The organism is Streptococcus sp. Z554, from assembly GCF_053010305.1.
Window position 1 is genome coordinate 57672 of record NZ_JBRKNV010000002.1, and the last position, 115343, is coordinate 173014.

Sequence of the window (115343 nt, forward strand, 5' to 3'; positions counted from 1 at the left end):
TTCCATTTGCCAGTAGCTTGACCATCTCATTTTTTCGTTCTTCAAGCTCTGCAATTTGATGAAGCAAAAGCTCTGAAAAATCACAATTAAGCTCCTCGGTTTCACCACTATTATACCAGTCTAGAGCTACTATGTGATTGTCCTTATCAAAGCAAAACATTACATCTCCATCACCAATGATAGACAGAAATGGGATATAATCCACAAAGCCCAGAGCGTGTAATTCCTTGGTTTTAAGACGAATGTCTAAGAAATCTGGGATGCCATTTGCAATTCCCAAGACCTTAATACCTCGACAGAAGGTCCAAAATGGTGCTACATCGTAAGCCTTAGCTCTTGGCCATAGCTCTTCTCTGACTTCCATAAAGAGACCTCCCAGAGATGACATGGTGAATTCCCTGAAATCTTCTGGTAGACGAATGCCGTATTGATTTTCAAAATCCTGAACATCTTCTTCCGATGGTTCATTGCCCATGCAGGCGACAACCTGATAAGTTTCCTTATCATAGTGACGAAAATACTCATAAACTTCCTTGAGTGCCATTATTTTAATCCTTTTTATTCAGAAATAGTAACTACAAATCCATCTGGTAAGATGATCTCTTGTCCATCTTCAAGCTGGCAATGACTCGCTAAATCAATTGAATCTCTATCTAAAGTATATTTCTCAGAAGACTGATTGAAGATGGCTCGAACTTCTTTTCCTTCGTAGTTCCACTTCAAGGATAGGACATCTGGTTTCAATTCTTCCAAACTATATGCACCATGCTGAATAATGCTTGCCACTTCCTTACGGACTTGAATCAACTGTTTCATAAAATTCAGCATGTCATTTTCCTTAGACACACGGTCCCAAGGCATGACACGACGGCAATCAGGGTCTGGTCCACCAATTAGTGCTAGCTCTGTTCCGTAATAGATACAAGGGGCCCCTTTTTGAAGATAGAGGAAAGTTAGGGCAGCCTTGACATGCTGGATATTTCCTTTGGCAGTTGTAAGGATGCGCTCTGTATCATGAGAATCTAAAAGGTTAAACATCACCTCTGAGATTTGTTGCTTGTAGTACATAGACTGGCTGTTGATTTCTGAAATAAACTGCTCAGGCTTTTTATGCTGACGCAAGAAATAATCTTTAATACTTTCAGAAAGCGGGTAGTTCATGACTGCATGGAACTCATCCCCATTTAGCCAAGGCTGAGACGTATGCCAGATTTCACCTAAAATATACAAATCAGGCTTTTTAGCTAGAACTGCCTTTCTGAAATCTCTCCAGAACTGGTGGTCAATTTCATTTGCAACGTCCAAGCGCCAAGCATCGATATCAAAATTCTCAATCCAGTAGGTCGCAACACTTAAAAGATAGTCCCTAACCTCCGGATTAGCTGTATTCAACTTAGGCATATAGCTAGCAAAGGCAAAGGTATGATAAGGGAGTTGTCTTGGATTCTGAAGTTTATCCTCAGTAACTGGAAATTCTTGGATATGGAACCAATCTTTATATGGTGACTGTTCTCCGTTCTTTAGAACATCCTGCCATTGGGCAGACTGGTAACCGATATGATTGAAAACAGCATCTAGCATAATCTTGATACCACGTTTGTGAGCTTCCTCGACTAAATGACGAAAGACTTCCTTGTCTCCAAAGTGACGGTCAATTTCAAAATAATCCGTCGTATCATACTTGTGATTGGTTGTTGCTTCAAAAATCGGACATAGATAAAGGCCAGTGATTCCCAAATCTTTCAGATAGTCTAAATGGTCGATAATCCCTTGTAAATCTCCACCAAAAAAGTCATCCCTCTTAGGCGCAATGGCTGCATCCCACTCTCGAGCTCCATCTGGTGTCAAATGAGGATTTCCATTAGCAAAGCGTTCTGGGAAAATCTGGTACCAAACGGTATTTGAAACCCAGTCAGGAACCTGACATCCGTCTATTTCGTGAACATAAGGAAGCTTAAAGCCGTTTCCATCAGCATCCAAGTTTTCTTGAGTATGTTCTACACAACCCTTATCACCGTAATAAACACCTTGACCTTCTTTATCAAGGAGTTCAAAGAGGTATTGAATCCGAGCAAAATCAACAGAGACCGTAACCTGCCAATAATCAAATAGGGCATCTGAGGTTACTTTGGTCATTTCTTTCTTGGCTTCATACTTATCCTCAATGAAAATAAAGGGATCTCCATAATGCAAGATAACCTTCTGGACATCATTTTTCTTGGTTCTGATTCGGATATGTAGCTGACCTTCTTTGTAAAGATAAGCATACTCTGATTCTGGTCTATGATAAATGGCTGTCAATTCCATCATTTGTCTCCTAAATAATCATCATCAACAAAACGCAAACGTTTTCATAACTAACAGAACTAGTATATTATTTTAAGATTCGATTTGCAATACTTGGTCAAATTTAACGAGAAAACAGCTCAAAATAAATACTGTAGACTAATCAAGAAATATCAGCACCTATCAATAAAAAGCTCCCAAATTCAGTCTCACAGCCTAGTCAATCTGACAAAGGGCAAGTTCTTTTAATCTTCTGTCGTAGACGAAGGTTAAACAAAAGTTATCTGTCATATTTTGAAGCTTGTGTTTACTCATTCCTCTAGGCAAGGCTATATCGCACCATTCTCTTGTTGCCAGAGAAAATAGCTTTTGCTTGCCCTTCCAATCATCATTCTTAAATAGGGGACTCAGGATAAGATAAGGCGAATCCGTAAAAATTCCATTAACACCAGCTTTTTTGCCTGCTCCCTTCAAACAATCAGATTCAAATATTTTTTCGATAACACGTCCATCACTAGAGATTTTAACAAGAGCATAATAGTCCATGCCCCATTTATTGACAGAGGTTTGACTTTCTCCAGAGGTAAAGGCATAGAGCTCTTGCTTCCAAAATTTCATACTATCGATTTTAGGACAGGCAGCTGAGCTTATGTCGTGGTGATTTAAATCTTTTTTATCGATATGCGAATAAGTGGTCCACTTAGCCTGCTTGTTCTCTCTATCAAACTCTAAAAGGGCAAAGTTTCTTGCCTGATTTGTATAAACTTGATCTTCAAAACACACGGGTATCTGGTCGCTATCTGATACTATTTGAAAATATCTCTCTTGTGCCTTTTTAGGAAGTATACTCTGGGAATCCTTTATGGCAATGATTTCTGGATGAGAAAAATCACCAGTATAATAGACCATTTCCTTGCCAGCCTTGATGATTCCAATATTTTGTCCATCTGTATAGAGTAGAGGCTCTTCCTCCCAAGCATAGTCACAATCCCAAGTATCTATCTCCTTCACTCCCAAAGGAGATACTTCTAGCAGACAGTAGCGATTGCAAACTTCCTTCTCACTGGTTAAGACCAAGGCTCGACCATCATACAGCATGGCTGAGTTTAGGACAATACTGTAATCCTTGTCAAGCTCCCATTTGTTCAATAGGCTTAACTTTAGCTTCCCCATTTTCTTCCTCCTAAACGTTCACCATTCATTGATGGCATACAGAATAGCTAACCTAATATTTCTTAGCAATTGATCTGAAAGTTCATCGTATTGTTGGCCAAGTCCTTTATCTTGTGCCAGCCATCCAGGTCCATCATTCCAGGAGCCCATTGCTCCAAAAACATCCGCTGCACTTGCAGCTCTAAATATATTTTGATTTTGTGGCGGAATTTGAGGCTCCTCTAGCACCTTAGCAGCATCAAGGTCAAGTAAATGATTTCTAGCAGAGTGAAAGACTTTGGCAAAGTTCTCACATTCAATTTTAATTGCTAGATCTTCTATACGAGCCAATATGTCCTTAAATTCTTCGATATTATTTTCATAGTGGGGAATTTCTTGAGAAGACCTTTCCCAGTCATACTCGGTGTAGGTAACATCCCAGCCCCTACCTAGGGAAGCAGATTCCCAATTTGGTAGGAAATATCTTGCCTTCCCATCTTTATAAAAACAGAGAATTGAACTCTGTGTTGTATTGGAGAAGCCTAAAATACCTCTGTCTTCAACTGAAATGGGGCAAAATAATTTTAAGTCCTTCAAACCTTTTTCCTTAAGGTGTTCAAACCAATCAGTTACAGAAAGTTCTGTAGATTCCCCCTTTTCTGACGGCAAAATTTGAAAGCAAATCTTATTGATATATTGGTCAGGATGATACAAAATTTCCTGATTAGTTTTCAAAGCTCTCCTAGCTGCTGCCACGATACAAGCTATTTGATACATTTGTCCGTTCATACGATCTCATCCATTATCCCTTCAATCAGATTCCTAAGGCTCTCTGCTACATAAATCACTTGGTCAGGATCATGGATGTAGCAAATAATCTGCCCTTCCTGACCCTCTCGGCCTGGATCAAAATCCAGCATGAGATAACAAGAGTCACAATACTGGGCAAAAGGAAGCCATTTTTTATTAAAAAGATAGGGCTTAATTCTGCTATCACGCATATTTTCTAGATCTTGACTCGAAAAATAGTCGGGAAATTCTGTTAACAGAGCATCTCTATTTTGAAAGTACTTTTTACAAGTCTCAATTTCCTGCAGACTCATGAGAGAAAAAGTCAAATCTCTCTGGTCAATCACACAAGGTAAAATAGAGAGGTATTTACTGCCATTTTTATAGCTATAAAGCTCTTTGAAGTCCCTAGGTAGACGAATGCCAAATATTTCCTCAAAGGCCTGAAGTTCTTCCTCGGAAGCACCAGAAATGTCCTGATAATCTTCCAGATATCCTTCCTCTGCAGGATCATCCAAATCCCAGTCTTCAAAACACTCACAAATATAAGTTTCTATTTTTTTTACTTGGTCAATTAGCTGCATCATTTCACCCTGACTTCTTTATTTTAACTAACTTCAAATTCTTTTTACCGCTTATAACTTGGTTCCTTTAAGTCAATTGGGTTAGGATTTTGCTTAATCCAAGCAAGAGCCAGTTGGCAGAGGCGGTCCAGACGGGGACCGTCATTAAAATCTTTGCCGTAAATTTGACTGATGACTTGCTTGGCCTCTTCTAAGTCAGTGTCTGAAAGTGAAGTTCCTAGAGAAAGATAGTGAGGCATAGCCTGTAGCATCTTGCGGTAGTCTCTGTCCCAGTTGGCCCCTCCATTACGATCCAGTTCATCTCGAACGCGCCCTGGTATGCGGATGACTTCTCCCTGAACAGTTCTTGCGGCTCCTATAGAAGGAAGCAAAAAGGACCATAGTTCCTCATATTGCTCCTCCCAGGATCCTTCTACTAGCTTAATCGGAGAAACTCCATCATGGGTTATTCGTTTAGCTACTGGCTTGACATCAAAGAGCTCATAGAGTTTTGCTAATCCTTTATCTGCAGCCTCTATATAGTCAGGATGGATACTTTCTCGATGAAATTCAAAATCCTTACCAATATTTTCAACCTTTTCTTTCATAGCAGATGTTTTCTTAGCACCAGCCTCTAATAACATAGAGGCAATTTCAGCAGTTTGGGCAATATAGATACCTCGACAAACATTCAGAACTGCACCCAGTGGAGTTTGTCCCCTGTTATTTTCTACATTGACATTAGCACCTTTCTCAAGCAAGCATTTGACTGTCTTAGGATGAAAAAACTCAGCTGCCATATGCAAGGGTGTATTGCCATAAGTATCGGTTTTTTCAATGTCTGCCCCCAATTCAAGCAAGAGTTTTACAGTATCTCTTCCCATGGTTGCCTGACTGTACAAAGGAGTTGCTCCATAATAATCAGGGATATTGATATCTAGGCCCTTTTCTACCAGCCAGATAACCAATTCATCTGGTACTCCTCCCATATGTAGAGGTGTACATAAGCTAAATCTTCCATCATGAGCGGTTAATTCACAGCGATCATAGACTGCTTTCAGGGCTTCAATATTTCCTTCATCCATTAAATCCTTAAACTCTTTTGGTAATGTAACTCTTTTCTTTGCCATTTTTAGTTCCTTTCTTCTGATTCAGTATCTAGGGCAAGCCAATGAAGAGTGTCAACAGTTTTCAAAGTCCGGACTTGTCCATCATAATTATTTTTCAACTCAAGACCGTTTTGCTCAATAGATATATGATTGTACCAGTAGTCTAGGCTGGCGTATTCCCCCGTATGAATGTTGATGAGTATCGTCGTTATGGGAGCCCAAGTCCCTTTCTTAACTGTTTCTGCTAAGAGGTAGTAAGCATCTAAAAATATGAGATTTCTCCCATAGATCCAAAAGGGCAGTTCAAGTTCTAACAAAGGTAACTTGGCAGAAAAAATCTCATCACCGTGTGGTGGTACGGTTTCATAATGAAATTCTATCTCACTGCCACAATAGAGAATCAAGGCTCCCTGACATCCAATATTTTGAGGAATCCCTTCCTCAGCTACAATAAATTCCATGACCTGCTCCTTCTACTTTCAATCATAAAATCCGACCAGACTCTGCCAGAATATCAGACTGGACGCATGGCCTATCCTAGTCATCAAATGGATGAAGTCACTTTCACAACCCTTCCAAACTGCAGATTGAGCCGTTCCCATGGCTCTCACAAACACTAGAAAATCTGGTGCCAACCATATTTTTTCATCATAGGTCATCTCTGCATCAAGAGCATAGACCGCCCCAGAATGACAATCCAGCAAAATAGTGTAGGGATCTCCATTTGCAATGATGATCAAGCCTCTTTCTTGTAGAGTCGAGTAATCGTGGTATTCCAAATTGCGATTGATCAGCCAAGTAAGACTAGTGTCGTCCCCATATCCAAACTGGCAACTTAAAAAACCGACCTGCCCCCAGTTATAAGCCAGAATATATTTCCTAAAAATCGGATCCAAATCTTCAATTTGCAGTTGTTTTTTCAAACGATCCAGTTCAGACATAGGCAGTTCTGTTTGGTTCAGGACAATTCCTTCTCTTATCTCAGGGTCAAGCCCTTGTGTTTCTTCTTCAATAATGGAAATGATTTGGTCAATTGTCAATAATTCCATTGTCAACCTCCGACTATAAATAGTCCATTTTCTAAAACAATCTAGCTAATTTAGGTCTTCTTTTTTCTGATGAACTTTCTTGTCACTATTATACCGCAAAACTATCTAATAGGGATAAACTACCAGTATTTTCAGGGATTATTTTTGACGAACAATTTCTCATAATTAAAACAAAAAGAGGCTGGGACAAAAGTCCTAGCCTCTCAATTTTCTATGGATTGTCGAGCAAGACGCAGTGGTTGTGTGGGCTCTACTACGCTGATTTCATCAGCTTTTACAGCCCTACTCAACTGTGCGGAGGTGGGACGACGAAATCGAATTCTAACGAATTACTGATTTCTGTCCCACTCTCTTTTTCACTTATAATTAAAGGTCTCTCCAGCCAACTTATCTGCTAACTTGGGAAAGAGGTTGTAAAACTTGTGGGCTAGATTGAGTAAGACTGGGAGATTAAGCTCTCGTTTATTTTTTCCAATGGTCTTGACAATCTTTTCAGCAACCGCATCTGGTTCTAGGAGAAATCGGTCAACCGACTTGAGATAAGTGCCATCTGGGTCTGCCTGGTCAAAAAATCCTGTACGGATAGGGCCTGGATTAACAGTTGTCACATAGACACCATAGGGCATGAGTTCGAGGCGTAATGCATTTGAAAATCCAATAGCTGCAAACTTGGTCGCTGAGTAAAGACTAGACTTAGCTGTCGCTATCAAACCTGCCATGCTCACGATATTGAGGATATGCCCTTTTCGAGTCTCTTTCATACGAGAAGCAACCAAACGTGATAGATTCATCAAAGCAAAGGTATTAACCTCAAACATTTGATGAATATCTTGATTAGAAATCTTGTCAAAATCTTCAAAGATCCCGTAGCCAGCGTTGTTTATCAAGACATCAATCTTACCATATCTCTGGTAGAGTTCCGCAACTAGTTCTTCTAAGGCTTGACTATCGGTAATATCAATCTCGACCAATTCAGCCTGAGGATGATTTCCGTATAGTTGAGCTAATGTTTCCTTATTTCTACCTAGCAAAATGAGTTGATCATCTGGCAAGAGTTTGACCATTTCTTGAGCTAGACCACCACTGGCGCCCGTAATGAGAATCGTTGACATACTTTTCCTTTCTCAAACTTCTAAATTTCCACTTCTTCCAAATCTTTAACGACATGGACATTTTCAAAAATCGTTGCCGCATCATTTTTAAGCTTGCTAATATCTTTTGAAAGGAAACGGGCACTGATATGATTGAGTAAGAGCCGTTTGGCTCCCGCTTCTGTTGCGACCTGAGCAGCCTGCATATTAGTTGAGTGCCCATGATTGCGGGCAATTTTCTCATCACCTTTACCATAAGTGGATTCATGGACAAGGACATCTGCATTGACAGCCAGACGCACACTGGCATCCGTTTTTCGAGTATCCCCCAAGATAGTGATAATCTTACCTGGACGGGGAGCTGAGATATAGTCTGTAGCTTTGATCTCGGTACCGTCCTCTAGAACAACATCCTGACCGTTTTTGATTTTACCAAAAAGCGGTCCAAATGGCACACCAGCAGCCTTGAGTTTTTCTGCATCCAAGGTTCCGTCTAAATCCTTTTGCATGACACGATAGCCCACACAGAAAATCGTGTGGTCCAACTCTTCTGCATAAACCGTAAATTTATCTGTTTCAAGAATTTTTCCTAGAGAATCCTGGTCAAATTCATGGAAATGAATCTTATAAGGCAGGCGAGAACCTGATACACGTAGACTGGTCAAGACAAATGACTTGATGCCTTGGGGACCATAGATTTCCAAATCTGTCTGCTCTTCATTGGCTTGAAAGGCACGACTAGAGAGGAATCCAGGTAATCCGAAGATATGGTCTCCGTGCAAGTGGGTGATAAAGATTTTGCTGACTTTCCGTGGTCGAATCGTGGTCTCCAAAATTCGATTTTGCGTTCCTTCTCCACAGTCAAAAAGCCAGACTTCGTTAATCTCGTCCAAGAGTTTCAAAGCGAGACTTGAAACATTGCGGGCTTTAGAGGGCTGACCAGCCCCCGTTCCTAAAAATTGAATATCCATTCGATACTTTCTAATTAATCAATATATAACATAGCAGTTCTGTTTTCCGAGCGATAATACAGCTTGCCAGAAAAAGCTCTAGCTTCTTGTAGTAAATCCTCTTGGCTATATCCCTTCAATCGCTGTCTTCCATCTGCTAAATCTTCCAGATCTGTTAAAGCTGTGAGACTTTTTACGCTAACAACTTCCTCGTCCCCGACAGACTTCAAGTAAATCTTTCCAGACTCTTCAAAGACCAACTGATGAGGAAAAATTTGCGCAATTTCAAAGAGTAATTCATCCGTAATTACTTCCTCGTGCTCAGAGAAAATGCGACCTAGTCCTTCTTTCTCGTAGCAAAATCCAAAGGATTTACCAGATAGATTGAGGCGAATAAAGGGCTTGTTTTCCAGAGTGAAACTTGGCTCAGTATTGTAAAGATTCAACTGCTGGCTCAATTCAGCAAAATAATCTGTCGCAGCTTGAGGGCTCTTTTTCTGATAGAGTTCTGCAAAGTAGGCATTCACTACACTGGGTGGAGGGGTGATGAGGGCTAGCTGCTCCTGCTCAGATCTACCAGCTAAAAGCTGATCTAGATATACTTTATCTAAGCTGGTATACCCCCCATACTTGAGAGCTAAAGTTTTGGTATCAGTCATAAAATTCCTCTAATCTCCATTTGTTCTTCTCAGCAATGTAGCCTGTGATGACTTGACCATCATCTTGGTAGTCACGTTCTTCTAGAATCGCAACACTTTCTAAATCATGAATCTTGTAAGATTTAGAAAAAGGCACGCGCAGGGTAAATGCTTCAAAAATTTCCTTGATTTTATCTAGCAGTAAAGCCTGCAACTGTTCTCGACTATCTTTAGACTTTGCCGAAATCAGTGCATATGGCGTTTGAGTAGGCGTAAAGTCCTCCACCAAATCCGCTTTATTATAAAGGGTTAAGCGAGGAATATCCTCCATGTCCAAGTCTTTCATGATGGAAAGGACCGTTTTTTCATGTTCCTCATGGTAAGGATTGCTGGCATCGATGACATGGACCAAGAGATCTACATGCTTGCTTTCTTCTAGGGTGGACTTGAAACTTGACACCAACTCTGTTGGCAAGTCTTGAATAAATCCAACGGTATCCGTTAAAGTTACTTGGAGATTCCCTCCTAGATGGATGCTTTTAGTTGTTGCATCCAGAGTTGCAAACAGCTCGTCAGCCTCATACTGGGTCTTGCTAGTCAAAGTGTTCATAATGGTTGATTTTCCAGCATTGGTATAACCAATCAAGCCAATCTTAAAGGTGCTTGACTCCAACCGTTTTTCTCGAACTGTCGCCCGATTTTTCTCAACCACCTTAAGTTGGCGTTCAATATCTGTAATCTGGTTGCGAACACTACGACGGTTGAGCTCCAGCTGACTTTCACCTGGACCACGGGAACCAATTCCCCCTGCCTGACGGCTGAGCATAATCCCCTGACCAACCAAACGAGGTAAGAGGTACTTGAGCTGGGCTAGATGAACTTGGAGCTTCCCTTCGTGGCTTCGAGCTCTCATGGCAAAGATATCTAGGATTAACTGCATTCGGTCAATAACCTTAACACCTAAGACTTCCTCAAGATTAACATTTTGGCGAGGTGTCAGACGGTTATTGACGATAACCGTCGTGATTTCTTCTGCATCCACCATTTTCGCTATTTCTTCCAACTTACCAGAACCAACAAAGGTCTTGGAGTCATATTTTTCGCGTTTTTGCCTGTAGCTATCGACCACGACTGCTCCAGCTGTCTTTGCTAAACTAGCCAGTTCTTCCATGGAGAGGTCAAAATTATCCATGCCCTGGAGTTCAACTCCAATCAGCAGGACTCGCTCCTCTTTTTTCTCCGTTTCAATCATTTAAAAACTCCTCAATCTGGTTTAAAATACGGTCTTTTACACCAGATTCTCCTATCTGATAAAAGGTCACCTGCATGCGATTGCGGAACCAGGTCAACTGACGCTTGGCAAATCTACGAGTCGCCTGCTTGAGACTATCCCTCGCCTCCTCCAAAGATTGCTCTCCACGAAAATAGGGGAAAAGTTCCTTGTAACCAATTCCTTTAGCGGCCTGCACATCTGGATAATGGTCAAACAACCATTTAGCTTCGTCTAGAAGTCCAGCTTCAAACATCAGGTCCACTCTGTGATTGATACGCTCATAAAGCTGACTACGCTCATCATCCAAGCAAATAATCAGCGGATCATATAAACTGTCTTGATTTTCCAAGTCTTGAGCAAAATGGGCAATTTCCAAGGCACGCATGGCACGACGACGGTTAAACTGGGGAATTTCAAGGCCTGCTTGATCTACCAGATGGGCTAACTCCTCATCAGAAACAGGTTCTAAACTAGCTCGATAAGCTAAAATATCCTCATGTGGTGTCTCCCCACCTAGATGATATCCCTCTAGTAGACTCTGAATATAAAGTCCTGTCCCACCAGCGATAATAGCAAGCTTACCACGACTTTGAATATCCTCAATGGCTGCCTTGGCTTCGGAAACAAAATCAAAAGCCGAGTAAGACTCGGTTACATCTCTAACATCGATTAAATGATGAGGGACAGTTGCCTGCTCCTCCGGACTAGCCTTGGCTGTTCCAATGTCTAGTCCTCGGTAGACCTGTTGGCTATCTCCACTAACTACTTCTCCATTAAATCGCTGAGCAACTTCAATAGCGAGAGCAGTCTTTCCAACAGCTGTTGGGCCAACAATCACAATTATTTTGCTTTTCATCGTTTTTCCTTGAAAAATTCCCATTTTTTCGTTACTATTATTATATCACAAAATGAACAGGCAGAAAAATGCTATATCTTAAGCTATTTTCGTCTGATTTATAAATAAAAGGAGGAAGACTCATGGCTAAAGGATTTGCTAAAGGTCTCGTAACAGGTGTTGCAGGAACTGTTGCTGCTGTTGCAGGTGCAGTATACGCATTCAAAAAGAAAGTGATTGAACCAGAAGAACAAAAAGCAGCTTTCATCGAAGAAAATCGTAAAAAAGCAGCTCGCCGTCGCGTATCACGCTAATCAATAAAAAAGAAGTTGGATTTTCCAACTTCTTTTTATGTTATTAAATAGCCAAATCAAACTTCAATTGCGGTTTCACAGGATCATAGTCAACCAACTCAAAATCCTCTGCTTTAATATCAAAGAAATTAGTCTTATCTGGTACATTCAAGACCAAACGTGGTTGGCAATCTGATGGTTCACGACGGAGCAATTCCTGAGCTTGTTCAAATTGATTATCATAGATGTGAAGGTTATTGATGAAGTAGAAGAATTTCCCAACCTTCCAGCCAAAGTGTTTGGCAATCATCATTTGAAGAGCCACATACTGCATGGCATTGATGTGATGAGCCACCAGCATATCGTTAGAACGCTGAGTCAAGGTCGCATCCAGGTAAATTTCCCCATCTACTCGACGGACATCAAACATGGTCTGGAAGGCACATGGAAGAAGGCCATCTGTTTCCTCAAAGGCTTGGTAATCCCAGAGAGAGATGATATTGCGACGGTTCCAAGGGTTTTCTTCCAACTGCTTAAGGATTTTGTTGATAATATCATGCTTCTTAACCACAGCCCCATAACGCTCACCGATGGTCCCTGTATCTCCCACTTCCCAGTCATTCCAGTAATGTACATTGTACTTGTCATTAAGAACCTCTAGACTATTGGATTGGTCTTGATAGATCCAAAGAACTTCCTTGATGGCTGATTTGATGGCAATTGGACGTAGGGTTGTGATGGGAAATTCACCCTTTGACAAATCATACTCTGCAAAAGCTCCAGTCACATACTTAGAGTTTGCAACAGTTCCATCCTTGTACTTGGGACGAGCCTGTTCTGAAAAGACTCCTTCATTGAGAATTCGCTCAATATTTTCTTTAAAAATCTTATCTGCTTTTGTCATTTACTCTCTCCTCAACGTTTATTCTTAACTAGTATAGCATAAAAAAAGAAAGGAGGAAAATCACTCGCTTCAAGATAGTGATTTTCTCCTTCTTTTGTTTTTTTATTGCAAGACAAGAGATGCTGCTCCGATAACTCCAGCGTCATTTCCTAGAGTTGCAAGAGCTAGCTTAGTTGTTGTGCGAACTTGTGGGAAGGTATTTTCATCATAAACCTTTTGCACGCCTTGAAGAAGGAATTCTCCGGCAGCCGATACACCACCACCAATAACAATCGTTGATGGATTTAGGATGGAACCGATGTTGGCACATGCAATACCCAAGTAACGTGAGAAATTACGGTAAACGATCAAAGCAAGGTCGTCCCCTTCTTTTGCCAAATCAAAGACAGTTTTAGCAGTGACTTCTTCACCGTCGTCAATCAAGCGTTTCAATTCTGCATCGCCTTCGTATTCATCTGCGTAACGACGAGTCAAGTTGACAATACCTGTTGCTGAAGCAACTGTCTCAAGACAGCCTTTTTTACCACAGGTACATGCGATTGGTTGGTCAAAGTCAACAGTGATGTGACCAAGCTCACCAGCAGCACCAGCAACACCGTGAAGCAATTTACCTTCTGCCACGATACCGCCACCAACACCTGTACCCAGAGTCATAAAGACAACGTCTGGTTGGTTTTCACCAGCACCCATCCAGCGCTCACCAAGAGCCGCCACATTGGCATCATTATCGATGAAGAATGGAATACCCAAGGCTTTTTCCATTTTCTCTTTGATCGGTTGAAGAGTTTTCCAGTTGAGGTTGTAGGCACCAATAACAGTTCCATTTTCACGGTCAACTACACCAGGTGAACCCATACCAATCCCTTGGAAATCTGCTGCAGCCAATCCAAGCAATTCAAAACGATGTTGAATTGATTCAATCATATCGTCTACGATATGGCTTCCTTCATCCAAAATGTTAGTCTTGATAGACCATTTTTCTTGGATTTCTCCTTCTTGAGTTAAAATTGCAAACTTGACAGAAGTTCCACCAAGGTCAATCCCAATAATCTTTTGACTCATCTTTTTCTCCTTTATATTTATTAATGGAAATGCTTACAGACATAGTATAACAAAATCGTCTCTTTTGTGCAAAGGTTTGCAGGCTACAAGCCAAAATTAAAACATCTCATTTGCTTCACTATTTGTAAAAATTAGTCACCTAAATGTTGAATGGCATAGTTTGCTTCTTCATTTGTAAATTTTCCAATCCAAGGATCAGTTAGCCAGTCATAAATTTTCGTTTTTGAGAGATTGCTATATTTTCGGTATTGTCTTGCTTTAGCTAAGGCATTCGCCTTATAGTCTGCTTGCAAATGATTGATAGCATATTGTGCAGTGTCACTATTAAAACCATCAAAAATTAACATATCATAAATTCTTTTTTTTGACAAATGAATCCCATTATAACCTTGTGCTCTCTTTAAAGCTGCTGAGTATGGATTCCCGTCTGCTGGTTTTGGTTGCCACACACCATCGTATCCTACATAGTAACGGCCACCATCTACCCATTTGTTACTAGCCATTTTACCATCTGATTCAACATAATAACGGCCACCATCTACCCATTCATTCTTGGCCATCTTACCGTCTGATTTAAGATAGTAATTTCCTATCCATTTATTACGGGCATAACTTCCTTCAGCTGTTAAATAGTAATAAGAACCATAATTTTTATCATAGATCCAATCGCTTTTTGCCATCTTACCATCTGATTTAAGGTAGTAATTTCCTACCCAAGTGTTACGAGCAGAACTTCCTTCAGCTGTTAGATAAAAATAGGAACCAGAGTTTTTATCATAAATCCATTCATTTTTAGCTCTCTTACCGTCTGATTTAAGATAGTAACTACCGACCCAGGAATTACGAGCATAGCTACCTTCTGATGTTAAATAATAGTGAGCAGAGTATTTCTTATCATAAATCCATTCATTCTTGGCCATCTTTCCATCTGATTTGAGGTAATAATTACCGACCCAGGCATTTTGGACATAATTTCCCGATGCATTCAAATAGAAGTAGGAGTTAACCTTTTTATCAAAAATCCACTTATTAGTGACTTTAACACCATTTTCATAATAAGATGAGCCTACCCAGCCAGACTGGACTTTAGACTTTGGCTTATCCTGTTTAGGTATCGTATTCTTTTGTTTATCAGATTGCTTTGGAGCGCTAGATTTAGGCTTCTCTGATTGTTTCGGAGCGCTAGATTTAGGCTTCTCTGATTGTTTCGGAGCGCTAGATTTAGGCTTCTCTGATTGTTTTGGAGCGCTAGATTTAGGCTTCTCTGATTGTTTTGGAGCGCTAGATTTAGGCTTCTCTGATTGTTTCGGAGTGCTATCTTTAGGCTTTTCTGACTGTTTTGGAGCGCTATCTTTAGGCTTCTCTGATTGTTTCGGAGTGCTATCTTTAGGCTTTTCTGACTGTTTTGGAGCGCTAGATTTAGGCTTCTCTGATTGTTTTGGAGCGCTAGCTTTAGGTTTCTCTGATTGCTTAGGTAAATTATTTTCTTTTACGTTACCATTCTTAGGCGTACTCTTTTCTTGAGCAGAAACTTGCTGTATTGAAAAAGGGGACATACCTGCTGTATCTGTAAGCAAAGCAAGTCCAAGTGTTGCTGTCGCTATGCTTGTTACTAAATATTTTTTTGATTTCATCTTAAACTATCCCTATTTTTAAATTTAATGACGCTTCCATTATATCAAATGCTTAACTTTATTTCAATTTCAATCTTTAATGTTCACAAATAATATTTAATTGTCATTATATTTTTAACTCATATAAGCCCCTTACTGCATTACAAGCATAAATGACCTCTACCTGTTTCAAATCTTCTACGGTCAAGACCTTCTCTTCTACCTGCCCGCTTTCAAGTAAATGCTGGCGATAAATCCCTGGTAAAATGCCAAGTGTACTAGGTGGGGTATAGAGCTTGCTATTCATTTTTAAGACCAGATTCCCAATAGAGGTTTCAAGCAATTTCCCATCAGCAGTGTGATAGATGACCTCCTGCTCTCCCATTGTCAAATGTGGTCGGTGAGTCGTCTTAAAATAGGTAAAGGGCTGCTGTAAATCAGCTTCCTGTAGACAAAGTTTGGCCTGACAAAAGTTAGAGCTAAGTGGTGTCAATACTTGTCGTTCAATTTCAATCTCTCCAGATTTGCTGAGACTGATTCGTATCCGATAATCTTGACGGATGTCGCAAGACTGGAACTCCTTCTCTATTTTTTGTCTCAAAACTTCTTGGTCAAATGGAAAGGCAAAATAACGACTAGCCTTTCGCAGTCTTTCTAGATGTTGATTTTCAAAGAGCAATTTTTTCTGGCTAATTTTCCCTGTCGTAATCAGCTGAAAAAGAGGCTGTTTTCGATAAAGAACTGCTGCCTTTTGCTGGACTTCACGGTATTCTGACTCCCAAGTACTATCCCAAGTGATGCCACCTCCGACACCATAGATGGCTTGCCCTCCATGCAGTTGAATGGTTCGAATAGCCACATTGAAAATCCGTCGTCCATTGGGAAGTAGGAGGCCAACAGTTCCACAGTAAACTCCTCTAGCTTGTGGTTCCAAGTTCTTTATAATTTCCATGGTCGCTATCTTGGGAGCTCCTGTGATGGAGCCACATGGAAAGAGCGAACGGAAGATTTCAACTAGGTCAACATCTGGTCGTAACTGACTCTTGATAGTCGAAGTCATCTGCCAAACTGTAGAATACTGCTCAACTTGGCATAAACGCTCCACATGCTCACTCCCTACCTCAGACAGACGATTCATATCATTGCGCAAGAGGTCCACTATCATCATGTTTTCTGAACGATTTTTGGGATCCTGTTCCAGCCAAGTGGCCTCTTTCAAGTCTTCATCGTCAGTCAAACCACGTTTAGTTGTGCCCTTCATAGGACGAGTCGTCAATTCACGACCATTTTGCTCAAAAAAGAGTTCTGGACTCATGGAAATCACTGCCATATCATCATGCTCTACGTAAGCATTATATCCCGCTTCCTGCTCCACCACCATACGATTGTAGATAGCAAAAGAATTAGCACTTAAATTCTGCTTGAGTTGGACAGTATAATTGACCTGATAGGTATCCCCTTGTCTTAAATGATGGTGAATTTGGGCAATAGCCTTTTCATAGTCCTCAGCAGATGTTACTTCCTGCCAGTTTGATGGCAAATCCACCTCCTCATAAGTCAGAGGAATGCTGGATGTTTCTACACTATCATGAATAGTGAAATAGAGGAGATACTCTCCTAACAAGGGACCCTCGTGAACCTCTAACTTCTCCTCAAAAGCAGGTGCTGCTTCATAACTAACATAACCAACTACATAATAGCCCTGTTCTTGGTAGCTTTCCACTTGTGCCAGCAAGTCTGCTACTTCTGCTATACTTCTTGTTTTTAACTCTTTAATAGGCTGGGTAAAGGTGTATCTCTCGCCCAAAGACCTAAAATCAATCACTGTTTTTCTATGCATATCCTAAGTATACCATAAATAAGAAGGTCTCTAAACTTTATGTAGTTAGTATTTTTTATCAGATTAGCAGGAAATGTTTTAGAATTCTTTATATAATTTAACAAAATAAAAAGGTTCAGCTTATGCTGAACCACTTTTTAGTCTGGCACATATTCCAATATATCACCAGGTTGGCACCCAAGTTCTTTACAAATGGCTTCTAGCGTTGAAAAACGTATAGCTTTGGCCTTACCTGTTTTCAGTATTGAAAGATTTGCGGGAGTAATACCTACACGTTCTGCTAAATCTCCTGAACGCATTTTTTTCTTTGCTAATTCGACATCTAGATTAATAACAATCATAGGATAGTCTCCTTTCTCTAAATTGTAAACTCATTTTCTTCTGCAATTTCATTTGCTTTTTCAAGGACTTTACCAATTGTCCAAACAACGAGAGCAGTAACCATGAAAGTTATATTCAGAAATGAATAACCATTAAGTGTCAAAATACCATCTCCTAGAAATGAGGCAATAAAGAGAGAAAGAGAAATACGATTAGCAAGTTTGACATTATGACTTGTAAAAATCTGTTCATGAATAATATTTTGAAAGAACTGTCTAACACAGAATAGTACAAACAGAATGATAAAGCTATTGATAAAGGACAAAGCACTCACTAGTATTGAAGTATTCACCATATCAGGTTTTAAGGAAATAGTCCCAAGGTTAAATAGGCTAATCTCAGTTACATTGAAAACTGTTAAAAAGATGGATATAACTAAAGATACTCCCAAGATAAAAAGTAGGATATTAATAAAACCTAAAGCAAATGGTAAGTAGGAATTTTTCTTAGACATTAATTTCAAAACCTCGTTTCTAATCTCTACTATATTATACAATATTAGTAAGTTTTACGTATATGTATTATGCTACTTTATCTGAAAATTGATTTTTGATAGAAGTAAGCACCAAGCTAGCAAGAAACAAAAATGCTGCAATCGAGAAGTTAAAAATAATATGAGCTGGGTTAAGAATAAGTTCTGTAATACCTTGGATTGCTCCTACTAGTGTCATTAAAACTGCACCTTTTTTCAAGAATGAAATGGTTGTATCTTCAAAAAGATCGCTTTCCTTAAAGTTCTTAGCAAACTGTTTTAATTTGATAAGGCCATAAGTCAGAAGTGTATTACCAGCAACAAACGTTAGAACAAAGGCATTAACCCCTCCCCACGCTTCGTAGCCTGACATTGTTACTTCCGCACCTTCAGGCATTAGTTGGCTGATATCAAATTGACCAAGGAGAAGGACTAAGGAAGCGATACTAAAGAAACTAAGGGTAAAGATTCCGAAATTAGATCCTAATGTAACAAGTGATTTAGTAAAGTTAACGATTTTAGTTGATGTAGTTTTTTTCATGATGATTTCCTCTTTTATAAAATATTTTTAGTTTTAGTAACAAATGAGCTCTTTTTGTTACTACTCGAAAACTTATTATTGTTTATCGATATATCTAGTATAGCATAATTTTTTTGAAATGCAACACTTTTTTATCGTTTTTTGATAATTTTTTTCTTTTATTTAAAAATATCTTTATTTAAGAGCAATTAGACTTCAAATATTAAGGTCAACACTTCTAAAAAAATCAAATATAAATCTAAAACATTTTTAGTAAACTCTTTTTAAGAATATCACGTTCACTCAACATAATCTAACAAATAACCATAACCCTTTTCTTCCATTTGATCCTTGGGAATAAAACGGATGGATAGACTATTGATACAATAGCGGAGTCCTCCCTTGTCCTCAGGTCCGTCTGTAAAGACATGTCCTAGGTGGGAATCACCAGTTCTACTTCTGACTTCTGTTCTGACCATATTGTATGACTTGTCTTCCTTATAGGTCGCAACATCTGGACTGATAGGCTGGATAAAACTAGGCCAACCACAACCCGATTCAAATTTATCTTTCGAAGAAAAGAGAGGCTCGCCAGTTGCTACATCCACATAAATGCCTGCTTCAAATTTATCCCAGTAGCGATTTGAAAAGGCGCGTTCTGTTTGACTGTTTTGAGTCACTGCATACTCCTCTGGAGACAGAAGTTTTTTCAATTCATCGTCACTCGGTTTTGGATACTTGCTAGCATCAATAACGGGATAGGCTGCTTGATTGACATTGATATGGCAGTATCCATTTGGATTTTTCTGGAGATAATCTTGGTGATAGTCTTCAGCCACGATAAAATTAGTTAAAGCCTCCTTTTCAACCGCTAGAGGCTGGTCATACTTTTTAGCAACTTGATCAAAGACTTGATTGATGACTTCTAGGTCTTTTTCATCTGTATAGTAGACTCCCGTGCGATATTGGCTTCCTACGTCATTTCCCTGCTTATTCTTACTAGTTGGATTGATAATGCGGAAATAATGGAGCAAGATTTCTTTTAGAGAAATTTGATTGGCATCGTAGGTCACATGAACAGTTTCAGCATGCCCAGTTTGGCCGATTAATTCATACTGGGTTGTTTCTCCTCTACCATTCGCATAGCCAGAAACAGCATCTGTCACACCTGCTACTCGAGAAAAATATTCTTCGACTCCCCAGAAACAGCCTCCAGCTAGATAGATATCATGTAAGTCAGCATCTTTACTTGGCTCAGTTTTTTTCGTGACTTTTTGCCCTTGACTAACTGCTGCCTTCTCGATTTGAGTGGTATCTGTGTAGCTTGCGCTCCTTTTTTCCAAAAGAAATAAAAGTCCAATAATAATGCAAATGATGATTCCTATGAATACAATTATTTTTAATTTATCATTCATGAGTAGCCTCTAATCTATGCTTTTCAGAGTTTCTAAAATAGTTTCCTTGTCCATAAAGCCTGGTTGAGTCTTCACCAATTTTCCTTCTTTATCGATAAAGGCCTGAGTCGGATAAGAACGAACTCCGTAACTCGCTAAGAGTTTTCCTGACGGGTCTAGAAGAACAGGGAGATTTTTATAGTCCAAACCCTGATACCATTTCTGGAAGGCTTCTTCTGACTGCTCCCCTTTTTGACCAGGAGAAACAACTGTCAAAACGACATAGTCATCGCCAGCTTCTTTTGCCAGTTCATCTGTATCAGGCAGACTAGCTAGACAAATAGAGCACCAAGATGCCCAAAATTTGAGATAGACCTTTTTGCCTTTGTAATCTGATAGACGATAAGTTTTTCCATCAACTCCCGTAAGCTCAAAATCTGGAACTTCTTCTCCTTTTTTTGCTACCTGAGAGCTAACTTGCGCTTGTTTGTCTTCATTTTGTTTATCAGCCTCGCTCGTCGTCTGATTGTTACAAGCCGATAGACAGACCAGACTAGCACAGACCAATACAGTTGCTTGCCATTTTTTCATTTCCATCACCTTTCTTATTAGATATATGAATATAGATAACGATTTTATAGCTCTATTATATAACTAGCGGACTAAAAATACTTGAAATCTGCTTGGAAAATAAGGCATCTTTTCTTGCACAAAAAACTCCCACCTGCTGATCAGATGAGAGTTGTCTACTTTTTATCTATATTTTTCTTATAAAATCTTGTGGATATTGAGCACGCGCCCCTCCAATTAGTTTTGGACGACTAGCAAGGGCAGTTACGTGAGCTTGGCCGATTGATTTCAAAACGGGACGTATCGGCACTTGAACATGCTTGACATGCATCCCAATAGCCGTATCTCCAATATCAAGACCTGCATCGGCTTTTATAAATTCAACCTCTACTGGATCTTTCATATAGCGAAAGGCCGCCAATTGCCCTGATCCTCCAGCGTTCAGTGTTGGAAGAACACTCACAATCTCAAGATTGTATTTGATTGCAACCTCTCGTTCCACAACCAAGGCTCGATTGACATGTTCGCACCCTTGAACTGCTAGGTGGATTCCTCTAGCTGATAAGATTTCTAAGATTCTTTTAACAATTAATTCCCCAATTTCTTGACTAGAGGCTTTCCCGATGTGTCCTCCTATCACCTCACTGGAAGATAAGCCCAAAACAAAGAGAGCTCCCTCATGGAGAGAAGCTTTTGCTAATACATCTTCTAGGATTTCTTCTACCTCTTTTTGTAATTGTCCTTGGTCCATACTTTACCTCACTTACTCCTTTCTATGATATCGTTTTTTCATCATTTTAGCAAGCTAGGGACATGCTTCCACTTTCTATCGACCGTTCTCTCTTTCTTTTAAAATTGAAAAAGACAGAGAATAGCCATCTCTGTCTCGTTTATACATGAATTTATACTTTTTGCAGTCCTTGGACGGCATCGTGATTGATGATGACTTGACCGTATTCTTGGAGAACTGAACGGCTGATATCACTATCATCAGCAAACTCACGCATGCGAGCCAATAACCAAGCTGGATAAAGACTTGGATGATCTTCTACATCAACCAAGACAGTTAGATAGTATTGGTCATTCATCTTGTAAAGTTCTGAAGTTTCCATTTGGTAATCAACTGTTTTCGCAAAAGAAACCAAGCTAGTTAAGTCGTCAAAGCGTAGGATGTAGTAGATATAAGGTTCTCTTCTTCCTTCTTCTACTTCAGCAATTTCATCAATCGCTGCTTCTTCCTCTTTCTCAACCTGCTCTAGAGATTGGATAGCTTCAATATCTTCCTTGGTTTTCTCTGCCATAGTTTTTTCCAATGTTTTCAAAAACTCATCTGGAGACATTTTTGCTAGTTCATCCATATCAGGAAGGTCTGCCAAATCGTCAAAATCCAAATTTTGGTCAATCTTAGACTTGGTTACAAAGACATCAACCTTATCAGGCTTCGGTGTCACTCGGAAACTAAGCATACCTGTATCCAAGAAACTATCTGGCATCTCTAACTCATCCAAAATGGCATAGAAAAACTCTTCTGTTTTTTCTTGTGGAACGAGAAAGTCTGCGATTTCCATTCCACGATCCATCAAATCTTCTAAAGACATGGTGATTTTTAAAGTCGTATCACTGATTTGTTTCATTTTCATAGTTCGTAACCTCATACTTTCAGTTCTATCTATTATACAAGATTTAAATGATTTTATCAAAAGAATGGCGTTGGAATGTGATATAATACTAGTATCTATTTTAGAATGTAAGAAAGAAAGTTTCATGAAAAATATAAAAGTTAATGCTTTGGCTAGCTTGCTGGTCAATATTTTAAACATCGTATTTCCCTTGATTACTAATCCCTATCTAACGCGAATTCTTAGTAAATCAAATTATGGTTACTTTAATACAGCTAACACCTGGGCAAGTTTTGTTATTCCGCTTGCTGCTTTTGGGATCTACAATTATGGTATTCGAGCCATCAGTAAAGTAAAGGATGACAAAAATAAGATTAATTATGTCTTTTCTAAGTTGTTCTATATCTCAGTCATTACTTCAGTTGTAACAACTACTATTTATTTCCTCTTTATTTATTTTGATACTAGTATTGTCAATCTAAAAATCCTTTACTATATCCTTGGAATCCAAGCTCTCTTCCAATTTCTGAATATCGAATGGATGAATGAAGCCTATGAGAATTATTCATTTATCCTTTATAAAACACTAGTGATTCGTATTGGAATGTTGGTTGCTATCTTCGCCTTCGTTAAGACACCTGACGATATTGTTCCTTATGCCACAATCATGAGTGCGACAACCATCATCAACTATCTACTCAGCTTCCTATGGATCAAACGAGAGGTTTCCTTTGTTAAGATTCAAGCTAGCGAACTTCTCAAAGCTTCTAAGCCTCTTATGACCATGCTACTTCTAGCAAATGCTAATATGCTCTATACCTTGCTAGACCGGATGTTCATCACTAAGGGACCTGATGAGAATTTTATCTCCTACTATACCATCGCATCCAGTATCGTCATGCTGATTGCGAGTGTCCTCAGTGGGGCCATCAATGTCAGCATCCCTCGACTTGGTTACTATTTAGGAAAAAAAGATTATAATTCTTATAAGTATTTGGTCAATCAAGGAGCTGCCCTCTTTTTCTTCCTTATAATTCCGACTAGTATCGGAATCATGGTTTTAGGAACCTACGCGACTGTTATTTACTCTTCTGAGAAATACATAGAAGCAGGAATTGTAACCAGCGTCTTTGCCTTTCGAACCATTATCTGGGCTATCGAATTAATCCTTGGAAAGCAAATCATCTTTATCAATGACCACGAAAATCGACTAACAGCCTTTTACTTTATCGGTGGTGGTGTCAATGTAGTCCTAAACTCTCTCCTCCTTTTCAACAACATCTTTACTCCTGCATACTACATCGGAACAACGATTATTGCCGAGACAATCGTCGTTCTACTTGAAACCCGCTTTATTCTGAAGCATAAACTCTTGGATTTGAAAGAAATTTTTGGAACATTAGCTCGTTACACAATTGTATCACTTGGCTTTATCCCAATTTACTATACCTTTAAAATCCTCTTCCAAGTTCATTCATACACAGTCAATATGAATATGCTCAGCATGGTTGTATCTACAATTGCTGGATGTGCTATCTATTATGCCTTAACTCTCTTTGTAATAAAAGATAAAACCCTCCACTATGCTCTTAATCTAGTTCTTGCTAAAATCAAAAGAAGTTAACAAAACACCTATAAGGCTGAGCCTTATAGGTGTTTTAATGATAGAAGAATTTCGTTAAAACCATATAGAAACTTAATTCTTTTCTTGGCTCGTTTGTGTCTTTGGTTCAGTAGATTGATTACTTTCCTCAGACATAAGAGATGAGTTTTCTGTTTGTTGGGTTCTCACTACATCTGTCGTTTCAAATGTGAAACTTTGACTATTTTCTTTCGTTTGTTCCTGGTTCACCTCATTTGTAGTCGTTGTCCAAATTCCATCAGCATTAAGCTTATAACCGTCAGGACTTGTTCCATTTCTGAGGAGAGAACCAGTTGTTTGGAAATAGTACCAGTTGCCATTCAGTTGTTTCCAGCCAGTTTCCATAGCACCGTTAGCATCAAAGTAATAACTTTCATCATCTACTTTGTATAAACCAGTGGCCATCTGACCCTTTTCAGAGTCAAGATAATACTTACGGCCTTTATCTTGGAGCCAACCTGTCTTCATGGCTCCACTGCTTGTGAAGTAATGATAATGATTATCAAACCATTTCCAACCGGTCTGCATAGCGCCACTTGCATTCAAATAATAACGCGAACCATCTATTTCTTGAAGGCCTGTTAACATGATACCTTCTTTATCAAGATAGTACCAAGTATCCTTATCTTTTAACCAACCAGTCTTCATAGCTCCACTGCTTGTGAAGTAATAATAATGGTTATCTAGCCATTTCCAACTGGTCTGCATAGCGCCACTTGCATTGAGATAATAGCGCGAACCATTTATTTCTTGGAAGCCTGTTAACATGACACCTTCTTTATCTAGATAATACCAGATGTCCTTATCCTTGAGCCAACCTGTCTTCATGGCACCACTGCTTACGAAGTAGTAATAATGGTTATTGAGCCATTTCCAACCGGTCTGCATAGCGCCACTTGCATTGAGATAATAGCGAGAACCATTAATCTCTTGAAGGCCTGTTAGCATCACACCTTCTTTATCCAAGTAGTACCAAGTATCTTTATCCTTGACCCAGCCAGTTTTCATAGCCCCAGAACTAGTAAAATAGTTCCAATGACCCTCAATTAAGGCCCAACCAGTTTGCATGATACCATTTTGATTAAAGTAATAGGTAGTGCCGTTGATATTCTTTTTACCAACTGTTCGAATACCATCTTCATCATAATAATACCAGCTTGAACCTTGCTTTTGCCAACTAGATGTGCTACCTTCTGTTTGAAGAGCGCCACTACTTGCAAAGAGCATTTTCTTGCCATTAAAGACTTGTAAGCCAGTCAGCATTTTACCATCTTTATCAAAGAGATATTTTTGACCACCAATTTCAGCTAGTTCATTGTAACGTCTTGCACCGTTTGACTGGATATAGTACCAAGTATTATCATGATAGAACCAACCACCCGCCTGCATTTTGCCATTATTGTTTAGGTAGTAGTCATTAAATTTTGGTTCTCCGTTCCATTCGTCAGTGATACGGAGCCAACGACCACTCTGCATTTGACCTTTTCCATTAAAGAAATAGTTGCTACCATCAATTTCTTGCCAACCGATAGCCATCTGACCATCTTTCAAACGATATTTCCAATGACCATCTTCTTGATACCATTTCTCATCAACAGTAGGAATATTTGGAAAATCTCCTGAAACATTTGTAAAGCCTTTATCACTAATATCAAATACTGTTGCATCCTGAGTTTGGCTAGATGCGTGAATCACTTGAATATTTTTCTTTTGGAGATAATCTCTCGTTGAAGCAACATTTATGTCACCTCCAGTCGTTTGAATGACCATACTAGGAGAAAGGTGATTAATGAAGTCAATTGTATTAGAAATCTTAGCATCATAATGATGATTCCATTTCATCATATCTACTTTGCCAATCACAGGACCTAACTTATCTTCTGCTCCCTCAGCATTATCTAAGTCACCACCAAGATAAATTCTTTTTCCTGCTACAGTTACTACTGCAACAATTGAATTGGAATTATCATCAAGAACTCTCTTTAAGTTCCCATCAGCATCATATTCATTTTTATAATTATAAAGCTGAATTTCCATGTCACCAAATTTGAAATGACTATCCTGATCTTTGATATCTTGAATTAATGTAACACCCTTATTCTGTGCAGCACGAAGAGCATTATCATAATTGAAAAGGTTATCCCACAATCCCCAAGTGCTTGTAATTCGTTGATCCGAATATTTTTTCAAATAGAACTTATCGACTTGATAGCGATTAAGAATTTCATCTGCTCCACCTATGTGATCACTATGAACATGAGTCCCAAGTATAAAGTCTAATTTCTTTACTCCTAACTGATCAAGATGGCGAATTAAGCGATCTTCTAATACTTGATAATTGTTAATAGAAATTCCCCATCGATTTGGATAACGTGTATCCGTTCCATCCGGAAAGTCATAATCCTCTCCCATATCAATCAAAGCATAGTGACCATTACTTTCTAGTAAAATTGCATCACTTCCAGAGTTAGCTTTGGTATTGATAAAATGGATTCGATTCCCTGCACCTGCTGAGATAGTATCTGCATTTACTGTTTGTGCATGAATTATTGTTGCAGATAGAAGCAAGGCGCTAAGTAGAATTGATTTTTTAAAACTTTTCATAAGGTATTCAGCTTTCTCTATTAATTCTATACTCTTTCGTTAATCAATCCAATAATTCTTCTCATTTCCTGGTATCTGTTGGTCAGCAGGAGGTGGAGTCATATAATCTTCCCCAAATTCATAGACAAGAATCTCATGATATCTTCTTGGTACTTTTAGGATTAGATTTTCATATGGCATATCGATTGTATCATACAACCATTCTTTTTTAATACCAGCTGGATAGTATGAGTCATAAGTTGAACAAACTAAGTCTGTAGAGTTTTCAACACTGTATTTTAAAGCAAGTTGTTCAAGTTTTTGATTCCATAATTGAGGAGAAGTAAATCTGAATATTGCGGATGCAATATAACGAGGAAGATTTTTTATCCCTCCATTTTCATATTTAATTCCCTTAAAGTTTAACGACGATAGACGAATTAGTTGTTTATAGAGTTTCATTTTCTTACGATCTTGTTCATCTGTAACAAGACCATCATACGGGAAGACATCTACACAAGTTCCAAGAACAACACTTGAATCTAAAAGATTCGAATCTCTCCGTGTTCGAATATCGTAAACACGCATATAACTATACGGATATCCCTTCGTTTCTCTAAAAGAAATCAGCTTATAGTACGGGTGGTTGTCATTTTTCAGAACTGCGTATAATTTTTCAAATTCATCTCTAGCTAAAGAAATGTCTGTGTCATCATCCCAAGGAATAAAACCTTTATGACGAACAGCACCTAATAAAGTTCCAAAATCAATAAAATATTTGATATCGTGTTTTTCACAAACTTCGTGTAAGTATCCTAGAATATCAAGTTCTACTTGCTTGATTTCTTCAAGGCTTAAGATTCTTTCTGACATTATTTGTCGCTCCTAATCTTTACTTCTTTTTTTAACAACAGTCTATTATTTTCCTATAATCTTCCACAACTTGAAATCATGGTGCGACACTCGCTGCTCAACTGGAGGTAACTGCATGTAATCTCCATAATCTGAAGTTAGAATTTCATGATAATGTTTTGGAATCATAAATTCCTTACCTTCAAAGCTACCAGCTTCAACTTGTTCTAACCACGCACGTTTCCAAACGGGTTTATTCATATCTTTATAGATAACATAGTCCACTAATTCATAATCTTCTACTTTTCTCGATTTAGCTAATTCATCAATCTGAGAAACATACTTATTTGTGTTAGTGAAATAAAAGATAATAACAGAAATATAGCGAATAATTGAATTGACTACACTTTTAGTATTCGTAATTCCTTTAAATGTGTAACAACTTAATTGACGCTTTTTAATAATCTTGGTCATCTTATCTTTAAATGCCTGATCATCTTCATACCCATCTACAGGGAAAATATCAACATAAATCCCCATATCTGAATCGATTCGAACATCTTCTTCTACTAAATAGGTATGATTATCTTGAACTTTCATGAACGGATAGACATAATTGACATTATTTTTATAGGACATAACTTCATATCGTTCATCTGGATGGGCAATCAAATAATCTTGTAGCTTTTCGTAATCATCACGTAGCATACAAATATCCATGTCGTCGTCCCAAGGAATAAAACCATTATGACGAACAGCCCCAATTAAACTACCATAGGACAAGAAATATTTAACACCAATTTTCTGACAAACTTCATGGATATACTCCATGATTCCTAACTCCATCTGTTGAATTTCAGAAATATCAGTTACTTCCTTGTAACGAATATTTTTTTCTTTCTCACAGATCATTAGACCATATCCTACAACTAACCAAAAAATGATGTTGATGAAGTTGGTCGAATACATAATTTGGCTCTCAAACAACTGACCAAATAAAATTCCAAAGAATAGAATCATGATTAGTTTCTCACTATTTTTCTTTGATTTAATCATGTAAGAAACAAAACGGAAACCTACATAAGCAACAATGAGTAAGAAAGAAATGAGACCCAAGAAGCCGGAACTCACAAAAATTGTAACAAAGATATTGTGGAAATTACCTCCAATAAGTGAGTTTGTAATTTCAAATTTACTAAAATACTTTGTGTAATAATCGGATACGTTTCGAACACCATAACCAAATAGGGGTTTTGCACTTCCCATTTTGATTGCATTTTTCCAAATATATGTACGTCCACTTGGAGTCGTTTCAATCAAGTGAAGCTCCCCATTTTTCTTAGCAACATCTGAATCAGTTTCAGAATACGATTCACCTTTATTTAAGTCAATTACAGTTGCCTTGGCTGCTGAAATATATACCGAAGTTAAATAACTAATACCAATATTGCTAGCTGTTAGTAAGATACTAGCTACTAAAAAAGTTAGCCATTTTTTGGCAAATCTTCCCCTAGTGACAAAAATACAATAGAATACTAGCATTAGAAGAACTGATAAAAGAGCTCCCCTACTTTGCATGGTTGCAAAATAAACTAACTGAATGACATTATTAATTTTAAGATAAACAGAGTATTTGCTTCCCTTATGTATTAAATACATAGCAAAAATTATACTAATGTATGAGAAAATCGCACTAGCGTTAGGGTTAACAAATCCCCATAATCGGCCATTCATTACTCCGTAATAATAAGAATTCTCTCCAATTTGAAATAGAATTAAAACTCTCGAAAGTAATAAACCAAAAGCAAATATAGCCGAACCAAATGAGACAATCTGTATGGTTCCTGCAATCATACCTAATAACTTCCTTAGCTGATCAGGTTTTACCATGGTAAATAATAAAACATAAGCCAGCATAAAGAAAATTTCAACCATATTTCCGAGCAGGTGTCCAGATCTATTAATGAGCGCTGATAAAAAGTGACTGCCCACTAAAAGACCAAATAGGGTAAGAAACTTCTTATCTATCTCTATTCGTTTCCAATTAAACAATAAAGTTAAACAAATTGACAGAACAACAACTGCTGAAATCCCCTTATAAATCGGATTGGTGACTTTATAAATTAACGAACTCATGCTTAAAATCGAAATGAAAACAAAAAAATATGAAATCCACAATTTTGATTTTTCAAAGCATTCATTCATTTTTGAAAAATTCATCTTCAACTCCTTTAATAACATTATTTATTCAAGCCTACAATTTGTCTATAAATCCATGGAGAAATTCCTAGTGACAAAATGGCTATTTTCCGAAAACTAGTAAAATAAGGATCTCTCAATATTTCCGAGAAATGACTAAGTATCCACTTTCTCAATTGAGTTTTCTCTTTTTTATATTCTGTCGAATCTGTGAAGATTATTTTATCGTACACTGTAATATAAGACCAAGATTCTCTATTTACTAATTCGGGTTTTAATTGAGGGAAACATTGATAAACTTTAGGAATAATGATTTTATATACTTCTATAGTATCAAAAACATGACTATTCACAGATGTAGTTGCACTTCCCTCTCTATGATCATAATAGTATATTGGTTTGTCTATAAAAACACTATTACATTTTGTTTCAAGTATAACTTCTGTTAAGAATAGAGCATCTTCTGCTAAATGATAATCTGTACTAAATTTAAAATCTTCAATTAATTCCTTTTTAAATAATTTTGCAACAGGGAAAAAAGAAGTTCGAGTAGTCATCAATAGTTCTTTCATGGTTTGCTCAGCAGACCATACTGACTCTTGACCTGAAAAATCAGGCAAATCTGTTACTTGTCCATTTTTTACATGATGCAAACGAGCAACTGAGAAACCAACAGAAATATCTGATTTTACTGCACTTATCAAAGTTTCCAAATAATCTGGCGTAATAAAATCATCACTATCAACAAAAGTTATCCATTCTCCAGTTGAGTTTTGAATACCTACATTTCTAGCATTGGAGACTCCAGCATTCTCAAGATGAAAAACCTTGATATTCTCATTTTTAGAAGCCAGCTGATCACACAAGTCACCACTCTGGTCTGTCGAACCATCATTAATAAGTAGCAATTCAAAATTGGTATAAGTCTGCTTTAAAATCGACTCAACACATCGTTCAAGATAATTTTCTACGTTGTATACAGGAACAATGATACTAATTTTTTCTTGCATTGTATTCTCCCATATATTCTCTATAGCTCTTATCCATATCTGCTATTATGGCATCGTGGTGAGGTACTTGCTTGTCTGCAGGCGGTGGTGTCATATAGTCACCAAAAGCTGTACTAAGATAGGCATCATAACCAACCGGAATAGGCATTTCTGTCCCTTCAAAAGTCACAAATAGACTGTCTTCAAAGGCTTGGATTGGGTATTTGTTTTTCATATAGCCAGGCCCTGAACATAATTCTGTAATACCATCACTTTCAGCTGGTCCATACTTGGTCATTTCTTTCTCAGCCTTTTTCCAGATACGATAGCGAAGTGGCTTAGGTGTCAATCCTAATAAAATAGTGCTACCCCACTTCATGAGAGCTCCATGCTTTTCTGGGATGGTTTGTGCACAAAATAGGGAATAAATCAAAGCCCAGCGAACTTGTTTCTTTCGCTCTACTGGATTTTTAGGATAATAGTCCAAGGGAAGAACGTCCAAAGCCAGACCATGAGGAAGATTTAAATCCTGCTGATAGGGTTTGATACAAGTTGTTTCCTTATCTCGAATCGTGATAAAGAGGTTACGGTCCACATAGTCTTTAGAACTCTTTGAAAGAAAGTAACGTTCATCCGCATATTGAGGCCATAACTCTGCTAGTTTTTCATAGTCCTTTCGTGGCATAAAGAAGTCCAAATCATCATCCCAAGGGATAAATCCTTTATTTCGTAGGGCTCCGATAGCTCCTCCACCACATAAATAGCAGAGCAAGTCGTGTTCTTTACAAAAGGCGACAAAATATTCAGCCATCTCTAAGCTACGGGCTTGAATTGCCTTTAAATCACTCATCTCATTCTCATCCTCTTCTATAGAATTACATTATTTCATTATACCATAAAAGGGGCCAAAAAATCCATCAGACCATGTGAAAAATCAAAGTCTGAGACACCCATTTAGCCAGATGTTTCAAGCTTTGATTTTAATAATTTTTTTATCTAAATCCCATTTGGGCCAGTTTAGCCTGATAGGCTTTTTGATCCACTCGAAGTGCTTGGCCTCCATACACATCATAGTCATCTACCCAATCTCCAAGTTCCGGTACTGTCAGTCTCTCAATACCGTTCTGACCTCCTTCAAGAACTGATAGGCCATTGGTCAATAAGAAGGTATAAGGTAGGTTTGTTGAGGTCATAGCAAAAACTTTCCCAAGAGCTTCTGAACCCGTAAACAGTTTTGTCGGATCTTTGATCTGTTGTAGGACGGCGGTCATAACCTGTTGCTGTCTACGAGTACGGCCATAGTCCCCTTCATCATCGTCACGGAAACGAGCATAGTTAAGAAGAGTTGAACCATTCATTTGTTGTTTACCAACTCGAATGGTTTGAGTTGGTGACTCAGTTGCCGTTGCGTGCAAGTCATCACCTACTGTCGCTTCTGTGACTGGAACCCCATTTAAGATTGAAAATTGGGCATCGATAGTTACACCATCAGGGAAAAGGGTATCTATTGCAGTTGCAAAGGCTTGGAAATCAACGAGAGCATAATATTTGATATCCAGATCAAAATTATCCTTGAGGACCTTGCGAACCATTTCGGCTCCTTGTTTTCCTTCTTGTTCCCCTAATTCATAGGCCAAATTTAACTTGTGATCAGCTTGTTTCTGACCATCGATAACTTGACTATAGCCATCAATGTAAACCAAGTTGTCACGCATAAAGCTAACGAGCTTGATTTTTTTATCCTTACCACTTACGTTTAGAACCATGACTGAGTCTGTCCGCGTTTCGGAACTATCTTGTCCGATCCGCCCATCTGTTCCCAAAATCAGAATATTTACACCATCTCGTGTATCTTGACCGTTAAAAACTTCAACTTGAGCAGCTTTGACATCCTTAGGATTATTAGAGTTAGCAGACTGGAAGCCCTTTAGGAACATGAAAATCATTCCCACTGCTGCACAAAGCAACAGCATTCCTAACCAAGCAAGGATGCGTTTAAATCGAAAAATTCTTTTCTTTTTGGGCTTCTCGACTTTTTCTTGTTTGATTTTTTCTTTCTTAACTTTTTGCTTTGGAACTTTACGTCGAGAGCTACGACTTCTATTGCCATAAGTTGGAAGGCCTATATTAGATTCTTCTTGAGGGAGTTCTTCCAAATCCTCACGATAAACTTGATGAACTTCTTGTTGCGGCTTGTCCAATTTAGCTTGTAAAAAGGCAAATTCCCGCTTTTCTTTCTCGTTTAGATAGTGAATATTCTTCAAGAGATAGTCATAACGTAGTTTTTCATGATGTGTTAGAGGATTCTCTCTAGTCATAGGTTCTCCTTCCCTTTATCTTGTATGGTATAGATAGGGTAAGCTCCCAGTACTTTATACTGGATTCCAATTGTTTCTAATTCTTCTTGAGCAAAGTGGACCAGTCCTTTATCAGCATAGTCCACATCTATGATAAAAAAGTATTCCCCCAGTGCTGTTTTTAGAGGACGGCTCTCAATCTTCGTCAGGTCAATTCCCCGCCAAGCAAAGGTAGAAAGAGCCTTATACAAAGCCCCAGGTAGATTATCTGGCAAGGTCAAGGCTAGGCTCATCTTTTCAGAATCTGCATTCAAGGGGATTTGTGGTAAGTTAGGTCCTAAAACCCAGAAACGCGTAAAATTAGCTTCCATTTCTTGGATATCTTGAGCGACCAGTTCCAATCCATATTCCTCAGCAGAGCTCTTGGGAGCAATAGCTGCAAAAGGTTGATCCGGATGTTCAGAAACATACCGCGCCGCGTAGGCTGTACTGGCAGTGACTTCTAATTGAGCATTGGGAAAATGTTCATCGATAAATTTCTTCCCTTGAGCCAATGCCTGCGGATGAGAAAAGATTTTTTCAATCCTAGACTGGCCTAGAACTGCCATTAGCTGTTGATGAATGGGCTGAACAATCTCTGCTACAGCCTGAATATGAGCTTGATGAAAAAGATAGTCCAAGGTTTCATGAACACTACCTTCTATGGAGTTTTCAACTGGCACTACTGAATAGTCTACCAATCCCTGTTCATAGGCCTTGATAACGTCTGTAATATTTGAAAAAGGCTCTAGTTCCTCATGAGGAAAAGCCGTTTGCACCACATGGTGCGAAAAAGATCCTTTGGGACCTAGATAGGCAATTTTCATTTCAGTTCCTCTATAATGTCATCTGGGTTTAAACGTGATACATCTACAACCTGATTAGCTACTTCCTCATACCAAGCTTGTCTTTCTTTAAAAATCGCAGCCAAATCTTCCTTGCTATTTTTTAAAAATAGTGGTCGTTGATTGTCCTTATCGACTGAAATTCGTTGGTAAAGGGTCTCAAAATCTGCTTTTAGGTAGATATTATCTGGATTTTCCTTCAGCAAAGCCCGATTACGTGGGGAAATGACTACCCCTCCACCAGTTGAAATGACTTGGTCTGTTTTTAGCAAATCAGCTAAAACCTCTGATTCTACCTGACGAAAGGTTGCTTCTCCTTTTTCTTCAAAGAAACGAGCAATCGGCATCCCTAGTCGTTCTTCCAGCAAAGCATCCATGTCTACAAAATCAGGATCCAGCTTTCTAGCAATAGTCGTTTTCCCTGAACCCATAAATCCTAATAAAACCTTAGCCATGAATCAAAGTCTCCAAATCATCAAAGAAGCTTGGATAGCTGGTGTTGATGGCTTCGGCACGATCCAATTCAACTTCTCCATCTGCAACTAAAAGAGCGGCAATGGCTGTCATCATACCGATACGGTGGTCACCAAAGGTATTGACGTTGGCACCATGGAGGGCAGATTTCCCTTTGATAATCATGCCATCTGCCGTAGGAGTGATGTCAGCTCCCATGCTATTTAAAGCATCTGCGACAACTTGAATGCGATCCGTTTCTTTAACCTTGAGTTCCTCTGCATCTTTGATAACTGTTTGACCTTGAGCTTGGGTAGCAAGGAGCGCGATAATCGGCAATTCATCAATTAAACGTGGAATCAAGGCTCCACCAATTTCTGTTCCCTTCAAATATGAAGTTTCAACAGTTAAGGTTGCAGATTTAGCAATTGGATCAATATCAGTCATCTCTAATTTCCCACCCATAGCACGGATAACATCGATAATCCCTGTACGAGTTTCGTTAATACCAACATTCTTAAGTACCACACGAGAATTTGGAACAATCAAACCTGCGACCAACCAAAAGGCTGCACTAGAAATATCTCCAGGTACCACAACTGTTTGTCCAGTCAGTTTTTGAGGACCATTAACTCTAATTGTTTTACCATCGACACTCAAGTCTCCACCAAACTGACGGAGCATATCTTCTGTATGATTACGAGTGCACTCCTTCTCGACAATGACTGACTGGCCTTGAGCCTGCAAAGCCGCGAAGATCAAAGCTGACTTGACTTGAGCAGAAGCAATTGGCAATTCGTAATGAATAGGTCTTAAATTTTTCGTTCCTTTTAAGTGTAAAGGTGGCAAGTCTCGTTCTGTTTGACCTGAAATTGTAACTCCCATTTTTTTCAAGGGAAGAGTTACACGATCCATTGGGCGTTTAGAAAGACTATCATCTCCAAACATCTCTACTTCAAAGTCTGCGCCAGCAAGGACACCTGAAATCAAACGAATAGATGTCCCAGAATTCCCCATATCAAGGGCATTCTGAGGTTCTTTCAGTCCATCCATCCCAACACCTTGAATAGTAACGACACCGTCCTTATCCTCAATCTCTACGTCGAGGTCACGAAATACCTGCATGGTTGAAAGAACATCTTCACCTCGCAGGATATCATAAACCTTAGTTTCGCCCTCAGCTAAGCTTCCAAAAATAATAGATCGATGACTGATGGACTTATCCCCTGGCACGCGAATGCTACCATTTAAGTGCTTAATGTTTGTTTTTAACTTCATACTAGTCCTCATACTGGCAATACTTTTTCTTATTTTATCATAAAAAGTCAGAAATTTCTTAAAAATTCCTGACTTTATGAGGTAAATTCTTATTTCAACAATTCTGAAATTGGTTCAAAGACAATTTTTTCAATATCAGAGAGGTAGATAGAAAGTTGTTGCTGTTTGGCAAAGAAGGCTGACAGAAGAGCATTGCCTTGAATCTGCTTGCCAAAGTTTTCCATTTTTTCTTGGAAAGAAGCATCTGGAATTTGACCAGTTTGCGCCATGACTTGGATTTCATGCTGAAAGGCAATGTAATCCGCAAAAATCTTGCTAGCTTCTGCATCCGCTTGGATAGCATCTCTAGCTTCCTTAACGGCCTTGTATTCAGGTAACTCACGTAGCCCGCGACTAAGTGTATTTGCACTATCATAAATGTTTGACATAATTGTCCTCCTTTATTTAATAACGACTGTATAGTCCGTATTTTCTGTAATTAAGCGCTCAGCTCGTTCCAAGTCCTGAGCATTTTTAAATGATATCTGCAGAATCCCGTGAACATCTTCACGGTTTTCCTCGTTGATATGGAGATTGACCAAGGAAGTTCCTCGCAGCAATTCCAAGATGCGTAAAATCACATCTTCTTCATCGGGAACGTCTACATAGAGGTCAAATGAGCTATCTACTCCTCCGCGTTTATGGATTTCCATAGCTTGACGTTGCTCACGCGCTTGATTGAAAAAGTTCCAGATTTGATTTTCATCACCCTTACTGATAGCTTGTCCAATCTCATCCAAACGCTCCTTAAAATCCTCGATGCGTTCAATAATGGTCTCTCGATTGGATAAGAGGATAGAAGTCCACATACCTGGCTCACTTTCGGCGATGCGAGTCATATCACGAAAACCACCTGCCGCAAAACGTCGGGTCATTTCATGTTGCTCAGCATAATCTGCAGTTTGTTCCATCAGGCCTGATGCTAAAATATGAGGAAAATGACTAATTTGAGATGTCACTCGGTCATGTTCTTCAGCGTCGATTTCAATGAAACGTGCATGAAGACCAGACAGCAAGTCTTTCATTTCTTCAAGAGTATCTGGAGTCGTCAGACTAGATGGTGTGAAGATATAGTAGGCATTTTCAAAAAGATTGACATCTGCAGAAGCTGCTCCTGTCTTGTGACTCCCTGCCATGGGATGCCCACCGATAAATCGAACAGATTTCCCTACAAAATTCTCCTCCGCTGCAGTCACAATAGCTGACTTGGTTGAACCAGCATCAGAAATAATGACGCCTTCCTTCAAATCCAAAGTTGCCAACTTCTTGATAAAGGTGAGAGTCTGCTGGATAGGAAGTGTCAAAATAATCATATCTGCTAGTGGAGCAAAACTGGCAAAATCATCTGTCGCACGGTCAATCATTCCCCGCTCCAAGGCGATATCTCTAGACGCCTGACTACGATTGTATCCTAAAACTTCATAATCAGGATGATCCCGCTTGATTCCGAGTGCCATCGAAGCACCAATCAAACCCAATCCTGCGATATAGATGGTTTTCGCCATAAGAACTCCTTAATAATGTTTTGTATACTCCCGATGTTTAGCAACAGCTTCTTTTAATTCTTCTAGATTATCAGATGAGAATTTCTCTAAGATTTCCTGGGCTAGGACCGTTGCTACTACTGCTTCCATGACGACACCTGCTGCTGGAAGAGCGGTTGGATCACTTCTCTCCACCGTTGCTTTATAAGGCTCATGGGTTTCGATATCCACACTCATCAAGGGCTTATAGAGAGTCGGAATTGGTTTCATGACTCCACGAACAACAATGGGCTGTCCATTGGTCATTCCACCTTCGAAACCTCCAAGGTTATTAGTCCGACGAGTATAGCCATCTTCTTTAGACCAGAGGATTTCATCCATGACTTGGCTACCCTTAAGATGGCCTGCTTTAAAACCAAGACCGAACTCCACACCCTTAAAGGCATTGATAGAAACAACAGCTTGAGCTAGTCTCGCATCTAGTTTGCGATCCCATTGAACATAAGAACCAAGACCAACCGGAACACCACCGACAACTGTTTCGACAACACCTCCGATGGTATCCCCATCTCGCTTAATCTGGTCAATATAGTCCTTAATCTCCTGCTCACGTTCTTGGTTGACGATAGAAACTTCAGACTGGGCAGCCAGTTTCTTAATCTCTGAGACTGTTAAGTTTTCTGGAACATTGATTTCCTTACCACCAAAGACAACAACATGGTTAGCAATTTCGATATCAAGCTCAGCTAAAAGCCGCTTGGCTACTGCTCCAACTGCAACCCGCATAGTCGTTTCACGGGCAGATGAACGTTCCAAAGAATTTCTCAAATCATCAAAACGGTATTTAATCCCGCCAACTAAATCTGCGTGACCTGGGCGAGGATGAGTGATTTTTCGTTTGCTTTTAAGTTTATCCTCAATATCCTCGGCAGCCATGATATCCAGCCATTTTTGGTGGTCTTTATTAATGACATCCATGGTAATAGGAGCCCCTGTCGTCTTCCCATGCCGAACTCCAGAAGTAAAGACTACCTGATCGCTCTCAATCTTCATGCGCCCACCACGACCGTAACCGCCTTGACGGCGTTTGAGATCCTCATTGATATCCTCTGCAGTCAAAGGAAGTCCTGCTGGAATTCCTTCAATGATTGCTGTCAGACGAGGACCATGTGATTCTCCTGCTGTTAAATATCTCATACATTCTCCTTATTTTACCAAGTATTCTTTCATTTCTTCGAGAGAAACTGGATGAATCATTGCTGAACCAAGTTCTGGTACCAAAACTAACTTCAAAGTATTGCCACGTGCTTTCTTGTCATGAGTCAAAGCCTGATAAAGCTTGTCAAGATCCCAGTTTTCGTACTCAACTGGAAGACCAAATTTCTGACACATTTCTCGGATAGACTGGGTTATTCCAGCTGGCATGAGTCCTTTTTCTTCGGCTACCTTAGAGACCTGAACCATTCCCATGGCTACTGCCTCACCGTGCATGACACGCCCATAACCAGCAGTTGCCTCAATAGCATGGCCAATTGTGTGACCAAAGTTGAGATAGAGACGAATGCCATTGTCCAATTCATCTTCAACTACCATCTTGCGTTTCACCTGACAAGAATGCTCAATCAAACTCTCTGAATGTTCCAAAATGCTTTCCACAGAACCATCCATTTCAGATAATAGGTTCCAAAGTTCTGGGTCTTCGATGAGGCCATACTTGATGACTTCACCCATTCCTTCAATCAATTCTCTCTTACCTAAGGTTTCAAGGACAAGTGGATCAATCAAAACTCCATCTGGTTGAGCAAATGTCCCCACCATATTCTTGGCAAAAGGAGTGTTCACTCCAGTTTTTCCACCGATTGAAGAATCAACCTGGGCAGTTAAACTAGTTGGAATCTGAACAAAATGAATTCCTCGCATATAGGTAGAAGCTACAAAGCCAGCCAAGTCTCCGACAACTCCGCCACCGAGGGCAACGATACCATCACTACGAGTTAAGCCTTGTTTAACTAAAAATTCGTAGACTTTCTGAACAGTTGTTAGGTTCTTTCTTTCTTCACCTTCTAAAAAGTCAAAAATCGTCACTTGAAAACCAGCAGCCTCAATACTGAGTTTTACTTTTTCTGCATAGAGGGAAGCCACACGGTTATCCGTTATAATCACAATTTTTTGTGGTTGCCAAAGTTCTCGCAACCATGTTCCTGCTTGAGACAAGCATCCTTTTTCAATCTGAATATCGTATGGATGATGTGGAAGGTCGATTCTGATTTTCATAGCAAGTCTCCTTTTTCTTTATTGATACTTTTGTTTTAATGATTCCCAGATTTGATCTGTTGGCATTTCCTTGCCTGTCCATAACTGAAAAGCTTCCGCAGCTTGGTAAAGCAGCATGCCAAGGCCATTGATAGATTGATTTCCCTGCTTTCTTGCCCATTTCAAAAATGGGGTTTCAAAGGGTTGGTAAATGACATCTGCCACCAAGAGCTTCTTTGGTAAAACGATGCTTGTCGGGATTGGCTGAGAGACTCTATCCATACCCACACTCGTAGCATTTACTAAGAGGTCGGCTTGAGTGATGCTGTCTTGAAGCTCTTGAACATCCTCTAAGGCAAATAAATCTACTCTAAATCCAGTCGCTTTCTGTAGTTTTTCCAAGTAAGGTCTTGTTTTTTCCATGGATGACGAGCGAACAAAGACAGAAATCTGGCTCACTCCATCCAAGATTGCCTGTGCCAAAATGGCCTTGGCTGCACCGCCTGCTCCTAACAAAACCATTCTTTTCCCGGAAATTTTAAAAGAAGGCAAGCTCTTAAAGAATCCCTTGCCATCTGTGTTATATCCAATTAATGTTCCTTCTTGATTCACAACTGTATTCACTGCACCAATTAAACAAGCCTCTTCGCTCAACTGGTCCAGATAAGGAATCACTTGTTCCTTGTAAGGCATGGAAAGATTGATTCCATACATCTGGTAGCGACGAATATTGGCAACTGTCTCTGCTAGTTCAGTCGCATCTACTTCCCAAGCAAGATAAACACCATTGGTATTGGTTGCTTCAAAAGCACTATTATGAATGAAGGGAGAAATGGAGTGTTTGATAGGATTTGCGACTACAGCTACTAAACGTGTGTAGCCATCAATCTTCATTTAAAATCTCCCTAATTTTTGTCATGCTAGATAGTGAAATTTGTCCTGGAGCACTAGCTTCATCCAGACTTGCAAAAGACCAACTAGATCCAGTCACATCTGAAGTAATACGAGAGACCTTACCTACTTTTCCCATAGAAATCGTTACATATTCTTGTTCAGGATTCAGTGTTTTAAATCCGCGTGTAAAGTTCATCAGATCCAAGACATCTTGTTCTGTATTCGCCATAACAGCTATTTTCACAATTTTAGGATTTAAACTTGTTAACTCAGACAAAATTTCCATTAGATTTTCAGGTGTTTCTTGGAAGTTATGGTAGCTCAAGACGAGATTTGGAAAATCCAACATCTGATCAAAAACATCCTTGTACCTAAAGTACTCAAAATCAATATAATCTGGTTGATAAAGCTGTGCTACTTCCTTGATCATTTGAACATACTCTTCTGAAGAGAGCTCAATTTGACCACCCTCGGCACGAGTACGTAAAGTGAAAACAAGCTCACGACCTGCAAATTTTTCAAAAATAGCTGGCGCTACCTGCAAAATAGCTTCCTTAGGTAAGAAGTCAGCTCGCCACTCAATGATATCAGCATCTTGGTAGCGCAACACATCAATAGCCTGAGCCTCTTCTATACTTCTTGGCATTACGGAAACAATTAATTTCATTTACTAACCTTCATGGTAATCACTTTGAGGTAATTACTACTTTCATCTTTTTCATTGTAGACAAAGTCTGCTGGAAGTCCATATTTTTGAAGAACCTGATAGTTTCTTCCTGCAAAACCTTTGTTAATTTGTTCTGTAAATTTTTGACGGGAAACATTAGCAGCATTGGTACTAGCAATAATGATTCCACCTGGATTTAAAATCTCTAAGCTTTGAGAAATCAACTTGTGATAATCCTTAGCTACAGAGAAGGTTTGTTTTTTATTTCGGGCAAAGCTAGGTGGATCCAGAACAATCACGTCATAGCTTAAACCTTTCCTCTTAGCATATTTAAAGTATTCAAAGACATCCATGACAAGCAAGCGATGATTGTCTAGACTCAAACCATTGGCAGCAAAATGAGCTGCTGATAATTCTCTTGAACGCTTAGCCAAATCCACAGAAGTCGTTTCAATAGCTCCCCCCATAGCTGCAGCAACTGAGAAGGCCGCTGTGTAGGAAAACATATTGAGCAAGGATTTCCCCATTGCTAAACCATCAACCAAGCTCCCACGAACTTCATGCTGATCCAAGAAAATCCCTGTCATAAGGCCGTCATTCATAAAGACTTGGTACAAGACTCCATTCTCAAGAACAGTGAAATATTCAGCTGCTTCTTGACCATAGATATGGGCAGACTCATAGTCTAGACCTTTAAAGCGTATCTTTTCATAAGCACCTAAGACTTCTGGAAAAACTTGACGAAAAGCTGCTATAATCTCTTGGCGAAGACTATAAATATAGGAGTTATACCACGAGAAAACAACATAATCCCCGTAGAGGTCCAGAGTCATTCCACCAAAACCATCACCTTCTTGATTAAACAAACGAAAGGCCGTTGTCAACTCATCTTGATAGTAGGTAGAACGTTTTAGTTTAGCTTGCTCAAACAAACTTTCAAAAAAAGTTTGATTAAAAGAAATTTTCTGGTTAGATACAAACCAACCAATCCCCTTATTTTGACGAGATAAATAAGCCTTTCCTAAAAACTCATTGCTTTGGCTGAAGAGTTCAACTTCCTGATCCGTTTCAGATAAATCTGGAAAATCAACTTCTTCCAAAAGCACTTGACCTTTGCGGAGCTTTTTTTCGATACGCCGACTGACGAATACTTTATTCATAGATACAATTATATCAAATTTGTTGAAAATTCACAAAATAGAAACTGCTTTCTCCATTGATGTCATAGGAACTATCCCAACTTTTCGTTTCTGCTTGATGATTTCTAAATGAGAATGGTCATTTATGTTGAGAAATTTCATTCTATTACCGTAAAAATAGACATTCACATACTGAGGTCTATTTTTGTAGCGCAAACGTTTGTGCATTTACTTGCTTTGTGGTAAAATGATTCTCAAATTGTTAAGTATGAGGACTATCTATGAAAAATCAAACCCTAATGCAATATTTTGAGTGGTACCTGCCCCACGATGGACAACACTGGACGCGACTTACAGATGATGCTGAGCACCTTGCAAATCTAGGAATTAGCCATGTCTGGATGCCACCTGCCTTTAAAGCTACCAACGAAAAAGATGTCGGTTATGGTGTCTATGACCTATTTGACCTTGGAGAATTTGACCAAAAAGGAACGGTGCGTACCAAGTATGGTTTCAAAGAAGACTATCTTCAGGCTATTCAAACACTTAAATCACATGGGATTCAACCTATGGCTGATGTCGTCTTAAACCATAAGGCAGCTGCAGACCGTTTAGAATCCTTCCAGGTTATCGAAGTGGATCCTGAAGATCGCACAGTCGAACTTGGAGAGCCTTTTACCATCAATGGTTGGACAAACTTTACTTTTGATGGAAGACAAAACACCTACAATGATTTCCACTGGCACTGGTACCATTTCACTGGAACTGACTATGATGCCAAAAGACGGAAGTCTGGCATCTATCTGATTCAGGGTGATAATAAAGGCTGGGCTCACGAAGAATTAGTGGATAATGAAAATGGTAACTATGACTACCTCATGTATGCCGACTTGGATTTCAAGCATCCAGAAGTGATCCAAAATATTTACGATTGGGCCGACTGGTTTATCGAAACTACCGGCGTTACAGGTTTCCGTTTAGACGCTGTCAAGCATATTGATTCTTTCTTTATGCGTAATTTCATTCGTGACATTAAAGAAAAATATGGACAAGACTTTTATGTCTTTGGAGAATTCTGGAATCCAGATAAGGATGCCAACCTTGACTATCTTGAAAAGATTGAGGAGCGCTTTGACCTTGTCGATGTCCGCCTTCATATGAATCTGTTTGAAGCAGGTCTGGCTGGAGCTGACTATGATTTACGAACCATATTTGATGATAGTTTAGTTCAAGTCAAACCAGATCGAGCTGTAACCTTTGTCGATAACCATGATACTCAACGAGGACAAGCTTTAGAATCTACTGTTGAAGAATGGTTCAAACCAGCAGCCTATGCTCTTATTCTTTTGCGTGAACACGGTCTACCATGTGTCTTTTACGGAGACTATTACGGTATCTCTGGTCAGTATGCCCAAGAAGATTTCAAGGATGTCCTTGACCATTTGCTAACTATCCGAAAAGAGTTGGCTTATGGAGAACAAGATGACTACTTTGATGACCCTAACTGTATTGGTTGGGTCCGTTCAGGTGTAGACAGCCAAGCACCTCTCGCTGTCCTTATCTCAAATGCTCAAGAAAATTCCAAAACCATGTTTGTTGGTCCAGAATGGGCTGACCGAACCTTTGTCGATTTACTTGGTAATCATTCTGAACAAGTAACTATTGATGCTGAAGGATATGGTGATTTCCCAGTTGCTGAACGTTCTGTAAGTGTTTGGGGACTTGCTAATTAAAAATAAAAGAACTTGCCAAGCAGGCAAGTTTTTTTGTTATTCATTATTAGTCTTTCCATAGATCCATAGCATTTTTAAAATCTGATGAAACCTGAACATTTTGAGGGTTTGTTGCCTCTCTCTCTTGACGCTTCGCTTCTACCTGGGCTACACTCCTAATCCCTTCATGACGCCAGTTTCGTAGGATAGCTTGGATATATTTCCAATTTGGTTTTCCATTTAAAACAGCTTCTCGTAAGGCTTCTTTTATCAAATCCGCATTAGTTCCGTCTTCTTTCAAACTCTTTTCCAAATCTTCAATTTCAAATGGGCTCAATAGACGACCTAGCTCCTGTTGGAAAGTATCTACCAAGCTCTTTAAATCATTTGGAGCAGATTGGACCTGGTTTGGAGCTTGTTTTTCAAAAAGTTGGTCTAGGCGCTCCAAGGCAAGAGTTGCATCGAAGATTACTTCTATTTCGCCATTAAGTTCAATGGTTCGGTATTGAAGCAACCCTTTCTCAGTCAATCGTGAAATAGCCTGATTGACTTCAGTGACATTTTTACCGATTTTTTCAGCAATCTGACTTGGAGACAATTCACCTAAAGCCGTTGTATTCTGTAGGTAAAAGAATTGCCAAACCAAGAAATCATCGCTTGACGAGAACAGTTGATTGTAATGTAAGAGCAGGTTACTCGGTAACACTAAGTTTCCTGATTTGAAAGCATCTAAATATGTCATAATTCCTCTTATAAATATCCAAAATGAGACACATCATCTTCCACACTCTTCCACTCAAACGGCGTTTCTTGGTAAACTGCATAATTTACCCAGTTACTGAAAAAGAGAGCTGCAGATGAACTCCACCGCATACATGGGAGTTCATGAATGTCATCGTTTTTGAAATAATTTTCTGGTATATGTGGATCTAAACCAGCATCTAGATCTCTAAAATATTCCTTTGCAAGCGTATCGCGATCATACTCTAAATGCCCGAAGCTATAGACTTCTCTCAAATCTCGACTCGCAAGGATAGAGATTCCCACCTCTTTTCCTGATGCTAAAATCTCTAGATTTGTTTTATTCAGGATATCTTCTTTGTGGACTTCTGTATGGCGAGAATGAGGGGATACATATAAATCATCAAATCCTCTCAATAGGAGATGACCTTCTTTCAAAACATCTTGAGGATAAATCCCAGAAAGCTTCTGGTCCATCTGGTATTTATCTACGCCATAGCGATAGTATAGACCTGCCTGTGCCCCCCAGCAAATATACAGGGTTGAAAAGACATGAGTCTTAGACCAATCGATAACCTTAGTAAATTCCTCCCAATAGTCCACTTCTTCAAAAGGGAGATGTTCAACTGGAGCACCTGTAATAATCAAGCCATCAAAATACTGGTCTTGAACTTCTGAGAAGGTCTTATAAAAAGTCTTCATATGCTCAGAACGAGTTGTTTTCGACTGATGACTTTCCATATATAAAAATTCAATATCTAACTGCAAAGGAGTATTGGCTAAATGGCGTAAAAGCTGAGTTTCTGTAACCATTTTCAGTGGCATCAAGTTTAAAATCAGAATTTTCAGTGGTCGAATATCCTGATGAGCCGCCCTCTGGTCATCCATGACGAAAATATTTTCCGTTCGTAAAATCTCAACTGCTGGTAATTTTTTATCAATTCGAATCGGCATAGAAATCTCCTTACTGTATCATATTGGACTCAAGTAACCTGACTGTCATCAAATGGAATAATCCAGCTGATGACACTTCTTCCCTTTATTATACTGTAAGAAGATATAGTTTTCAATTATAGTTTTTCTCTAACTAGATATAGCCTATTTTTATATCCGATGAAGAGAAAACAGCCCTAGGGACTGTTTTTCATTAATAATGCATCAAAACTTTATAATCGTAATCTCCGATTGCCTCACGACCTTTTAGCTCGTCAAGCTCAATCAAGAAGGCACAACCAGCTACGACACCACCTAATTTTTCAATCATTTCGATAGTCGCCTTAACAGTACCACCTGTTGCCAAGAGGTCATCTACAATTAGAACACGTTGACCTGGTTTGATAGCATCTGCGTGCATAGTCAAAGTATCAACACCATATTCTTTTTCGTAGTCAGCTGAAATCACTTCTCGTGGCAATTTCCCTGGTTTACGTACAGGTGCAAAACCAATTCCCAACTCAAAAGCTACTGGACATCCAACGATAAATCCACGCGCTTCTGGTCCTACGATCATATCGATCTTTTTGTTAGTAGCGTATTGAACAATTTCACGAACAGCGTAGCTGTAGGCATTTCCATCTGCCATCAATGGGCTAATATCACGGAAAGTAATTCCTTCTTGCGGATAATTTTCAATACTTGCAATGTAATCTTTTAAGTTCATAGCGTTTCTTTCTTTTAAAGTTTTTACTCCCTATTATACCATAATTCCTTAAAAAGCAAAATAGAAAGAAGCCTTGACACTTGGTACATGACTTCTCATCCGTTCTTTAACGATGGTTATTTACTAGCTCATTGAAATCATATCTTCTTTTTGGTTGTAGAGCTTTGATTTCCCATGCGATTCTGTTCGATGCGCCACTCTCGCTCAAAGTAAGACATGGTTTCAAAGACTCTCTTTGGCAAGTCAACATCCAGTAAATGAATCGGAATTATCAAGTCGACAGCAGGTTTAGCACTTGAAAATTTACTTCGCAGTCGATTCCATAGAGATTTCGTTTTTACAAGGTCTTTGTCAAAAAAACAAACTTCAATCTGGTAAATATCCCTCGAACTTCTACCACCCTTAATTCTCAACTTTTCTACCTGGCCCCAGGAATAAAACTGCCAGTCTTTCTTTGGATGTGGCTTATAGGAAAAACCTTGAGCTGTACATTTTAAATACTCTTTATCTGATAGAAGAATCTGCATCTGTTCATACAAGAGCCATCCAACAATGATGATTAAGAATAAGACAAAGAGTCTTAGTGCTACTAATTCAATAGCTGCTTCTTTGGGGTTTGTCATCATAAAAAAGAGTATCCAAAGCAAAAAAGCTAACTCTACAAAGCAGAGTACAATAGTCCAAATGATTTTCTTACTGCTCCATTTGATGATTTTCTCTTCCATTAAGCCAACTCACTTAAATATTCATAGCGTTCATATTTTTCCAGCAAGGCTTCATTCTTCTCGTCTAATTCTTTCTGAAGAGTCGCTAGTTTCCCAAAGTCAGAGCCGTTGGCCTGCATTTCTTCTTCAATAGCAGAGATACGATTTTCCAAGGCTTCAATATCGCCTTCAATGCTTGCCCACTCCTGCTTTTCTTGGTAGGTCATGCGTTTCTTTTCTTCACGGACTTTGACCACTTTTTCCTTGTCAGCCTTTTGACTTTGCGTTACTGCTTCTGCTTCAAAAGCTTTTTCATCTAGATAATCTGTATAATGGCCAAAGAAAGGACGGATGGTCCCGTCTTCAAAAGCAAGAATCTTAGTTGCTACCTTATCAAGGAAATAGCGGTCATGACTAACTGTCAAGACTGGTCCTGCAAAACCTTGTAAGAAATTTTCTAGAACTGTTAAGGTCGCAATGTCTAGGTCATTTGTTGGTTCATCCAAGAGAAGCACATTGGGTTTTTCAAGGAGTAATTTGAGGAGGTACAGACGCTTCTTCTCTCCACCTGACAGCTTCTCAATCAAGGTACCGTGCGTTGATCGAGGGAAGAGAAATTGTTCTAGTAACTCAGCAATAGATGTCGTAGAGCCACCGCTAGTCTTAACCTCTTCTGCCACTTCCTGCAGGTAATTGATAACCCGCTTACTTTCATCTAAACCTTCGATTTGTTGAGAGAAATAAGCGATACGTACTGTTTCACCGATGATTACTTGTCCTTCAGTCGGCTCAAGACTACCGGCAATGAGATTGAGGAGGGTTGACTTCCCAACACCATTATCCCCAACGATTCCGATACGATCTTTGGCTTGCACCAAAAGGTTAAACTGTTGCAATATCGGTTTGTCATCATAGGCAAATGAAACATCCTTAAACTCGATGACCTTTTTACCGATACGGCTGGTTTCAAAATTCATGGTCAAGTCTGTCTCAACACTGGTATCTGAAACTTCCTTTTTCAAATCGTGAAAACGATTGATACGAGCCTGTTGCTTAGTTGCACGCGCTTGCGGTTGTCTGCGCATCCAGGCTAATTCCTGCTTATAAAGTTGTTCCTTTTTGTGAAGGAGAGCTGCATCGCGCTCATCCTGCTCAGCTTTGAGGCGAACATAATCTTGATAGTTCCCTTGATACTCTGTTAATCCACCTCTATCCAATTCAAAAATTCGCGTAGAAAGAGCATCCAGGAAATAACGATCGTGGGTGATGAAGAGGACGGTCTTCTTGGAATTCTTCAAGAAAAGTGTTAGCCACTCGATGGTCGCTATATCCAGATGGTTGGTTGGCTCATCAAGAAGCAAGAGATCATGATTTCCTAAAAGCACTTGCGCCAATTGAACCCGTCTACGAAGACCACCCGACAAGGCTCCAACAGGAGTTGATAAGTCCTGAATCCCCAGTTTACTGAGAACGGTCTTGACCTGACTTTCAATTTCCCAAGCCTGGAGAGAATCCATCTCCGCCATGACCCGTTCTAGACGCGCCTGCTTGTCCTCACTGTAGTTGAGCATTAGGAGTTCATACTCACGAATCAGCTGGATTTCTTTCAAATCACTTGATAGGACAGTATCCAAGACAGTCTTGCTATCATCAAAATCCGGATCCTGAGTCAGGTAGCCAATCTTATAATCACTCTTTGCTGAAAAAGGACTAACATCGCCATCAAAACCTGAAACACCTGCAAGCACATCTAAAAGGGTTGTTTTCCCAGTTCCATTGACCCCAATAAGACCGATACGATCTAAGTCATGGATGATAAAGGAAATATCTTTAAAGACTGTCTTGTCACCAACGGATTTGCTTAGTTTTTCAACAATAAAATCGCTCATTTTTTCTCCCTTAGGTAATCATGGATGGCTTGACGGTCATTTTCTAACTCTCCATCGACAATAGCATATTCAATTTTCTCTAAAGCATCTCCCAATTCAGGACCTGGCTGATAGCCATACTCTTTGATGAGAATACCACCATTGATTTGCATCTCTTTCTTATCATGTATGGTCAAGCTCTCGTAGGTTTCTGTGATTGCTTGTGGATTGACTTCCTTCCCTTGAGCTCTGCGAAGATTTTCAGCCTGTAGAAGCAAGTCCAAATCAAAACGGTAACAATCACGCTTACCGAGTCCCCCTTCTTCTCGAAGAGCCAAAATAGACAGCAAATCCTGTACCTGTTTGGCAAATTGGCGTGAAGTCTTCCAATGTTTCAAAAATTGTTGAGCATCTTCGACTTTTAAAACCCATAAAAGTGCTGCCCAAGCTTGTTCAGAAGATTCAAAAGTAAAATCATTTTCTAAATCAAACAATCTTTGGAGTTTTTCCCGACTATTTGCCATATCGGGAAGATAATTATAAGCTTGGCTCTCAATCATAGAAGATAAACCTACTCGCCAATGAGGAGCTAGTAGAAGCTTATCAAACTCGACAAAGGTGCGCTCCACAGAGATTTTTTCTAAAAGTGGCGTTAAGGTCCTCATGGCTTTAAAGGTTGCTGATTCAAGTTCAAAACCTAGACTGGCTTGGAAACGAAAGCCACGCATGATGCGGAGAGCATCTTCGTTGAAACGCTCACTGGCAACTCCAACTGCTCGCAAAACTTGATTTTCTAGATCTTTGAGCCCGTCAAATAAATCAACGATTTCCCCTGTCTCGTCTAAAGCAAAGGCATTGACTGTAAAATCACGACGTTTGAGATCTTCTTTCAGAGAACGCACAAAAGAAACCGCGCTTGGTCTACGATAATCTACATAGACATCTTCCGTCCGAAAAGTGGTTACTTCGTACTCTTCATCTCCATCTAAAACTAAGACGGTTCCATGCTCAATGCCAATATCGGCTGTTCGGGGGAAAATCTGCTTAGTTTCTTCAGGATAAGAAGAAGTCGCGATATCCACATCATGGATGGGGCGATTGAGAAGGGCATCCCTAACAGAGCCCCCCACAAAATAAGCCTCAAATCCTGCTTCTTTAATTTTTTCTAATACTGGTAAAGCCTTCTGAAATTCAGAAGGCATTTTTGTTAATCTCATAATAAGTGTTCTAATCCATAGACAAGCTCATGACGCTTGACAACTTCTTTGATTCCCAAATTCACTCCTGTCATGAAAGAGCTACGATCATAGGAGTCATGACGCAGGGTCAATCCTTCTCCCTGATTTCCAAAAATGACTTCCTGATGGGCTACCAATCCTGGTAAACGAACCGAATGGATACGCATGCCATCAAAGTTGGCACCACGTGCACCAGCAATGAGTTCTTCCTCATCACTAGCCCCTTGTTGAATAGACTCACGAACTTGTGCCATCAACTCAGCTGTTTTAATAGCTGTTCCACTTGGAGCATCCTTTTTCTTGTCATGGTGAAGCTCAATAATCTCCACATTTGGAAAGTATTTAGCTGCTTGTGCCGCAAATTGCATGAGTAAGACTGCACCCAAGGCAAAGTTAGGAGCAATTAAGCCACCCAAGTTTTTGGAACGAGACAATTCTTTTAATTCTTCGATTTCCTGACTGGTAAAGCCTGTTGTTCCAACTACTGGAGCAAAGCCATTTTCAAGAGCAAAACGTGTATTTTCATAGGCAACAGCTGGTGTTGTAAAGTCCACCCAAACATCTGCCTCAAAACCTGCCAAGTCATTCTTATCATTGAATACTGGAATTCCTTGCCAGTCAGATGCAGACTCAAAAGGATCCAAAACGGCTACTAGTTTCAATTCAGGATCAGACAAAACCATCTGACAAGCTGCTTGGCCCATTCTCCCCTTAAAACCAGCAATAATCACTCGAATACTCATCTCTACTCCTGTCTAAGATACAAAGCCTGTAAGAACAATCTAGACGATTGGTGTATAACCTATAGCAATACTTCCTTCGCCTAGGTGAGTTCCAATAACACTACCGAAGGTTGCAATTGAAATATCTGTAGCTACACCACCATCTATCAAAAGCTGGCGCAAATCTGCTGCTTTTTGAGGGGCATTCCCATGAATCACTGTAATCCGGTAGTTACCGTTACTGGTTGCTTCTTTGACAATTTCAACCAGACGTTTTGTTGCTTTCTTCTCTGTACGGACCTTCTCATAAACTTCGATAACACCTTGGTCATTGAAATATAAGATTGGTTTAATACTAAGAAGGTTTCCTAAAATAGCTGCGCCATTTGATAAACGACCACCCTTCACCAGATGATCAAGATCATCCACCATGATAAAGGCAGAAGTATGTTCAATCTGTTCAGTTACCTTCTCTAAGATAGACTCGAAGTCATCTCCTTGCTCAACCCACTGGAAAACACTTTCCACCATAAAACCTAGTGGAGCACTTGTGATTCGAGTATCAGGAAAAGCAATCGTTAATCCTGCGAACTCATCCGTCATATACTGGATATTCTGGTGAAATCCTGAGATCCCAGAAGAAAGGAAGAGTCCCAAAACATGAGTATAGCCTTTTTCTTTCAAGGATGACAAAATTTCATCTAACTTAGCAATACTTGGCTGACTTGTTTTCGGTAGTTCAGCTGAACGAGCCATTTTTTCATAAAATTCTTGAGCGGTTAGATTTACACCTTCAACATACTCCTGTCCATCGATATTCACAGGAATGTCTAGCACAAATAAATCTTCTTTCCGCAAGGTTTCCGCTTGTAGAAAAGCAGATGAGTCTGTTATGACCGCTAATTTCATTTTTAAAACTCCAAATTAATACCTGGTAAATCTAATGCGATTTCCGTCACTTCGTAAGTCAAACGGTTTAGCATATCCAAAGAAGGACGAGCAAGTGTCTCAACTTCTTCTTGACTAAAATCACTTGGTTGATCTACGATACGACCTTCAACGTGGTTGACTTGAGAGATGGTTCCACTGATAACAAATTTATCAAAGACAATCATAAAGCTCAAAACAACTACGAGAGAGGTCACTTGATTTTCTTGGTCGTGTTGTAATAGTTGAAAATTCACATCGACTTTTGTTTCAGGAATTCCGTTCTCATTTTCCCATTCAAAGTTACGTGCATCAAAGTGATACTGACTAACAAATTCTTGTTCACGTTTTAAATTCATCATATTCTCCATGGTTACAATTTACTTTGATATTGTAACATATTTTCTTATTTTCTGCTAACTTTCCTAAATACCAATCTCTGCTTTCACAACTTCAGCAATAGTATCCACATAATAGTCTACTTCTTCAGTTGTTGGTGCTTCGGCCATGACACGCAAGAGTGGTTCTGTTCCACTTGGGCGAACGAGAATGCGACCGTTACCAGCCATCTCTTCTTCCATCTTATCGATAATTGCCTTGATAGCTGGCACTTCCATAGCTTTTTCTTTCATGGCATTTTCCACACGGATATTGACCAATTTTTGAGGATAAATCGTTACCTCTGAAGCCAACTGAGACAAGCTCTTACCTGATTCTTGCATAATCTTCGTCAATTGAACTGCTGACAACTGACCATCACCAGTTGTGTTATAGTCCATCAAAATAACATGACCTGATTGTTCTCCGCCTAGATTGTAGCCAGATTTTCTCATTTCTTCAACTACATAGCGGTCTCCAACAGCAGTGATTGCTTTATTGATTCCTTCACGGTCCAAGGCTTTATGGAAACCAAGGTTGGACATAACTGTTGTCACAATCGTATTTTGAGCCAATTGACCTTTCTCAGAAAGGTATTTCCCGATGATATACATAATCTTGTCACCATCGACAATTTCACCATTTTCATCAACAGCAATCAAACGGTCGCTATCACCATCAAAGGCCAAACCAATAGCTGATCCGCTTTCTTTCACAAGTTCTTGCAAGGATTCTGGATGAGTTGAACCAACGTTCAAGTTGATGTTCAGTCCATCTGGAGTTTCTCCGATAACCGTTAATTGAGCACCCAAATCTGCAAAAATTTGTCGAGCACTTGTTGATGCAGCGCCATTTGCAGTATCCAATGCTACCTTCATTCCTTCAAGAGCTGTTCCAGTTGAAACAAGATAAGCTTCATACTTGCGCAACCCTTCTGGATAATCAACTACAGTCCCTAAACCTTCAGCGCTTGGACGTGGAAGAGTATCTTCACTCGCATCAAGCAAGGCTTCGATTTCAGCTTCCTTGTCATCGTCAAGTTTAAAGCCATCACCACCAAAGAATTTAATTCCGTTATCAAGAGCTGGGTTGTGACTAGCTGAGATCATGACACCGGCACTTGCTCCCTCAGTTTTAACCAAGTATGCTACTGCTGGTGTTGCAAGAACACCAAGCTTATAAACGTGAATTCCAACTGAAAGAAGACCTGCAATGAGAGCTGATTCTAACATTTGACCTGAAATACGTGTATCACGTCCTACGAAAACTTTAGGCGCTTCTGTCGCATGTTGACTGAGGACATATCCTCCGAAACGTCCCAATTTAAAGGCCAATTCTGGCGTTAATTCTACGTTTGCTTCTCCGCGGACTCCATCCGTTCCAAAATATTTACCCATTTTAACATTCCTTTTCTAGTTTTTTTAAATTTAAGATTCTGGCTTCGTCTCTGCTGATGTCGTTGAAGAGTTTTCAGTAGACGAAGTATTACTTGTTGTAGTTGTGCCACTTGTTGTTCTGACAGTTTTGGTTGAGACTTTCATAGTCGTTTCAAAAGGTGTGATAACTGTTGGTAAGACAGATCCATTTTTATCCACAGCTTGCAAGGGAACGGATCCAGAATAGTTTCCTGAAATCTGTTCACTCGTTGGTAAAACTGCTACAATTCTATCAATCTTAGATAAAGTATCTGCGTCACTGGTCACTGAAACTTTCTCATCAGAAACAGTAACACGTTCGATGATAATACGCTCATCAATTTGACTAGAATCGATTTGAGGAACCACTGGTACATTATCCCTAGTGACCTTCTTACCAATTTTGACTGTGATTTTTTGTGGTGCTGCAACAGCTGTCAAACCACTTGGAAGATTTTCAATGTTCAAAGGAACTTCAATCGTTCCTTCTGTAGCTTGCGTCAAATCAGCAGTCACTTTAAATTTACGAGTGCTCTCCTGCATCTCACTAGCCAAGGTGACCCGATTTGAACCCGTCAAAAACACCGTTACTTCTGAGCTAAAGCCACTAATAAAATATCGTTCACTATCATACTGAATATCAATCGGTACATTAACGACCGTATTGGTATAGGTTTCAGTTCTAGTTTGTCTGGCATTTGTATTGTTTTGATAATTGATTGATGTTGCATAGATAAATAGGATACATGCAAAGAGGAGTGAGGAGATGATATAAAGACTATTTCTTTTCATTTTTCCACCCTCCTAATAGGCGCTCTTTAAAGCTTGGCTCTTGTACATCCTTAGGTATCAATATACGACGTAATTCTTCCTCGAATTCTTCCAAACTTAAATCATGTTTGAAGACACCGTTGTAGGTGATAGAAATACCACCGGTTTCTTCTGATACAACAAAAGTAAGGGCATCTGAAACTTCGGATAAACCAATGGCTGCACGGTGACGAGTTCCGAACTCTTTAGAAATACCTGTATTTTCAGTCAATGGTAGATAGGCAGAGGTTACTGCAATTCTTTCTCCACTGATAATGACTGCACCATCATGGAGTGGAGTATTAGGGATAAAGATATTAATCAATAACTCAGCGGAGATCTTCGCATCCAAAGGAATTCCGGTAACGATATACTCCTGCAAGGTTCTTACACGTTCAACCGCAACCAGGACTCCAATTTTCCGCGGACTCATATACTCAACCGATTTGACAAAAGCCTGAACCATCTGTTCTTCTGAACTCATAGGAGTATTTGAAAAAAAGTCCGTAGCTCGACCTAATCGTTCCAAGCCTGTCCGAATTTCTGGAGAAAAGATAACAACCGCTGCAATAACTCCATAGGTAATCAATTGATTAATCAACCAGGAAATAGTCGTCAAGCCCAAAAAATTAGCCGCAATCTGAGCTAAGATAAAAACTAAAACGCCTCGAACCAGGATCATAATCTTGGTTCCTGCAATTGATTTTGTAAATTGATATAAGATATAAGCAACGATTAGAATATCAATCACATTTATCGCAATACTCCAAGGACTGGAAAATAAACTAGACCAGTATTGAAGATTAGATAATTGCTGAAAATTCATCCTATGTCCCCTCTCCAAAAATGCTTCTCTTCATTATACCATTTTTAATAGAAATTTTCTCCCCCCTACCTCATTTTAAATTAGTAGAAAATATGATAGAATAAAATGATAAACATGAAATAAGGAGAAACCATGTCTGAACTATATGATATTACCATCGTAGGAGGTGGCCCAGTTGGTCTTTTCGCAGCCTTTTATGCAAATTTACGTCAAGCTAAAGTACAAATCATTGACTCTCTTCCTCAATTAGGTGGCCAACCTGCCATCCTTTATCCTGAGAAACAAATTCTTGATGTTCCAGGTTTCCCGAATCTCACTGGTGAAGAACTAACAAATCGCTTGTTGGAACAATTAAAAGGATTTGATACACCAGCACACCTCAATGAAACTGTTCTTGAAATTGAAAAAGAAAATGATGTTTTTAAGATTACAACTACTAAAGGCACTCATAGTAGCAAAGCTGTCATTATCGCTATGGGTGGAGGAGCTTTTAAACCACGTCCACTTGAATTAGATGGTGTTGACGGTTATGAAAATATCCATTATCACGTTTCTAATATTCAACAATATGCTGGCAAGAAAGTAACCATCTTGGGTGGTGGAGACTCTGCTGTGGACTGGGCCCTAGCTTTTGAAAAGATTGCTCCTACTACTCTGGTTCACCGTCGAGACAACTTCCGTGCCCTCGAGCATAGTGTACAAGCTCTTCAAGAATCATCTGTGACTATCAAAACACCATTTGTGCCAAGTCAACTTCTTGGAGATGGTCGAACTCTTGACAAACTTGAAATCACAAAAGTTAAATCCGATGAGACCGAAAGCCTTGAACTGGACCACCTCTTTGTCAACTATGGCTTCAAATCATCAGTTGGTAATCTTAAAAATTGGGGATTAGAACTAAATCGTCATAAGATTATCGTCAATAGTAAGCAAGAATCAAGCCAGGCTGGAATTTACGCTATCGGCGACTGCTGCTACTACGAAGGTAAGATTGACCTGATTGCGACAGGTCTTGGCGAAGCACCTACTGCTGTCAACAATGCCATTAACTACATTGACCCTCAACAAAAAGTACAACCAAAACACTCTACAAGTCTATAAGAAAAAAACCACGAATCCTAGGATTCGTGGTTTTAGAGTTCATCTGCAATTTTATTGATCTTTCTCAGTCTATGATTGACACCACTTTTGGTGAGAGGGTTTGTCAAACTGTCTGCCAATTGCTGGATAGAATAATCTGGATGTTGGATACGCAAATGCGCTACTTCCTGCAAATCGACTGGTAAGCTATCTAGTCCAACAGTATCAATGATTTTACTGATACTGTTGATGGTCTTCATACTTGCTGAAACTGTCCGAGCGATATTGGCTGTCTCTGCATTATTGGCACGATTGAGGTCATTACGAGTTTCTCGGAGAATCTTGACACCTTCAAAAGTATCACGTGCCTGCATGGCTCCGACTAATATTAGGAAATCCATAATATCTTCTGCTCGCTGAAGATAGGTCACCGCACCTTTTTTTCGTTCGATAACCTTAGCATCTAACAAGAACTGCTGTAAAAGCGAAGCAAGCCCTTGAGCGTGGTCTACATAAACCGAACTAATCTCTAACTGATACTTGCCTGACTCGGGATCTCTGATACTTCCATTGGCTAAGAATGCACCACAGAGATAGGCACGACCGGCTTCCTCGTCTCCTAAAATATCTGGATCGATCCCTGTTTCCAGGCCAAAGAAAGAATCTGCTAAGCGTAAATCCGCTAACAGTTCTTGAACACGCTCATCTGTAAAAACAGTATAGACACGATTTTTTCGAAGATTGCTTCTCTGGTGGTGACGAATCTCAGACTTGATCCCATAAAAATGTAAGAAAGATTCATAGAGATGACGGGCCAACTTAGCATTTTCTGTAATGACGGACAAGGTCAAACCAGAGCTCGATAAACCAATACTACCCGACATCTTGATAATAGCGGATAATTCATGACGACTCAGGTGATGCTGACTTAAAATTTCTTCTTTTACTGCTACTGTAAAACTCATTTTCTCACCTGTATGATACGCATGAGCTCATCTACGATTAAATCACCATCGTGAAAGGCTCCCCCATTTTCCAAACGTAGAAAGTTGGATGAAATGACACGTGGGACTTGCTGACGCAAACCTTCAAAATCATGCTCAACCTGCACCAAATATTCATCAAAACGGTTGGTATCCATATAGTCCCTCGGAACCTTTTCGATATTCACAAGGACTGTATCGATAAATGGACGACCCAAATGGCTATGCAAAACTTCTACGTGATCACTATCTGAGAAATGCTCAGTCTCTCCTCGCTGGGTCATAATGTTGCAGACATAGGCAATTTCAGCCTTGGTTTCCAGAAGCGCCTGACCAATTTCTTCAATAACGATATTCGGCAAAATCGAAGTAAAGAGGGAACCTGGTCCCAAGACAATCATATCACTCTCAAGAATCGTATTGACGACTCGACGACTTGCCTGTGGCTTTTCATCATCCAGTGTGTTGGTAACATAGACATGGTCAATCATTCCTGGATGATCAGCGATATGACTTTCCCCAGCTACTTCTGATCCATCTTTGAAGACCGCATGGAGTGTCAAAGGATGGTCACTTGATGGGAAAATTTTGCCTGTCGTATGGAAAAATTTACTCAGTAATTGCATGGCATTGTAGGTTGAACCCTGCATTTCAGAAAGTCCTGCTATGAGAATATTCCCCAGAGGATGTCCAGCAAAAGCACCTGCATCTTCAGAGAAGCGGTATTGAAAAACCTTCTCATAGAATTTTGGCATGTCTGACATGGCCACAAGAACATTCCGCAAATCCCCAGGTGGTGTTAATTGCTGCATATTTTTACGCAGTTCACCTGAAGAACCGCCATCATCAGCAACAGTTACAATGGCTGCAATGTCGACATCTCTTTCTCGCAAACTTTTTAAAATAACAGGGATTCCAGTTCCTCCACCGATCACCGTAATTTTGGGTTTTCTCATGAACGGTTTACCGTTTCCTTTCTTCGGTCTTTATCACGATGACTTTCATTTACAGGCCAATTCTTAGACAAATCATTCGCCAGTCGTTTAGCAAAGGCAACACTTCGGTGTTGTCCACCTGTACAACCTACTGCAATGGTTAAAACAGACTTGCCCTCTTTTTTGTAGCCAGGCAGGATTGGTTCAATCAAGGCTAACAAATGACGATAAAAATCTTCAGATTCCTTATGATTCATGACATAGTCATAAACTGCCTGGTCTTCACCTGTCTGGTTACGAAGTTCTGGAAGATAGTAAGGGTTTGGCAAGAAACGCACATCAAATACTAAATCGGCATCAATTGGAATTCCGTATTTAAAGCCAAAGGACATCACCTCAATACGGAAAGATTGCGTTTGTTCTTGGTCCGAAAATTGCTCTGCAATGGTCTTACGGAGTTCACGAGGTGTTAACTCTGTCGTATCTACCACGTTTTGACTCATGTTTTTCAAAGGAGCCAAGAGCTCTCGTTCCAACTTGATTCCATCTAAGATACGACCGTCTGCCGCAAGAGGATGGCTTCTTCTGGTTTCCTTATAGCGCGCCACCAATTCCTTATCAGCTGCATCCAAAAAGAGGATTTTGAAATCCAAATCATCTTGATTTTCCAATTCATCCAAGACTGCCTGAATCTCTGAAAAGAAAGAACGACTACGCATGTCCACCACTAGGGCTAACTTGTGGTCATCATCCTTGGTCTCTACCAACTGTAAAAACTTTGGCAAGAGGGCAGGTGGCATATTATCGATGGTGAAATATCCTAAATCTTCAAAAGATTGAATGGCTACCGTTTTCCCTGCACCACTCATCCCTGTTACAATCACTAGGTGAAGTTGTTTCATTGTCATCATAATCTCCTTATATCAAAAGAAGTTTGGAAGAACCAAACTTCAACTCGCTTATCCAATCTCTGCGATGACTTCAATTTCGACTTTTACATCGCGAGGAAGACGAGCTACTTCCACAGCTGAACGAGCTGGAAATTCCTTATTAAAGGCTGTTTGGTAAACCTCGTTAAAAGGTACAAAGTCGTTCATATCGCTTAAGAAGCAAGTTGTTTTCACCACATGGTCAAAATCTGTTCCCGCTTCTGCTAAAATCGCTCCAATGTTTTTCAAGACTTGTTCTGTCTGTTCTTGAATCGTTTCTCCTACGATTTCTCCAGTTTCAGGAGATAGAGGAACTTGACCGCTAGCAAACAAAAGGTTGCCAACAATTTTTCCTTGAACGTAAGGCCCGATTGCCTTTGGAGCTTTATCTGTATGAATTGTTTTTGCCATCTGTATTCCTCACAATTTCTCTAAAATAGCATCCCAAGCTTGGTCCATTCCTGCTTTTGTTACGGATGAAAAGAGGATAAAATCATCACTTGGATCAAAGTTTAATTTCTTTTTAATAGCTGATTCGTGCTTGTTCCATTTCCCACGCGGAATCTTGTCAGCCTTGGTCGCCACAATGATGACAGGAATCTCATAATACTTAAGAAATTCATACATTTGTACATCATCTGCTGACGGATCATGACGAAGATCAACGAGACTGACAACTGCTCGAAGATTTTCACGAGTAGTCAAGTATTCCTCAATCATGCGTCCCCATTTTTCGCGTTCTTTTTTGGAGACGCGGGCATAACCATAACCAGGTACATCTACAAAACGCATCTTATCATCAATATTAAAGAAATTAAGCAGTTGTGTTTTTCCTGGTTTTCCAGAGGTACGAGCTAGATTTTTACGATTGAGCATAGTATTGATAAAACTAGATTTACCAACATTTGAGCGACCTGCAAGAGCAATCTCGGGAAGTTCATCCTGCGGATAGTGGGACTTGTTGGCTGCACTCAGCAAAATCTCAGCATTGTGTGTATTGATTTCCATGGTCACCTCTAGGCTGTCTCTAGGATTGGCTTAGCTGTTCCATTAACTGCTTCTTTTGTGATACGAACTGTTTTCACATTTTCTTGACTTGGAACTTCAAACATAACGTCTAGCATGGTTTCTTCGATGATTGAGCGAAGACCACGCGCACCAGTTTTGCGTTCAATAGCTTTATTAGCAATCTCTTGAAGGGCTTCATCGTCAAATTCAAGCTCAACATCGTCATATGAAAGCAAGGTCTGGTATTGTTTGACCAAGGCATTTCTTGGTTCTTTCAAAATACGAACCAAATCATCTACGGTCAACTGCTCTAGGGCTGCAAAGACAGGCAAGCGTCCAATCAACTCAGGAATAATTCCGAATTTTTGAATATCTTCTGCGATGATTTCTTGCATGTATGAGCTATTTTCGTCAATGGCCTTGTTGTTTTGTCCGAAACCAATGACTTTTTCACCCAAACGCTGCTTGACAATTTCTTCGATTCCATCGAAGGCACCACCCACGATGAAGAGGATGTTCTTAGTGTCCACTTGAATCATTTCTTGTTGTGGATGTTTACGTCCACCTTGAGGGGGCACGCTAGCTACAGTTCCTTCGATAATCTTGAGGAGGGCTTGTTGGACCCCTTCACCAGAAACATCACGTGTGATAGAAACATTCTCACTCTTCTTGGCAATCTTGTCAATCTCATCGACATAGATAATCCCACGTTCTGCACGCTCAATGTTAAAGTCAGCTGCCTGCAAGAGTTTGAGGAGGATATTTTCAACGTCCTCACCCACATAGCCAGCCTCGGTAAGAGCTGTTGCATCCGCAATAGCAAATGGCACATTCAAACTTTTAGCAAGAGTTTGAGCAAGGAAAGTTTTCCCTGAGCCAGTTGGGCCAATCATTAGAATGTTTGACTTTTGCAAATCAACATCTTCACTATCTTCACGAGTGTCATGGAAATTGATGCGTTTGTAGTGGTTATATACAGCCACTGCCAGAGCACGTTTAGCACGATCTTGACCAATCACATAGTGGTTCAAGATGTTTAGGAGTTCAATTGGTTTTGGTACCTCAGACAAGTCCGCTAAGACTTCCTCAGCCAACTCCTCACGAATGATTTCCTGGGCCAACTCTACACATTCATTACAGATAAAGGCATTGTTCCCAGCGATTATTTTTTTAACTTCTTCTTGGCTTTTGCCACAAAATGAGCAATAAACCATCATATCATTTTTCCTATTTGTAGGCATGATTCCCTTCCGTTCTAATTATTCATTCTCTCTAAAATAAGGTCATATAAAAAGCATGAATGCTATTCACCAAGTTTGTAAAGGCATTAAGCCAAAGTAGAGTAGCAAGTCCAAAGCGCTTTTTACGAAAAGCGTGTGTTCCAGCTACAAAACAGACAGCACACAAAAGAGCTGTAAAAAATCCAAAAATACTACGCTCCATTAGACTTCCTTTCTCTTTCTATATTCGATGGTAAAATCATAGGCATTTTTCTCATCTTTGCTATAAGATTTGCTTGCAATAGTCTCAAAAACAGTCAAGTCAAAATCTTCCGGGAAATAAGTATCCCCTTCAACTTGAGCATGAATTTGTGTCACAATAATCTCATCAAGATAAGGTTCAAAAAGCTGAAAAACCTGTTTGCCACCAAGGATATAGAGATTTTTATCCTGGTTTTGATACCAGTCTAAAACATCCTCAACATTTTGGAAAACCAGAGCCCCCTCAATTGACTCTTCGGGATTGCGTGTCAAAATCAAGGTCTCACGTCCTGGAAGCAAACGTCGTCCCATTCCATCAAAGGTTACACGTCCCATTAAAATGGCATGATTCAAGGTTGTTTCTTTAAAATGCTTTAACTCTGCAGGCAAATGCCATGGCAAGCGATCCTCTTTTCCGATTACACCCTTTTCATCTTGAGCCCAGATGGCTACGATTTTTTTTGTCATGCTTTCATCCTTTTCATTGATAGTTCTATTTTATCAAAAATCTTCAAAAAAGACTGTTTTGGAATGCCCTCCAGAATAGAAAAAATCCGTAGAAAACTTCTACGGATTTTTAGAAAAATAATGTATCTTACAAACCAGGTGCTTGTCCTAATTCTGCTGCAAGCATCCAGACAGTTTTTTCAAGGTCAGCTTTAGCACCAACGAAGATATCATTGGTTACATCATCACTTTCTTCATCTGTTACATCCAATGCTTTTTGGAAAAGAGTGATAAGGTAACGATAAATCTCAAGGACACGTTCCAAGCTTTCTTCGACATTGCGGAACTCTCCAACTTCTTCTTCGATTTCACTGTGTTGAAGGAATTCTGTCAAAGTAGAGTATGGTTTCCCACCGAGTGTAATCAAGCGTTCGCTGATTTCATCTAGGTAAGCATCTAGACTATCCATGTATTCATCCATCTTAGGATGCCATACCATAAAACCACGTCCACGCATGTACCAGTGTACTTGATGAAGAGCGATATGTGCTACATACAAGTCTGCTACGGCTTGGTTAAGCACTTCCTTTGTTTTTGCTAGCGCTTCAGGCGCTGATTTAGATAATGTTGTTACATCTTTTACTGCTTCTTTTTTTAATTCAACCATGTTTCTTACCTCTTTTCATTTTTTCATAGCCACTTTATCAGTGGTTATAATACAAGTATACTACTCCCAGAAAATGATAGCAAGGAAAGTGTACTATCTGAGAAAAGTTCTAATTGACTGATAATTTAAGAAAATGAATGGCTATGTATTCTAGCTATTTTCACTGTTTTTATTAGAGAATTGGCTTTGATAAAGGTCATAATAGAAACCTTTCGCAGCCAAAAGACTTTCATGATTTCCCTGTTCGATTATCTGTCCATCTTTAAGTACCAAAATCTTATCAGCTTCCTGAATCGTAGAAAGTCGATGGGCAATGACAAAACTTGTTCTTCCCTTCATCAAACGTTTCATAGCCTTTTGAATCAAGAGTTCTAGACGAGTATCGACTGATGAGGTTGCTTCGTCCAAAATTAAGATTTTAGGATCTGCCAAGAGTGCACGAGCGATCGTCAACAACTGTTTCTGTCCAAGAGAAATATTACTTGACTCTTGGTTCATTTCCATGTTATAGCCACCAGGGAGGGTGCGGATAAAGTGGTCAACATTGGCAGCCTTAGCGGCTTCGACGATTTCCTCATCAGTTGCCTCAAGATTCCCAAAACGAAGATTTTCCTTGATACTGCCTTCATAGAGCCAGGCATCCTGTAGAACCATCCCAAACTGACGACGATAGTCCTGACGAGACAAGTCTCGAATATCTTGTCCATCCACTAAAATGGCACCAGCTGTAACATCGTAAAAACGCATGAGAAGGTTGATCAAGGTGGTTTTGCCTGCTCCAGTTGGTCCTACGATGGCTACCATCTCTCCAGGTTCAACATCTAGATTGAAGTTACGAATCAATGGTTTATTTTCTACATATTGGAAATCAACATTCTTGAAGCTGACTTGCCCAGTCAAAGGTGCCAGTTCTTTCACTTCAAAAGCTTGGACTTCTTCCTGTTCATCTAACACTTCAAAGACACGGTCTAGCGAAGACTTAGCACTTTGCATTTGCCCTGCTAGTTGAGTAATATTTTGAATAGGCTGGCTAACTTGCCAGACGTATTGGACAAAGGCCTGCATGTTACCGATGGTCAAACGACCTGCAATAACCTGCAATCCACCTAATACTGCAACAATCAGGTAGGTTAAATCCGATACTATGTGAAGGACAGGCATCATCAAACCTGAAATAAAGCTAGCCTTGAATCCGACTTGTTGCAATTCATCTGTAATCTTTTCAAATCTCTCTTGAGAGTTTTCTTCACGTCCAAAAAGTTTTAAAACATTAAAACCTGTCAAGTTTTCCTGTACAAAGCCATTCATACGTCCCAAGATAGCTGCCTGCTGTTTAAAGTAGGACTGCGAACGATTCAGAATCGTTTTAGCACCAAAATAAGTAATCGGAATGGACAAGATAACAATGATAGCCAACTGAAGATTTAGATAGAGAACCATTCCCATCACAAAAAGAATGGTAAAGACTGCATTGACAATCTGTAAGAAAGATTGTTGGAGAGCGTTCGAAACAGTCTCAACATCACTGGTAAAACGACCTAACAAATCTCCAAACTGGTGCTTGTCAAAGTAGGACACAGGGATGCGATTGATTTTTTTACTCATTTCATTTCGCAAATCCTGTATCATAGACTGCACGGCATTGGTCATGAAGTAGTTTGAATAGTATGAACCCAACTCATAAAAAAGCCCACGTAAGAGATAGATAACCAGAATCACTGCAATATAAGAGGTATTGATCCCTGCTCCTGCAACACCATTTGCCATAGCAAGGAGATTGCTCGTTAATTCTGTGATGGCAAGCCCCAACACAAATGGCTCGATAACACTCATAATCACGCTGATGATTTTCAAGAAAACTGCAAAGAAAACAGAGAAACGGTAGGCTTTTAAATAGCTCCATAGACGAGCTAGACTAGATTGTTGTTTCATCCTTTACCTCCTATTCTTCTGTCAGAGATGCATTTTTCAACTGCGACTCAGCAATTTCTCGATAGATGTCATTAGTTTCCATCAGTTCCTCATGGCGGCCACGACCAACGATTTCCCCCTTATCAAGGACGATAATCTGGTCAGCATCCATGATGGTTCCAACACGTTGCGCAACAATCAATACCGTAGCATCTTGCGTCACTTCCTTGAGACGGCGACGCAAGATTGCATCTGTACGGTAATCCAAGGCTGAGAATGAATCATCAAAGATGTAGATATCTGGTCCCTTGATGACTGCGCGGGCAATCGACAAGCGTTGCTTTTGACCACCTGATAGATTGCTTCCCCCTTCAGCCAGATGAGTTGCAAAACCTTCTTCTCGACTTTCGATAAAGTCTTTAGCTTGGGCTACATCAGCTGCTTGATGCAAATCCTCATGACTGGCGTCCTCCTTTCCGTAACGGAGATTATCTGCGATTGTTCCTGTAAAGAGCAAGGCCTTCTGTGGAATAAAACCAATCTTCTGGCGGAGTGATTTGAGTCGGTAATCTCGAACATCTACACCATCGACCTTAATTTTCCCCAGAGTAACATCATAGAAACGTGGAATCAATTGAACCAGGGTCGACTTCCCTGACCCAGTTGAACCGATAAAAGCAATGGTTTCTCCTGGTTTAGCAGTAAAGGAAATGTTATGCAAAACAGGACTCTCTGTTTCTCCAGGATAGGCAAAGGTTACATTATCAAATTCTAGATAACCATGAGTTTCAGTCTCTTGAACTCCATCCTCATTTGGATCAATGGAAATGGGCATATCCATGATTTCCTTCAAACGCTCACTGGATACAGCAGTTCTAGGATACATGGTGAAGAGGTTTGACAAGAAGAGGAAGGATAAGAGGGCATGGAAACTATACTCGATAAAAGCTACCAAATCCCCAATCTGCAGACTTCCCTGCTTGAGGGGGTCAAGGGCAAACCAAACGATAGCCACAATCATAGCGATAATAATTTGCACAAAAAGTGGCTCCGTCAAACCAGTCAATTTGAACAAACGATTGGAATTATCCGCATAGATGGCATTTTTTTCTTCGAAACGATTTTCTTGGAAGTCCTCACGAGCAAAGGCACGAATAACACGCAAACCCATCAAATTTTCACGGACATATTGGTTAATCTTGTCCAGTGTTTTTTGTTGTTTCTCAGATAAGGGACGCGTTTTAACTGCAACATAAATAACTACAACAGCTAGAAAAGGAACGGAAAAAGCCACAATCCAAGCTAGTGACGGACTGGTCAAGAAAATCATGAGAATACTCGACAGCATCATCATGGGAGTAATAACCCCCAACTTAAGCGTTTGTTCTGCAAACTGCATGAGAACAAAGGCATCACTGGTAATACGAGTAACTAGTGAAGAAACACCAATCTGTTCATATTCATGATGAGAATACTCTTGTAGTTTAGCATAGACATCGTTGCGCATGTCCTTAACCATATTGGTCGTCAACTTACTAGCAGCATAGGATAGGATAATCCGTCCAAATGTTCCCAAGACGATAATGACCAACATGATAATAGCCCAAAAATAGAGCTTTTCTTGATCACCTTGATTAATCCCTTGGTCAATCATGCGAGCCAGAACAGTCGGTAGTCCGAGATTGACAATGACAAAGAAAATAGCTCCGATAAAGTCTAATAGTAGCCACTTAGGATAACGTTTGAGATAAGACCAAATATACAGCATGATTCTCCTTTCTTTTTCTTCTAATACTCTTCGAAAATCTCTTCAAACCACGTCAGCTTCGTCTTGCCGTATATGTGTTACTGACTTCGTCAGTTCTATCCACAACCTCAAAACGGTGTTTTGAGCAACCTGCGGCTAGCTTCCTAGTTTGCTCTTTGATTTTCATTGAGTATAAAATGCAGAAAAGAGCGTGCTTTCGCACGCCTTTTTACTAAAAAGAAGACAGGCAGCCAAAACCTCAAGAGAGGGAACTGTCTGTCTCAGATATTTAAAGATTATTTTACAAAGTCAAGCAATGCCAAGAAGCTTTCTGGATCAAGTGATGCACCACCAACAAGAGCTCCGTCGACATCTGGACAAGCCATGTATTCTGCAACGTTTTCAGGTTTAACTGAACCACCGTATTGAACACGTACTTTATCAGCTACTTCTTGACCAAAGTCAGCTGCTACAACGTCACGGACAACTTTACACATTTTTTGTGCGTCATCTTGTGAAGCAGATTTACCAGTACCGATAGCCCAGATTGGCTCGTAAGCGATAACTGATGCAGCAACTTGCTCAGCTGTCAATCCTGCAAGAGCAGCAGATACTTGAGCACCTACGAATTCAGCAGCTTTTCCTGCTTCGTAAGTTTCAAGAGACTCACCACAACAGATAATTGGAAGCATACCGTTAGCAAAGATTGCTTTTGCTTTTTTGTTGATGTCTTCGTCTGTTTCGTGGAAGTAGTCACGACGCTCTGAGTGACCGATCACAACATAGTCAGTACCGATTTCTTTCAAAACTTGTGGGCTAGTTTCACCAGTGAAAGCACCAGTATTTTCAAAGTAGCAGTTTTGAGCAGCAACTTTAAGGTTTGAACCTTTAGCAGCAGCAAGAACAGTTGTCAAGTCAACTGCAGGAGCTGCGATACCTGCTTCAACAAGGTCTGATGAAGGAAGTTTTGATGCTACAGCTTCAACGAATGCTTTTGCTTCTTCTGGGTTTTTGTTCATTTTCCAGTTACCAGCGATAAATGGTTTACGTGACATTTCACATACCTCTTTTTTCATTTTATTTTCTACTTATTTTATCATAAATAGAGGGAGCTTGCAAATCTTACTCTGTAACTAGAAGTCTTCTTTTCAAATACTTTCCAGTCGTCAATTCTATTTAGAGTCTGGCTTTTTCCTGGTTAATTTGACCACTGCTTCTGTCCTAGCCGTGTGCGGAAACATATCAACCGACTGGATATAATGCAGGTCATAGACTTCCATCAATCTGACTAAATCACGCGCCAGGGTAGATACATTGCAGGAAATGTAGACCATCTTTTCAGGAGCGTATTTGACAATGGTATCCAAGAGCTTGTCATCTAAACCGGTACGCGGTGGGTCTACAATCAAGGCACCGGCACGATAGCCTTCCTTGTACCAACGAGGGATGATTTCTTCTGCAGTTCCAGCTTCATAGTGAGTATTGGTATAACCCATGCGCTTGGCATTTTCTTTGGCATCCTCAATAGCTTCTGGAATAATATCCATCCCTCTCAGACTTTTAACTTTTTTGGCAAAGGCAAAACCAATGGTTCCAACACCACAATAGGCATCAATCAGATGGTCATTCTCATTTACGTCCAAGGCCTTAACAGCTTCACTATAGAGAATTTCAGTCTGTTCAGGATTGAGTTGGTAAAAAGCTCGTGGTGAGAGAGAAAACTCATAGTTTAATACACCCTCACGTATACTATCTTGCCCCCAAATAATCTCTGTCTTGTCCCCATAAATCTCACTGGTTTTAGCCGTGTTGGTATTGACAGCCACAGTTACGATTTCTGGATAATCCTTGATTAGGTCTTTTACAAATTGAGTCAGATTCAATTGACGATTGGTCACAATAATGATCTGGACTTGACCAGTTTTTCGCGCTCGACGAACCATGATAGTTCGAACTCCAAGAATTTTACGTTCATCCGTAATCGGAATTTGATGATAGGTCAAGAGCTCTGCAATGCGGTTGGCAATAGCTTGTGTCTCCTTGTCTTGAACCAGGCAGTCTTTTAACTCGACCAAATAATGAGAATTTTGAGCATACAAACCTGCCTTGACTTGACCTTTGAACTTTCGAGTTTGGAATTGCAGTTTAGCCCGATAATACTTGGGTTCCTGCATGCCAATGGTCGGTCTAATCTCATAGTTTTCGTAACCAGCAGGTGCAAATTTCTTCAGAGCTTGGTGGAGAAGATCCGTCTTGAACTCCAGTTGCTTGTCGTAATGCAGGTGCATGATTTGACAGCCACCACACTCATTATAGATGGTGCAGTCTGGAACCACTCGAAACTTGGATTTTTTATTGACCTCAAGGAGTTTTGCCTCAACGTAGTTACGTTTAACTGAAGTCACCTGACAATAGATATCTTCTCCCTTGAGGGCGCCTGGGACAAAAACGAGAGTTTTCTGGAAAAATCCGATACCTTCCCCGTTTATCCCCATGCGCTTGATTTTTAATGGAATTTTTTGTTTGACTTTTAGATTCATAAGTCTATTATACCACGTAGTTTCTCAATGGTTAAGAATATGTTACAATAAAACCATGAATACAAAGATATCTCATTTTTCCCCATTGGATTTTCCTGAGCAATTACGAACTTATACAGAGGGAGCAACTCTTTCTGACAGCTCTTCTCATTCAGGCGCAAGGGTTCTCTATCTTGATTCAGGTTACTATTTGAAAATAGATCAAAAGGGAAGATTAGAGCGAGAAGCTAGAATTGCAAGTTTGTTTGAACAAGAGGAAATAGGAACGCCAGTCATCCGCTATCTATCTACAGATAAAGACTACCTCCTGACTAAAGAGGCTATTGGCCATGATTCTCTCGCTTTTTTAGATCAACCAGCAAAAATCTGCCGTACCATGGCAGAGGCTCTTAAAAAACTTCACAGCTTTTATCCGCAAAATTTTCCATCAGAAAATCATTTACAGGCCTATAAAGACAGAGCCTTAAAAAACTATGAAAAAGGTGAGTTCTATGCCAAGGCCCTCCTACCCCAATTCCAGATTAACGGTCGCGAAGAGGCCTTCCAACTCATCCAAGAACAAGGGCACCTTTTAAAGACAGATGCCTTTATTCACGGGGACGCCTGTCTACCGAACTTTATTCTAAAAGATGCCGACCAATTCTCTTGCTTTATTGACCTTGGCTTAGCTGATTTTAGCGACCGACATATCGATCTCTTTTGGGCAGTTTGGTCCCTCAACTATAACCTACATGACCCTAAATACGCTGAACTATTTCTTGACTATTATGGGAGAGAGCAAGTTGATATAAATAAACTTCGACTCGTTGCTGCCTTTGAAGCGTTTGGATAAAAGGAAAACCATGAAAATCACAAAACTAGAAAAGAAAAAACGTCTCTATCTGCTAGAACTTGATAGTGACCAAACCTGCTACATTACTGAGGATACCATTGTTCGCTTTATGTTGACCAAGGATAAGGAAATTAGTCCTCAAGAGTTTGCAGAAATTCAGACCTTTGCACAGTTCTCCTATGGAAAGAATCTGGCCCTCTATCACTTATCATTTAAAGCTCGCACTGAAAAAGAAGTCAGAGACTATTTAGTTAAACATGAGATTGATGAGAAAATCATACCACAAGTCATCCAAGCCCTCAAGGATGACAACTGGATCAATGACCGTCAGTATGCCTATGCTATCATCAACTCTAATCAGCTATCTGGTGACAAGGGAAGCTACATGCTGATACAAAAGATTTCTCAAAAAGGAGTTGCTAAGACCCTTATCCAAGACGTCTTACAAGAATTTAACATGACGGAAGTCGCAGAGCGTACAGCCGAAAAACTACTGAAAAAATATCAGGGTAAGTTACCTGCCCGTGCTCTACAAGATAAGATTATCCAAAGTCTCACCAATAAAGGTTTTTCCTACTCGGAAGCTAAAACAGCCTTTGATCAACTAGATAACCAGGTCGATGAAGAAACCGTTCAAGAACTAATTTTTAAAGAATTGGATAAGCAATATCGAAAATATTCGCGTAAGTATGAAGGATACGAACTCAAGCAGCGTTTGACCCAAGTTTTAGCACGAAAAGGTTATGATTTTTCGGATATAGCCAGCGCTCTCAGAGAATATCTTTAATTTTTTCATAAAAAAACTAAGAACTTTAAACAAAAATGTGATACAATAGTAAACGATAAACTTATAAATTGTAGAAAGTTGGTTAGTTATGAAACTTCCAAAAGAAGGCGACTTTATTACAATTCAAAGTTATAAGCATGATGGGAGTCTTCACCGCACTTGGCGAGACACCATGGTACTAAAAACAACAGAGAACGCTATTATCGGCGTCAACGACCACACACTTGTTACCGAAAGTGACGGTCGTCGTTGGGTGACTCGAGAACCGGCTATTGTTTACTTTCACAAAAAATATTGGTTTAATATTATCGCTATGATTCGTGAAAATGGCATCTCCTACTACTGCAATATGGCAAGTCCTTACTATCTAGACGAAGAAGCTTTAAAGTACATTGACTATGATTTGGATGTTAAAGTTTTTACAGATGGTGAGAAACGCCTCTTGGACGTTGAGGAATATGAACGACATAAGCGAAAAATGAAGTATTCTTCTGACTTAGACTATATTTTGAAAGAGCATGTCAAGATTCTTGTTGATTGGATTAACAATGAACGAGGCCCCTTCTCAGAAGCCTATGTCAACATTTGGTACAAACGCTACGTAGAACTAAAGAATCGGTAAAGTTGTCAAACTAGGGTGTCTGCCCTAGTTTTTTTATAATCAAAAAACCTGCCTAATGTGGCAGGTTTTCCTTTAAATGTCTAATTTTGTAACGGTGAACTTGATATGGGAATAATCTTTCTCGATATCCTTATCTACCATAAAGGCTGTTGCATCCTTCTTGACCTGTACCAAATCGATATTCTGGGCTTGAGCGGCATAGACACAGCCACAGTAACATTGGCGATAGATATCGTACTCTTCACACATCTCTACAGAACGTTTGTAACCTTGATTTTTCTTAAAATCACTCGGAAGATAATGAGTGGTGTAGATTTTCTGCACATCAATCCCAATACTATTGATGGTTTGTGAGTTTTTATGTGGACTAATTGTCAGAGCTGAACCAAAGTAGTCAAATCCTAAGTCCATTGCTACCTGCGCTGTCTTATCCAAGCGATAGTCAAAACAAACCTTGCAACGATCTCCACCTTCCGGTTCTTCTTCCAAACCACGGACCAGTTTACGATATTCATTAGGTTCGTATGGTGCTTCTAAGTATTGGACCTTGTTGCCAGTTCGCTCATTAAAATCACTGACAAACTTTTGGGTCACATAGGCACGCTTATGATATTCAGCTTTGGGATGGATATTTGAATTAGCAAAATAGATGGTCACATCGGCATACTTGGTCAAGTACTCTAAAGTGTAGGTGCTACAGGGAGCACAACAGACGTGCATAAGAATAGTTGGTCTCTCTTCATTTTTTTCCCAAACTTGGACCATCTTTTGCATGACACGGTCATAGTTGATCTTTTGATTGGGATTCATCTTACTTAGAATTTCTTCTACATCAATCATGCTCTTCTCCTTTTCTTCTTGCTATTGTACCACAGGATGATACTTTGGGCAAATAAGCTATTGTGCATTCATGAATCTATAGAATGATTACATTAAAAGTAAAAACGCCAACTGGCGTTTTTATGGCTATTAAGGTTTGATACGGTGCAACATACGTGGGAATGGAATAGCTTCACGGATGTGTTTAGTTCCAGCTGCGAAGGTTACCATACGCTCGATACCGATACCAAATCCACCGTGTGGTACTGTACCGTATTTACGAAGGTCAAGGTAGAATTCGTACTCTGTAAGATCCATTCCAAGTGATTCCATCTTAGCAACAAGGGCATCGTAGTCTTCCTCACGCATCGAACCACCGATGATTTCTCCGTAACCTTCTGGTGCAAGCAAGTCTGCACAAAGCACGCGATCTGGGTTACCAGGAACTGGTTTCATGTAGAAGGCCTTGATATCTGCTGGATAGTTGATTACGAAGGTTGGTACACCAAAGTGGTTTGAAATCCACGTTTCGTGTGGAGAACCAAAGTCATCACCATGCTCGAGATGTTCATAGTCAGCGTCTTCATCATTTTCATGCTCTTGCAAGAGATCAATGGCTTCATCATAAGTGATGCGTTTGAACGGCTCTGCAATATAGCGTTTCAAGAGTTCAGTATCACGTTCCAAGGTTTCCAAAGCTTGTGGAGCACGATCTAGAACACCTTGAAGCAACGCTTTAACATAAGCTTCTTGCAAGTCAAGTGACTCGTCGTGTGTCAAGTATGAGTACTCCGCATCCATCATCCAGAACTCTGTCAAGTGACGGCGAGTCTTAGATTTCTCTGCACGGAATACTGGACCAAAGTCGAATACACGACCAAGGGCCATAGCACCTGCTTCAAGATAAAGCTGTCCTGATTGGCTCAAGTATGCTGGTGTTCCAAAGTAGTCAGTTTCAAAAAGTTCTGTAGAATCTTCTGCAGCATTTCCTGAAAGGATTGGGCTATCAAATTTCATGAAGCCATTCTTATCAAAGAACTCATAAGTTGCATAGATAATAGCGTTACGGATTTGCATCACTGCTACTTGTTTGCGTGAACGCAACCACAAGTGGCGGTTGTCCATCAAGAAGTCTGTTCCGTGTTCTTTTGGAGTAATTGGGTAGTCTTGAGATTCACCGATAACTTCAATATCAGTAATATCCAATTCATAACCAAATTTTGAGCGCTCGTCTTCTTTAACAATCCCTGTTACAAAGACAGACGTTTCTTGGCTTAGTCGTTTGATAGTATCAAATTTTTCAAGCCCCACTTCTTCTCCAAATTTTTCGATAAAGTTTGGTTTGAAAGCTACACCTTGGAAAAAGGCAGTTCCGTCACGCAATTGCAAGAAGGCAATTTTCCCTTTTCCTGATTTGTTTGCAACCCAAGCACCGATGGTCACTTCTTGACCAACGTAATCTTTTACTTCGATAATTGTTACACGTTTTGTCATAATATATCTTCCTTTTTTCGTTTAACTTGTCCAAAGACATTATTACCCACTATTGTACCACAAATAATGCCTGATAGCTAGATTCTATCAGAGAAAAATCTCCGCCTAGACGACGAAGATTCTCATTTTTAATTTTCCATAAATTGGTGGAGACGACGGATGGCTTCCTTCAATGTATCCAAGTCTGTCGCATAGCTGAGACGGACATTCTCTGGCGCTCCAAATCCTGCTCCTGTAATCAAGGCCAGACCAACTTCTTCAAGAATAGCCGTTGTAAATTCTGTTACATCTGTATAGCCTTTCATCTCCATAGCTTTTTTAACATTTGGGAAGAGGTAGAAAGCTCCTTGCGGTTTGACTACTTCAAAGCCAGGGACTTGGCACAAGAGAGGATAAATGGTATTGAGACGTTCCTCAAAAGCCTGACGCATGGTTTCTACAGAGTCTTGTGGACCAGTTAAGGCCTCGATTGTTGCGTATTGTGAAACAGCGGTTAGGTTTGAAGTCGTTTGACCAGTCAATTTACTCATAGCAGCAATAATTTCTGGATCACCTACTGCATAACCAACACGCCATCCTGTCATAGCGTAGGCCTTAGACACTCCATTGATGACAATGGTTTGTTTGCGAATCGCTTCTGAAAGACTGGAGATTGGAACAAATTCATGACCGTTATAGACCAAACGTCCATAAATATCATCGGCTAGGATCAGAATATCATGCTCAACTGCCCAGTTTCCAATGGCTAACAATTCCTCACGAGAGTAAATCATACCGGTAGGATTAGATGGTGAGTTAAGAACCAAGACTTTGGTCTTATCTGTGCGAGCCGCTTCTAATTGCTCCACGGTTACTTTAAAGTGGTTATCTTCCTTAGCTTGGACAAATACTGGAAGGCCTTCTGCCATCTTAACCTGATCCCCATAGCTGACCCAGTAAGGAGTAGGAATGATTACCTCATCACCTGAATTAATCACAGCCATAAAGAACGTATAAAGGGAGAACTTGGCACCAGTCGCAAAAGTGACTTCATTAGCTGCTACAGAATAACCATAGTATCGTTCAAAATAAGTATTGACCGCTGCTTTTAACTCAGGCAAACCGGAAGCCACCGTATAGAAGGAAGCACGTCCATCTCGAATGGCTGCAATAGCAGCATCCTGAATATTTTCAGGAGTATGAAAATCGGGCTGACCTAAAGTTAAGAAAAGAACATCTTTCCCTTCAGCTTTTAATTTCTTGGCCCTTGCGTCACTAGCCAGAGTGACACTTTCTTCCATATCTAAGATACGTTTGGATAATTTCATTGTTTCTCCTTTTCGACTAAGGCGCCAGATTCAAAATCTACCAGATAATAGTCTCCTCCAGACTTGATTTCCCAGACTGGCTTATCAGCGTACCGTCCAAAGGTAATCTTATCAATTTCAGTTGCTCCTTTTTCTCTGACAACTGCTTCTGCTTTTTCTTGAGAAGTACCATTTTCTAGTTGATATACGTAAATATTGTTGTTGTTTTTCTCTATTAAAACAGCAACTGGTTTCTGATTTTTATCTTGACCAAGAACACTATAATAACTTTCTAAGCCATTGAATAAATCAACTCGGTTTACCGTTTCTAGATTCGCGTACTGCTTAGCAAGCTTCTCTCCTTCAACCTTAGCAGTCCGATAGGGCTTCATGCTGAGCCATACCAAGTAGAGAAAGGAAGAAGTGATGACTAGAGTTAACAAAGTTATACCAATAATGTACTGAAATAATAGGGAATTTTTTTCTTTTTTCTGTCTCTTTTTCACTCGTCTATTTTACCATCTATCCTAGTGAATTACAAGTGAATTAAGGAGGTCATCCTTAACCTTCGATACATTCTTAGAATAGCGATATTAAGCCTCCATCCTTTATTTTATAGATTTGTCATCATTCTCAATTCTTAAATTTAATCTTACAATTTATTGATTTAAAATTTTCTGAGCATATCCCTTGCAAACGATTTTATTCTGTTGTAACATATATTGTAACAACAGAGTGATTCTGATCAAAAGATTAAAATTAAAGGAGACTCCCTATGTCTAAAAAAATATTGTTTATCGTTGGCTCACTTCGTGAAGGTTCATTCAACCACCAAATGGCACTAGAAGCTGAAAAAGCTCTTGCAGGCAAGGTTGAAGTTAGCTATCTTGACTACTCAGCCATTCCTCTCTTTAGCCAAGACCTTGAAGTCCCAACTCTTCCATCTGTTGCTGCAGCTCGTGAAGCAGTTCAAGCTGCGGATGCTATTTGGATTTTCTCTCCTGTTTACAACTTCTCGATTCCAGGAACTGTGAAAAACTTGCTTGATTGGCTTTCACGCGCCATGGACTTGTCTGACACTCGTGGAGCTTCTGCACTTCAAGATAAGATTGTGACTGTATCTTCTGTAGCAAATGCAGGACACGATCAACTCTTTGCAATCTACAAAGACCTTCTACCATTTATCCGTACACAAGTCGTTGGTGATTTTACCGCAGCTCGTGTCAATGATTCTGCTTGGGCAGATGGTAAGCTAGTCCTTGAAGATAGCGTCACTGCTTCTCTAGAAAAACAAGCTGATGACTTGGTACAGGCTATTCAATAATTGAATAAAAAAAAAGAGGCTGGGACAAAAGTCCTAGCCTCTCAACTTTCTTTGGATTGTCGAGCAAGACGCAGTGGTTGAGTGGGCTCTACTAGGCTGATTTCATCAGCTTTTAAAGCCCTACTCAACTGTGCGGAGGTGGGATAACGAAATCGAATTCTAACGAATGACCGATTTCTGTCCCACTCTCTTTTTGTTAATCAACAAGTTCTGAAATCATACTATGTTTGAGTGGTAGACTACACATCACTAGAAGGAAGATAAAGGCTGATTGAATCCAGAAGAGGGCCAGGTCAAAAATTCCGTGTACAGCAACTACTGTTAAAAATGAAAGATAAAGTCCAAGAATAGGTCGTTTACTTGGTACTTTACTCATATCAATCAACATACGGATTGGATTTGAAGAAGCGATTCCTAATAATACTGTTCCTACTACACCGTAACTCAATATCGTATCGATATAGATACTATGCGCATGCTCATGATAAGGAGCAAAGATACGGGGGTACGAATGCATGTAAGTTAGTGGACCTTCACCCCAGAACGGATTTTGTTTGAATAAGGCCATACCTGCATTCCAGATAGACACTCGTTCTTCCATAGACGAATCGAGCGTTCCCATTCGAACTCCCAAATCACTTGAGAAGAGAAAGGCTAGACCAACACCAAAGACTCCGATACTTAGCCATAAGGCACGCCAGTTCTTAATGGTCGTGAAAAGATAAATAATCGCAGCAAAGATAATGGCTGGAAAAGCTGTTCTATTTTGAGTGAAATTCAAGCCAAACAAATTCGCAAAAATCGCAATGAGAGAGAAAATTCTCAACCATCTCAATCGAGTCGTACTAATTAAGTAAAATCCAATCATGATACAGAAACAACAGATTATTCCATAATAATTAGGATTAAAGAAGGCTACTTCTGCACGGTTCTGATGCCAAACCTGCATCTTAGGTGATAAGAAAGTATAATCAAATTTCTTTACAATTTGAAAATGCTCTAAAGCAGCAAAAACTGATGCTAGCACACTAAGCGACAAAACCGATTGCAATACTATTCTGAAAAACTTAGGGGTTAGATGGGCTTGGTAATAATAAAAGAAAATCGAAAAGAGGAACATTCCTAAAGTAGCAACCATTCCCATCACATTTTGGGCTAAAAGAGAGATAACACCACTATAGCCAATAAACAAAAGTAAGATAGAATGGTGGGATAATCGTTTTAAGATTCCCTTCATCTCTCCTGTAAATATGAGACCTATTAAGTAGGCAATAAAAATGATGACGAAAATATAAAAAGGCAAGAAAATACTTAGAATGACACCTAACAAGACTAGTTCTTGCTTGGATAAGCCTTTCAATTTTTCAATGATACCTATTGATTTCACAACAGATCCTTTCTCTCTGTGCTAAAAAAGCTCAGATAAATGAACTATTAAAACATTTTACCATTTTTCAAGAGATTTGAAAACCACTTTATCCATGGCATCCTGACTAAAACTAGGTAAAATTTTTAAAGTAGACTAAGATACCTCTCCAAGCACGTATCCTTTTTTAAAAATATGGTACAATAAATCTAGTTGTTCCAGAAAGGACCTAGTATGAAATCTTACCAAGAAGTTTACAAAATCTTAGCGAACGAAACAGATTATTTAAGTGGAGAAAAAATTGCTGAGACACTAAACCTCTCTCGCACCTCTGTTTGGAAGGCTATCCAGCGCCTCCAACAAGAAGGTTTAGAAATTGACAGCATCAAAAACCGTGGATACAAACTTCTTCATGGTGACCTAATCTTACCTCAAGAAATAGAAGCCAATAGTCCCATCTCAGTTCAATTTAAACCTATCACCAAATCAACCCAGAGCGATGCCAAGGAGGCCATGGAAGCTGGTGCTAAAGGAGACACACTCTACCTATCAACAGGCCAAACGATGGGACGTGGTCGATTTCAACGCCCCTACTATTCTCCAGAACAAGGTGGGATTTACATGTCTCTCCACCTCAAGCCTAATCTCTCTTATCTAGATCTACCAGCTTATACACTCCTGACTGCAGCCGCCATTTATAAGGCGGTTAAAAACCTTTGTCTAATTGATTTAGATATCAAGTGGGTCAACGATCTCTACCTAAATCATAAAAAAGTAGCCGGCATCCTAACCGAAGCCATCACTTCTGTCGAAACCGGACTGGTCACAGATGTTATCATTGGGGTTGGTATCAACTTTTCTATCGCTGATTTTCCAAAAAACCTACAAGGGAAAGCTGGAAGTCTCTTCTCTCAAAATAGCCCAATCACTCGCAACGAACTGATTGCTGAAATCTGGAAATGTTTCTACGAAACAGATGCAGACGAACTGCTCTACCTATACAAAAAACAGTCAATCGTCTTAGGAAAAGAGATTTCTTTTAAGAAAGATCAAGAAATCATCTCAGGAAAAGCTTGTGATATCTCTGACCAGGGGCAACTACAGATAGAATTAACTACTGGTGAAAAAATTTGGCTCAATAGTGGCGAAATTTCGCTAACCAAATGGTGAGCACTCGTTACCAACATAAAAATCGACCTACTCCAAAGAGAGGTCGATTTTCTTATCTATTATTTTCTCAAACGTTCAACGTCACGAGCAATGACAAGTTCTTCATCAGTTGGGATAACCAGTACACGAATTTTTGCTGCATCTGTAGAGATATCTCCAGTCACACCAAAGACATTTTTCTCTGGGTCTACATCACAACCGAACCAAGAAATACCTGAGATAACTTTCTCACGTACACCAGCTGCATTTTCACCAACTCCTGCGGTGAAGATAATAGCATCTGCTCCGTTTAGGACAGCCAAGTATTGCCCAATGTGCTTTTGGATACGGTCAACGTACATTTCAAGAGCCAATGTTGCATCAGGATCACCTGCTTCCATTGCTGCTTGAACATCACGCATATCACTAGACTTACCTGAAACACCCAACAATCCTGACTCGCGATTGAGGATGCGACTGATATCTTCAGGCTTGTTAAAGTCCTCTGTATATTGCATTAAATAAGGAATGATAGCAGGGTCAATGTCCCCTGTACGAGTTCCCATCATAACACCACCAAGTGGAGTGAACCCCATTGAGGTATCAACAGATTGACCACCTTTGACAGCTGTGATAGAAGCTCCGTTACCAATATGGCAAGTGATCAATTTCAACTCTTCAAGTGGACGTCCCAAAACTTTTGCTGCTTCTTGGGCTACGTACTGGTGACTTGTACCGTGTGCTCCATATTTACGAACCTTGTTTTCTGTATAGTACTTAGTTGGTAATGGATAACGATATGCCTTTTCTGGCATTGTTGTGTGGAATGATGTATCAAAGACTGCTACACTTGTAATATCTGGCAACAATTCTTTGAAGGCACGAATCCCAGCTGCATTGGCAGGGTTGTGCAATGGAGCAAGAAGTCCTAGTTCTTCAATTTTTTCTAAGACATCACCTTCAACAACTGTAGACTCTTTGAAGTACTCTCCACCTGCAACAACACGGTGTCCGACACCAGTAATTTCATCATAAGTTTTAATAATATTAAAACGAATCAAGTCATCAAGTAAAATCTTAACAGCCAAGGTATGGTTTTCAATATCAAGAACTTGTTCTTCAGAACGACCATCAAACTTAACTGTTGAAACAGAATCCTTCAATCCGATTCGCTCAATCAAACCTTTTGCAAGCACCTTTTCTTCTGGCATTTGATATAGTTGCCATTTCAAGCTAGAGCTTCCAGCGTTAATTGCAATGGTTTTTGTCATAAATTTATTCCCCTTTTTAAGCGTTTTCAACTATTATATCAAAATTTACACTAGATTTCATGCCCTTGACACCAATTTTGAAAATTTTCCTTAAATTCCATCAAAATTTCAGGGTCACGAAGACTGGTAAGTGGGTAAACAAATGGTTCATCCCCTTCTCCCGTATTCTTTTGTAGGACAAAAATGGTCTTAGACTGGGCTCCTTGGGCGAAGAGGTCCTCTGGCAAAGCTATAATAGCTACTAATTGAGCCTGTTCAGTTAGCCAGGATTTCAAGAGGTCCCTCTGAGGACTTGTCAGGAGATTGCTAGGAGCTAGAAAAATCGCATAGCCTCCTGTTCGGAGATACTTGAGTGATTGTTCCATTAACAAATGATGGGCATAGGTATGTTCCCCCTCAGCTGCAACTTGGTAACGCGAAGCTATCTGATCATCTGGGTAATAGCCAATAGGAAGGTCGCTCACAATGATATCACTTTCTTTTAACACTTGTGGACGTACCGCATCTCCTTGGACAAAGCCCATTTGAAGATCCATAACTTCCGCCATACTCGCAGCTAAATCAATTAAGAGATCATCTATTTCAATCCCGAGGTAATCTACATTTTTGTTCATAGTTGTCAAGAAGCTAGCACCCAGGATTCCCATCCCAGAGCCCAACTCTAATAGACTTAGATCTTCAGCGGTCCACAATTGCTCCATCAAAAAAATCATCAAGTGACCAATCGCATCCGGTGTGAACTGGTGATTGGCTTGAAGAGGTTCTGTTTGCGCTGCCTTCATTAACAAAAATTGATAGGTCCGTAACCACTCCTCTTTTCGAAGTGCCAATCGTTTTAGAGCCTGGTTATTTTTTTTGACTTGCTCTAGATTGGTTTGACCATCTAGATAAATCCCGTTTTGTTCAATTAAGGCATCATAAAAGTTTGTCGCCAAATCGTTTTGAATGATTTGGACATTTTCTAGTAAATAGGTATATGCTTGTTCAATTTTTTCAAAATCCATAATCTTATCTTACCAAATTCAGAGCTGATTTTCCAGATTTTCATAATACTGAAAACAAATAAAAACCTCTGAGATGACTCTCAAAGGTTTATTCTACTATTTACTATTTTCAACAGCTGCTGTTACAAAAGCAGTGTAAAGTTCTTCTGGACGATTTGGACGACTTGAAAGCTCTGGATGGTACTGACAAGCCACAAAGAATTTGTTTTCTGGGATTTCAACAATTTCGACCAAGCGATTGTCTGGTGAAACACCTGAGAAGACAAATCCTGCACCTTCAAACTGTTCACGGAAGGCATTGTTAAACTCATAACGGTGGCGGTGGCGACGTTGGACCACTTCTTTGTTATGATAAGCTGTTGCTGCCTTAGAACCACGTTTCAACTTAGAAGGATAAAGTCCCAAACGAAGGGTTCCCCCCATGTCCTCAACATCAATCTGATCACGCATGATATCGATGATTGGATATTTTGTATCAGGATCAAGCTCTGCTGAATTAGCCCCTTCAAGTCCCAAAACATGACGAGCAAACTCGATACAAGTCAATTGCATTCCCAAGCAGACTCCCAACATTGGTACATCATTTTCTCGAGCATAGCGAATCGCTTGAATCTTACCCTCAGTGCCACGTTGACCAAAACCACCTGGAACGATAATTCCATCAGCATCAGATAGAAGTTCTGCCACATTGTCAGCTGTCACATCGTTAGCATTGACCCAATCAATCTTCACTTCTGCATCATTGGCATAACCAGAGTGTTTCAAGGCCTCTACGACAGAAATGTAGGCATCTTGCAACTCGACATACTTACCAACAAGAGCAATTTTGACTTGTTTTTTGAGATTCATAACCTTATCAACCATAGCAGACCACTCTGTCATATCTGCTGCCGGTGCATCAATCTTCAAATGGTCACAGACAATTTGATCCATGCCTTGAGCTTGCAGATTTAGTGGAATTTGGTAAAGATGATCCACATCCAATGACTCGATAACTGCTTCTGGTGCCACATCACAGAACTGGGCCAGTTTATTTTTAATTCCTTGTCCAGCTGGCTTTTCTGTACGAATGACCAACATATTTGGCTGGATTCCCAAACCACGCAATTCTTTGACAGAGTGTTGAGTCGGCTTGGTCTTCATTTCTCCAGCTGCCTTGAGGTAAGGAAGCAAGGTCGTATGGATATACATAACATTTTCTGCGCCGACATCAGACTTCATTTGACGAAGCGCCTCTAAGAATGGAAGGGACTCGATATCGCCGACTGTTCCCCCAACCTCTGTAATAATGACATCAGAGTCAGTTGTTAGAGCGGCACGCTTAATTTTTTCTTTCAATGCATCTGTAATATGTGGAATGACCTGGACAGTTGCTCCAAGGTATTCTCCACGACGTTCCTTGCGAAGAACTTCACTGTAGATTTTACCAGTTGTCACGTTTGAGAATTTGTTAAGATTGATATCGATAAAACGTTCATAGTGACCCAAGTCTAAATCTGTCTCAGCCCCATCATCTGTAACAAAAACTTCCCCGTGCTGATAAGGGCTCATGGTCCCTGGGTCAATATTGATATAAGGGTCAAATTTTTGAATGGTTACCTTCAAACCACGGTTTTTCAAGAGCCGTCCTAGACTCGCCGCAACGATACCTTTCCCAATAGACGACACCACACCACCAGTTACAAAAATATATTTCGTAGACATAGATTCCTCTTTCTAAAATGCTCAAGATCTTGTTCACTAGAGGGGGACTAAGAAAACAAGACCTTCACCGATAACTACAATCCAGGTTGATAATTTCCCTGGAAAAACAAAAATAGCTCCCTAATAACTAGGAAGCTCCGACCTCAAAAAGAGGTGCCCGAACAATATCTTACCTCAATTTGGCTCATTTGTCAAATGTCACTCTTTGCTAGATTTATAGTTCTACTGCAGAAAAGAAAAACAACAAGGGAATTCCCTTGTTGTTTGATATTATTCTTCTTCTTCCTCAGAATCTTCGTCATCTTCTTCAACGAGATCGACATCTTCTCCAAGGTCATCTGGTGCAATTTCGTTGATTTCAGCGTCGTAGGCTTCTACTTCGTTCTTCTCATCGTCTGGATTTTCATCATCGTAAGAAAGAGCTGGATCTTCTTCGTAGGCATCTTCGTCTTCAGGATCATCTGCACCATAATCAATGGCATCCGTATCTCCGTCCATAAAGGCATTGACGCGTTTTTTCTTAGCCTTAGGTGCTACTTCTTCATCGTCACTTTCTTCAAGTGCAATGATTTCTTCGTCGATTTCATCTACTCCATACCATGAACGAAGGCCCCATTTGTTATCTCCAAGTGAGATAAAGCTACCATCAAAGTTCAACTCTGTATAGAACAAAGGTAGGGCTTCGCGAATATCGCTATTAGAGGTACCAAGATAGTTTTGGATTTCATTGACTAAATCGCTAAAATGCATCTCGTGATCGCGACCACGTTGTTCCAAGATGGCACGAGCCACCTCAATCATAGATAGTTCACTTTTTTCTTGCCCAGCAAATACTTCTAATTCCAAAGCGTTTCTCCTCTTTTTTTACTACTAAAGCCAGATTATATAAACTCTGGTCTCATTTTATCACGTACTCTTTATTGTACGATAATTTTGCCTAATAGTCAAAGGTTTAGAAGAAATAATGTGAAATATTTCAGCAAATTGAAAGACCTGGGAGATAGACTCACAGGTCTGTTGCTTTATTTATAGCTTAAAGCTCGTTTAAAGGTTTTCCAGATACCTAAATCATCTGTTTGGAGGACTAGGCTGGCATACATACGTCCGATAAAAGCGGTTGCAGTTACAGCAAATACAACTGTTATTGCAAGAGAGATCCAAGCCTCGATGCTATTTGCATAACCATTAATAGCTCTGAAAGGCATAAAGAAGGTCGAGATGAAAGGAATATAAGAACCGATTTTCAAAATCAAATTATCTCCTGCAGCGCCTAGGGCAGTAACGCCAACAAAACCAGCTATTATCAAAATCATCAACGGAGATAAGGCCTTTCCTGCATCTTCAGGGCGAGAAACCATAGAACCTAAGAAGGCTGCCAAAACCACATACATAAAGAGACTGACCAAGACAAACAACAAGGTATTGACCGAAAAGGCTTCTCCCAAATGACTTAGAATACCTGAATTAGCCAAGATAGGCATATCTTTAAAGAATAAGATTGCTCCCAGTCCGCCTACAACATAAATACCAATATGAGTCAAAATGACAAGAAGTAAGGCAATCATACGAGCGTAAAAGTAGTGACTAGCACGGATACTTGAAAAGACCACTTCCATAATTTTTGTCCCTTTTTCACTGGCTACCTCTTGAGCTGTGACACTAGCATAAGTAATCAAAATCATATAGAGGAAGAAACCCAGTCCAGCTGCTGCAAAGGTTTGGACCATCTTTTTACTTTCCTTGGCTTCATCAATCTGCTCTGAGAATTGAATCGTTTGTGCCAAGTATTGTTCCTGTTCCTGAGATAAATGCGCCTCCGTACGGTTGAGTTGGTATTGGAGTTCATTCAACTTAGTGGTCACAGCTAACTTTATACCACTTTCAAGGGAAGTTTCACCGTGATAGACTGCCTTGAGGACACTACCTTCTTGGTCAATCGTTAGATAGCCCTTGATTTTTTCATCCTTGACAGCTTCTTGGGCACTGGCTTCATCCTTGTAGTCAAAATTAATGCCATTGGTCGATTTAAGACCCTCTGTTACAGCAGGCACCGAACTAACTACTGCCACCTTATTATTCTGAGCCAGAGAGGAACCTTGGAGATAGCCAATTCCACCAGACAAGCCGATAAAGAGAAAAGGTGAGATTACCATAAAGAAGAAACTCCAGGATTTGACATGACGTAGATAAGTTTCTTTGATTACAACTAACATATTTCTCATACTTCCACCCCTGATTCTAGTTTAAAGATTTCATCAATTGTCGGAGCTTGCTGGTCAAAGGTCGCAATATAGTGTCCTTGACTCAGGATAGTAAAGAGCTCCTGACCAGCATTTTCATCATCTAGAACGAGCTTCCAAGTCCCCTGCTTGGTCAAGCTCACATGCGTGACATGAGGAAGACTTTCCAACTCTTCCTGGCTCTTTTCACTTGCAACAAAGAGTCTCGTTTTGCCATATTGGTTCCGAACATCTTGGACAGGTCCATGTAAGACTACTTGTCCATCACGAATCATAAGGATATCATCACAGAGTTCTTCGACATTGGTCATGACGTGGTCTGAAAAGATAATGGTCGCACCACGTTCTTTTTCTTTGAGGATAACCTGCTTGAGCAACTCGGTATTAACTGGGTCTAGGCCACTAAAGGGTTCATCAAGGATAATCAAATCTGGTTCATGCATTAAAGTAATGATCAGCTGGATTTTTTGTTGATTCCCTTTTGAGAGGCTCTTAATCTTGTCTGTTAATTTTCCCTTTACTTCTAGCTTCTCCATCCATTGAGGAAGTCTTTCTTTGACTTCTTTTGCATCCATGCCTTTTAGGGTTGCCAAATAACGCACTTGTTCTAGAACTGTCAACTTAGGCATGAGGCTACGTTCTTCGGGCAGATAGCCAATCCGAGCATAGGTTTCCTGACGAATTTCCTGGCCATCAAACAGAATGTCTCCCTGATAATCTAAAAATTTCAAAATACTGTGGAAAATAGTGGTCTTTCCTGCACCATTTTTTCCAACTAGACCTAAAATACGCCCTGGTCGTGCTTGGAAATCTACACCAAAAAGAACTTGCTTAGGACCAAAATTTTTTTCAAGATTGCGGACTTCTAACATATTCCACCTCCTACTAATCTTACCCTCATTATACTCCTTTTTTTAGCCATTACAAGGATTTATGTACATTTTTATTTCTAGTATTTTACGAAGAAATTTTCTATTAAAAACTAAATTTCGAACAGTAAGTCTCGCGACCAATTTTTTTATCTTTCTAATATTAATTACTGACCAGAACAAGAAAAATCCATCCCTAAGGATGGATGGATACTTTCATCTATTTCTACTGTAATCTTTTCTTGTTAGAAAATCTTCTTTTATTGGTCTTTAATTTTACTGATGTCTAAATCACTAGGGGCCTTGATTTCATCTACTTTATTGATATCCCGATAGATAAATTCAAAATAATCTTCATTACTTGTTTTCAAGCCATCTTTTGATTCTACTTGGGTCTTCAGTTCAATCCTTGCCTCATTAGGAATTAGGATTTCTTTTTTCTCAGAAGTTTCCTTTTTCAAAACCAGGTGCATTCCCAAATTTACCCCTGTAATCTCATCTTTATATTTTGTAAAAATACTGCTGTTTAAAAGAGTAGATTGCATTTCTCCCGCCTGGTCTTTATCGTCTGTGATGTCTCCCTGATAATCCAGATAGATATAATTGCCATCCTCAGTTCTGCTAAATTCTTCCGCATACTTCTCATAAAGTTTTAAAATAAGCTCATGACGCCCCACTTCTGGAGCCATCTTATCTCTTTCCTTATTTTTTTCATCTGACTCTTGCTTGGCTTTTTTCCATACTCGCTCCGGTTCTTTACCTTCTCTGTATGGTGTATACGAACTCCTGTATTGAACACCTTCCTCTGGGGAGTAGACTTTTAGTGGAAGGTACATAAAATCAGCTGAACCAACTGTATTAAGGGCTTTATCAATTTCCTCTTTTTCCTCTATGTCAGTCCGTGCACTACTTTCCTGATATTCACTATATTTAAGGGGTTCAAATTGAATTTTCCCATCGCGTATGAGAGTCTCCCCCATATATCTTCTAGCTTCACCCAGGGATGTCAGATTCTTGCGATAGATCTTGCTGACATACTCCATACTTTTTGCATCACGTAAAGCCCCTACAAAGGACTTAATAGCTACAGACTGGGCTGATTCCTTGGGTCCTTCTGGCTGGCAAGCTGAAAGTAGCAGACAAGCAAGAAGACTCAAAAGGCCAAGGTAGATTTTTCCTTTACATTTCATTGTTTTCTCTCCTTTTGTTTACTGCTCGCCTGACTCAACAAATTCATCAGGAACTTCTACTCGAAGGCCACTATTTTGCTTTGAAAATGTGACCTTACTTGTTAAATTTTCAGTGGCTCGCTCATTATCAAGTTTACAAACATAAGTAACAGCCATGGGCATAAAGTTATCCTTAGAGACCAGAAGATTCACTTGGTAACTAGCTTGGTCATTCTTACTATATCGAAATGCTACAAAATTGACGGCGCCAAGTAACATGTTTTGATTAGGTTCAAGAATATTTTTCACATCTGTTGTTTCGAATGTTAAGACATAGTTGTCATCTTGGTTACTAACTTTGAATTTATCTTTTTGTGTTTGAAAATAGCGAATAGCCTCTGGTTTAACTCCCACAGGTTTTTCATTAATCCTATGGGTAGTTTCGCGATTTTCCCACTCACCTTTTGAATTTTTTACGTACTCAATACCCGTGCTATAATATCGTTCCTCTGGAAATTTATATCCCGTAAGAACTCCACGGACTCGAAGAGGTTTTAACTCAAATGTGCCTTCAAAAGTAACGTCTCGGTTGAAATGTTTATTCTTAACATCAACTCCTTCTTTGTATTCTCTTTTACTACTTACCTCTATCTTGATTTCGCCATCTTTGAGGTGTTCAAATGCTTGGAGTCCCTTGTCGACAATTTCTTCCTGACTCAATTCCTTTGGTGCTTCTTTCTTCACTTGAGACTGCTGACAGGCAAATAGGCAGATAAGAGCAAGTACAGCAAATAGGCCCGAGAGTGTTTTTTTCATTTTGGACATCTTATGCCTCCTTTAATTTAGTTTCTGGTGAAAATTTATTTATAACTATGATACCCTAGTTTACGAATAAAGTAAAGCGCTTACATATTTTACGGATACTAAGGATTGCAAAAAAACAGTCGAGAAAAATATTCGACTGTTTTTGATATAAATTATTAACGCACTTCTGCATCTACTTTTTCTTCAAGGGAAGCTTGGATTTTTTCCATGTAGCGTGCGACTTCTTCGTCAGTCAGGCTATCTTCTGGATTTTGGAAGGTCAAGCTGTATGCCATAGACTTCATTCCGACACCCAGTTTTTCGCCTGAGAAGACGTCAAAGAGCTTGATGTCTGTCAAGCGTTTCACGCCCGCAGCTCTGATGGCATCGACCACCTCTTGGTGAGTGACTTCTGCTTTCAAGAGAAGAGCGATATCACGGCTCACCGCTGGGAACTTGGTGATTTCCACAAATGGAGCGGCTGGTTGAAGGGCTGCTTCAATAGCTGAAAGGTTAAGCTCAGCTACATAAGTCTCTGGAATATCATAAGCCTTAGCTGTTACAGGATGCACTTGACCGAGGAAACCAAGAACTTGGTCACTGAGTGAAATCAAGGCTGTCCGTCCTGGGTGGAGACTAGCGATTTCAGATGTTGCTGAATAAGTTACCTCAAGACCCAAGCGAGCAAAGAGGGCTTCCAAGATTCCCTTAGCATAGAAGAAATCAACTGGAACAGCTGCCGTTTGGAAATCTTTTTCAGCGACTAAACCTGTCAATGCAAAGGCAAAGCTATTGATTTCGTTTGGCAATTCTTCTTTTGGATTTCCTGTTTGCTCAAAGACTTTTCCGATCTCATAAAGAGCCAAGTCTTTGTTTTTACGCGCTACGTTGTAGGCAACTGTATCCAAAATGCCTGAAACCATATTTTGACGGAGGACTGAACGATCAACAGTCATTGGCCACATGAGCTCAGTTAAGTTACTTGGCGCTGTAGTGAACTCCACTGCTTTTTCAGGAGTTGTCAAAGCATAGGTGATGATTTCAGTTAGTCCTGCTCCTTCAGCAATAGTGCGAACTTTACGGCGCAATTTTTGAGTTGCAGTCAATTCACCAGCTGTCCCATCATCTTTTGGAAGACTAGTTGGCAAGCGATCGTAACCATAAATTCGAGCGATTTCTTCAAAGAGGTCGGCTTCGATGGTGATGTCCCAACGGCGACGTGGTACGCTAACAGTAAAGCTTTCTGCATTTCCAGAAAGGCCAAATCCAAGACGACGGAAGACATCTTCTACATCCGCGTAGGAAAGTTCTGTACCAAGGACACGGTTAACGTCTGCAAGAGTAGAAGAGACTTCCACATCAGAAGTGTCAAGCTGGCCTGCTGAAACGATTCCCTTACGCACTGTCGCACCAGCCAATTCAGCAATCATGCTTGCTGCTGCATCAAGGGCTTCATTAACGGTTGCCACATTGATGCCTTTTTCAAAGCGTGAAGATGATTCAGAGCGTAAGTTGAGACGACCACTTGTCTTACGGATAGATTTGCCATTGAAGACAGCAGCTTCAAGGACAACACGACTAGATTTTTCAGAGATTTCTGTAGCTTGTCCGCCCATGACACCCGCAAGGGCTACTGGTTTGTCTGCGACAGTGATGAGTAAGTCAGTTGCTTCCAAATCACGTTCTTCCCCATCCAAGGTCACCAATTTTTCACCAGCACGCGCCTCACGTACACGGATGTCGTTTCCTTCAAAGGTATCCAAGTCAAAGGCATGCATAGGCTGACCAAAGTAAAGCAGGATATAGTTGGTCACGTCGACGACATTGTTAATAGGACGGATGCCTTCGTTCATGAGGAGGTTTTGCAACCATTGTGGACTTGGTGCAATAGTCACATTGTCCAAGATACGAGCTGCATAGTAGGGTGCCTTGTCTGTGTCAATGCTGACAGAAAGGGCATCTGCTGCGACTTGATCCGTTTCAGCAAGAGCAAATTCTTTAAAGGTCACTGACTTGTCATAGATGGCTGCTACTTCGTACGCAACCCCACGCATCGAAAGGGCGTCCGCACGGTTTGGAGTGATGGAAAGTTCGATGATTTCATCATCCAAGTCTAGGTAAGAGAATACTTCCTCACCTGGAATGGCATCATCTGGCAAGATTTGGATACCATCTGCAAATTCCTTAGGTACAACGGAATCAGAAATGCCCAATTCGCCAAGTGAACAGATCATCCCTAGTGACTCTAAGCCACGGATTTTCCCTTTTTTAATCTTGTAGTTATCCGCGATGCGAGCACCTGGAAGAGCCACCATAACCTTGATTCCTGCACGCACATTTGGTGCTCCACAGACGATTTGACGGGCTTCTTCTTCACCCACATTGACTTGGCAGACATGAAGATGAGTTTCCGGCACATCTTCACAAGACAAGACTTCTCCGACGACAATTTTTGAGAGACCAGCAGCAGGTGATTCCACACCTTCTACCTCGATCCCTGTGGTTGACATTTTTTCAGCCAACTCTTGTGATGGCACATCGATGTCCACCAATTCTTTTAACCATTTGTATGATACTAACATAATTCTGATCGTAAGATCTCAATAAGTGAGACCTTTTCAATTCCTTTCTTTTTCTTAAAGTCAGTCCTCACCATTTCTCACCGATAGAAAATGATCAGAACTGTATAGGATTGTGTTTCAGGTTTCAATCTTATTTAAACTGTTCCGAGAAGCGGACATCACCTTGGTAGAATCCACGAATATCGTTGATTCCATAACGGAGCATAGCTACACGTTCTTGTCCAAGACCAAAGGCAAAACCAGAGTAAACAGTCGCATCGATTCCACTCATTTCAAGGACACGTGGGTGAACCATACCGGCACCCATAATCTCGATCCAACCTGTTTTCTTACATACGTTACAGCCGTCTCCTCCACACTTGAAGCATGAAACATCGACCTCAACAGAAGGTTCCGTAAATGGGAAATAAGATGGACGCAAACGAATCTGACGTTCTTCACCAAACATTTTTTGCACAATCAACTGAAGTGTTCCTTGAAGGTCTGCCATAGAGATGTTTTTCCCAACAACCAACCCTTCGATTTGGTGGAATTGGTGACTGTGGGTTGCATCGTCCGTATCACGACGGAACACACGCCCTGGTGAGATCATCTTCAAAGGGCCTTTAGAAAAATCATGGGCATCCATAGCACGCGCCTGAACAGGAGATGTGTGAGTACGGAGCAAGATTTCTTCTGTGATATAGAAAGTGTCCTGCATATCACGAGCTGGATGATCTTTTGGAAGGTTCATACGCTCGAAGTTGTAATAATCTTTCTCAACTTCAAATCCATCCACGACTTGGTATCCCATTCCGATGAAGATATCTTCGATTTCTTCACTTGTTTGTGTGAGAACGTGACGGTGACCAATCGCAACTGGACGACCTGGAAGCGTCACATCGATACTCTCACTGGCAAGTTGTGCTTCAACTTTCTTTTCTTCCAAAAGCTTAGCTGTTTCTTCAAAAGCGGCCGTCAAGATATCACGTGCTTCATTGACGTGTTTTCCGATAACAGGGCGCATTTCTGCAGAAACGTCTTTCATCCCTTTAAGGATTTCAGTAAGAGAACCTTTTTTACCTAGGACAGAGACACGCAATTCTTGCATCTCTTTTTCATTTTCAGCAGTAATCTGCTTCAAGCGATCTAGCGTTTCTTCACGAAGCGCTTTTAATTGTTCTTCAATAGTTGACATAATTCCTCCATCAGTCTCTCGTAGATAAAAAGAAAACCACATGCCAAAAACTCCACTCGGAGCGTTGACACGCGGTACCATCCGTTTTTATCTGACAAGTCAGACCTTTATTTCTGAATCCATAGGCAAGTGAATTCACCCAGCTTTCATATAGAGAGCTTTCAGTCACGGCTCTCCTCCCTGATATACTTCCCCTGAGATACTAGTCTTGCAGATTCCTATTTAATTATTATTTATTTTATCAGATTTCAAACATTCTTGCAAGATATTTTGCGACTAATCAACATAGTCCCCACCTTCAAAGCCGTAATACTCTTCCAAGCTGAGACCACTTGCAGCGATGTCCTTGGCTTCTTTTCCGACGTAGCGAAGGTGCCATTCCTCAGCCATATAGCCTGTTTCTTTTTCCTTACCTTTTAGATAACGAACGACGAAGCCATAATCTGCAGCATGGTCCAATAGCCATTGAGCAGCCTTTTCTTCAGTCACTAAATCTCCATCTGTACCGATAAGGTCAAATGCTAGTCCAGTTTGGTGTTCACTATATCCAGGCCGAGCAGAATAGCGGTCAGCCTCTGCCTTTCCGTCTTTGTTGACATAGTCCTGATAAAGTTGAGTTTGAGTTTCATAACTTCTGAAACCACTATAGTGGTCGCTGATTGGGAAGCCTGCTTCCTGCATGGCAGCAATCAGCTTCAACAACTCAGCCTTTGCTGTGGGATTTTCCCCGGGATTGTAATCTTTAGACAAGGGATAGTGTTTGTTAGCGATCACAATCTCGTCGTACTTACCTTGAATGCTATAGTAATCTCCCTTATTAACTACTTCTGCCTTTTTCTGGCTTGCTTCCTGAGATTTACTACCGACAGTCCCTTCTTGGACGGTTTTTTCTTCAGTTGAAGTCTGATTTTCTGAAGTTGCTGGCTTTTCTTGTGAACAAGCCGCTAATGTCAGGGCTAGCAATCCTGATAATACAAGGTATCTTTTTTTCATTGTTTATCCTTTCATTTCTATCATTTGGTCCAAAGTTTCAGATAAGGTTTCAACCAAACCTTCTAATTTGCTTCCCTTAACCTGATATTCTTCAGCGACCATTTCTTCCCAAGGAACCCACCAAACTGGACCACGACCATTAAGACCGTGTCCCTTCATATCACCCTCTCGTCTCGGAAAAATATGCCAGTGAGCATGTGCATCTCCATTCCCTAACAACTCTACATTCATCTTTTGAGCTGAAAAAGCTTTAGAGACTGCTTCCTGAACCAGACTCATTTCCTCTAAAAAGCGGAGTCTAACACTTGAATGTAGATGATGCAATTCTGTGACATGTTCCTTGGCTAAGAATAAAGTGTAACCTTCAAAATACTGGTGGTCACCGATCACTACATAGCCTGTTTCTAGTTCTTTGACAAAGTAGGGGTTTTCCCCTGCCTGAATCAATTCAATTCGTTGACAAATCAGGCACATCCTAGTCCACCAACTCACTCTTAAGATAAGCATCGACCATACGCTCAGTAGCAACTACAGAATCGATATGAGTACGCTCATAAGAGTGACTAGACTCAATACCAGCTCCTAGAAGAGCGTGTTTGACCTCTGCTCCAGCTGACATCGCTGCAGAAGCATCCGAACCATAAAATGGATAGATATCGAGTTTAAATGGAATGTCCTGCTCTTTTGCCAAGGCAACCAAATGTTGACGGAATTCATAGTGGTAAGGGCCTGAAGCATCTTTGACACAGATAGACACTGTGTACTCATCCGTCTGCTGATCATCTCCCATCGCTCCCATATCCACAGCCAGATATTCGACAACCTGGCTCGGGATACTTGAGTTAGCACCATGTCCCACTTCCTCAAAGACTGAAAAGGCAAAATGCGTAGTGACAGGAAGTTCAACTCCTTCTTCCTTATAGACTTTGAGGAGATTGAGAAGGATAGCCGCACTGACCTTATCATCCAAATGACGCGATTTGATAAATCCTGTCTCAGTTACGACAGTTCGTGGGTCAAAGCTGATAAAGTCACCAATCTCAATACCAAGTGCGCGTGTTTCTTTTTCATTGGTCACTTTTTCATCCAAACGAACTTCCATATTGTCCTGCGTGCGTTCAGCAGTGCCAGCATCCTTGTAGACATGACAAGAAGTCTGGTGGATCAAAATGGTACCAGAAACAGTTTTACCTGTACTAGCCACATGAACTGTACAGTTTTCGCCTTCAATCATATTCCAAGGATAGCCACCGATACGGTCCATTTTGAGACGACCGTCTGGTTTGACAGCACGAACGATAGCTCCCAAAGTATCTACATGGGCAGTCACATAACGCTGCTGCTGGTCATTTTTACCTTTAACAGTGACATTCACACCACCTTTAGCAGTACGGATTGGTTGATAGCCTAGTTTTTCAAGAGTCTCAACTAAATAATTCGTAATTTCACGTGTGAAACCAGTTGGGGATGCAATAGCAGTTAATTCTTTGATATATTCTACAGTTTGTTTCATTTCTTCACCTCTTCCTAATATTATATCACTTTTCCCATTTTAGTATGTGTAAAAAGGAAAAACGAATATACTTTGATTGCAAAAGTATTTTATGGTATAATGAAAAAAAGTTCTTATGATGAAAGGAAATAAGATGAACAAATATTTTAAAACGACACTTCTCTTAGCCTTACCGTTGGCATTCTTAATGGGATGTTCAAAACAAGCATCAACAACTTCTAACTCTTCAAAAGCAGAGACAACTGAGGTAAAAACTACTGAAGTTGAAACAACTGAAAAGAAATCCGAACTAAAAACTGTTACTTTTGTAAATGATTCTCAGCCAGGCATCCAGTCAACATTGACCTATACAGTTGACGGTGATATCGTTGTGAAACAAACCGCTCATAACGTCGCTGACCCTGAAGCACTAAACAATAATGCAGATGATTTAAAAAATCTAATTGAAGAAACCTACAAAGGATACAAGGGACTCAAAGGGGTCACATTATCAGTCGAGATTAAAGATGGTAAAGTCGTTCAAGACCTTGAAATCGACCTTTCAGTTGCAAGCATAGACGAACTTAGAAAAGCTCTACCAGAAGAATACTCAGGCGTTGGAAAAAACGTGAGCTTTAAAGCCTCTAAGAAAATGTTAACAGAACATGGTTATAAAGAACAAACGAACTAAGAGTAATAAAAAAACCTTGGCATAAGCCAAGATTTTTTTATTCCATCTCAAAAGCTTCACTCTTTTGCTTATTTGGAAGAACAAGGGAAAGTAAAATCCCAATGATCGCTGGTACTAACCATGGCAATGAAGCCTTAGCAAATGGTAGAGCATTCACAATGTTGGCAAGGAAGGTCACTTCAAATGAACTTCCCAAGACACTAGCTACAGCAATAGCTGTTACAAGTCCCATTGTCAACTGCATACCTGGTTTTGAAAGTGGTACAAACTTGTTCACAATTACAATCATAACAATCACAATGGTAATTGGATACAAGATAACTAGGACAGGGATTGAATATTTAATGATTGCATCAAGACCAAGGTTGGCAATTGCAAAACCAATCAAGGTAAAGACAGTCGCATAAACCTTATAGCTGATTTGTGGAAAACGTTCGTTAAAGAATTCCGCAGTTGAAACAATCAAACCTACAGTCGTTGTGAAGCAGGTTACTGTTACCATGGCTGCTAGGAATAATTGAGCTGTTGAACCAAAGATTTCTTGGGTCGCTTGCGACAAGATATAAACTCCTGGAGTTCCACCCTTCATCGCTTCTTCTGTCATCGGGAAGTGATTTCCAAGGAAACCTAAGCCAATGTATAGGGCACTAAAGCCAATTGCTACGACAATTCCGACTACCCAAATAGTTGAAATATACTCTTTTTTACTTGAAAATCCAAGTTGTTTCAAGGTTTGAACAGCGATTACACTGAAGGCAACAGAGGCAAGAGCATCTAGAGTGTTATATCCTTCAAGGAATCCTGCTCCAAATGCTGAAGCCTGATAAGCTCCTGAAGCCGCTTGTGGTGCATTTCCACCGTATTTAAAGGCTCCAAGGATGACCAAAACAACAATTAAGAGGGCAAAAACTGGAGTCAAGACACGACCAATACGATCCAAAATCTTTGAAGGATTAAGAGCGATCAGATAAGCTGCAACAAAGTAGATAAGTGTGAAAACAATCAAGCCTAATCCCTTATCTGCTTCGGCCAAGAGTGGACTAATCCCTACTGCAAAAGAAGTTGTCGCTGTACGCGGAATCGCAAAGAATGGACCAATCGACAAGTACAAAACTGCTAGATAAACTGTCGCAAACCATGGAGAAATTTTCTTAGAAATCTCATAGATATATCCCTTAGGATTCAAGGTTCCGATGATCAAGGTCAAGACGGCAAGTCCGACACCTGAAAGTACAAATCCTGCAATGGCAGGGAGAAAGTGGTCCCCAGATTGAGCACCTAAGGTAGGGGGGAAAATCAAGTTACCCGCACCAAAAAATATTCCAAACAGGAGTAACCCTGTTAAAGCACCTTTTTTAGCCATAAACTCTCCTTATAAAAATAAAATACTTTCTTAGTATAACATGTTTAAAGGCTTTAAAAGGCTATCTCAAAATAATTCTAAAATGTTTTCAATTTTCTGATTTTTACAGCAAATAAAAACCCTTTAAAACCTTTCTTATTTTCGGTCTTAAAGGGAGTTTTTCTTATTCTAAAGCATCCATACCGCCTAGAACATTGATAACCTCATATCCTTGTTCTGCTAAAAATTGACAAGCGCGTGCTGAACGCATTCCTGATTTACAAATCACGTAGTAAAGATTATCTTTATCTAGTTGTTTATAAGTATCAGCTAATTGGCTGAGAGGTAAATTACGAGCGCCTTCTAAATGAAGAGTCTCAAATTCCTCTACTTCTCTCACATCTAATAGAGAAAGCGACTCTTTCTGGTATAGTTGGTAAAAATCATTAAAAGTAATTTCTTTCATTTTTCTTCTCCGAGAATTTTTTGAATTCTAGCTTTCAAGTCAGGTAAGACTTCTTCCTCAAACCACGGATTTTTCTTCATCCAGATTTGGTTACGTGGTGATGGGTGTACCAGAGGGAAATAATCTGGCAAATACTCTTTAAATCGATGGACACGATCTGTTACCTTTCCACTGACTTTCTCATGCAGATAGTATGCCTGTGCATACTGCCCAATCAAGAGTGTCAATTGAATATCTGGCAATTCTTTCAACAGTTTAGGGTGCCACTTTTCTGCAAAACCTGGACGAGGTGGTAGATCACCGGATTTCCCATGTCCTGGAAAATAGAAATCCATGGGCATGACTGCAAAATAACCTGAATTGTAAAAGGTATCCTCATCCACACCCAACCAGTCTCGCAATCGATCCCCACTTTTATCCTTCCAGTACAGCCCTGCTTCCTGAGTTTTAAGACCAGGTGCCTGCCCAATGATATTGATCCGAGCTGTCTTTGGTGCTGCAAAGAGAGGCTCGATACCTTGTTTCGTATAACTGGCATTTTGTGGATCCGCCATGATGGCTTGTTTGATGTTTTCGATTTGAGACATCTGTTTTCCCTCCAAAAAGAAGTCTAAGCATACAATCTCAGACTTCTATAGCATTATTTGATCAATTCGTAGATCGCTTCAGCATAGATAGCTGCTGCACGGAAGAGATCGTCCAAGGCGATAAATTCGTTGGCTTGGTGCATAGTGTCGATAGAGTCTGGGAACATAGCACCATAGGCTACACCACGTTCTAAGAGACGTCCGAAAGTTCCACCACCGATAACTTGTTCATGCCCTTGAAGACCTGTTTGTTTTTCATAAACGCTCAACAAGGTTTGTACAAGTGGATCTTCCATTGGTACATAGTGAGGTGTATGTCCGTGTTCTGACAAGCTAACAGAAATAACTGGCAAGTTTTCAAGAACTGACTTGATTTGCTCTGGACTTGTTCCTTTTGGATAACGGAAGTTGAGGGCAATGGTATTATCAGCACTTGTTTCGTCAAAGCGGAAGACACCAGCATTCATAGAAAGGGCACCCATCTTTTCATCCACATGAGCAACTTTCAAGTTCTTCCCTTCATGGTCATTCAAGAGAATCTTACCAGCAATGTCAAGGTAGTCTTTTGCAGGTCCTTCAAATGCAAACTGGCTGAGGAAAAGGGCAAGATAAGTCGCACCGTTGACACCTGAAGCAGGCATAGCACCGTGGGCAGATTTACCAATTACAGTTACCTTGTACTGACCGTTTTCCTCTTGAATTTCTCCTCTAAGTTTGTGCTCTGCAACAAAGGCATCTAGTTTCGCTTGCAAGTCAGCCAAGTCACCTGAAACGACTGCAGTCGCTGATTCAGGAACCATATTTTCACGCAAACCACCTGTGAAGCTGTGAAGACGAGCTACACCCTTGTTTTCACCGGCAAAATGGAGATATTCTGTGATATTTCCTTTTTCACCATTGATGATTGGGAATTCAGCATCTGGAGAGAAACCAAAGTCTGGCTTCGCAAGTCCTACATGTTCAAAGTAGTAGTCCATGTCTGCCCAACCTGATTCTTCATCAGTTCCGACAATAAAGCGAACTTTTTTAGAAGTTGGAAGACCAAGCTCCTTAATGATTTTCAAACCATAGTAACACGCTGTAGTTGGTCCCTTATCATCAGAAGCACCACGCGCATAAAGACGACCATCTTTGATAGTTGGAGTGTAAGGATCAGTGTCCCAACCGCTACCCGCCGGTACCACGTCCATGTGGGCAAAGATTCCAAGAACTTCTTCCCCTTCACCAAACTCAAAATGTCCTGCATAATTGTCGACATTTTTTGTTGGGTAGCCATCACGGTCTGCGATTTCAAGGAATTTCTCCAAAGCTTTTACTGGACCAGGTCCAAATGGGTTCTGAGCATCTGCCTTACTGTCATCGCGTTCTGAGTTGATTTCCAAAAGGCTAAACAAGTCAGCCAAGAGGGCTTCTTTACGTTTTTCTACTTCTGCTGTAAAATCAATAACTGTCATATTTACTTCCTATCTTTTTTCGATAATTTCATCTACTGGCAAGCGGTAACTTGGTTCCAACTTCTCGTCTGTGTATCCTACTGTGATCAAAAGCTCTGGACGGAAGCGTTCTTCAATTTCCAAGACTTCATTGGCTTTTGATTTGTCAAAACCAAGGATTATGTTTGATCCGATTCCTTGGTCAGTCAATGCAAGGACTAAGTTCATCGCAACCAATCCTGCATTAAGGGCTAGGTAGTCACTCACTTGTTGTTCATTGTAACGCGCAAACTCTGCTGGAAGATTCTTCATAAAGTACTGAAGTTGTTCTTCTGAGAAGTTCTTTGCTCCACCAACACGGGCAATCTTGCGAGCACGTTTAGCTAGGTCAGTATCTGTAAATAAGGCAATGGTCACAGGAGCAGCTGCGACTTGCTCAAAGTTTGAACCGTAAGCCAATTTTGCGAGTTCGGCATTTCTCTCACGAACTACAACAAACTTCCAAGGCTGACTGTTGTGAGCACTCGGTGCCAAGGTTGCGATTTCAATAGCTGTTCGAACATCCTTGGGATCAACAGGTTTATCAATAAAATGCTTAGTCGCATGACGTTTTTTATTTAACTCAAGAAATTTCATAATTGATTTCCTTTTCTATTTCTACTGCTTCCATTTTACCACATTCTGAAAGAGCTTGCAGAGATTTTTCATTAGTAGACTAAATTATCTTTTTCTGTTCCGACTTGACTTTTAGATGACAGATTCAAACTGGAAATTATAATATTTCTCTATCGCCTCTATAAAAAATATATATTGGATATTTGATTGATTGTCTGGTAAGCTAGATAGCATTAAGTAAAGGAGACTCTTATGAAAAAATTATTCTTATTCTTAGCCATCAGTCCCCTGTTGGTTGCCTGTGGACAAACCAAACAGGAAAGTACTTCAACTTCCACCGCTAGCCCTAAAACCATTGTCGTAGCCACTGCTGGGGACATCCCACCTTTTGACTTTGAACAAGATGGTAACCTAACAGGATATGATGTTGAAGTTTTAAAAGCGGTCGATGAAAAATTGGACCAATACAAGATTGAATTTCAAAAAACTGCTTGGGAGAGTATCTTCCCTGGAGTGGATGCTGGCCGTTACCAAGCTGCTGCTAACAACTTGAGTTATACCAAAGAAAGAGCAGACAAATATCTCTACTCACTCCCTATCGCTAAAAATCCTTTGGTTCTCGTGAGCAGAAAAGACAAAGCCCTTACCTCTCTTCAAGACATCGCTGGAAAATCAACCCAGGATGACACTGGAACTTCTACGGCCAAGGTCGTTACTGACTGGAACCAAAGCCACTCCGACAACCCTGCAACCATCCAATACTCTGGTGAAGATGTGGCTAAACGTCTCACTGATCTATCAAATGGCGAGTTTGATTTCCTAATCTTTGATAAAATTTCTGTTCAAAAAATTATCCAAGACCGAGGTTTGGACTTGAACGTAGTCGACTTGGAAAGCAATGATAATCCAAACAACTACATTATCTTCTCAAGTGACCAAAAAGAATTCAAAGAGCAATTTGACAAGGTCCTTAAAGAACTCTATCAAGACGGAACCCTTGAAAAACTCAGCAAAACCTATCTCGGTGGTTCTTACCTGCCAGACCAAACTGAACTAAAATAAAGAACAAACAGTCTCGAATATAAGCAAGCTCTCGTATAGAGGGCTTTTTGCATACAAAAAAGCCATCCTTGCGGATGACTTACTAGCAACCGAATCGGTGCTTAGTGTTATTATTCATTTTGGAACCATTCGAAACAAGACAATTCTAAAACTATAAAACATTGATACTATCAATCTATACATCTCATTTAGACAGCTTCCCTTATCTTTTTTTGTATGCTTCAAAACTATATCTTGTACAAATTATTTAATCTTTCTAACTCTAATACACTCATAGATACTTCTACTCCAATAACTACCCCCTTACTATAAATAATTCCACAAGAAAACACAATCCTCTTCTGACTCAAAATATTTGACAATATTACAAATGATTCCAAAACATAATCCTCTATAGTAATAAAACAATTATTTTCATCTTTGAAAAACTCTATAAATCCAATATCCTTACACCTATCACGTAAATGAAACTTAAGTGATTTTAAAAAATAATCAAAAAACACATCACTCTCCATAGAAAACCCTCTCATTTTTTTTTAAACATTCTGATATAATCATACAAAAAATAAATTTTGGAACCATCCGAAACAACACAGTCAAAAGATTTTCTTTTAAGTTAAATATGGTTATCCATAATCAGTAACGCGCGACACTTATTCGGTGCTTTTTTTATTTTATTATCCTAATTTATTATACTCCTAATTTGATAAATAAACAAATAATATTGCAGCGTTTTCATAATTGTCAATAAAATAATTCCTTAAATAAATTAACTTGTGTTTAAGTACTAATCTAAAATACCCCTAACACTTCTCCGTGCTAGGGGTTGTTTTAATTCCTTAAATATTTCACATATTCGACTAATACGTAGATGAGGATCGTTAAACAAATGATAATTTCTACCCAAACGAGGAGGTTGAGAACTGGAAACTGCAGAATGCCTTGAGCCATTTTCAATGAAGTTGCTGTGATGATGGTTGGGAAAGTTAGAGCTGAAAAGGCTGGTTGGAAACCTTGTTTTAAAATCCTTGACAAGCGACTAAGAACAAAGAAAAAGAAGGCCTGTGATGCAAGGATCATGATTACTAAACTCCAGTTAGGTAGATTAGGACCTCCAACTCGGATTAGCGCAGCTAAAAGTAGGGAAAAAGGAGCGCAATAGATGCCTTCTTGTCCCAGTAAAGCCAGCGGCAATGGATTTCTCTTCAAATCTTGATAAATCAGAGGGTAAAGGATAAGGGTTAAGATAAAACCAAATATCCAAGCTCCATAGGCAATCCCGACTATTCCCACCACTGGGTAGGTCAAGCTTGCTACTGCTATTCCCACATAAAGAACCGTCCAACTTGGCGTTGCACTCGTTCTTGGTTTGGCCTGCACATAATTTTTAGTGAAGTAGATGATTAAACCTACATCTAGAAGAAAAGCAAACCACCAGAGAATCTGTGCAAGAATGCTCATGTTCGTGGGTAAGATTCGTAACAAATAAGTCGATAAGATCATCCCTGCCATAGGAAAGGGCGCCGTTGCCGATAAAACAGGCGCTTTCTTCAACTCCTGTTTACTTTCTTGCCAATGATGCAGATGACTGTATAAAAAATAAAACCATAAAATCAAGCTTGACAAACTAAAGACCTGCGATAAGAGTGGAAAAACATCCAAGATGAGATTTCCTGCTCCAGCTAAGCCCAATAAGCAACCTGAAAAAGCTAAGGGGAGTTTTTTCATACCAACCTCCAATAATCATGTTATTATCAGTATAACATAAATAAAGCTCAGTTAGACAAATCTTCATCATTTTTTTAGGCTATAAAACGATTGTTCCCTTTTAAAATACTCACTAACAATAATGATTGAAATAGATTCATCAAAAAAAAGTACTTATCAAGTGATAGGTACTCTTTTCTGTTTCTTTTTGATGATTCCTTATCCTTTAAAGGTAACGATAGTCGCTCCAGATCCTCCAGCATTTTGAGGTGCATAGCCAAAGCTCTTGACTTGCTTGTTCCTTTGTAGGTATTTGGTTACCCCTTCACGGATGACCCCTGTACCAATCCCATGGATGATATCTACTTGAGCCATGTTGTTGAGTAATGCTTGGTCGATAAAGGCATCCAAGGCTTCCATAGCTTCCTCGTAGCGTTTCCCACGAAGGTCTAGTCGAGCTTGAGGCCCTTTGCCACCTGCACGTTTGACGACATTGACTTGTTTCTTCTTGACTGGTGTTTCTTGCTGAGCTTGAACCAAGTCAAACTCTTTTTCCTCAAGCGTCATCTTGATTAAGCCAACTTGAGCTTCCCAACGACCGTCCTTGAGTTGATTGGTCAAGGTTCCTCGTTGACCATAGCTTAAAACGATAATATCATCCCCAACTTTTGGTGCTCGTTTTTTCTTGGCCTTTTGAAGGACCTTGTTTTTAGAAAGATCAACTTTTTCAGGGGCTAACTTCTTGAGCTTAGCCTTGGCTTCGATAATTTCATGTGGTTTTAGTTGAGATTTACTGTGAAGATTTTTAAGAATATCATCACTCTCTGCCAGAGCCAATTCAACAATCTCAGCAGCTTGCTCACGCGCCTTATTGAGTTCTGTTTCCTTCTCACGATTGAGCTCGTTGTAGAGTTTTTTAAGAGCACGGTTCATCTTGAGGTTTTCTTGCTCGACTTGGCGAATATTTTCAAGACGTTTCCGACTTTCAAGGGTCTGCTCTTCCAATTGCTCAATGATGCGATTAACATCATTGTCTTGGTTAATCTGCTTGCTAGCGTCACCTACAATGACATCTGACAATCCTAGACGTTTAGCAATTTCAAAGGCATTGCTTCGACCAGGTACTCCTTGCATAAAGCGATAGGTTGGACGCAGGCTAGCAGTATCAAACTCCATGCTGGCATTCTGAACATAGGCTGTTTCAATTCCGTAAGCCTTGAGTTCAGGATAGTGAGTGGTGGCCATAGTCTTGACCTGGCGCAGGCGCAAGTCTTCTAGGATAGACATAGCAAGAGCAGCTCCTTCCTGAGGATCTGTACCTGCTCCAAGCTCATCTAGTAACAAGAGCGAGTTTTGGTTAACCTTACCAAGAATATCAACAATATTAGTCATATGACTAGAGAAGGTTGAGAGACTTTGTTCGATGGATTGTTCGTCTCCGATATCCGCAAAGACCTCTTCAAAAATTCCCACACGACTTCCCTGATCCGCCAAAATCGGCAAACCTGACTGAGCCATCAATTGCGTCAATCCTAAGGTTTTTAGCATGATGGTCTTACCACCCGTATTGGGACCAGTGATAACGATTGCTGTTAGATCCTTACCAAAGTGTACATCATTAGCAACAGCATTTTGCACCAAGGGATGACGAACATGGAGGAGTTGAATCTCCTGTTCCTCAGAGACTTGAGGGACCACTGCTCCTGTCTCTTGGATAAAGCGCACCTTTGCTCGAATCAAGTCTAAGTGCCCAATAATCCAGGCATCATTTGCAATTTCAGCTGCGTGTGGTCGTACACGCTCAGAGAGTTCTTGAAGGATACGCAACATCTCATAGCGTTCATCTGCACGAAGACTAGCAATCTCCTCACTTAGCTTGACCACTTCACGCGGTTCGATATAGACAGTATTCCCACTGGCAGAGATATCATGAACAACACCAGCAATCTTGTTTCGATAGGTATTTTTGACTGGAAGTACTTGACGTCCATTTCGACTAGCGATGATGCCTTCTGTCAACATCTGCGCTTTTTGTTTAAGAAGATCCTGCAAGACATCACGAACCTGGCTCTCACTGTCGTGGATTTTCCGGCGAATCCGTGCCAATTCTTCACTTGCAAAATTCTCAATAAAGCCAGCTTCATTGATGGCTTGGAGATTGCCCTGCAGATGTGGGAAATCATGAAGTTTTTCAAACCAATTAGCCAGGTGGTCCAAACTCACATTTTCAAGATTATCATAGAAGTTTTTCAGTTCACGACTGGCAAAAATGACACGTTTGAGAAGGAGAAATTCCTCGATGTTGAGATCAGCCCCCATCTCCAAACGCTTGCAGGTTGCAGCAATGTCCTTGGTGCTTGAGATACTGAAATGCGGATGCTCGACAAAAAGTTCTTGCATCTCCTTCATCTCAGTAAAAGCTTGCTGAATCTTGTCTCCTTTATCACTCGGAACAAGTTCTTTTAACTGCTCTAACCCTTGTTCCGTCAAGAGATGTGGCTCAAATAAAGCCTTGACCTTATTAAATTCTAACGTTTCTAGTATTTTTGTATTCATCTTATTTCCTTCGTAAAAAAGTTATGGCTTTTCTTATTTTCACCTTTTATATCAAGCTCATACTTTTCGAAATTGTAAACAAAAGGCTAGGAATGATTCCCGCCCTTTTTATCCGATTATTTTAGTAACCCAAAGCTGTTTAATCAACCCAGTTGTAAATGGGATGCTTTGAATGATATGTCTAGCTACAAAGCTATTTTCAAGTGAATTTTGAACAATTTGTAATGGCACAGTAGCGAGGATCGTTAGCATCATTTGGAGCACAAACAAGGTTACTACGATTGATAGCACACCTGCACCGATACGATAGTATTTACCTTCAAGTATCTTGGTCGGCACTAGGTTTAGAAAAAGACCAAGCAAGCGACCGATACAATAAAAGACAGTAAAGGCTAAGAGAAAACCGATTCCTGCATAAAAGACTTTATCCAGTTGGAAAAGCTGATTGGACGGGAAAAAGTAAGTTCCCTGTCCTTCCTGTGGGTTGGCATAAGGGATTAACAAGTTGAACTTCTGCCCTAAAGATAGGTAATAGTTGCTTGCAAAATAAGCTGAGACAATCGTAGCCACAAGATAATAAGCTTGCAAAAGAATTCCTCTGCGGTATCCGATATAAAAGCTCCAAGCAAGGATCAATAAGAGTAGGATGGAAATCATAGAGAATCCCCTATCTTACTCTGCTCTTGTTTAGCAGCGACCAATTTATAACGGAGCGATTCCAACTCTTGCTCCTTATCATCAAACTCAATCTCACGGCTAAGCTGGGTTGACAAGCAGTTAACTGCCAAGAGAATCGCCACTGTCTCATCATCAGCTCCAGGCATTTGTTCTTTAATTGCTTCATATTTTTCCGTTGCAACTTTAGCAATCTCCTCCATGAAAAGATTATCATGCTCCGTTGTCAACGTTAATGTTTTTTTCCCAAAAGTAAACTTGAATCGATTTAAATTTGCCATAAAATTCACCTCACGATATTATACCAAATTTCACTAAGTTTGTCAGTTTTAACCAATTCTATCGCTTTTATGATACAATAGAGACTATGGCAAGTATTACATTAACACCGAGTGAAAATGAAATTAAAGCTTTTGTTCAAAAGCATGAAAAAGCCCTCGCTCCAAGTAAAAATCCATATATTCGCTACTTTTTCAAGCTTCCTCAAGCCAGTGTTTCCATCTATACATCTGGAAAAGTTCTCTTGCAGGGAGAAGCCGCTGAAAGCTATGCCAGCTTTTTGGGTTATCAAGTAGCGCAAGTTGCTAGCGGGCAAAATTTCCCCTTAATCGGAACAGATGAAGTCGGAAATGGTTCCTACTTCGGTGGTCTCGCTGTTGTGGCGTCCTTTGTCACTCCTGATCAGCATGACTTTTTAAGAAAACTCGGAGTTGGGGATTCTAAAACACTGACCGACCAAAAGATTCGTCAGCTTGCTCCCCTTCTAAAGGAAAAAATCCAACATCAAGCACTCCTACTTTCTCCGAGTAAGTATAACGAAGTGATTGGTGAGCGCTACAATGCAGTTTCCGTCAAAGTAGCTCTGCATAATCAGGCCATTTTTCTCCTTCTTCAAAAGGGAGTCCAACCTGAAAAAATTGTTATCGACGCCTTTACCAGCTCACAAAATTATGAAAAGTATCTAAAAAATGAAGCCAACCATTTTCCCAATCCAGTCACGCTGGAGGAAAAAGCTGAGGGCAAGTACCTAGCCGTCGCAGTTAGCTCCATCATTGCACGTGATCTCTTCCTAGAAAATCTTGAAAACCTAGGACGAGAGTTAGGCTATCAACTTCCAAGTGGGGCTGGAACTGCTTCTGACAAGGTGGCTAGCCAAATCCTTCAAGCATATGGCATGAAGGGGCTCAGCTTCTGTGCCAAGCTGCATTTTAAAAACACTGAAAAAGCCAAAAAACTTCTATAGAGGTAAACCATGAAATATTTAAAATCGTTTATAAGAGAGTGGGGAGTTTTCTTCCTGATTATTTCCTTAATAGGACTCAGCCGTCTCTTTCTCTGGAGCAATGTCCGCGTAGAAGGGCACTCTATGGACCCTACGCTAGCTGATGGAGAAATTCTCTTTGTTGTCAAACATCTCCCCATTGATCGCTTTGACATTGTTGTCGCTCATGAAGATGAGGGGAATAAAGATATTGTGAAACGGGTCATCGGATTGCCAGGTGACACCATCCGTTACGAAAATGATAAGCTCTACGTCAACGGTCAAGAAACGGATGAGCCTTATTTAGCAGATTACCTCAAACGCTTTAAAGAGGATAAACTCCAATCTACCTATGCTGGAGATAGCTGGGATGGAAAAAAAGGCGAGTACTTCAGAAGCATTGCTGAGAAAGCTGAGGCCTTCACTTTAGATGTTAATTACAATACTAGCTTCACCTTCACTGTTCCAGAGGGACAATACCTTCTACTTGGTGATGACCGTCTAGTATCTAGTGATAGCCGACATGTTGGTACCTTTAAAAGAAAAGATATCATCGGAGAGGCTAAATTCCGCTTCTGGCCACTCAAACGTATTGGAACATTTTAAGAACACTAAGAGGCCGAGAACTATAAATCTCAGCCTCTTCTCATTCTATTCTGAATGATTTGCTCTCATTCATGAATGTAAAGGAATTTTATGGAAGTTTATTTTACAGGTACGATTGAACGTATTATTTTTGAAAATGTCAGCAACTTTTATCGTATTCTCCTTTTAGATATCGAGGATACCAATGCCGAAAACTATGATGATTTTGAAATCATTGTTACTGGTACCATGGCTGATGTCATAGAGGGAGAGGAATACACTTTTTGGGGGCAGATTGTCCAACACTCAAAATATGGTGAACAACTCCAAATTACTCGTTACGAACGAGCGAAGCCAACTAGTAAAGGATTGGTTAAGTATTTCTCAAGTAGCCATTTCAAAGGGATTGGTCTCAAAACCGCCCAAAAGATTGTGGAACTCTATGGGGAAAATACTATCGATGAAATCCTAGAACATCCTGAAAAACTTGAAACCATCTCAGGTCTGTCTTCTAAAAGTCGTGAGGCCTTTGTATCTACACTCCGTCTCAACTACGGTACAGAAATGGTCTTGGCCAAGCTTGCCAACTATGGCATTCCTAATAAATTAGCTATTCAAATTCAGGATACCTACAAAGAGGAAACCATCGATATTGTTGAAAATTATCCTTATCAGTTGGTAGAAGATATCAAGGGCTTGGGTTTTACCATCGCTGACCAATTGGCACAAGAATTGGGCATTGAAAGCCAGGCACCTGAACGTTTCCGAGCAGGACTCATTCATAGCCTTTTAAACGCTTGTATGGAAAGTGGGGATACTTATGTTGAAGCTAGAGATTTATTAGAAAAGACTCTAGATTTACTGGAATCCTCACGTCCTGTAGAACTGGAACCAAGTCAACTTGCTCAAGAATTGTCCAATCTCATTGAAGAAGAAAAAGTCCAGCAGGTTGACACTAAAATCTTTGATAACAGTCTCTTTTTTGCCGAAGAAGGTATTCATAATCACCTCATTCGTATCCTTGAAAAAGAAGAAAGCGAACAACACGAAACCGAAATTATCCAGGAGCATATCGCAACGGTTGAGGAAGAATTAGGCATTCAATACGATACCATTCAAAAACAGGCAATCTGCGATGCTATCCAAAACAAGGTCTTTATCCTGACCGGCGGACCAGGTACGGGTAAAACCACTGTGATCAATGGTATTATTGCTGTCTATGCTCTATTAGAGGGACTGGACCTGAAAAAAAAGAGTAGTCTTCCAATTCTTCTAGCTGCACCAACTGGTAGAGCAGCTCGTAGAATGAACGAGTTAACTGGCTTACCGAGTGCAACCATTCACCGCCATTTGGGGATGACTGGAGATGACGACACTAGCCATTTGGAAGATTATCTAGATGCTGACTTTATCATCGTAGATGAGTTTTCCATGGTAGATACTTGGCTAGCCAATCAGCTATTCTCAAATATCTCCTCTACTAGTAAAATTCTCCTCGTTGGAGATAGTGACCAGTTGCCATCGGTTAGTCCTGGTCAAGTTCTAGCTGACTTACTCCAAATCCCAAGCATCCCGCAAACGCGATTGGAAAGAATCTACCGTCAGAGTGAAGAATCAACCATTGTCACCCTCGCTAGTCAGATTCGTCAGGGAATTTTGCCTGCCGATTTCACTCAGAAAAAAGCAGACCGTTCCTACTTTGAAATCACTAGTAACCATATCCCTGCGACCATTGAAAAAATCCTAGACGCTGCCATTCGAAGTGGCATCCCTGCTCGAGACATCCAAGTCCTGGCTCCTATGTATCGTGGTGCAGCAGGAATCGATGCCATCAATCAACTCATGCAAGAACTGCTCAATCCTCTTCAAAAGGGACAGATTAGTTTTGAATCAAGTCAGTTTCAGTATCGCACGGGAGATAAGGTCATTCATCTGGTCAACGATGCAGAAGTCAATGTTTTTAACGGAGACCTAGGCTACATCACGGACCTCATCCCTGCTAAATACACCGAGTCCAAACAAGATGAAATGATGATTGATTTTGATGGGAACGAAGTCGTCTATCCACGCAACGAATGGTATAAAATTCGTCTTGCCTATGCCATGAGTATCCATAAGTCACAAGGTAGCGAATTCCCAGTTGTGATTCTTCCAATTACCAGTGCTAGCAAGCGCATGCTGGAGCGTAATCTCATCTACACTGCTATTACTCGGGCCAAAAGCAAACTCATCCTACTCGGTGAACTTCAGGCCTTTGACTATGCAACCAAACATATCGGAACTGCTCGCAAGACCTATCTGATTGAACGTTTCAGTGACTTACCTAAAAGCTCTGAGGAACGAAACGAGCCTGTTATCGAAATCACAGATCCGACGAACCCTCATCAAACTTACATCCTGACCGAAGATAACTGGACTAGTATCCCAGCTATGATTGGGATTAGCCAAGATGACCTTGATGAGTTTTTCGGAAAATAAAGCACAAGAGAGAGTGGGACAGAAATCGGTAATTCGTTAGAATTCGATTTCGTCGTCCCGCCTCCGCACAGTTGAGTGGTGCTGTAAAAGCTGATGAAATCAGCGTAGTAGAGCCCACTCAACCACTGCGTCTTGCTTGACAATCCAAAGACAATTAAAAGGCTAGGACTTTTGTCCCAGCCTTTTATCTTTTCAGATTATTTTACTGTTGCAGTGCTTGTGATCAATTCAACAGCTTTCTTGATTGTGATATCGTGTTTCAACATGTCAGTTGAAAGTAAGCTTTGTACTTGAGCAACTTCCATGTTGTAATCTGCAGCCAATTGCTCGATTTCTTTTTGGATTTCTTCTTCAGTAGCGTCAAATCCTTCAGCTTTCGCAACTGCTTCGATAACAAGGTTCGTCTTCGTGCGTGACTCAGCTTCTGCTTCATATTGTTTGTGAAGGTCTTCTTGAGTAGTTCCAGTGATTTGGAAGTACATGTCAGGGTTGATACCTTGACGTTGCAAGTTTCCAAGGAACTCATTTACTGAGCGGTGAACTTCTTCGTGGATCATTTCTTCTGGAAGTTCTACGATTTCAGCGTTTTCAACTGCTTTATCGATTGCTGCACCTTCAACGGCATCATTGTATGCTTCTTCTTTAGCAGCAGCCAATTCTTTGCGGTATTTTTCTTTCAATTCATCAAGAGTTTCAACTTCTTCGTCGATATCTTTTGCAAGTTCATCGTCAAGAGCTGGAACTTCTTTAGCTTTAACTTCGTGGATAGTTGTTACGAATTTAGCTTCTTTACCTGCAAGGTCTTCTGCTTGGTAGTCCTCTGGGAATGTTACGATAACGTCAACAGTTTCACCAGCTGAGTGTCCAACCAATTGGTCTTCGAAACCAGGGATGAATTGACCTGAACCAAGTCCAAGTGAGAAGTTTTCACCTTTTCCACCGTCAAATTCAACACCGTCGATAGAACCAACAAAGTCAATCACAACAGTGTCGCCATTTTCAGCAGCACCTTCTTTGATCACCAATTCAGCCAAGTTGTTGCGTTCACGCTCGATACGCTCTTCAACATCAGCGTCAGTTACTTCTTTATCTACATCAACTGATACTTCAAGGTTTTTGTATTCACCCAATTTTACTTCAGGTTTTGTAACAACTTCAGCAGTGATAACCCAATCTTGACCTTTTTCCATAGATGTTACGTCAATTTTTGGTTGCGCAACAACTTCAAGACCAGCTTCTTTAACAGCTGCTTCATAAGCGTCTGGCAAAAGAGCATTCAATGCATCTTGGTAAAGTGCTTCTTCACCAAATTTTTGGTCGAAGATAGGACGTGGAAGGTGACCTTTACGGAAACCTGGAACGTTAAGAGTTTTCTTTACTGAGTTAAATACACGGTCCAATTCTGGTTTGATTTGGTCTTGAGAGATTGTGAAAGTCAAGACACCACGGTTTGTTTCTTTGTTTTCAAATGATACAGACATTCTGTCATTTCTCCTTAAAATTTTTAATACAGTCCATTATACCATATAGTAGCGAATTTTTTCAAGTAATGGATGCGCTTTTCGTCCATGCTTCAGTTACATCCCGTGTCCCCTAAAATTCATCAGGACCTACCAAGTGATGTTGAAAGGCATAGACAGCTGCCTGGGTACGATCACTGACCTCAAGTTTGGCTAGGATATTGGAGACATGGGTCTTGACTGTCTTGAGTGAGATAAAGAGCTCATCTGCAATGCGCTGATTTTCATAGCCCTTGGCAATCAGTTGAAGGACATCGCGTTCTCGCGCAGTTAAGTCTTCATGAAGTTCCATATGATTGCGGTGGTATTCTACTTTCTTACTCACCTCTTGTTCGATAGCTAGCTCTCCAGCTGCCACCTTTTGAACAGCATGGAACAATTCATCGGCACTTGATGTCTTGAGCATATAACCCCTAGCTCCAGCATTTAAGACTGGCATGATTTTTTCATTGTCTAGATAAGAAGTCACAATCAAGATTTTAGCTTCTGGCCATTCTTTGAGAATAGCTAGAGTTGCGTCAATCCCATTGACTTCTGGCATCACAATATCCATCACAATCACATCGGGGCGAAGATCCAAAGCCATTGCAATTCCTTCAGCTCCATTAGTCGCTTCTCCTACAATTTCTACATCATCTTGCAATTCAAAATAACTTTTTAAACCAAGACGCACCATTTGGTGGTCATCTACCAATAATAGTTTCATTTTATTTCCTTTTTTCGTCAATCAAGCAAGGGTATGCGAATATCAACAGCTAAACCCTGCTTTGGCGCTGTTAATAGTTGGATGCTCCCTGCCATATCTTCCACTCGTTCTTTGATATTGCGTAGTCCATAGCTTAGTTCATCAACATCACCTAGCTGAAAGCCACGACCATTGTCTACTACCTTTAACTGCAACTCTGTTTCTGTTTGATAAAGATAAACATCCAGACAAGAAGCTTGAGCATGACGAAGCGTATTACTGAACAATTCTTGGACGATACGAAAGACATGTTCCTCAATCTTTTTAGGTAGTTGGTCTACCTGATATTTAAAGCTGACTTTGAGTTCACTTTTTTCTTCCAATTCTTTGAGGAGCAACTGAATCCCCTCAACCAGACTCTTTTGTTCCAGTTCAATAGGACGCAAATGCAAGAGTAGAATACGTAAATCTCTTTGGGCTGTCTCCAAAATAGCTGTCACACTCTGGAGTTGTGTCTGCATCTTCTCTTTGTCTAATCTAGAAGCTTGTTGACTGAGTCCTGATAAAATCATATGGGCAGCAAAAATTTCTTGGCTAACCGTATCATGCAAGTCTCGCGCAATTCGCTTGCGCTCCTTTTCAATAACCTGCTCTTCCTTGACCAAGGCTTGATTATCTGCTTTTTGAATAGCCTCTGTCAACAAAGCAAGCTTGCCTGATAAATTTTTAAAACTTGCGTCTAAGTCGGCATCCCCAAGACTTTTAATCTCTTTACCAGCCAGCAAATCCTTAAGATTTGCTTGGATTTTTCTACGTGAAATCTCATCAACCATTGTCCAAAATAGGACTAATAAAAAGGCTAGAGCAAGACTAAACATCAAAGCCAGAAATAGGATTTTCTCTGTCTTTTCTAAATCTTGGAAGAGAGAAGTCCATTCCAAATCCAAGATTTTAAAAATGCTTCGAAATAGAAAAGCGACAAAGAGAAATGATGTGAGACCAATTAAAATATAGGGTTGCTTTTTCATCCTCTCACCACCTCAACATCTCCAACCATAGTTGTCAAAAGAATCTTAACGCTCTTTGGACTCTTGAGATAATCTCTGGTTTCTTGATGAAATTGCTCATTACGCAAAGCACGTTTAGGCTGGTCAAAAAAGGTTAAATCTCCGTACAGAGAATTGACGCTTAGACTGACTTCAACATCCACTGGTACGATAATTCTAGTCGTACCAACCAGTTTTCTCAAGATGATGACATTATCATGATTGCTCAAAATCACGTGCTCTAGATGAATGGTATCCTTCCCCATAAGGCGAAAGAGATTGATATCATCAAAACGACAAGTCTGATAACTTGAAAAATGGTGGAGATTCCCAAACCAGCGATTTTTCTCCCTCTTTACCGTCACAACTTCTTCAAAAACCAGATTGGTATCTTCTCTTTCCTGATTCATCATAGGATAAAGCAAGAAGAGACTATAAATCAAAGCCACAAAGATAGCCATGATGACAAAGGGATTGAGCATGATGATAAAGAAAAATAGGATACTCACTGCTACTAAAATAAAATTGTTTCCCTGTTTTCCAGTATAATATCGAATCAGCAGTAAAAACAAGAGCAACATCAGTAGAAAACGGGAAAAATGCTCTGATACCATCATAATCAGAGCTCCTGTCAATAAACAAGCTTCAATAAATAGAAAAATTTGAAATTTTCGCATGTATCCGTCCTCTCTATTTAATTGTATCACAAATCCCAAAAGTCACATCAGTCTGAGGAATGAGAAAGAGAGGCTGGGACAAAAGTCCTAGCCTCTCAATTGTCTTTGGTTTGTCGAGCAAGATGCAGTGGTTGAGTGGACTCTACTAGGCTGATTTCATCAGCTTTTACAGCCCTACTCAACTGTGCGGAGGTGGGACGACGAAATCGAATTTTAACGAATGACCGATTTCTGTCCCACTCTCTCCTTACAATTGGTCTTTTGCTTCTTTTAATTTTCCATAAAGAATATAATCAACCTCTTGCAAATCCTCAATCCTTGCACAATTAAGGGCACACATAATCAACCGTAGTTCTTCCTTCCATGCTTCAACAATGGAAATCACGACTTCAACAGAGTAATTCTCAACCAGCTCTAACATCGTGCGTGATAGACCAACTGCCTTGGCTCCAAAGACCAAGCATTTGATGATATCTAGTGGATTGCGAACTCCTCCACTAACCAACAGTTCCATCTTGTCTTTCCAGTCTTGGGCATTCAGGAGAGCCTGCATGGTCGATTGACCCCAATCATTGAGGTAGTCACGTTGACCACTGCGACGATTTTCAATATAAGCAAAGCTCGTTCCCCCACGACCAGACAAATCAACGGTTCGGATCCCCATCTCATAAGCCTTAGCAATGGTTTTCACATCCATGCCAAAGCCGACTTCTTTTAAAACAAGAGGTACCGAGATTTGATTCGCATAATCTGCCAGATTGTTTTGCCACAATCTAAATTGACGTTCACCTTCTGGCATGAGTAGTTCCTGCATAACATTAACATGAACTTGTAAGAGAAGGGGATTCATCTCTTTTACTGTTTGTAGACCCAATTCAACTGGCTTGTCTAAGCCAATATTGGTTCCAAGAAGGAGGTCAGGGTAACTAATTTTGACTGAAAAAGAGTCATCTGAAGGATCCTTAAGAGCAGCGCTGTAGGAACCTGTCACAAATAAAATCCCACAAGCCTCTGCTACCTGAGCCAACTTTTGATTGATTTCTTTACCCTTTTCACTCCCACCTGTCATAGCATTGATATAAAAGGGGAAATCCCATTTTCGCCCTGCAAATTCTGTTGAAAGGTCAATTTCATCTAAGTCGTATAAGGGTAGCGAAGAATGAATCAGTTCAACTTCATCAAAACTATTATAAGTACTGTTTTGTTCAAGGGCATAGCGGATGTGTTCATCCTTCCGATTTGTCGTCATGTCCCATCCTTTCTTGATACAAGAGCTCAATTCCTAAATCAGCCCAGCGTTTTTTCAGTAATGTAGTCGAATCTTGGTCAAAGCTAAGTGCAATACCACAATCTCCACCACCAGCACCACTACTCTTCGCAACAGCTTTCAAGTCTCGGCTGGCATTTTTGAGTTGTCTGAGCGAAGGTGTGTAAATGTCTGAACTCAAATCTTCTAAGAGCAGGCTAGCTTGTTCTAGTTGCTCAATCACTTTTTCTTCGTGACCTGTCTGCAAAGCCTTCACCAAGTTAGCTACTGTTTCTTTTGAAGCTTGCAAGAAGCTGGCATCCATATGATTCTTGATTTGTTTAACCATGTGACTAGATACAGCCACTTCCTTGGTCCAACCAACCAGAAAGTCAAATTCCAAGCCAGGTTCAACTGTCTCAATAGAAAAGCCCCAATCACGTTCTAATACAATATGCAAGTCTTCCTTTTCGAGCCAATGTGCCACTTTCTCTCGATCAAACGACTGATAAAGGACTAGGTCTTCTGATACGATACAGGCAATGTCCCCCATGGAGCCATTGTCCCCACGTTTAAGAAGCACAGCACTCGCCAATTTAAACAAGACTTCTCTGTCAGCTGGTCTTTCATAGAAAGCAAGCATGGCCTTGATGACCAAGACAACCACACTACCACTCGAACCCAGGCCAAATTTCTTCCCCTCGCGTTCCATTTTCCCACGAATGTCTAAGGAAAAAGGCTGCAGTTTAACTCCTTGAACAGTCAAGTATTCCTCTACCAAGGCTACTGTTTCTTGAATCAAGGCATAAGAAGAATCTGGTCGCATGTCCACACTATAGGTAAACATATCTGAGTAAAGGCGATAATCATCAGACGCTGTAATCTCAGCCGTCATATAGATCGGAATAGCCTTGATTAAGGCTAATTGACCTGGTTCTAAAA

General features: G+C 40.1%; 112 protein-coding genes (2 of these 112 cut by a window edge). 14 read left to right on the top strand and 98 right to left on the bottom strand.

The genetic code is table 11. The features are described from left to right. The 13 genes from ACVC7R_RS02685 to miaA all read right to left on the bottom strand — a co-directional run. On the bottom strand, positions 1–544 hold the 5' portion of the coding sequence (locus ACVC7R_RS02685) for an SMI1/KNR4 family protein (protein ID WP_447263421.1). Its footprint begins 14 nt before the window's first position; 544 of the gene's 558 nt are visible here — the first part of the coding sequence; its start codon is at positions 542–544; its stop codon lies beyond the left edge, outside the window. Between the two features lie 14 nt (positions 545–558). Continuing rightward, positions 559–2307 carry a glycoside hydrolase family 13 protein gene (locus tag ACVC7R_RS02690; protein ID WP_447263599.1) on the bottom strand — a complete coding sequence of 583 codons (1749 nt, stop codon included), beginning with the start codon at positions 2305–2307 and terminating at the stop codon, positions 559–561. A 195-nt stretch (positions 2308–2502) separates the two neighbouring features. Further along, a complete protein-coding gene (locus tag ACVC7R_RS02695) occupies positions 2503–3459 on the bottom strand; it encodes a hypothetical protein (RefSeq protein WP_447263422.1) in 957 nt (318 codons plus the stop codon). An 18-nt stretch (positions 3460–3477) separates the two neighbouring features. Continuing rightward, complete coding sequence (locus ACVC7R_RS02700; protein WP_447263423.1) at positions 3478–4227, bottom strand: hypothetical protein; 750 nt, start codon at positions 4225–4227, stop codon at positions 3478–3480. After that, the gene (locus ACVC7R_RS02705; protein ID WP_447263600.1) at positions 4224–4811 is read right to left on the bottom strand and encodes an SMI1/KNR4 family protein; all 588 of its coding nucleotides are present in this window, start codon (positions 4809–4811) and stop codon (positions 4224–4226) included. The genes ACVC7R_RS02700 and ACVC7R_RS02705 overlap by 4 nt, the downstream gene beginning before the upstream one ends. 44 nt (positions 4812–4855) lie before the next feature. Beyond that, the gene (locus ACVC7R_RS02710; RefSeq protein WP_447263424.1) at positions 4856–5920 is read right to left on the bottom strand and encodes an ankyrin repeat domain-containing protein; all 1065 of its coding nucleotides are present in this window, start codon (positions 5918–5920) and stop codon (positions 4856–4858) included. A 2-nt stretch (positions 5921–5922) separates the two neighbouring features. Further along, positions 5923–6360 carry a hypothetical protein gene (locus ACVC7R_RS02715; RefSeq protein ID WP_447263425.1) on the bottom strand — a complete coding sequence of 146 codons (438 nt, stop codon included), beginning with the start codon at positions 6358–6360 and terminating at the stop codon, positions 5923–5925. A gap of 18 nt (positions 6361–6378) precedes the next feature. Then, the gene (locus ACVC7R_RS02720) at positions 6379–6948 is read right to left on the bottom strand and encodes an SMI1/KNR4 family protein (RefSeq protein ID WP_447263426.1); all 570 of its coding nucleotides are present in this window, start codon (positions 6946–6948) and stop codon (positions 6379–6381) included. Positions 6949–7304: 356 nt separating this feature from the next. Further along, positions 7305–8060 (bottom strand): SDR family NAD(P)-dependent oxidoreductase, encoded by a 756-nt coding sequence (locus tag ACVC7R_RS02725; protein ID WP_447263427.1) that lies wholly within the window; start codon positions 8058–8060, stop codon positions 7305–7307. A gap of 20 nt (positions 8061–8080) precedes the next feature. After that, complete coding sequence (rnz, locus tag ACVC7R_RS02730; RefSeq protein WP_447263428.1) at positions 8081–9010, bottom strand: ribonuclease Z; 930 nt, start codon at positions 9008–9010, stop codon at positions 8081–8083. 14 nt (positions 9011–9024) lie between these two features. Continuing rightward, the gene (locus ACVC7R_RS02735) at positions 9025–9648 is read right to left on the bottom strand and encodes a cystathionine beta-lyase (RefSeq protein ID WP_447263429.1); all 624 of its coding nucleotides are present in this window, start codon (positions 9646–9648) and stop codon (positions 9025–9027) included. Beyond that, complete coding sequence (gene hflX, locus ACVC7R_RS02740; RefSeq protein ID WP_447263430.1) at positions 9641–10879, bottom strand: GTPase HflX; 1239 nt, start codon at positions 10877–10879, stop codon at positions 9641–9643. Before hflX ends, ACVC7R_RS02735 begins: the two co-directional genes overlap by 8 nt. Beyond that, positions 10872–11756 carry a tRNA (adenosine(37)-N6)-dimethylallyltransferase MiaA gene (miaA, locus tag ACVC7R_RS02745; RefSeq protein WP_447263431.1) on the bottom strand — a complete coding sequence of 295 codons (885 nt, stop codon included), beginning with the start codon at positions 11754–11756 and terminating at the stop codon, positions 10872–10874. The genes hflX and miaA overlap by 8 nt, the downstream gene beginning before the upstream one ends. A gap of 122 nt (positions 11757–11878) precedes the next feature. On the opposite strand from miaA, the gene ACVC7R_RS02750 reads away from it, so the two are divergent. Continuing rightward, positions 11879–12049 (top strand): DUF3042 family protein, encoded by a 171-nt coding sequence (locus tag ACVC7R_RS02750; RefSeq protein ID WP_001051780.1) that lies wholly within the window; start codon positions 11879–11881, stop codon positions 12047–12049. Between the two features lie 43 nt (positions 12050–12092). Here the strand turns inward: ACVC7R_RS02750 and ACVC7R_RS02755 are convergent, their stop codons facing one another. The 11 genes from ACVC7R_RS02755 to mecA form a co-directional block, all read right to left on the bottom strand. After that, entirely contained in the window at positions 12093–12932 is an 840-nt protein-coding gene (locus tag ACVC7R_RS02755) for a thymidylate synthase (protein ID WP_447263432.1), read from the bottom strand. 102 nt (positions 12933–13034) lie between these two features. Further along, on the bottom strand, positions 13035–13994 hold the full coding sequence (locus ACVC7R_RS02760; protein ID WP_447263433.1) for an ROK family glucokinase: 960 nt from the start codon (positions 13992–13994) through the stop codon (positions 13035–13037). Between the two features lie 131 nt (positions 13995–14125). Beyond that, complete coding sequence (locus tag ACVC7R_RS02765; protein ID WP_447263434.1) at positions 14126–15628, bottom strand: Ltp family lipoprotein; 1503 nt, start codon at positions 15626–15628, stop codon at positions 14126–14128. A 106-nt stretch (positions 15629–15734) separates the two neighbouring features. Beyond that, positions 15735–17447, bottom strand: coding sequence for an aminodeoxychorismate synthase component I (gene pabB, locus ACVC7R_RS02770; RefSeq protein WP_447263435.1), 1713 nt, complete (start codon positions 17445–17447; stop codon positions 15735–15737). 137 nt (positions 17448–17584) lie between these two features. Continuing rightward, on the bottom strand, positions 17585–17788 hold the full coding sequence (locus tag ACVC7R_RS02775; RefSeq protein ID WP_004252288.1) for a helix-turn-helix domain-containing protein: 204 nt from the start codon (positions 17786–17788) through the stop codon (positions 17585–17587). A 17-nt stretch (positions 17789–17805) separates the two neighbouring features. Continuing rightward, positions 17806–18282 (bottom strand): DUF2975 domain-containing protein, encoded by a 477-nt coding sequence (locus tag ACVC7R_RS02780; protein ID WP_414266383.1) that lies wholly within the window; start codon positions 18280–18282, stop codon positions 17806–17808. A gap of 67 nt (positions 18283–18349) precedes the next feature. Further along, a complete protein-coding gene (locus tag ACVC7R_RS02785) occupies positions 18350–18841 on the bottom strand; it encodes a hypothetical protein (RefSeq protein WP_447263436.1) in 492 nt (163 codons plus the stop codon). Positions 18842–19119: 278 nt separating this feature from the next. Next, the gene (gene msrB, locus ACVC7R_RS02790) at positions 19120–20235 is read right to left on the bottom strand and encodes a peptide-methionine (R)-S-oxide reductase MsrB (protein ID WP_447263437.1); all 1116 of its coding nucleotides are present in this window, start codon (positions 20233–20235) and stop codon (positions 19120–19122) included. A gap of 9 nt (positions 20236–20244) precedes the next feature. Next, the gene (locus ACVC7R_RS02795) at positions 20245–20805 is read right to left on the bottom strand and encodes a TlpA family protein disulfide reductase (RefSeq protein ID WP_447263438.1); all 561 of its coding nucleotides are present in this window, start codon (positions 20803–20805) and stop codon (positions 20245–20247) included. A 166-nt stretch (positions 20806–20971) separates the two neighbouring features. Continuing rightward, positions 20972–21535 carry a TIGR01440 family protein gene (locus tag ACVC7R_RS02800; protein WP_447263439.1) on the bottom strand — a complete coding sequence of 188 codons (564 nt, stop codon included), beginning with the start codon at positions 21533–21535 and terminating at the stop codon, positions 20972–20974. A 151-nt stretch (positions 21536–21686) separates the two neighbouring features. Then, on the bottom strand, positions 21687–22424 hold the full coding sequence (gene mecA, locus ACVC7R_RS02805) for an adaptor protein MecA (RefSeq protein ID WP_447263440.1): 738 nt from the start codon (positions 22422–22424) through the stop codon (positions 21687–21689). Positions 22425–22548: 124 nt separating this feature from the next. On the opposite strand from mecA, the gene ACVC7R_RS02810 reads away from it, so the two are divergent. Next, entirely contained in the window at positions 22549–24027 is a 1479-nt protein-coding gene (locus tag ACVC7R_RS02810; RefSeq protein ID WP_447263441.1) for an oligosaccharide flippase family protein, read from the top strand. Between the two features lie 72 nt (positions 24028–24099). Here ACVC7R_RS02810 and ACVC7R_RS02815 read toward each other — a convergent pair whose 3' ends face one another. The 16 genes from ACVC7R_RS02815 to ACVC7R_RS02890 all read right to left on the bottom strand — a co-directional run bounded on the left by ACVC7R_RS02815 (position 24100) and on the right by ACVC7R_RS02890 (position 42077). Beyond that, positions 24100–26649, bottom strand: a complete 2550-nt coding sequence (locus ACVC7R_RS02815) for an MBL fold metallo-hydrolase (protein WP_447263442.1) — start codon at positions 26647–26649, stop codon at positions 24100–24102. A gap of 39 nt (positions 26650–26688) precedes the next feature. Continuing rightward, positions 26689–27501, bottom strand: a complete 813-nt coding sequence (locus ACVC7R_RS02820) for a LicD family protein (RefSeq protein WP_447263443.1) — start codon at positions 27499–27501, stop codon at positions 26689–26691. Positions 27502–27546: 45 nt separating this feature from the next. Next, positions 27547–29700: a LicD family protein gene (locus ACVC7R_RS02825; protein ID WP_447263444.1), complete on the bottom strand. Its 2154-nt coding sequence runs from the start codon at positions 29698–29700 to the stop codon at positions 27547–27549. Between the two features lie 20 nt (positions 29701–29720). Further along, positions 29721–30689, bottom strand: coding sequence for a glycosyltransferase family 2 protein (locus tag ACVC7R_RS02830; protein ID WP_447263445.1), 969 nt, complete (start codon positions 30687–30689; stop codon positions 29721–29723). Then, positions 30673–31518 (bottom strand): LicD family protein, encoded by an 846-nt coding sequence (locus ACVC7R_RS02835; RefSeq protein WP_447263446.1) that lies wholly within the window; start codon positions 31516–31518, stop codon positions 30673–30675. The genes ACVC7R_RS02830 and ACVC7R_RS02835 overlap by 17 nt, the downstream gene beginning before the upstream one ends. A gap of 142 nt (positions 31519–31660) precedes the next feature. After that, positions 31661–32986: an LCP family protein gene (locus tag ACVC7R_RS02840; RefSeq protein WP_447263447.1), complete on the bottom strand. Its 1326-nt coding sequence runs from the start codon at positions 32984–32986 to the stop codon at positions 31661–31663. Further along, positions 32983–33831 carry a prephenate dehydratase gene (gene pheA / locus ACVC7R_RS02845; protein WP_447263448.1) on the bottom strand — a complete coding sequence of 283 codons (849 nt, stop codon included), beginning with the start codon at positions 33829–33831 and terminating at the stop codon, positions 32983–32985. The genes ACVC7R_RS02840 and pheA overlap by 4 nt, the downstream gene beginning before the upstream one ends. After that, positions 33828–34304, bottom strand: a complete 477-nt coding sequence (locus tag ACVC7R_RS02850) for a shikimate kinase (RefSeq protein ID WP_447263449.1) — start codon at positions 34302–34304, stop codon at positions 33828–33830. Before ACVC7R_RS02850 ends, pheA begins: the two co-directional genes overlap by 4 nt. After that, positions 34297–35580 carry a 3-phosphoshikimate 1-carboxyvinyltransferase gene (gene aroA, locus ACVC7R_RS02855; RefSeq protein WP_447263450.1) on the bottom strand — a complete coding sequence of 428 codons (1284 nt, stop codon included), beginning with the start codon at positions 35578–35580 and terminating at the stop codon, positions 34297–34299. Before aroA ends, ACVC7R_RS02850 begins: the two co-directional genes overlap by 8 nt. An 89-nt stretch (positions 35581–35669) precedes the next feature. Continuing rightward, positions 35670–36008 (bottom strand): YlbF/YmcA family competence regulator, encoded by a 339-nt coding sequence (locus ACVC7R_RS02860; protein ID WP_447263451.1) that lies wholly within the window; start codon positions 36006–36008, stop codon positions 35670–35672. A 12-nt stretch (positions 36009–36020) separates the two neighbouring features. Continuing rightward, positions 36021–37124 carry a prephenate dehydrogenase gene (locus ACVC7R_RS02865; protein ID WP_447263452.1) on the bottom strand — a complete coding sequence of 368 codons (1104 nt, stop codon included), beginning with the start codon at positions 37122–37124 and terminating at the stop codon, positions 36021–36023. Positions 37125–37133: 9 nt separating this feature from the next. Then, positions 37134–38300, bottom strand: a complete 1167-nt coding sequence (gene aroC / locus ACVC7R_RS02870) for a chorismate synthase (protein ID WP_447263453.1) — start codon at positions 38298–38300, stop codon at positions 37134–37136. Positions 38301–38309: 9 nt separating this feature from the next. Beyond that, on the bottom strand, positions 38310–39377 hold the full coding sequence (gene aroB / locus ACVC7R_RS02875; protein WP_447263454.1) for a 3-dehydroquinate synthase: 1068 nt from the start codon (positions 39375–39377) through the stop codon (positions 38310–38312). Between the two features lie 18 nt (positions 39378–39395). After that, on the bottom strand, positions 39396–40250 hold the full coding sequence (locus ACVC7R_RS02880; RefSeq protein WP_447263455.1) for a shikimate dehydrogenase: 855 nt from the start codon (positions 40248–40250) through the stop codon (positions 39396–39398). Further along, positions 40240–40917, bottom strand: coding sequence for a type I 3-dehydroquinate dehydratase (aroD, locus tag ACVC7R_RS02885; RefSeq protein WP_447263456.1), 678 nt, complete (start codon positions 40915–40917; stop codon positions 40240–40242). The genes ACVC7R_RS02880 and aroD overlap by 11 nt, the downstream gene beginning before the upstream one ends. After that, positions 40914–42077, bottom strand: coding sequence for a class I SAM-dependent rRNA methyltransferase (locus tag ACVC7R_RS02890; RefSeq protein ID WP_447263457.1), 1164 nt, complete (start codon positions 42075–42077; stop codon positions 40914–40916). Before ACVC7R_RS02890 ends, aroD begins: the two co-directional genes overlap by 4 nt. 260 nt (positions 42078–42337) lie before the next feature. On the opposite strand from ACVC7R_RS02890, the gene ACVC7R_RS02895 reads away from it, so the two are divergent. Further along, entirely contained in the window at positions 42338–43789 is a 1452-nt protein-coding gene (locus tag ACVC7R_RS02895; RefSeq protein ID WP_447263458.1) for an alpha-amylase, read from the top strand. A gap of 46 nt (positions 43790–43835) precedes the next feature. On the opposite strand, the gene ACVC7R_RS02900 is transcribed toward ACVC7R_RS02895, so the two are convergent. The 12 genes from ACVC7R_RS02900 to cdaA all read right to left on the bottom strand — a co-directional run bounded on the left by ACVC7R_RS02900 (position 43836) and on the right by cdaA (position 55057). Continuing rightward, entirely contained in the window at positions 43836–44510 is a 675-nt protein-coding gene (locus ACVC7R_RS02900) for a DnaD domain-containing protein (protein WP_447263459.1), read from the bottom strand. A gap of 8 nt (positions 44511–44518) precedes the next feature. Further along, positions 44519–45463: a homoserine O-acetyltransferase MetA gene (gene metA / locus ACVC7R_RS02905; RefSeq protein WP_036757166.1), complete on the bottom strand. Its 945-nt coding sequence runs from the start codon at positions 45461–45463 to the stop codon at positions 44519–44521. Between the two features lie 193 nt (positions 45464–45656). Further along, positions 45657–46169 carry an adenine phosphoribosyltransferase gene (locus tag ACVC7R_RS02910; RefSeq protein ID WP_006148048.1) on the bottom strand — a complete coding sequence of 171 codons (513 nt, stop codon included), beginning with the start codon at positions 46167–46169 and terminating at the stop codon, positions 45657–45659. A 137-nt stretch (positions 46170–46306) separates the two neighbouring features. After that, the gene (locus tag ACVC7R_RS02915) at positions 46307–46894 is read right to left on the bottom strand and encodes a hypothetical protein (protein ID WP_447263460.1); all 588 of its coding nucleotides are present in this window, start codon (positions 46892–46894) and stop codon (positions 46307–46309) included. Then, positions 46894–48762, bottom strand: a complete 1869-nt coding sequence (locus ACVC7R_RS02920; RefSeq protein WP_447263461.1) for an ABC-F family ATP-binding cassette domain-containing protein — start codon at positions 48760–48762, stop codon at positions 46894–46896. Before ACVC7R_RS02920 ends, ACVC7R_RS02915 begins: the two co-directional genes overlap by 1 nt. Next, entirely contained in the window at positions 48759–49958 is a 1200-nt protein-coding gene (locus tag ACVC7R_RS02925; protein WP_447263462.1) for a CCA tRNA nucleotidyltransferase, read from the bottom strand. Before ACVC7R_RS02925 ends, ACVC7R_RS02920 begins: the two co-directional genes overlap by 4 nt. Further along, positions 49955–50722 carry a 4-hydroxy-tetrahydrodipicolinate reductase gene (dapB, locus tag ACVC7R_RS02930; protein WP_447263463.1) on the bottom strand — a complete coding sequence of 256 codons (768 nt, stop codon included), beginning with the start codon at positions 50720–50722 and terminating at the stop codon, positions 49955–49957. The genes ACVC7R_RS02925 and dapB overlap by 4 nt, the downstream gene beginning before the upstream one ends. Positions 50723–50761: 39 nt before the next feature. Continuing rightward, entirely contained in the window at positions 50762–51610 is an 849-nt protein-coding gene (locus tag ACVC7R_RS02935) for a DegV family protein (RefSeq protein ID WP_447263464.1), read from the bottom strand. Positions 51611–51612: 2 nt separating this feature from the next. After that, positions 51613–51987, bottom strand: coding sequence for a DUF1149 family protein (locus ACVC7R_RS02940; RefSeq protein ID WP_004252208.1), 375 nt, complete (start codon positions 51985–51987; stop codon positions 51613–51615). Positions 51988–52053: 66 nt separating this feature from the next. Further along, on the bottom strand, positions 52054–53403 hold the full coding sequence (gene glmM, locus ACVC7R_RS02945; RefSeq protein WP_447263465.1) for a phosphoglucosamine mutase: 1350 nt from the start codon (positions 53401–53403) through the stop codon (positions 52054–52056). A 30-nt stretch (positions 53404–53433) separates the two neighbouring features. Then, positions 53434–54213: a CdaR family protein gene (locus tag ACVC7R_RS02950; RefSeq protein WP_447263466.1), complete on the bottom strand. Its 780-nt coding sequence runs from the start codon at positions 54211–54213 to the stop codon at positions 53434–53436. After that, the gene (cdaA, locus tag ACVC7R_RS02955; protein ID WP_447263467.1) at positions 54200–55057 is read right to left on the bottom strand and encodes a diadenylate cyclase CdaA; all 858 of its coding nucleotides are present in this window, start codon (positions 55055–55057) and stop codon (positions 54200–54202) included. Before cdaA ends, ACVC7R_RS02950 begins: the two co-directional genes overlap by 14 nt. Positions 55058–55189: 132 nt before the next feature. On the opposite strand from cdaA, the gene ACVC7R_RS02960 reads away from it, so the two are divergent. Next, positions 55190–56158 carry an NAD(P)/FAD-dependent oxidoreductase gene (locus tag ACVC7R_RS02960; protein WP_447263468.1) on the top strand — a complete coding sequence of 323 codons (969 nt, stop codon included), beginning with the start codon at positions 55190–55192 and terminating at the stop codon, positions 56156–56158. Positions 56159–56190: 32 nt separating this feature from the next. On the opposite strand, the gene whiA is transcribed toward ACVC7R_RS02960, so the two are convergent. The 13 genes from whiA to rlmD all read right to left on the bottom strand — a co-directional run bounded on the left by whiA (position 56191) and on the right by rlmD (position 68785). Further along, complete coding sequence (gene whiA / locus ACVC7R_RS02965) at positions 56191–57102, bottom strand: DNA-binding protein WhiA (protein ID WP_447263469.1); 912 nt, start codon at positions 57100–57102, stop codon at positions 56191–56193. Then, positions 57099–58076: a YvcK family protein gene (locus ACVC7R_RS02970; RefSeq protein ID WP_447263470.1), complete on the bottom strand. Its 978-nt coding sequence runs from the start codon at positions 58074–58076 to the stop codon at positions 57099–57101. The genes whiA and ACVC7R_RS02970 overlap by 4 nt, the downstream gene beginning before the upstream one ends. Continuing rightward, positions 58073–58963: an RNase adapter RapZ gene (gene rapZ / locus ACVC7R_RS02975; protein WP_214262266.1), complete on the bottom strand. Its 891-nt coding sequence runs from the start codon at positions 58961–58963 to the stop codon at positions 58073–58075. Before rapZ ends, ACVC7R_RS02970 begins: the two co-directional genes overlap by 4 nt. A 51-nt stretch (positions 58964–59014) precedes the next feature. Beyond that, positions 59015–59395, bottom strand: coding sequence for a RidA family protein (locus ACVC7R_RS02980; protein ID WP_001140424.1), 381 nt, complete (start codon positions 59393–59395; stop codon positions 59015–59017). A 9-nt stretch (positions 59396–59404) separates the two neighbouring features. Next, entirely contained in the window at positions 59405–59992 is a 588-nt protein-coding gene (gene yihA, locus ACVC7R_RS02985) for a ribosome biogenesis GTP-binding protein YihA/YsxC (RefSeq protein WP_049494688.1), read from the bottom strand. Positions 59993–60000: 8 nt separating this feature from the next. After that, positions 60001–61233, bottom strand: coding sequence for an ATP-dependent Clp protease ATP-binding subunit ClpX (gene clpX / locus ACVC7R_RS02990; protein WP_447263471.1), 1233 nt, complete (start codon positions 61231–61233; stop codon positions 60001–60003). A gap of 31 nt (positions 61234–61264) precedes the next feature. Next, a complete protein-coding gene (locus ACVC7R_RS02995) occupies positions 61265–61435 on the bottom strand; it encodes a hypothetical protein (protein ID WP_000442253.1) in 171 nt (56 codons plus the stop codon). After that, a complete protein-coding gene (locus ACVC7R_RS03000) occupies positions 61435–61941 on the bottom strand; it encodes a dihydrofolate reductase (RefSeq protein ID WP_447263472.1) in 507 nt (168 codons plus the stop codon). Before ACVC7R_RS03000 ends, ACVC7R_RS02995 begins: the two co-directional genes overlap by 1 nt. A gap of 127 nt (positions 61942–62068) precedes the next feature. Further along, positions 62069–62587 (bottom strand): Dps family protein, encoded by a 519-nt coding sequence (locus ACVC7R_RS03005; RefSeq protein WP_447263473.1) that lies wholly within the window; start codon positions 62585–62587, stop codon positions 62069–62071. 150 nt (positions 62588–62737) lie between these two features. Beyond that, a complete protein-coding gene (locus ACVC7R_RS03010) occupies positions 62738–64519 on the bottom strand; it encodes an ABC transporter ATP-binding protein (protein WP_447263474.1) in 1782 nt (593 codons plus the stop codon). A 10-nt stretch (positions 64520–64529) separates the two neighbouring features. After that, entirely contained in the window at positions 64530–66266 is a 1737-nt protein-coding gene (locus tag ACVC7R_RS03015) for an ABC transporter ATP-binding protein (protein WP_447263475.1), read from the bottom strand. A 275-nt stretch (positions 66267–66541) separates the two neighbouring features. Continuing rightward, complete coding sequence (tpiA, locus tag ACVC7R_RS03020) at positions 66542–67300, bottom strand: triose-phosphate isomerase (RefSeq protein ID WP_447263476.1); 759 nt, start codon at positions 67298–67300, stop codon at positions 66542–66544. Between the two features lie 117 nt (positions 67301–67417). Then, entirely contained in the window at positions 67418–68785 is a 1368-nt protein-coding gene (gene rlmD, locus ACVC7R_RS03025) for a 23S rRNA (uracil(1939)-C(5))-methyltransferase RlmD (protein WP_447263477.1), read from the bottom strand. Between the two features lie 55 nt (positions 68786–68840). Here rlmD and ACVC7R_RS03030 point away from each other — a divergent pair, with 55 nt between their 5' ends. The 3 genes from ACVC7R_RS03030 to ntdP all read left to right on the top strand — a co-directional run bounded on the left by ACVC7R_RS03030 (position 68841) and on the right by ntdP (position 71026). After that, positions 68841–69617 carry a phosphotransferase gene (locus ACVC7R_RS03030; protein ID WP_447263478.1) on the top strand — a complete coding sequence of 259 codons (777 nt, stop codon included), beginning with the start codon at positions 68841–68843 and terminating at the stop codon, positions 69615–69617. 10 nt (positions 69618–69627) lie between these two features. Continuing rightward, on the top strand, positions 69628–70404 hold the full coding sequence (recX, locus tag ACVC7R_RS03035) for a recombination regulator RecX (protein WP_447263479.1): 777 nt from the start codon (positions 69628–69630) through the stop codon (positions 70402–70404). An 88-nt stretch (positions 70405–70492) separates the two neighbouring features. Then, entirely contained in the window at positions 70493–71026 is a 534-nt protein-coding gene (gene ntdP / locus ACVC7R_RS03040) for a nucleoside tri-diphosphate phosphatase (protein ID WP_000775325.1), read from the top strand. A gap of 72 nt (positions 71027–71098) precedes the next feature. On the opposite strand, the gene ACVC7R_RS03045 is transcribed toward ntdP, so the two are convergent. The 4 genes from ACVC7R_RS03045 to ACVC7R_RS03060 form a co-directional block, all read right to left on the bottom strand. Beyond that, positions 71099–71866: an epoxyqueuosine reductase QueH gene (locus tag ACVC7R_RS03045; protein WP_006145145.1), complete on the bottom strand. Its 768-nt coding sequence runs from the start codon at positions 71864–71866 to the stop codon at positions 71099–71101. 129 nt (positions 71867–71995) lie between these two features. After that, a complete protein-coding gene (asnS, locus tag ACVC7R_RS03050; RefSeq protein WP_223333518.1) occupies positions 71996–73339 on the bottom strand; it encodes an asparagine--tRNA ligase in 1344 nt (447 codons plus the stop codon). Between the two features lie 128 nt (positions 73340–73467). Beyond that, positions 73468–74646 carry a pyridoxal phosphate-dependent aminotransferase gene (locus ACVC7R_RS03055; RefSeq protein ID WP_447263480.1) on the bottom strand — a complete coding sequence of 393 codons (1179 nt, stop codon included), beginning with the start codon at positions 74644–74646 and terminating at the stop codon, positions 73468–73470. After that, positions 74643–75131: a cell wall elongation regulator TseB-like domain-containing protein gene (locus ACVC7R_RS03060; protein WP_447263481.1), complete on the bottom strand. Its 489-nt coding sequence runs from the start codon at positions 75129–75131 to the stop codon at positions 74643–74645. Before ACVC7R_RS03060 ends, ACVC7R_RS03055 begins: the two co-directional genes overlap by 4 nt. A 269-nt stretch (positions 75132–75400) precedes the next feature. On the opposite strand from ACVC7R_RS03060, the gene ACVC7R_RS03065 reads away from it, so the two are divergent. Further along, a complete protein-coding gene (locus ACVC7R_RS03065; protein WP_447263482.1) occupies positions 75401–75949 on the top strand; it encodes an NADPH-dependent FMN reductase in 549 nt (182 codons plus the stop codon). 196 nt (positions 75950–76145) lie between these two features. Here the strand turns inward: ACVC7R_RS03065 and ACVC7R_RS03070 are convergent, their stop codons facing one another. Then, on the bottom strand, positions 76146–77336 hold the full coding sequence (locus ACVC7R_RS03070) for an O-antigen ligase family protein (RefSeq protein WP_447263483.1): 1191 nt from the start codon (positions 77334–77336) through the stop codon (positions 76146–76148). A 213-nt stretch (positions 77337–77549) separates the two neighbouring features. Between ACVC7R_RS03070 and birA the strand changes: the two genes are divergently transcribed. Beyond that, positions 77550–78485: a bifunctional biotin--[acetyl-CoA-carboxylase] ligase/biotin operon repressor BirA gene (gene birA, locus ACVC7R_RS03075; protein WP_447263484.1), complete on the top strand. Its 936-nt coding sequence runs from the start codon at positions 77550–77552 to the stop codon at positions 78483–78485. Between the two features lie 59 nt (positions 78486–78544). On the opposite strand, the gene ACVC7R_RS03080 is transcribed toward birA, so the two are convergent. The 13 genes from ACVC7R_RS03080 to ACVC7R_RS03140 form a co-directional block, all read right to left on the bottom strand. Continuing rightward, positions 78545–79735, bottom strand: coding sequence for an acetate kinase (locus ACVC7R_RS03080; RefSeq protein ID WP_447263485.1), 1191 nt, complete (start codon positions 79733–79735; stop codon positions 78545–78547). A gap of 50 nt (positions 79736–79785) precedes the next feature. Beyond that, positions 79786–80739 (bottom strand): class I SAM-dependent methyltransferase, encoded by a 954-nt coding sequence (locus tag ACVC7R_RS03085; protein ID WP_447263486.1) that lies wholly within the window; start codon positions 80737–80739, stop codon positions 79786–79788. 96 nt (positions 80740–80835) lie between these two features. Continuing rightward, positions 80836–82443: a CTP synthase gene (locus ACVC7R_RS03090; RefSeq protein WP_447263487.1), complete on the bottom strand. Its 1608-nt coding sequence runs from the start codon at positions 82441–82443 to the stop codon at positions 80836–80838. A gap of 270 nt (positions 82444–82713) precedes the next feature. Then, a complete protein-coding gene (gene rpoE / locus ACVC7R_RS03095) occupies positions 82714–83289 on the bottom strand; it encodes a DNA-directed RNA polymerase subunit delta (protein WP_006148015.1) in 576 nt (191 codons plus the stop codon). 176 nt (positions 83290–83465) lie between these two features. Further along, entirely contained in the window at positions 83466–84665 is a 1200-nt protein-coding gene (locus ACVC7R_RS03100) for an ABC transporter permease (RefSeq protein WP_447263488.1), read from the bottom strand. Continuing rightward, positions 84662–85555 (bottom strand): ABC transporter ATP-binding protein, encoded by an 894-nt coding sequence (locus ACVC7R_RS03105; protein WP_447263489.1) that lies wholly within the window; start codon positions 85553–85555, stop codon positions 84662–84664. The genes ACVC7R_RS03100 and ACVC7R_RS03105 overlap by 4 nt, the downstream gene beginning before the upstream one ends. A gap of 257 nt (positions 85556–85812) precedes the next feature. Further along, positions 85813–86742, bottom strand: a complete 930-nt coding sequence (locus ACVC7R_RS03110; protein ID WP_447263490.1) for a hypothetical protein — start codon at positions 86740–86742, stop codon at positions 85813–85815. 18 nt (positions 86743–86760) lie between these two features. Beyond that, entirely contained in the window at positions 86761–87546 is a 786-nt protein-coding gene (locus ACVC7R_RS03115) for a DUF6612 family protein (protein ID WP_447263491.1), read from the bottom strand. 155 nt (positions 87547–87701) lie between these two features. Then, positions 87702–90107 carry a phenylalanine--tRNA ligase subunit beta gene (gene pheT / locus ACVC7R_RS03120; RefSeq protein WP_447263492.1) on the bottom strand — a complete coding sequence of 802 codons (2406 nt, stop codon included), beginning with the start codon at positions 90105–90107 and terminating at the stop codon, positions 87702–87704. 130 nt (positions 90108–90237) lie between these two features. Next, the gene (gene pheS / locus ACVC7R_RS03125; protein ID WP_447263493.1) at positions 90238–91284 is read right to left on the bottom strand and encodes a phenylalanine--tRNA ligase subunit alpha; all 1047 of its coding nucleotides are present in this window, start codon (positions 91282–91284) and stop codon (positions 90238–90240) included. A 276-nt stretch (positions 91285–91560) separates the two neighbouring features. Beyond that, the gene (ldcB, locus tag ACVC7R_RS03130; RefSeq protein WP_447263494.1) at positions 91561–92277 is read right to left on the bottom strand and encodes an LD-carboxypeptidase LdcB/DacB; all 717 of its coding nucleotides are present in this window, start codon (positions 92275–92277) and stop codon (positions 91561–91563) included. A gap of 3 nt (positions 92278–92280) precedes the next feature. Continuing rightward, a complete protein-coding gene (locus ACVC7R_RS03135; RefSeq protein WP_447263495.1) occupies positions 92281–92751 on the bottom strand; it encodes an HIT family protein in 471 nt (156 codons plus the stop codon). A gap of 1 nt (position 92752) precedes the next feature. Then, positions 92753–93790, bottom strand: coding sequence for a M42 family metallopeptidase (locus ACVC7R_RS03140; RefSeq protein WP_447263496.1), 1038 nt, complete (start codon positions 93788–93790; stop codon positions 92753–92755). Between the two features lie 133 nt (positions 93791–93923). On the opposite strand from ACVC7R_RS03140, the gene ACVC7R_RS03145 reads away from it, so the two are divergent. Next, positions 93924–94460 (top strand): DUF1307 domain-containing protein, encoded by a 537-nt coding sequence (locus ACVC7R_RS03145; RefSeq protein ID WP_447263497.1) that lies wholly within the window; start codon positions 93924–93926, stop codon positions 94458–94460. 37 nt (positions 94461–94497) lie between these two features. On the opposite strand, the gene brnQ is transcribed toward ACVC7R_RS03145, so the two are convergent. From brnQ to ACVC7R_RS03170, 5 genes are all read right to left on the bottom strand, one after another. After that, positions 94498–95823 carry a branched-chain amino acid transport system II carrier protein gene (brnQ, locus tag ACVC7R_RS03150; RefSeq protein WP_447263498.1) on the bottom strand — a complete coding sequence of 442 codons (1326 nt, stop codon included), beginning with the start codon at positions 95821–95823 and terminating at the stop codon, positions 94498–94500. Positions 95824–95986: 163 nt separating this feature from the next. Then, positions 95987–96268 carry a rhodanese-like domain-containing protein gene (locus tag ACVC7R_RS03155; protein ID WP_447263499.1) on the bottom strand — a complete coding sequence of 94 codons (282 nt, stop codon included), beginning with the start codon at positions 96266–96268 and terminating at the stop codon, positions 95987–95989. Next, positions 96265–96855, bottom strand: coding sequence for a uracil-DNA glycosylase family protein (locus tag ACVC7R_RS03160; RefSeq protein ID WP_447263500.1), 591 nt, complete (start codon positions 96853–96855; stop codon positions 96265–96267). Before ACVC7R_RS03160 ends, ACVC7R_RS03155 begins: the two co-directional genes overlap by 4 nt. A 53-nt stretch (positions 96856–96908) precedes the next feature. After that, the gene (gene pepV / locus ACVC7R_RS03165; protein WP_447263501.1) at positions 96909–98309 is read right to left on the bottom strand and encodes a dipeptidase PepV; all 1401 of its coding nucleotides are present in this window, start codon (positions 98307–98309) and stop codon (positions 96909–96911) included. A 9-nt stretch (positions 98310–98318) separates the two neighbouring features. Continuing rightward, positions 98319–98924 (bottom strand): nitroreductase family protein, encoded by a 606-nt coding sequence (locus ACVC7R_RS03170; protein ID WP_447263502.1) that lies wholly within the window; start codon positions 98922–98924, stop codon positions 98319–98321. A gap of 231 nt (positions 98925–99155) precedes the next feature. Between ACVC7R_RS03170 and ACVC7R_RS03175 the strand changes: the two genes are divergently transcribed. After that, the gene (locus ACVC7R_RS03175; RefSeq protein ID WP_447263503.1) at positions 99156–99965 is read left to right on the top strand and encodes an amino acid ABC transporter substrate-binding protein; all 810 of its coding nucleotides are present in this window, start codon (positions 99156–99158) and stop codon (positions 99963–99965) included. 831 nt (positions 99966–100796) lie between these two features. Here the strand turns inward: ACVC7R_RS03175 and ACVC7R_RS03180 are convergent. From ACVC7R_RS03180 to zapA, 4 genes are all read right to left on the bottom strand, one after another. Then, a complete protein-coding gene (locus tag ACVC7R_RS03180; RefSeq protein WP_447263504.1) occupies positions 100797–101693 on the bottom strand; it encodes a TDT family transporter in 897 nt (298 codons plus the stop codon). Positions 101694–101891: 198 nt separating this feature from the next. Continuing rightward, positions 101892–104228: an endonuclease MutS2 gene (locus ACVC7R_RS03185; RefSeq protein ID WP_447263505.1), complete on the bottom strand. Its 2337-nt coding sequence runs from the start codon at positions 104226–104228 to the stop codon at positions 101892–101894. A 108-nt stretch (positions 104229–104336) separates the two neighbouring features. Further along, positions 104337–104885, bottom strand: a complete 549-nt coding sequence (locus ACVC7R_RS03190) for a CvpA family protein (RefSeq protein WP_447263506.1) — start codon at positions 104883–104885, stop codon at positions 104337–104339. Continuing rightward, complete coding sequence (gene zapA, locus ACVC7R_RS03195) at positions 104882–105184, bottom strand: cell division protein ZapA (RefSeq protein WP_447263507.1); 303 nt, start codon at positions 105182–105184, stop codon at positions 104882–104884. Before zapA ends, ACVC7R_RS03190 begins: the two co-directional genes overlap by 4 nt. 86 nt (positions 105185–105270) lie before the next feature. Between zapA and rnhC the strand changes: the two genes are divergently transcribed. The 3 genes from rnhC to recD2 all read left to right on the top strand — a co-directional run bounded on the left by rnhC (position 105271) and on the right by recD2 (position 109227). Then, on the top strand, positions 105271–106146 hold the full coding sequence (gene rnhC, locus ACVC7R_RS03200) for a ribonuclease HIII (protein WP_447263508.1): 876 nt from the start codon (positions 105271–105273) through the stop codon (positions 106144–106146). Positions 106147–106155: 9 nt separating this feature from the next. Beyond that, positions 106156–106770 carry a signal peptidase I gene (lepB, locus tag ACVC7R_RS03205; RefSeq protein WP_447263509.1) on the top strand — a complete coding sequence of 205 codons (615 nt, stop codon included), beginning with the start codon at positions 106156–106158 and terminating at the stop codon, positions 106768–106770. A gap of 90 nt (positions 106771–106860) precedes the next feature. Next, entirely contained in the window at positions 106861–109227 is a 2367-nt protein-coding gene (gene recD2, locus ACVC7R_RS03210) for an SF1B family DNA helicase RecD2 (protein ID WP_447263510.1), read from the top strand. 197 nt (positions 109228–109424) lie between these two features. Here the strand turns inward: recD2 and tig are convergent, their stop codons facing one another. From tig to ACVC7R_RS03240, 6 genes are all read right to left on the bottom strand, one after another. Next, positions 109425–110708: a trigger factor gene (tig, locus tag ACVC7R_RS03215; protein ID WP_447263511.1), complete on the bottom strand. Its 1284-nt coding sequence runs from the start codon at positions 110706–110708 to the stop codon at positions 109425–109427. A gap of 112 nt (positions 110709–110820) precedes the next feature. Next, positions 110821–111453, bottom strand: coding sequence for a response regulator (locus ACVC7R_RS03220; protein WP_447263512.1), 633 nt, complete (start codon positions 111451–111453; stop codon positions 110821–110823). Positions 111454–111470: 17 nt separating this feature from the next. Then, complete coding sequence (locus tag ACVC7R_RS03225; RefSeq protein WP_447263513.1) at positions 111471–112460, bottom strand: sensor histidine kinase; 990 nt, start codon at positions 112458–112460, stop codon at positions 111471–111473. Beyond that, positions 112457–113155 (bottom strand): cell wall-active antibiotics response protein LiaF, encoded by a 699-nt coding sequence (liaF, locus tag ACVC7R_RS03230; protein WP_447263514.1) that lies wholly within the window; start codon positions 113153–113155, stop codon positions 112457–112459. Before liaF ends, ACVC7R_RS03225 begins: the two co-directional genes overlap by 4 nt. 247 nt (positions 113156–113402) lie before the next feature. Further along, positions 113403–114404, bottom strand: coding sequence for a type 2 isopentenyl-diphosphate Delta-isomerase (gene fni / locus ACVC7R_RS03235; protein WP_447263515.1), 1002 nt, complete (start codon positions 114402–114404; stop codon positions 113403–113405). Beyond that, on the bottom strand, positions 114382–115343 hold the 3' portion of the coding sequence (locus ACVC7R_RS03240; RefSeq protein ID WP_447263516.1) for a phosphomevalonate kinase. It continues 52 nt past the right edge of the window; 962 of the gene's 1014 nt are visible here — the last part of the coding sequence; its start codon lies off the right edge, out of view — the gene reads right to left on this strand; the stop codon is at positions 114382–114384. Before ACVC7R_RS03240 ends, fni begins: the two co-directional genes overlap by 23 nt.

Bases quoted from the DNA above. Each gene is read 5' to 3' on its own strand.
- ACVC7R_RS02690 (WP_447263599.1), bottom strand. From the start codon at position 2,307: ATGGAATTGACAGCCATTTATCATAGACCAGAATCAGAGTATGCTTAT.
- ACVC7R_RS02695 (WP_447263422.1), bottom strand. From the start codon at position 3,459: ATGGGGAAGCTAAAGTTAAGCCTATTGAACAAATGGGAGCTTGACAAG.
- ACVC7R_RS02700 (WP_447263423.1), bottom strand. From the start codon at position 4,227: ATGAACGGACAAATGTATCAAATAGCTTGTATCGTGGCAGCAGCTAGG.
- ACVC7R_RS02705 (WP_447263600.1), bottom strand. From the start codon at position 4,811: ATGCAGCTAATTGACCAAGTAAAAAAAATAGAAACTTATATTTGTGAG.
- ACVC7R_RS02710 (WP_447263424.1), bottom strand. From the start codon at position 5,920: ATGGCAAAGAAAAGAGTTACATTACCAAAAGAGTTTAAGGATTTAATG.
- ACVC7R_RS02715 (WP_447263425.1), bottom strand. From the start codon at position 6,360: ATGGAATTTATTGTAGCTGAGGAAGGGATTCCTCAAAATATTGGATGT.
- ACVC7R_RS02720 (WP_447263426.1), bottom strand. From the start codon at position 6,948: ATGGAATTATTGACAATTGACCAAATCATTTCCATTATTGAAGAAGAA.
- ACVC7R_RS02725 (WP_447263427.1), bottom strand. From the start codon at position 8,060: ATGTCAACGATTCTCATTACGGGCGCCAGTGGTGGTCTAGCTCAAGAA.
- rnz (WP_447263428.1), bottom strand. From the start codon at position 9,010: ATGGATATTCAATTTTTAGGAACGGGGGCTGGTCAGCCCTCTAAAGCC.
- ACVC7R_RS02735 (WP_447263429.1), bottom strand. From the start codon at position 9,648: ATGACTGATACCAAAACTTTAGCTCTCAAGTATGGGGGGTATACCAGC.
- hflX (WP_447263430.1), bottom strand. From the start codon at position 10,879: ATGATTGAAACGGAGAAAAAAGAGGAGCGAGTCCTGCTGATTGGAGTT.
- miaA (WP_447263431.1), bottom strand. From the start codon at position 11,756: ATGAAAAGCAAAATAATTGTGATTGTTGGCCCAACAGCTGTTGGAAAG.
- ACVC7R_RS02750 (WP_001051780.1), top strand. From the start codon at position 11,879: ATGGCTAAAGGATTTGCTAAAGGTCTCGTAACAGGTGTTGCAGGAACT.
- ACVC7R_RS02755 (WP_447263432.1), bottom strand. From the start codon at position 12,932: ATGACAAAAGCAGATAAGATTTTTAAAGAAAATATTGAGCGAATTCTC.
- ACVC7R_RS02760 (WP_447263433.1), bottom strand. From the start codon at position 13,994: ATGAGTCAAAAGATTATTGGGATTGACCTTGGTGGAACTTCTGTCAAG.
- ACVC7R_RS02765 (WP_447263434.1), bottom strand. From the start codon at position 15,628: ATGAAATCAAAAAAATATTTAGTAACAAGCATAGCGACAGCAACACTT.
- pabB (WP_447263435.1), bottom strand. From the start codon at position 17,447: ATGCATAGAAAAACAGTGATTGATTTTAGGTCTTTGGGCGAGAGATAC.
- ACVC7R_RS02775 (WP_004252288.1), bottom strand. From the start codon at position 17,788: ATGATTGTTATTAATCTAGATGTCGAATTAGCAAAGAAAAAAATGCGT.
- ACVC7R_RS02780 (WP_414266383.1), bottom strand. From the start codon at position 18,282: ATGTCTAAGAAAAATTCCTACTTACCATTTGCTTTAGGTTTTATTAAT.
- ACVC7R_RS02785 (WP_447263436.1), bottom strand. From the start codon at position 18,841: ATGAAAAAAACTACATCAACTAAAATCGTTAACTTTACTAAATCACTT.
- msrB (WP_447263437.1), bottom strand. From the start codon at position 20,235: ATGAATGATAAATTAAAAATAATTGTATTCATAGGAATCATCATTTGC.
- ACVC7R_RS02795 (WP_447263438.1), bottom strand. From the start codon at position 20,805: ATGAAAAAATGGCAAGCAACTGTATTGGTCTGTGCTAGTCTGGTCTGT.
- ACVC7R_RS02800 (WP_447263439.1), bottom strand. From the start codon at position 21,535: ATGGACCAAGGACAATTACAAAAAGAGGTAGAAGAAATCCTAGAAGAT.
- mecA (WP_447263440.1), bottom strand. From the start codon at position 22,424: ATGAAAATGAAACAAATCAGTGATACGACTTTAAAAATCACCATGTCT.
- ACVC7R_RS02810 (WP_447263441.1), top strand. From the start codon at position 22,549: ATGAAAAATATAAAAGTTAATGCTTTGGCTAGCTTGCTGGTCAATATT.
- ACVC7R_RS02815 (WP_447263442.1), bottom strand. From the start codon at position 26,649: ATGAAAAGTTTTAAAAAATCAATTCTACTTAGCGCCTTGCTTCTATCT.
- ACVC7R_RS02820 (WP_447263443.1), bottom strand. From the start codon at position 27,501: ATGTCAGAAAGAATCTTAAGCCTTGAAGAAATCAAGCAAGTAGAACTT.
- ACVC7R_RS02825 (WP_447263444.1), bottom strand. From the start codon at position 29,700: ATGAATTTTTCAAAAATGAATGAATGCTTTGAAAAATCAAAATTGTGG.
- ACVC7R_RS02830 (WP_447263445.1), bottom strand. From the start codon at position 30,689: ATGCAAGAAAAAATTAGTATCATTGTTCCTGTATACAACGTAGAAAAT.
- ACVC7R_RS02835 (WP_447263446.1), bottom strand. From the start codon at position 31,518: ATGAGTGATTTAAAGGCAATTCAAGCCCGTAGCTTAGAGATGGCTGAA.
- ACVC7R_RS02840 (WP_447263447.1), bottom strand. From the start codon at position 32,986: ATGACTAGAGAGAATCCTCTAACACATCATGAAAAACTACGTTATGAC.
- pheA (WP_447263448.1), bottom strand. From the start codon at position 33,831: ATGAAAATTGCCTATCTAGGTCCCAAAGGATCTTTTTCGCACCATGTG.
- ACVC7R_RS02850 (WP_447263449.1), bottom strand. From the start codon at position 34,304: ATGGCTAAGGTTTTATTAGGATTTATGGGTTCAGGGAAAACGACTATT.
- aroA (WP_447263450.1), bottom strand. From the start codon at position 35,580: ATGAAGTTAAAAACAAACATTAAGCACTTAAATGGTAGCATTCGCGTG.
- ACVC7R_RS02860 (WP_447263451.1), bottom strand. From the start codon at position 36,008: ATGTCAAACATTTATGATAGTGCAAATACACTTAGTCGCGGGCTACGT.
- ACVC7R_RS02865 (WP_447263452.1), bottom strand. From the start codon at position 37,124: ATGGCGAAAACCATCTATATCGCAGGATTGGGTTTGATTGGTGCTTCG.
- aroC (WP_447263453.1), bottom strand. From the start codon at position 38,300: ATGAGATATTTAACAGCAGGAGAATCACATGGTCCTCGTCTGACAGCA.
- aroB (WP_447263454.1), bottom strand. From the start codon at position 39,377: ATGAAAATCAGAATCGACCTTCCACATCATCCATACGATATTCAGATT.
- ACVC7R_RS02880 (WP_447263455.1), bottom strand. From the start codon at position 40,250: ATGAAGATTGATGGCTACACACGTTTAGTAGCTGTAGTCGCAAATCCT.
- aroD (WP_447263456.1), bottom strand. From the start codon at position 40,917: ATGAAATTAATTGTTTCCGTAATGCCAAGAAGTATAGAAGAGGCTCAG.
- ACVC7R_RS02890 (WP_447263457.1), bottom strand. From the start codon at position 42,077: ATGAATAAAGTATTCGTCAGTCGGCGTATCGAAAAAAAGCTCCGCAAA.
- ACVC7R_RS02895 (WP_447263458.1), top strand. From the start codon at position 42,338: ATGAAAAATCAAACCCTAATGCAATATTTTGAGTGGTACCTGCCCCAC.
- ACVC7R_RS02900 (WP_447263459.1), bottom strand. From the start codon at position 44,510: ATGACATATTTAGATGCTTTCAAATCAGGAAACTTAGTGTTACCGAGT.
- metA (WP_036757166.1), bottom strand. From the start codon at position 45,463: ATGCCGATTCGAATTGATAAAAAATTACCAGCAGTTGAGATTTTACGA.
- ACVC7R_RS02910 (WP_006148048.1), bottom strand. From the start codon at position 46,169: ATGAACTTAAAAGATTACATTGCAAGTATTGAAAATTATCCGCAAGAA.
- ACVC7R_RS02915 (WP_447263460.1), bottom strand. From the start codon at position 46,894: ATGGAAGAGAAAATCATCAAATGGAGCAGTAAGAAAATCATTTGGACT.
- ACVC7R_RS02920 (WP_447263461.1), bottom strand. From the start codon at position 48,762: ATGAGCGATTTTATTGTTGAAAAACTAAGCAAATCCGTTGGTGACAAG.
- ACVC7R_RS02925 (WP_447263462.1), bottom strand. From the start codon at position 49,958: ATGAGATTAACAAAAATGCCTTCTGAATTTCAGAAGGCTTTACCAGTA.
- dapB (WP_447263463.1), bottom strand. From the start codon at position 50,722: ATGAGTATTCGAGTGATTATTGCTGGTTTTAAGGGGAGAATGGGCCAA.
- ACVC7R_RS02935 (WP_447263464.1), bottom strand. From the start codon at position 51,610: ATGAAATTAGCGGTCATAACAGACTCATCTGCTTTTCTACAAGCGGAA.
- ACVC7R_RS02940 (WP_004252208.1), bottom strand. From the start codon at position 51,987: ATGAATTTAAAACGTGAACAAGAATTTGTTAGTCAGTATCACTTTGAT.
- glmM (WP_447263465.1), bottom strand. From the start codon at position 53,403: ATGGGTAAATATTTTGGAACGGATGGAGTCCGCGGAGAAGCAAACGTA.
- ACVC7R_RS02950 (WP_447263466.1), bottom strand. From the start codon at position 54,213: ATGAAAAGAAATAGTCTTTATATCATCTCCTCACTCCTCTTTGCATGT.
- cdaA (WP_447263467.1), bottom strand. From the start codon at position 55,057: ATGAATTTTCAGCAATTATCTAATCTTCAATACTGGTCTAGTTTATTT.
- ACVC7R_RS02960 (WP_447263468.1), top strand. From the start codon at position 55,190: ATGTCTGAACTATATGATATTACCATCGTAGGAGGTGGCCCAGTTGGT.
- whiA (WP_447263469.1), bottom strand. From the start codon at position 57,102: ATGAGTTTTACAGTAGCAGTAAAAGAAGAAATTTTAAGTCAGCATCAC.
- ACVC7R_RS02970 (WP_447263470.1), bottom strand. From the start codon at position 58,076: ATGAGAAAACCCAAAATTACGGTGATCGGTGGAGGAACTGGAATCCCT.
- rapZ (WP_214262266.1), bottom strand. From the start codon at position 58,963: ATGACAATGAAACAACTTCACCTAGTGATTGTAACAGGGATGAGTGGT.
- ACVC7R_RS02980 (WP_001140424.1), bottom strand. From the start codon at position 59,395: ATGGCAAAAACAATTCATACAGATAAAGCTCCAAAGGCAATCGGGCCT.
- yihA (WP_049494688.1), bottom strand. From the start codon at position 59,992: ATGGAAATCAATACACACAATGCTGAGATTTTGCTGAGTGCAGCCAAC.
- clpX (WP_447263471.1), bottom strand. From the start codon at position 61,233: ATGCCTACAAATAGGAAAAATGATATGATGGTTTATTGCTCATTTTGT.
- ACVC7R_RS02995 (WP_000442253.1), bottom strand. From the start codon at position 61,435: ATGGAGCGTAGTATTTTTGGATTTTTTACAGCTCTTTTGTGTGCTGTC.
- ACVC7R_RS03000 (WP_447263472.1), bottom strand. From the start codon at position 61,941: ATGACAAAAAAAATCGTAGCCATCTGGGCTCAAGATGAAAAGGGTGTA.
- ACVC7R_RS03005 (WP_447263473.1), bottom strand. From the start codon at position 62,587: ATGGTTGAATTAAAAAAAGAAGCAGTAAAAGATGTAACAACATTATCT.
- ACVC7R_RS03010 (WP_447263474.1), bottom strand. From the start codon at position 64,519: ATGAAACAACAATCTAGTCTAGCTCGTCTATGGAGCTATTTAAAAGCC.
- ACVC7R_RS03015 (WP_447263475.1), bottom strand. From the start codon at position 66,266: ATGCTGTATATTTGGTCTTATCTCAAACGTTATCCTAAGTGGCTACTA.
- tpiA (WP_447263476.1), bottom strand. From the start codon at position 67,300: ATGTCACGTAAACCATTTATCGCTGGTAACTGGAAAATGAACAAAAAC.
- rlmD (WP_447263477.1), bottom strand. From the start codon at position 68,785: ATGAATCTAAAAGTCAAACAAAAAATTCCATTAAAAATCAAGCGCATG.
- ACVC7R_RS03030 (WP_447263478.1), top strand. From the start codon at position 68,841: ATGAATACAAAGATATCTCATTTTTCCCCATTGGATTTTCCTGAGCAA.
- recX (WP_447263479.1), top strand. From the start codon at position 69,628: ATGAAAATCACAAAACTAGAAAAGAAAAAACGTCTCTATCTGCTAGAA.
- ntdP (WP_000775325.1), top strand. From the start codon at position 70,493: ATGAAACTTCCAAAAGAAGGCGACTTTATTACAATTCAAAGTTATAAG.
- ACVC7R_RS03045 (WP_006145145.1), bottom strand. From the start codon at position 71,866: ATGATTGATGTAGAAGAAATTCTAAGTAAGATGAATCCCAATCAAAAG.
- asnS (WP_223333518.1), bottom strand. From the start codon at position 73,339: ATGACAAAACGTGTAACAATTATCGAAGTAAAAGATTACGTTGGTCAA.
- ACVC7R_RS03055 (WP_447263480.1), bottom strand. From the start codon at position 74,646: ATGAAATTATCCAAACGTATCTTAGATATGGAAGAAAGTGTCACTCTG.
- ACVC7R_RS03065 (WP_447263482.1), top strand. From the start codon at position 75,401: ATGTCTAAAAAAATATTGTTTATCGTTGGCTCACTTCGTGAAGGTTCA.
- birA (WP_447263484.1), top strand. From the start codon at position 77,550: ATGAAATCTTACCAAGAAGTTTACAAAATCTTAGCGAACGAAACAGAT.
- ACVC7R_RS03080 (WP_447263485.1), bottom strand. From the start codon at position 79,735: ATGACAAAAACCATTGCAATTAACGCTGGAAGCTCTAGCTTGAAATGG.
- ACVC7R_RS03085 (WP_447263486.1), bottom strand. From the start codon at position 80,739: ATGGATTTTGAAAAAATTGAACAAGCATATACCTATTTACTAGAAAAT.
- ACVC7R_RS03090 (WP_447263487.1), bottom strand. From the start codon at position 82,443: ATGTCTACGAAATATATTTTTGTAACTGGTGGTGTGGTGTCGTCTATT.
- ACVC7R_RS03100 (WP_447263488.1), bottom strand. From the start codon at position 84,665: ATGAGAAATATGTTAGTTGTAATCAAAGAAACTTATCTACGTCATGTC.
- ACVC7R_RS03105 (WP_447263489.1), bottom strand. From the start codon at position 85,555: ATGTTAGAAGTCCGCAATCTTGAAAAAAATTTTGGTCCTAAGCAAGTT.
- ACVC7R_RS03110 (WP_447263490.1), bottom strand. From the start codon at position 86,742: ATGAAATGTAAAGGAAAAATCTACCTTGGCCTTTTGAGTCTTCTTGCT.
- ACVC7R_RS03115 (WP_447263491.1), bottom strand. From the start codon at position 87,546: ATGTCCAAAATGAAAAAAACACTCTCGGGCCTATTTGCTGTACTTGCT.
- pheT (WP_447263492.1), bottom strand. From the start codon at position 90,107: ATGTTAGTATCATACAAATGGTTAAAAGAATTGGTGGACATCGATGTG.
- pheS (WP_447263493.1), bottom strand. From the start codon at position 91,284: ATGTCAACTATTGAAGAACAATTAAAAGCGCTTCGTGAAGAAACGCTA.
- ldcB (WP_447263494.1), bottom strand. From the start codon at position 92,277: ATGAAAAAAAGATACCTTGTATTATCAGGATTGCTAGCCCTGACATTA.
- ACVC7R_RS03135 (WP_447263495.1), bottom strand. From the start codon at position 92,751: ATGTGCCTGATTTGTCAACGAATTGAATTGATTCAGGCAGGGGAAAAC.
- ACVC7R_RS03140 (WP_447263496.1), bottom strand. From the start codon at position 93,790: ATGAAACAAACTGTAGAATATATCAAAGAATTAACTGCTATTGCATCC.
- ACVC7R_RS03145 (WP_447263497.1), top strand. From the start codon at position 93,924: ATGAACAAATATTTTAAAACGACACTTCTCTTAGCCTTACCGTTGGCA.
- brnQ (WP_447263498.1), bottom strand. From the start codon at position 95,823: ATGGCTAAAAAAGGTGCTTTAACAGGGTTACTCCTGTTTGGAATATTT.
- ACVC7R_RS03155 (WP_447263499.1), bottom strand. From the start codon at position 96,268: ATGAAAGAAATTACTTTTAATGATTTTTACCAACTATACCAGAAAGAG.
- ACVC7R_RS03160 (WP_447263500.1), bottom strand. From the start codon at position 96,855: ATGTCTCAAATCGAAAACATCAAACAAGCCATCATGGCGGATCCACAA.
- pepV (WP_447263501.1), bottom strand. From the start codon at position 98,309: ATGACAGTTATTGATTTTACAGCAGAAGTAGAAAAACGTAAAGAAGCC.
- ACVC7R_RS03170 (WP_447263502.1), bottom strand. From the start codon at position 98,924: ATGAAATTTCTTGAGTTAAATAAAAAACGTCATGCGACTAAGCATTTT.
- ACVC7R_RS03175 (WP_447263503.1), top strand. From the start codon at position 99,156: ATGAAAAAATTATTCTTATTCTTAGCCATCAGTCCCCTGTTGGTTGCC.
- ACVC7R_RS03180 (WP_447263504.1), bottom strand. From the start codon at position 101,693: ATGAAAAAACTCCCCTTAGCTTTTTCAGGTTGCTTATTGGGCTTAGCT.
- ACVC7R_RS03185 (WP_447263505.1), bottom strand. From the start codon at position 104,228: ATGAATACAAAAATACTAGAAACGTTAGAATTTAATAAGGTCAAGGCT.
- ACVC7R_RS03190 (WP_447263506.1), bottom strand. From the start codon at position 104,885: ATGATTTCCATCCTACTCTTATTGATCCTTGCTTGGAGCTTTTATATC.
- zapA (WP_447263507.1), bottom strand. From the start codon at position 105,184: ATGGCAAATTTAAATCGATTCAAGTTTACTTTTGGGAAAAAAACATTA.
- rnhC (WP_447263508.1), top strand. From the start codon at position 105,271: ATGGCAAGTATTACATTAACACCGAGTGAAAATGAAATTAAAGCTTTT.
- lepB (WP_447263509.1), top strand. From the start codon at position 106,156: ATGAAATATTTAAAATCGTTTATAAGAGAGTGGGGAGTTTTCTTCCTG.
- recD2 (WP_447263510.1), top strand. From the start codon at position 106,861: ATGGAAGTTTATTTTACAGGTACGATTGAACGTATTATTTTTGAAAAT.
- tig (WP_447263511.1), bottom strand. From the start codon at position 110,708: ATGTCTGTATCATTTGAAAACAAAGAAACAAACCGTGGTGTCTTGACT.
- ACVC7R_RS03220 (WP_447263512.1), bottom strand. From the start codon at position 111,453: ATGAAACTATTATTGGTAGATGACCACCAAATGGTGCGTCTTGGTTTA.
- ACVC7R_RS03225 (WP_447263513.1), bottom strand. From the start codon at position 112,460: ATGAAAAAGCAACCCTATATTTTAATTGGTCTCACATCATTTCTCTTT.
- liaF (WP_447263514.1), bottom strand. From the start codon at position 113,155: ATGCGAAAATTTCAAATTTTTCTATTTATTGAAGCTTGTTTATTGACA.
- fni (WP_447263515.1), bottom strand. From the start codon at position 114,404: ATGACGACAAATCGGAAGGATGAACACATCCGCTATGCCCTTGAACAA.